This window comes from Undibacterium sp. Tian12W (genome assembly GCF_049339405.1).
Lineage (GTDB): Bacteria > Pseudomonadota > Gammaproteobacteria > Burkholderiales > Burkholderiaceae_D > Undibacterium.
Genome location: NZ_JBMPPK010000019.1, coordinates 57,672 through 157,897, shown reverse-complemented (window position 1 = coordinate 157,897; position 100,226 = coordinate 57,672). Strand labels below are relative to the sequence as shown.

Annotated in this window: 95 protein-coding genes, 2 tRNA genes and 1 pseudogene (1 of these 98 only partly in view); 68 read left to right on the top strand and 30 right to left on the bottom strand. The window is 50.3% G+C overall.

The window, feature by feature from the left end:
- Nucleotides 1–129: 129 nt before the first annotated feature.
- Complete coding sequence (locus tag ACO0LI_RS22990) at nt 130–876, bottom strand: transcriptional regulator (RefSeq protein ID WP_423035503.1); 747 nt, start codon at nt 874–876, stop codon at nt 130–132.
- Between the two features lie 129 nt (nt 877–1,005).
- Between ACO0LI_RS22990 and ACO0LI_RS22985 the strand changes: the two genes are divergently transcribed.
- The 6 genes from ACO0LI_RS22985 to ACO0LI_RS22960 all read left to right on the top strand — a co-directional run bounded on the left by ACO0LI_RS22985 (nt 1,006) and on the right by ACO0LI_RS22960 (nt 8,674).
- Entirely contained in the window at nt 1,006–1,806 is an 801-nt protein-coding gene (locus ACO0LI_RS22985; RefSeq protein ID WP_423035501.1) for a hypothetical protein, read from the top strand.
- Nucleotides 1,807–1,854: 48 nt separating this feature from the next.
- Nucleotides 1,855–2,661 carry a TatD family hydrolase gene (locus ACO0LI_RS22980; protein WP_423035499.1) on the top strand — a complete coding sequence of 269 codons (807 nt, stop codon included), beginning with the start codon at nt 1,855–1,857 and terminating at the stop codon, nt 2,659–2,661.
- Nucleotides 2,662–2,676: 15 nt separating this feature from the next.
- Complete coding sequence (locus tag ACO0LI_RS22975) at nt 2,677–5,109, top strand: DNA internalization-related competence protein ComEC/Rec2 (protein ID WP_423035497.1); 2,433 nt, start codon at nt 2,677–2,679, stop codon at nt 5,107–5,109.
- 16 nt (nt 5,110–5,125) lie between these two features.
- The gene (locus tag ACO0LI_RS22970) at nt 5,126–5,941 is read left to right on the top strand and encodes an alpha/beta fold hydrolase (protein WP_423035495.1); all 816 of its coding nucleotides are present in this window, start codon (nt 5,126–5,128) and stop codon (nt 5,939–5,941) included.
- A gap of 30 nt (nt 5,942–5,971) precedes the next feature.
- Nucleotides 5,972–6,916 carry a lipid A deacylase LpxR family protein gene (locus ACO0LI_RS22965; protein ID WP_423035493.1) on the top strand — a complete coding sequence of 315 codons (945 nt, stop codon included), beginning with the start codon at nt 5,972–5,974 and terminating at the stop codon, nt 6,914–6,916.
- Between the two features lie 111 nt (nt 6,917–7,027).
- A complete protein-coding gene (locus ACO0LI_RS22960) occupies nt 7,028–8,674 on the top strand; it encodes a CTP synthase (protein ID WP_423035491.1) in 1,647 nt (548 codons plus the stop codon).
- Here ACO0LI_RS22960 and ACO0LI_RS22955 read toward each other — a convergent pair.
- Nucleotides 8,602–9,093, bottom strand: a complete 492-nt coding sequence (locus ACO0LI_RS22955) for a hypothetical protein (protein ID WP_423035489.1) — start codon at nt 9,091–9,093, stop codon at nt 8,602–8,604. The genes ACO0LI_RS22960 and ACO0LI_RS22955 overlap by 73 nt on opposite strands.
- 50 nt (nt 9,094–9,143) lie before the next feature.
- Here ACO0LI_RS22955 and eno point away from each other — a divergent pair, with 50 nt between their 5' ends.
- The 4 genes from eno (at nt 9,144) to ACO0LI_RS22935 (ending at nt 14,665) form a co-directional block, all read left to right on the top strand.
- Nucleotides 9,144–10,427 (top strand): phosphopyruvate hydratase, encoded by a 1,284-nt coding sequence (eno, locus tag ACO0LI_RS22950; RefSeq protein WP_186954594.1) that lies wholly within the window; start codon nt 9,144–9,146, stop codon nt 10,425–10,427.
- A gap of 105 nt (nt 10,428–10,532) precedes the next feature.
- Nucleotides 10,533–10,850, top strand: a complete 318-nt coding sequence (gene ftsB / locus ACO0LI_RS22945) for a cell division protein FtsB (protein WP_422953158.1) — start codon at nt 10,533–10,535, stop codon at nt 10,848–10,850.
- A gap of 256 nt (nt 10,851–11,106) precedes the next feature.
- Nucleotides 11,107–13,494, top strand: a complete 2,388-nt coding sequence (locus tag ACO0LI_RS22940; protein ID WP_423035487.1) for a hypothetical protein — start codon at nt 11,107–11,109, stop codon at nt 13,492–13,494.
- 58 nt (nt 13,495–13,552) lie between these two features.
- Entirely contained in the window at nt 13,553–14,665 is a 1,113-nt protein-coding gene (locus ACO0LI_RS22935; protein WP_423035485.1) for a hypothetical protein, read from the top strand.
- A gap of 122 nt (nt 14,666–14,787) precedes the next feature.
- Here the strand turns inward: ACO0LI_RS22935 and ACO0LI_RS22930 are convergent, their stop codons facing one another.
- The 5 genes from ACO0LI_RS22930 to ACO0LI_RS22910 all read right to left on the bottom strand — a co-directional run bounded on the left by ACO0LI_RS22930 (nt 14,788) and on the right by ACO0LI_RS22910 (nt 19,099).
- Nucleotides 14,788–15,510, bottom strand: coding sequence for a hypothetical protein (locus ACO0LI_RS22930; protein ID WP_422953161.1), 723 nt, complete (start codon nt 15,508–15,510; stop codon nt 14,788–14,790).
- A 204-nt stretch (nt 15,511–15,714) separates the two neighbouring features.
- Entirely contained in the window at nt 15,715–16,425 is a 711-nt protein-coding gene (locus ACO0LI_RS22925; protein WP_423035481.1) for an ABC transporter ATP-binding protein, read from the bottom strand.
- Nucleotides 16,422–17,189: an ABC transporter ATP-binding protein gene (locus ACO0LI_RS22920; protein WP_423035479.1), complete on the bottom strand. Its 768-nt coding sequence runs from the start codon at nt 17,187–17,189 to the stop codon at nt 16,422–16,424. The genes ACO0LI_RS22925 and ACO0LI_RS22920 overlap by 4 nt, the downstream gene beginning before the upstream one ends.
- Nucleotides 17,186–18,157, bottom strand: a complete 972-nt coding sequence (locus ACO0LI_RS22915; protein WP_423035477.1) for a branched-chain amino acid ABC transporter permease — start codon at nt 18,155–18,157, stop codon at nt 17,186–17,188. Before ACO0LI_RS22915 ends, ACO0LI_RS22920 begins: the two co-directional genes overlap by 4 nt.
- 21 nt (nt 18,158–18,178) lie before the next feature.
- Nucleotides 18,179–19,099 (bottom strand): branched-chain amino acid ABC transporter permease, encoded by a 921-nt coding sequence (locus ACO0LI_RS22910; protein WP_423014319.1) that lies wholly within the window; start codon nt 19,097–19,099, stop codon nt 18,179–18,181.
- Between the two features lie 209 nt (nt 19,100–19,308).
- Between ACO0LI_RS22910 and ACO0LI_RS22905 the strand changes: the two genes are divergently transcribed.
- From ACO0LI_RS22905 to ACO0LI_RS22855, 11 genes and pseudogenes are all read left to right on the top strand, one after another.
- The gene (locus ACO0LI_RS22905; RefSeq protein WP_423035475.1) at nt 19,309–20,943 is read left to right on the top strand and encodes an AMP-binding protein; all 1,635 of its coding nucleotides are present in this window, start codon (nt 19,309–19,311) and stop codon (nt 20,941–20,943) included.
- 25 nt (nt 20,944–20,968) lie between these two features.
- Complete coding sequence (locus ACO0LI_RS22900) at nt 20,969–22,171, top strand: ABC transporter substrate-binding protein (RefSeq protein ID WP_423035473.1); 1,203 nt, start codon at nt 20,969–20,971, stop codon at nt 22,169–22,171.
- Between the two features lie 45 nt (nt 22,172–22,216).
- Complete coding sequence (locus ACO0LI_RS22895; protein ID WP_423035471.1) at nt 22,217–24,619, top strand: bifunctional salicylyl-CoA 5-hydroxylase/oxidoreductase; 2,403 nt, start codon at nt 22,217–22,219, stop codon at nt 24,617–24,619.
- A gap of 2 nt (nt 24,620–24,621) precedes the next feature.
- Nucleotides 24,622–25,404, top strand: a complete 783-nt coding sequence (locus ACO0LI_RS22890) for an SDR family NAD(P)-dependent oxidoreductase (RefSeq protein WP_422951287.1) — start codon at nt 24,622–24,624, stop codon at nt 25,402–25,404.
- A complete protein-coding gene (locus ACO0LI_RS22885) occupies nt 25,404–25,979 on the top strand; it encodes a MarR family winged helix-turn-helix transcriptional regulator (protein ID WP_422951288.1) in 576 nt (191 codons plus the stop codon). The genes ACO0LI_RS22890 and ACO0LI_RS22885 overlap by 1 nt, the downstream gene beginning before the upstream one ends.
- The gene (locus tag ACO0LI_RS22880; protein WP_422951289.1) at nt 25,976–26,830 is read left to right on the top strand and encodes an enoyl-CoA hydratase family protein; all 855 of its coding nucleotides are present in this window, start codon (nt 25,976–25,978) and stop codon (nt 26,828–26,830) included. Before ACO0LI_RS22885 ends, ACO0LI_RS22880 begins: the two co-directional genes overlap by 4 nt.
- 14 nt (nt 26,831–26,844) lie before the next feature.
- Nucleotides 26,845–28,026 (top strand): acyl-CoA dehydrogenase family protein, encoded by a 1,182-nt coding sequence (locus ACO0LI_RS22875; protein WP_423035509.1) that lies wholly within the window; start codon nt 26,845–26,847, stop codon nt 28,024–28,026.
- On the top strand, nt 28,023–28,436 hold the full coding sequence (locus ACO0LI_RS22870) for an acyl-CoA thioesterase (protein WP_423035469.1): 414 nt from the start codon (nt 28,023–28,025) through the stop codon (nt 28,434–28,436). The genes ACO0LI_RS22875 and ACO0LI_RS22870 overlap by 4 nt, the downstream gene beginning before the upstream one ends.
- 71 nt (nt 28,437–28,507) lie before the next feature.
- Nucleotides 28,508–28,900, top strand: coding sequence for a RidA family protein (locus tag ACO0LI_RS22865; protein ID WP_423035467.1), 393 nt, complete (start codon nt 28,508–28,510; stop codon nt 28,898–28,900).
- Nucleotides 28,888–30,432: pseudogene (locus ACO0LI_RS22860) on the top strand (3-hydroxyacyl-CoA dehydrogenase); the annotation flags it as partial. The gene ACO0LI_RS22865 and the pseudogene ACO0LI_RS22860, both read left to right, overlap by 13 nt.
- A gap of 82 nt (nt 30,433–30,514) precedes the next feature.
- Nucleotides 30,515–31,690 (top strand): acyl-CoA dehydrogenase, encoded by a 1,176-nt coding sequence (locus ACO0LI_RS22855; protein ID WP_423035465.1) that lies wholly within the window; start codon nt 30,515–30,517, stop codon nt 31,688–31,690.
- A 69-nt stretch (nt 31,691–31,759) separates the two neighbouring features.
- Here ACO0LI_RS22855 and ACO0LI_RS22850 read toward each other — a convergent pair whose 3' ends face one another.
- Nucleotides 31,760–33,430 (bottom strand): isovaleryl-CoA dehydrogenase, encoded by a 1,671-nt coding sequence (locus ACO0LI_RS22850; protein ID WP_423035463.1) that lies wholly within the window; start codon nt 33,428–33,430, stop codon nt 31,760–31,762.
- 136 nt (nt 33,431–33,566) lie between these two features.
- Between ACO0LI_RS22850 and ACO0LI_RS22845 the strand changes: the two genes are divergently transcribed.
- The 6 genes from ACO0LI_RS22845 to ACO0LI_RS22820 all read left to right on the top strand — a co-directional run bounded on the left by ACO0LI_RS22845 (nt 33,567) and on the right by ACO0LI_RS22820 (nt 39,521).
- Nucleotides 33,567–34,205 carry a TetR/AcrR family transcriptional regulator gene (locus ACO0LI_RS22845; RefSeq protein WP_423035461.1) on the top strand — a complete coding sequence of 213 codons (639 nt, stop codon included), beginning with the start codon at nt 33,567–33,569 and terminating at the stop codon, nt 34,203–34,205.
- A gap of 9 nt (nt 34,206–34,214) precedes the next feature.
- The gene (locus ACO0LI_RS22840; RefSeq protein ID WP_423035459.1) at nt 34,215–36,533 is read left to right on the top strand and encodes a DNA polymerase III subunit gamma/tau; all 2,319 of its coding nucleotides are present in this window, start codon (nt 34,215–34,217) and stop codon (nt 36,531–36,533) included.
- 80 nt (nt 36,534–36,613) lie between these two features.
- Nucleotides 36,614–36,940 (top strand): YbaB/EbfC family nucleoid-associated protein, encoded by a 327-nt coding sequence (locus ACO0LI_RS22835; RefSeq protein ID WP_110253135.1) that lies wholly within the window; start codon nt 36,614–36,616, stop codon nt 36,938–36,940.
- Nucleotides 36,941–36,942: 2 nt separating this feature from the next.
- Nucleotides 36,943–37,539: a recombination mediator RecR gene (recR, locus tag ACO0LI_RS22830; RefSeq protein WP_162058699.1), complete on the top strand. Its 597-nt coding sequence runs from the start codon at nt 36,943–36,945 to the stop codon at nt 37,537–37,539.
- A 29-nt stretch (nt 37,540–37,568) separates the two neighbouring features.
- Entirely contained in the window at nt 37,569–38,234 is a 666-nt protein-coding gene (locus tag ACO0LI_RS22825) for a hypothetical protein (protein WP_423035457.1), read from the top strand.
- Between the two features lie 39 nt (nt 38,235–38,273).
- Complete coding sequence (locus ACO0LI_RS22820; protein ID WP_423035455.1) at nt 38,274–39,521, top strand: CaiB/BaiF CoA transferase family protein; 1,248 nt, start codon at nt 38,274–38,276, stop codon at nt 39,519–39,521.
- A 164-nt stretch (nt 39,522–39,685) separates the two neighbouring features.
- Here ACO0LI_RS22820 and ACO0LI_RS22815 read toward each other — a convergent pair whose 3' ends face one another.
- Both ACO0LI_RS22815 and elbB read right to left on the bottom strand, forming a co-directional pair.
- The gene (locus tag ACO0LI_RS22815; protein ID WP_422951297.1) at nt 39,686–40,288 is read right to left on the bottom strand and encodes a MarC family protein; all 603 of its coding nucleotides are present in this window, start codon (nt 40,286–40,288) and stop codon (nt 39,686–39,688) included.
- Between the two features lie 41 nt (nt 40,289–40,329).
- Nucleotides 40,330–40,980, bottom strand: a complete 651-nt coding sequence (gene elbB, locus ACO0LI_RS22810) for an isoprenoid biosynthesis glyoxalase ElbB (protein WP_422951298.1) — start codon at nt 40,978–40,980, stop codon at nt 40,330–40,332.
- 382 nt (nt 40,981–41,362) lie between these two features.
- Between elbB and ACO0LI_RS22805 the strand changes: the two genes are divergently transcribed.
- The 16 genes from ACO0LI_RS22805 to ACO0LI_RS22730 all read left to right on the top strand — a co-directional run bounded on the left by ACO0LI_RS22805 (nt 41,363) and on the right by ACO0LI_RS22730 (nt 57,264).
- Nucleotides 41,363–41,563 (top strand): DUF1289 domain-containing protein, encoded by a 201-nt coding sequence (locus tag ACO0LI_RS22805; RefSeq protein WP_162058702.1) that lies wholly within the window; start codon nt 41,363–41,365, stop codon nt 41,561–41,563.
- 55 nt (nt 41,564–41,618) lie between these two features.
- Nucleotides 41,619–43,877 (top strand): molybdopterin cofactor-binding domain-containing protein, encoded by a 2,259-nt coding sequence (locus ACO0LI_RS22800; RefSeq protein ID WP_423035453.1) that lies wholly within the window; start codon nt 41,619–41,621, stop codon nt 43,875–43,877.
- A gap of 219 nt (nt 43,878–44,096) precedes the next feature.
- Nucleotides 44,097–44,567: a type II secretion system major pseudopilin GspG gene (gspG, locus tag ACO0LI_RS22795; protein WP_422951300.1), complete on the top strand. Its 471-nt coding sequence runs from the start codon at nt 44,097–44,099 to the stop codon at nt 44,565–44,567.
- A 9-nt stretch (nt 44,568–44,576) separates the two neighbouring features.
- A complete protein-coding gene (gspH, locus tag ACO0LI_RS22790; protein ID WP_423035451.1) occupies nt 44,577–45,041 on the top strand; it encodes a type II secretion system minor pseudopilin GspH in 465 nt (154 codons plus the stop codon).
- A 1-nt stretch (nt 45,042) separates the two neighbouring features.
- Nucleotides 45,043–45,429: a type II secretion system minor pseudopilin GspI gene (gene gspI / locus ACO0LI_RS22785; protein WP_162041053.1), complete on the top strand. Its 387-nt coding sequence runs from the start codon at nt 45,043–45,045 to the stop codon at nt 45,427–45,429.
- Nucleotides 45,419–46,102 carry a PulJ/GspJ family protein gene (locus ACO0LI_RS22780; RefSeq protein WP_423035449.1) on the top strand — a complete coding sequence of 228 codons (684 nt, stop codon included), beginning with the start codon at nt 45,419–45,421 and terminating at the stop codon, nt 46,100–46,102. The genes gspI and ACO0LI_RS22780 overlap by 11 nt, the downstream gene beginning before the upstream one ends.
- Entirely contained in the window at nt 46,099–47,103 is a 1,005-nt protein-coding gene (gene gspK, locus ACO0LI_RS22775) for a type II secretion system minor pseudopilin GspK (RefSeq protein ID WP_423035447.1), read from the top strand. The genes ACO0LI_RS22780 and gspK overlap by 4 nt, the downstream gene beginning before the upstream one ends.
- A gap of 6 nt (nt 47,104–47,109) precedes the next feature.
- The gene (gene gspL, locus ACO0LI_RS22770; RefSeq protein ID WP_422951304.1) at nt 47,110–48,357 is read left to right on the top strand and encodes a type II secretion system protein GspL; all 1,248 of its coding nucleotides are present in this window, start codon (nt 47,110–47,112) and stop codon (nt 48,355–48,357) included.
- Nucleotides 48,357–48,857 (top strand): type II secretion system protein GspM, encoded by a 501-nt coding sequence (gene gspM / locus ACO0LI_RS22765; protein ID WP_422951305.1) that lies wholly within the window; start codon nt 48,357–48,359, stop codon nt 48,855–48,857. Before gspL ends, gspM begins: the two co-directional genes overlap by 1 nt.
- Nucleotides 48,858–48,872: 15 nt before the next feature.
- Nucleotides 48,873–49,652, top strand: a complete 780-nt coding sequence (gene gspN, locus ACO0LI_RS22760; RefSeq protein WP_422951306.1) for a type II secretion system protein N — start codon at nt 48,873–48,875, stop codon at nt 49,650–49,652.
- A 29-nt stretch (nt 49,653–49,681) separates the two neighbouring features.
- Nucleotides 49,682–51,814 carry a type II secretion system secretin GspD gene (gene gspD / locus ACO0LI_RS22755; protein WP_422951307.1) on the top strand — a complete coding sequence of 711 codons (2,133 nt, stop codon included), beginning with the start codon at nt 49,682–49,684 and terminating at the stop codon, nt 51,812–51,814.
- A gap of 3 nt (nt 51,815–51,817) precedes the next feature.
- Nucleotides 51,818–53,248 carry a type II secretion system ATPase GspE gene (gene gspE, locus ACO0LI_RS22750; protein ID WP_423035445.1) on the top strand — a complete coding sequence of 477 codons (1,431 nt, stop codon included), beginning with the start codon at nt 51,818–51,820 and terminating at the stop codon, nt 53,246–53,248.
- A 4-nt stretch (nt 53,249–53,252) separates the two neighbouring features.
- Nucleotides 53,253–54,473, top strand: coding sequence for a type II secretion system inner membrane protein GspF (gene gspF, locus ACO0LI_RS22745; RefSeq protein WP_423035443.1), 1,221 nt, complete (start codon nt 53,253–53,255; stop codon nt 54,471–54,473).
- Nucleotides 54,474–54,483: 10 nt separating this feature from the next.
- Nucleotides 54,484–55,083, top strand: a complete 600-nt coding sequence (locus ACO0LI_RS22740) for a type II secretion system protein N (RefSeq protein ID WP_423035441.1) — start codon at nt 54,484–54,486, stop codon at nt 55,081–55,083.
- Complete coding sequence (locus tag ACO0LI_RS22735) at nt 55,080–55,904, top strand: uracil-DNA glycosylase (protein ID WP_423035439.1); 825 nt, start codon at nt 55,080–55,082, stop codon at nt 55,902–55,904. Before ACO0LI_RS22740 ends, ACO0LI_RS22735 begins: the two co-directional genes overlap by 4 nt.
- Before the next feature lie 103 nt (nt 55,905–56,007).
- Nucleotides 56,008–57,264 carry an HD-GYP domain-containing protein gene (locus tag ACO0LI_RS22730; RefSeq protein WP_423035437.1) on the top strand — a complete coding sequence of 419 codons (1,257 nt, stop codon included), beginning with the start codon at nt 56,008–56,010 and terminating at the stop codon, nt 57,262–57,264.
- Between the two features lie 52 nt (nt 57,265–57,316).
- On the opposite strand, the gene ACO0LI_RS22725 is transcribed toward ACO0LI_RS22730, so the two are convergent.
- Nucleotides 57,317–58,297, bottom strand: coding sequence for an NADPH:quinone oxidoreductase family protein (locus tag ACO0LI_RS22725; protein WP_423035435.1), 981 nt, complete (start codon nt 58,295–58,297; stop codon nt 57,317–57,319).
- A gap of 105 nt (nt 58,298–58,402) precedes the next feature.
- Here ACO0LI_RS22725 and surE point away from each other — a divergent pair, with 105 nt between their 5' ends.
- The 21 genes from surE (at nt 58,403) to ACO0LI_RS22620 (ending at nt 80,294) form a co-directional block, all read left to right on the top strand.
- A complete protein-coding gene (gene surE, locus ACO0LI_RS22720) occupies nt 58,403–59,140 on the top strand; it encodes a 5'/3'-nucleotidase SurE (protein WP_423035433.1) in 738 nt (245 codons plus the stop codon).
- On the top strand, nt 59,137–60,006 hold the full coding sequence (locus ACO0LI_RS22715) for a protein-L-isoaspartate(D-aspartate) O-methyltransferase (protein ID WP_422972638.1): 870 nt from the start codon (nt 59,137–59,139) through the stop codon (nt 60,004–60,006). Before surE ends, ACO0LI_RS22715 begins: the two co-directional genes overlap by 4 nt.
- A 42-nt stretch (nt 60,007–60,048) precedes the next feature.
- Nucleotides 60,049–60,999, top strand: a complete 951-nt coding sequence (locus ACO0LI_RS22710) for a peptidoglycan DD-metalloendopeptidase family protein (protein ID WP_423035431.1) — start codon at nt 60,049–60,051, stop codon at nt 60,997–60,999.
- Nucleotides 61,000–61,165: 166 nt separating this feature from the next.
- On the top strand, nt 61,166–62,215 hold the full coding sequence (gene rpoS / locus ACO0LI_RS22705; protein ID WP_422951317.1) for an RNA polymerase sigma factor RpoS: 1,050 nt from the start codon (nt 61,166–61,168) through the stop codon (nt 62,213–62,215).
- A gap of 118 nt (nt 62,216–62,333) precedes the next feature.
- Nucleotides 62,334–63,668 (top strand): 23S rRNA (uracil(1939)-C(5))-methyltransferase RlmD, encoded by a 1,335-nt coding sequence (rlmD, locus tag ACO0LI_RS22700; RefSeq protein WP_423035429.1) that lies wholly within the window; start codon nt 62,334–62,336, stop codon nt 63,666–63,668.
- 236 nt (nt 63,669–63,904) lie between these two features.
- Nucleotides 63,905–64,330: a nucleoside-diphosphate kinase gene (gene ndk, locus ACO0LI_RS22695; protein ID WP_110253161.1), complete on the top strand. Its 426-nt coding sequence runs from the start codon at nt 63,905–63,907 to the stop codon at nt 64,328–64,330.
- 86 nt (nt 64,331–64,416) lie between these two features.
- Nucleotides 64,417–65,577 (top strand): 23S rRNA (adenine(2503)-C(2))-methyltransferase RlmN, encoded by a 1,161-nt coding sequence (gene rlmN, locus ACO0LI_RS22690; protein ID WP_422638619.1) that lies wholly within the window; start codon nt 64,417–64,419, stop codon nt 65,575–65,577.
- Complete coding sequence (pilW, locus tag ACO0LI_RS22685) at nt 65,574–66,380, top strand: type IV pilus biogenesis/stability protein PilW (protein ID WP_422951319.1); 807 nt, start codon at nt 65,574–65,576, stop codon at nt 66,378–66,380. Before rlmN ends, pilW begins: the two co-directional genes overlap by 4 nt.
- Nucleotides 66,373–67,446 (top strand): helix-turn-helix domain-containing protein, encoded by a 1,074-nt coding sequence (locus ACO0LI_RS22680; protein ID WP_422951320.1) that lies wholly within the window; start codon nt 66,373–66,375, stop codon nt 67,444–67,446. Before pilW ends, ACO0LI_RS22680 begins: the two co-directional genes overlap by 8 nt.
- A 2-nt stretch (nt 67,447–67,448) precedes the next feature.
- Nucleotides 67,449–68,726, top strand: a complete 1,278-nt coding sequence (gene ispG / locus ACO0LI_RS22675) for a flavodoxin-dependent (E)-4-hydroxy-3-methylbut-2-enyl-diphosphate synthase (protein ID WP_423035427.1) — start codon at nt 67,449–67,451, stop codon at nt 68,724–68,726.
- Between the two features lie 14 nt (nt 68,727–68,740).
- Nucleotides 68,741–70,099, top strand: a complete 1,359-nt coding sequence (gene hisS, locus ACO0LI_RS22670; protein ID WP_423035425.1) for a histidine--tRNA ligase — start codon at nt 68,741–68,743, stop codon at nt 70,097–70,099.
- Between the two features lie 51 nt (nt 70,100–70,150).
- Nucleotides 70,151–70,807, top strand: a complete 657-nt coding sequence (locus ACO0LI_RS22665; protein WP_422951323.1) for a YfgM family protein — start codon at nt 70,151–70,153, stop codon at nt 70,805–70,807.
- A 12-nt stretch (nt 70,808–70,819) separates the two neighbouring features.
- Nucleotides 70,820–71,980, top strand: a complete 1,161-nt coding sequence (gene bamB / locus ACO0LI_RS22660) for an outer membrane protein assembly factor BamB (protein ID WP_423035423.1) — start codon at nt 70,820–70,822, stop codon at nt 71,978–71,980.
- A 5-nt stretch (nt 71,981–71,985) separates the two neighbouring features.
- A complete protein-coding gene (gene der / locus ACO0LI_RS22655; protein WP_422951325.1) occupies nt 71,986–73,329 on the top strand; it encodes a ribosome biogenesis GTPase Der in 1,344 nt (447 codons plus the stop codon).
- A 199-nt stretch (nt 73,330–73,528) separates the two neighbouring features.
- Complete coding sequence (hfq, locus tag ACO0LI_RS22650) at nt 73,529–73,765, top strand: RNA chaperone Hfq (protein WP_162041076.1); 237 nt, start codon at nt 73,529–73,531, stop codon at nt 73,763–73,765.
- Nucleotides 73,766–73,795: 30 nt separating this feature from the next.
- Nucleotides 73,796–74,923 carry a GTPase HflX gene (gene hflX / locus ACO0LI_RS22645; protein ID WP_423035507.1) on the top strand — a complete coding sequence of 376 codons (1,128 nt, stop codon included), beginning with the start codon at nt 73,796–73,798 and terminating at the stop codon, nt 74,921–74,923.
- 31 nt (nt 74,924–74,954) lie between these two features.
- A complete protein-coding gene (gene hflK, locus ACO0LI_RS22640; RefSeq protein ID WP_422951326.1) occupies nt 74,955–76,223 on the top strand; it encodes an FtsH protease activity modulator HflK in 1,269 nt (422 codons plus the stop codon).
- The gene (gene hflC / locus ACO0LI_RS22635; RefSeq protein ID WP_422951327.1) at nt 76,223–77,125 is read left to right on the top strand and encodes a protease modulator HflC; all 903 of its coding nucleotides are present in this window, start codon (nt 76,223–76,225) and stop codon (nt 77,123–77,125) included. The genes hflK and hflC overlap by 1 nt, the downstream gene beginning before the upstream one ends.
- 143 nt (nt 77,126–77,268) lie before the next feature.
- Nucleotides 77,269–78,420, top strand: a complete 1,152-nt coding sequence (locus ACO0LI_RS22630) for an ATP phosphoribosyltransferase regulatory subunit (RefSeq protein ID WP_422951328.1) — start codon at nt 77,269–77,271, stop codon at nt 78,418–78,420.
- Nucleotides 78,421–78,423: 3 nt separating this feature from the next.
- Nucleotides 78,424–79,737, top strand: coding sequence for an adenylosuccinate synthase (locus ACO0LI_RS22625; protein ID WP_110253174.1), 1,314 nt, complete (start codon nt 78,424–78,426; stop codon nt 79,735–79,737).
- A 23-nt stretch (nt 79,738–79,760) separates the two neighbouring features.
- Nucleotides 79,761–80,294: a phosphoribosyltransferase gene (locus tag ACO0LI_RS22620; RefSeq protein WP_422951451.1), complete on the top strand. Its 534-nt coding sequence runs from the start codon at nt 79,761–79,763 to the stop codon at nt 80,292–80,294.
- A 251-nt stretch (nt 80,295–80,545) separates the two neighbouring features.
- Here ACO0LI_RS22620 and ACO0LI_RS22615 read toward each other — a convergent pair.
- Together ACO0LI_RS22615 and ACO0LI_RS22610 are read right to left on the bottom strand one after the other, a co-directional pair.
- Nucleotides 80,546–80,630 (bottom strand) — tRNA-Leu (locus tag ACO0LI_RS22615).
- Between the two features lie 232 nt (nt 80,631–80,862).
- Nucleotides 80,863–80,947, bottom strand: a tRNA-Leu gene (locus tag ACO0LI_RS22610).
- A gap of 159 nt (nt 80,948–81,106) precedes the next feature.
- On the opposite strand from ACO0LI_RS22610, the gene rnr reads away from it, so the two are divergent.
- From rnr to cysE, 3 genes are all read left to right on the top strand, one after another.
- The gene (gene rnr, locus ACO0LI_RS22605) at nt 81,107–83,602 is read left to right on the top strand and encodes a ribonuclease R (RefSeq protein WP_423035421.1); all 2,496 of its coding nucleotides are present in this window, start codon (nt 81,107–81,109) and stop codon (nt 83,600–83,602) included.
- Nucleotides 83,603–83,647: 45 nt separating this feature from the next.
- Nucleotides 83,648–84,379, top strand: a complete 732-nt coding sequence (gene rlmB / locus ACO0LI_RS22600; protein ID WP_162041083.1) for a 23S rRNA (guanosine(2251)-2'-O)-methyltransferase RlmB — start codon at nt 83,648–83,650, stop codon at nt 84,377–84,379.
- Between the two features lie 115 nt (nt 84,380–84,494).
- A complete protein-coding gene (gene cysE, locus ACO0LI_RS22595) occupies nt 84,495–85,241 on the top strand; it encodes a serine O-acetyltransferase (RefSeq protein ID WP_423035419.1) in 747 nt (248 codons plus the stop codon).
- Nucleotides 85,242–85,260: 19 nt separating this feature from the next.
- Here the strand turns inward: cysE and ACO0LI_RS22590 are convergent, their stop codons facing one another.
- The 14 genes from ACO0LI_RS22590 to fliF all read right to left on the bottom strand — a co-directional run bounded on the left by ACO0LI_RS22590 (nt 85,261) and on the right by fliF (nt 98,294).
- Entirely contained in the window at nt 85,261–86,817 is a 1,557-nt protein-coding gene (locus ACO0LI_RS22590) for an NAD(P)H-hydrate dehydratase (protein WP_423035417.1), read from the bottom strand.
- Between the two features lie 3 nt (nt 86,818–86,820).
- Complete coding sequence (fliR, locus tag ACO0LI_RS22585) at nt 86,821–87,618, bottom strand: flagellar biosynthetic protein FliR (RefSeq protein WP_422951332.1); 798 nt, start codon at nt 87,616–87,618, stop codon at nt 86,821–86,823.
- A gap of 21 nt (nt 87,619–87,639) precedes the next feature.
- Complete coding sequence (fliQ, locus tag ACO0LI_RS22580; RefSeq protein WP_162041086.1) at nt 87,640–87,909, bottom strand: flagellar biosynthesis protein FliQ; 270 nt, start codon at nt 87,907–87,909, stop codon at nt 87,640–87,642.
- Nucleotides 87,910–87,917: 8 nt separating this feature from the next.
- Nucleotides 87,918–88,685 carry a flagellar type III secretion system pore protein FliP gene (fliP, locus tag ACO0LI_RS22575; RefSeq protein ID WP_422951333.1) on the bottom strand — a complete coding sequence of 256 codons (768 nt, stop codon included), beginning with the start codon at nt 88,683–88,685 and terminating at the stop codon, nt 87,918–87,920.
- A 9-nt stretch (nt 88,686–88,694) separates the two neighbouring features.
- Entirely contained in the window at nt 88,695–89,153 is a 459-nt protein-coding gene (gene fliO, locus ACO0LI_RS22570) for a flagellar biosynthetic protein FliO (protein ID WP_423035415.1), read from the bottom strand.
- A gap of 2 nt (nt 89,154–89,155) precedes the next feature.
- Nucleotides 89,156–89,584, bottom strand: a complete 429-nt coding sequence (gene fliN / locus ACO0LI_RS22565; RefSeq protein WP_162041089.1) for a flagellar motor switch protein FliN — start codon at nt 89,582–89,584, stop codon at nt 89,156–89,158.
- Nucleotides 89,577–90,578, bottom strand: coding sequence for a flagellar motor switch protein FliM (gene fliM / locus ACO0LI_RS22560; protein WP_162041090.1), 1,002 nt, complete (start codon nt 90,576–90,578; stop codon nt 89,577–89,579). Before fliM ends, fliN begins: the two co-directional genes overlap by 8 nt.
- A gap of 4 nt (nt 90,579–90,582) precedes the next feature.
- Nucleotides 90,583–91,086, bottom strand: a complete 504-nt coding sequence (gene fliL, locus ACO0LI_RS22555) for a flagellar basal body-associated protein FliL (RefSeq protein WP_162058738.1) — start codon at nt 91,084–91,086, stop codon at nt 90,583–90,585.
- Between the two features lie 330 nt (nt 91,087–91,416).
- The gene (locus ACO0LI_RS22550; RefSeq protein WP_423035413.1) at nt 91,417–93,051 is read right to left on the bottom strand and encodes a flagellar hook-length control protein FliK; all 1,635 of its coding nucleotides are present in this window, start codon (nt 93,049–93,051) and stop codon (nt 91,417–91,419) included.
- 20 nt (nt 93,052–93,071) lie between these two features.
- The gene (gene fliJ, locus ACO0LI_RS22545) at nt 93,072–93,512 is read right to left on the bottom strand and encodes a flagellar export protein FliJ (RefSeq protein WP_423035411.1); all 441 of its coding nucleotides are present in this window, start codon (nt 93,510–93,512) and stop codon (nt 93,072–93,074) included.
- A 32-nt stretch (nt 93,513–93,544) separates the two neighbouring features.
- A complete protein-coding gene (fliI, locus tag ACO0LI_RS22540; protein WP_422972591.1) occupies nt 93,545–94,933 on the bottom strand; it encodes a flagellar protein export ATPase FliI in 1,389 nt (462 codons plus the stop codon).
- Between the two features lie 5 nt (nt 94,934–94,938).
- The gene (locus ACO0LI_RS22535) at nt 94,939–95,622 is read right to left on the bottom strand and encodes a flagellar assembly protein FliH (RefSeq protein ID WP_423035409.1); all 684 of its coding nucleotides are present in this window, start codon (nt 95,620–95,622) and stop codon (nt 94,939–94,941) included.
- Complete coding sequence (gene fliG / locus ACO0LI_RS22530; protein ID WP_110253190.1) at nt 95,615–96,610, bottom strand: flagellar motor switch protein FliG; 996 nt, start codon at nt 96,608–96,610, stop codon at nt 95,615–95,617. The genes ACO0LI_RS22535 and fliG overlap by 8 nt, the downstream gene beginning before the upstream one ends.
- Nucleotides 96,603–98,294 (bottom strand): flagellar basal-body MS-ring/collar protein FliF, encoded by a 1,692-nt coding sequence (gene fliF / locus ACO0LI_RS22525; RefSeq protein WP_423035407.1) that lies wholly within the window; start codon nt 98,292–98,294, stop codon nt 96,603–96,605. Before fliF ends, fliG begins: the two co-directional genes overlap by 8 nt.
- Nucleotides 98,295–98,496: 202 nt before the next feature.
- Between fliF and fliE the strand changes: the two genes are divergently transcribed.
- Nucleotides 98,497–98,850, top strand: a complete 354-nt coding sequence (gene fliE / locus ACO0LI_RS22520; protein ID WP_422951340.1) for a flagellar hook-basal body complex protein FliE — start codon at nt 98,497–98,499, stop codon at nt 98,848–98,850.
- Nucleotides 98,851–98,981: 131 nt separating this feature from the next.
- Here the strand turns inward: fliE and ACO0LI_RS22515 are convergent, their stop codons facing one another.
- The 3 genes in view from ACO0LI_RS22515 to ACO0LI_RS22505 are tightly spaced (at most 37 nt apart) and all read right to left on the bottom strand, a layout consistent with a single transcriptional unit that may run on beyond the window.
- Nucleotides 98,982–99,743 (bottom strand): flagellar brake protein, encoded by a 762-nt coding sequence (locus ACO0LI_RS22515; RefSeq protein ID WP_423035405.1) that lies wholly within the window; start codon nt 99,741–99,743, stop codon nt 98,982–98,984.
- A 37-nt stretch (nt 99,744–99,780) separates the two neighbouring features.
- Nucleotides 99,781–100,092, bottom strand: a complete 312-nt coding sequence (locus ACO0LI_RS22510; protein ID WP_162058745.1) for an EscU/YscU/HrcU family type III secretion system export apparatus switch protein — start codon at nt 100,090–100,092, stop codon at nt 99,781–99,783.
- Nucleotides 100,079–100,226: the final stretch of a flagellar hook-length control protein FliK gene (locus tag ACO0LI_RS22505; RefSeq protein WP_423035403.1), read on the bottom strand. It continues 1,184 nt past the right edge of the window; the window shows 148 of its 1,332 coding nt (coding positions 1,185–1,332); its start codon lies off the right edge, out of view; its stop codon occupies nt 100,079–100,081. The genes ACO0LI_RS22510 and ACO0LI_RS22505 overlap by 14 nt, the downstream gene beginning before the upstream one ends.

Here is a 100,226-nt window from a genome sequence, read left to right as displayed (position 1 = left end):
ATAGCGTTCAAAGCCACCTTCGGCAAATGTTGTCTGTCTCATGGTATTTATGATTCAATGGAAAATAAGCTTATATTACCGTTTCTGAATCATTGCTCGGGGACTTAATCAGAGATTCCCTAAGTCACACTAAGGTTTTCTGCGCAGGGCAGTGAAGCTGGCTGGTTCCCATTCACGCGTGGCCAGCAATACAGCCGTGCCGCGCCTTTTCTTGAGCGGACTGCTTAAACTCTCGGTATGCAGCTCAGCCAATTTTTGCCTGAGCTGGCGTATCTCAGCCTGGAATTTTTCAGCGGCGGCATCTGTCAGCATGCCATGTATGAAATGCTGTGACTCATATTCATGACTAAACGGCGCATCCAGAAAATCTGCCATACCAGTGTCGTGGAAATATTGGCGTATGGGGCCATGTGGCAGCCAGTCAAAGTCCCTCGCGATATTCAAGCGTATGCGATTGTTTGGCATCAGGCTGATCAGGCATAATTTATCCAGTCGCAAGAGTTTGCTAAGGCATTCTGTTTCACTGAGTTGATAGACATGCAGGATTTCTTCAAATTTCCAGTGGTTCAGGGCGCAAACTGCCACCAGCAGCAATTTTGTGTCAGAAACTAATTCCTTTTCCTGCGCAGGGCTCAGACTATGGATCCGGGTGTTGCTGGTATTTGCCTCTTGCGTGATCTCCATCAGGCTAAAGCCCAGAAACTGGCTGATTTGTGCCAGCCTTTCTATACTCATATTGGCACCATTATCGGCACTCAAGAGGCGCTTGATACTGGCCTCGGACAAATCCAGGGCCACAGCCACGTCCCTATATGTTTTGCCTTGCAGCTTCAATTGCTGCTTGATGCTGTTCAATAATTGCCGGATTTCTGTCATGGTTCTGCATGCGCAAGGTTGCGGGATTTAATACTTCGATTATTGTATGGTGCTACTTTACCAGTATTAGTTACATTATTTGCTGCCTGTCTCCACAATTACCTATCTCTTAAAACATAGGTGAAGAAAATGAAAGCTGGATTGCGTACGCTGCCTTTGCTGATTTCGGCGCTGGCAGCCTTAGTGCTGTTACTGCATGGGCCAATAGCCCAGCTAGCGCATTATCATGACTTTGCCGACCAGTCAGACTGGGCGGGTATACCTCATGCGATTGATGTGCTGACCAATCTTGGCTTTGCGATAGTGGCGATGGTTGGTGGCTGGTTTTTGCTGGAGAAATATCGCAAGGGCGATGTTGGTGTTTCATTTCCCGCTTATTGCGTCTTTGCTCTCAGTATCGCTGCCACTACCGTGGGTTCCAGTTATTACCATTTGGCACCTGACGACGCACGCCTGTTCTGGGATAGATTGCCCATCGCCTTTGCCTGTTGCAGTCTGTTGGCGGCAGTCAGGGCAGATAGCCTGCCAGGCATGGATGCGCGCAAAGCCTTCATGGAGCTGGTGCTGTTATTGATGGCGGCTTTGATGTCTGTGATTTGGTGGCAGCAGACAGGTGACTTGCGTCCCTATTTACTGATACAGGGCTTGACTCTGGTATTGATCCCCTTATGGCAATGGATATGGAAAGCAGAACGTGCAGACCGCCTGGCATTTGGTGCAGCGATGTTTTTATACGTGATTGCAAAAATCACTGAAATGCTGGATGGGCAGATTTTGCAGCAACTCCAGTTCATGAGTGGCCACAGTCTCAAGCACTTGCTGGCAGCCCTGGCGGCGGGCCTGATAGTCTGGCGCTGGCGTGCTCGCAAGAAAATGCAAGCAAGAGTCCCCGTTCAAAGTATTGTAGTCCGCAGGCAAACTGCTTCATAATCAGGCTATTAATCAATTAGCCTGGGTTTGAAGCTATGTGTGGATATTATGTGGATAGATAGCCACTGTCATCTGGATGCAAGTGAGTTTGGCGGCACATCGCTGGCTGTGGTCGAAGCTGCTGCGCAAGCAGGCGTTTCGGCCATTGTTGTGCCTGCCGTCCACAAAAGCAATTTTGATACTGTCATCAAGTTGGGTGAGCAGCGCCCCGATTGTTTTTATGCCCTGGGTATACATCCCATGTATGTGCCAACTTCAAAAGAAGAAGACTTGCTGCTCTTGCGCGAAAAAGTAAGTACCTTGATGGCTGGAACAGATGCACACAAAAAACTGGTAGCTATAGGCGAAATTGGCCTCGACTATTTTGTGCCGGCGCTGACACAGAGCCCTTTGAAGGAAAAGCAGGAATACTTCTATACAGAACAACTGAAGCTGGCCAGGGATTTTGACTTGCCTGTGCTACTCCATGTAAGGCGTTCACAAGACATCATACTTAAGCATTTGCGACGCATCAAAGTCCGGGGCGGTATTGCTCATGCCTTCAACGGCAGCGCACAGCAGGCGCAGACCTTCATTGATATGGGTTTCAAGCTGGGCTTTGGCGGTGCCATGACTTTCACGCGCGCCTTGCAGATACGCAGGCTGGCAACGGACTTGCCCTTGTCCAGCATCGTGCTCGAAACTGATGCACCAGATATCCCGCCAAGCTGGCTACCAGAGGGCCCAAATGCACCGGCCCAGTTACCAAAGATAGGGGCTGTGCTGGCAGAATTGCGTCATCTGAGTCTGGATGAAGTGGCGCAGGCAACTACCGCCAATGCCATGCACATCATGCCACGCATGCAAAGGGGTTAGTCTGTGCGAGCGGTGATGTTGGGCTTTGTATTGGGCGTCGCCATTTTGCAGCAACAGGCAGCGCTATTGAGCTACAACTTGTTGGCGCTGTTGGTGGCTTCATCACTAGTTATCATTCTTTTTCTGGTTAAATACAAACCAGTACCCTGGTTACATCTGCCCGCGCGCTTTGCGGTTGCTACTCTATTTGGCTTCGTCTGGGCCAGCGCTTATGCACATTTCTATATGCGCGAAGAGTTGCCCAAAAAATGGGAAAACCAGGATGTAGTATTAACTGGCATCATAGACAGCCTGCCTTTTCAGTTTGAACAAGGGCAAAGATTCAATTTTGCGGTAGAGCAGGTGCGTGCTGATGGTGTTGGCGATCTGACGGGCATTGCACATTGGCCGTCCAAAGTCGCATTGTCCTGGTATGGTGCCGACCGCGGCAGTGATATGCGACAGGTGACGACAGTCCAGCCAGGTGAACGTTGGCAATTCAAAGTGCGGCTGAAGCGCCCGCATGGCAACGCCAATCCACTCGCTGGCTTTGATTATGAGGCATGGCTGCTGGAGCAGGGCATACGTGCTACTGGCACGGTGAGGCTCGATAAATTTGAACCGGAAGCCGTTATCTATAACCGCACGCTGGTTGACTTTGTCTGGAGCATCAACAATGTCGTTGAATACAGCCGCGCCAAGTTACGCGACCGTATCCACGCTGCCGTACCTGGCCAGCAATATGCAGGGGTGCTGGTTGCCCTGGTGGTTGGTGATCAGCGTGAAATCCCTCAGTCTGACTGGACTGTATTTAACCGGGTGGGCATAGGTCATCTGATCAGTATCTCCGGCTTGCACATTACCATGGTCGCAGGCTTGTTCGCTGGCCTGGTGTTTTATTTCTGGCGACGCTCTTTCTTTCTCAATCTCTCTTTGCCCTTGCGTTTGCCTGCGCAAAAGGTAGCGGCACTGGCAGGTGCGTTGATGGCACTGGTCTATGTTGCCCTGGCTGGCTTTGGGTTGCCTGCGCAAAGAACCTTGATCATGCTCAGCGTCGTGGCGGTAGCGATATGGACGGGGCGCATCAGCAGTTTTTCTGCAGTGTTAAGCCTGGCGCTGGGACTTGTCGTATTGGCAGACCCTTGGGCGGTGTTGTCTGCGGGGTTTTGGTTATCTTTTGCGGCTGTCGGCGTCATCGTTTTTGCGACTGGCGGGCAAGGGCGCGTCAAACCGCAAGAAAGTCGTGCTGCTGGCTTTATGGCTGCTTTGCGTTCGGCATCACTGATGCAATATGCAGTAACTCTGGGCATGATACCGCTGACCATGTTCCTGTTTGGCCAGATATCCCTCATCAGCCCGCTGGCAAATGCAATCGCTATTCCCCTGGTCAGCTTTGTTGTCACGCCATTGGCCTTGGTCGGCAGTATCCTGCCTGCGCCTTTGTCAGGATGGCTGCTGCAAATTGCTCATGTCTTCGTCGATTTTCTGGCGCGCTTCCTGACTTACTTCAGTGCCTTGCCGTATGCCGTGTGGACAGCACTTGTCCCTTCATTCTGGCTGTTTGCGCTGGCCATGGCCGGTGTATTGTGGCTGCTGGCTCCCAGAGCCTGGCCCTTGCGCTGGCTGGGGCTGGTCTGTTGCTTGCCATTGTTATTGCAGACTTCGCAAAAACCAGCAGAGGGAGAGTTGGCCGTGACGGCACTGGATGTAGGGCAGGGTATGGCTTTATTGCTGGAAACTGCACATCACAGACTACTGTATGACAGCGGCCCCAGTCTGGGGCTTGATTCTGACAGTGGCAGCCGCGTGATTTTGCCTTATCTGCATGCTAGGGGCATCAATGAACTTGATGTCATGATGATTTCCCATAACGACAATGACCATTCTGGCGGAGCCTTAAGCATACTCAAGCATTTGCCTGTAGGCCTGTTAAGTACGTCCCTGAGTCTGGATAGTCCCATCGTTCAAACTGCAAAACAGCACAGGCGTTGTGTGGGCGGGCAATCTTGGGATTGGGATGGTGTGCATTTTGAAGTCTTGCAACCTGGCACAGCCAGTTATGAAAGCACGAAATGGAAACCGAATGCCCGCAGTTGCGTATTAAAAGTCTCTACCAAGCTACATTCCATCTTGCTGGCGGGTGATATAGAGGCGATACAGGAAGATGAGCTGGTGAACAGCATCCCGCAAAAACTGAAGGCGAATGTGTTGTTGGCGCCGCATCATGGGAGTGGGACATCGTCTACAGAACCATTTCTGAAGGTGGTGCAGCCAGAGTTGGCAATTTTCCAGGTCGGCTACCTGAACCGCTACCACCATCCCAAGCCAGAAGTTTTCCAGCGCTATGCTGATTTTGGAATAAAACGTCTAAGAACAGATGAATCGGGTGCAATCAGCATACAATTTGGCGCATCATTGAAAACTTCACAATTCAGACAGGAAAACGCGCGTTACTGGTTTGACCGCTAATGCAATGCCTATAGTTATGAACGAGACTACCGTAAAACCCATCATCCATTTTGTCCATGGCAATAGCTTTCCGTCCGGGACATATCGCGTGTTTCTCGATCATTTGCGATCCTATTATGATGTGCATGCCACCGACATGGTCGGCCACAATCCTGCATATCCTGTGACAGATGGCTGGCGCAACCTGGTGCAAGAGTTGATTGACACTTTGCAGGCAAGTTATCAGCAACCCGTGATATTGCTGGGCCATTCGCTGGGCGGCATCTTGTCCCTGATGGCTGCCAGGGCCAGGCCAGACCTGGTGCGTGGGGTGGTGGTGCTGGATTCTCCTGTGGTATCTGGCTGGCGGGCGATGTTATTACGCCTGTTTAAATTTCTTGGCCTGGATAAAAAATTTTCACCTGCGCGCTTTTCAGAGAGGCGACGTCATCTCTGGAAAAATGAAGAAGAGGCTTATCAGCATTTTGCATCGAAGGAGATGTTTGCCATCTGGCCGCCAGAAGTCTTGCGTGATTATATGAAGGCCGGGCTTAAACCTCACCCGGAAGGCGTGACCCTGCGTTTTACGCGCGAAGTGGAAACAGCTATCTACCGCACCTTGCCGGATGGTTTGGGTAGATTGAACAAACGGCCCCCCAATGTGCCAGTTGGTTTTGTTGGAGGTACTGAATCCATAGAGTGCCGCCAGGCTGGCCCTCATGCGACAAAGAAATTAATGGGTGATAATTACGTACTTATTCCAGGTGGACATTTGATCCCCATGGAAGTGCCTGAGCAAACTGCCGCAGCCGTGTTGGCAATGCTGGAACGTATGAACTTAAACGCAGTATAAGTACCCTATAAACTCTATCTCGACAAATACATGAATCAAATCAAGCCTGCATTGAAATTTGTTTTGCCATTGGCGACATTGCTCTTCACGACCAGCGTCTTTGCACAAGAGACTTTGCCATCCTGGAATGAATTCATACAGGTGCGGCAGACTGGCAAGACAACCTGGCAAGTGGATATTGATAATGACAGCCTGCTGTTCAAGAAAGATGATGGCTTTTACACTAGCGGTAACAGAATCGGGCAGAGTTTTACTAAAGCCGATGCCACACAGGCCCTGACTTATGGCTGGCGACTGGGGCAGGAGTTGTATACAGCGTCTGACATCAAACTGACTCCAGGTCAGATTGCCAAAATTGATCACCCTTATGCTGGCTGGTTGTTTGCGGGTGTGTATCGTGAAAAGAATGAAGCCAATGGCAGCAGCCAGCGCCTGGGGCTGGACCTGGGATGTCTGGGGCCTTGCGCCGGTGGCGAATGGACGCAGACGCATTTGCACAGATTGCTGAAGCAGCCTTTGCCACAAGGCTGGAGTACGCAGTTGCGTAATGAATGGGGCGCAGTATTATCGGGTGAATATTCACCTGGCCGCATCGTGACCATGTCCAATATAGATATCACCCCGCGTCTGAAGGGCCGTTTCGGTAATATATTTACTGATGCCAGCGCCGAGTTGATGCTGCGTGCGGGCAGCCTGAATGCCTTGCCTGAACAGCCGGCCAGTTATGGTTTCTTGCGTACCGAGCTTAAGGCTGTTGCCTACAATGCAAGCATACAAGGCGGGTACTTTAGTAATCAGACTACTGCAGTCAAGCCAAAAAGCCTGGTTGGCGAGTTTGAAATAGGCTATTTATGGCGTGGCGAAAATTTCGGTGCATCCGCATCTTTCATCCGCCGTAGCAATGAAATCAAGGAATTAAGCAATGGTCAGGGCGCACAGAATTTTGCAAGATTGCAATTTATTTATGCAATGTAAATCTGCTGATTCCTGAAATTTCAAGCTAATTGCGAGCGGGAATTCTCGCACATCACGGCTTAGTGATGTATAATTCGAATTTCCCGCTTGTGCCGTTCGGCACCTTCTGCAATGACTAAGTTTGTATTCGTTACGGGGGGCGTAGTCTCCTCTTTAGGCAAGGGTATTGCCGCTGCCTCTCTCGCTGCGATCCTTGAATCGCGCGGTCTCAAAGTCACTATGCTCAAACTTGATCCCTATATCAATGTGGATCCAGGTACCATGAGCCCATTCCAGCATGGCGAAGTTTTCGTGACCGATGACGGCGCTGAAACTGATCTGGATCTGGGGCACTATGAGCGCTTCATCACGGCCAAAATGAAAAAGGTGAATAATTTCACCACTGGCCAGATCTATGAATCCGTTATCCGCAAAGAACGCCGTGGCGAATACCTGGGCAAGACTGTGCAAGTGATCCCGCATATCACCAATGAAATCCAGGAATTCATCCACCGTGGCGCAGCAGGTGCTGACGTTGCCCTGGTTGAAATCGGTGGCACGGTCGGTGATATCGAATCCCTGCCTTTCCTCGAAGCTGCCCGTCAACTGAGTTTGCGCGCTGGCCGTAATGCTGCTGCCTTCGTGCATCTGACGCTGGTGCCGTATGTTGCCGCTGCCGGTGAGTTGAAGACCAAGCCTACCCAGCACAGTGTGCAGAAGCTGCGTGAAATTGGTATTTTCCCTGACGCCTTGCTGTGCCGTGCTGACCGTCCTATCCCTGATGATGAACGCGCCAAGATTTCCCTGTTCGCCAATGTGGCTGAAGAAGCAGTGATCTCTGTATGGGATGCCGATACCATCTATAAGATTCCACAGATGTTGCACGACCAGGGCTTGGATAAAATCGTTTGCGATAAACTGGGCCTGTCACCAAAACCAGCTGACCTGGCGATGTGGGACAAATTGATCTATGCGCTCGAAAATCCCAAAGAAGAAGTCACTATCGGTATGGTCGGTAAGTATGTCGATCTGACAGAGTCATATAAATCTTTGACAGAAGCCTTGCGTCATGCCGGTATCCACACTGAGAGCCGTGTGAATATTGAATATGTCGATTCTGAAGAAATCGAAGCGCACGGTACCAAGTCCCTGGAAAAATACGATGCCATCCTGGTGCCAGGTGGCTTTGGCAAACGCGGCGTAGAAGGCAAGATTCTGGCTGCCCGCTATGCACGTGAAAACAAAATACCTTACCTGGGCATTTGCCTGGGTATGCAAGTTGCCCTGATTGAATATGCACGTAACAAGGCAGGTCTGGCCATGGCAAACTCGACAGAGTTTGATGCTGAGACAGAACAGCCTGTGGTTGCTCTGATCAATGAATGGCAAAACCATGACGGTAAAGTTGAGACACGGGATGAAAATTCTGACCTTGGCGGCACTATGCGTCTGGGTGCACAAACTTGTGCGGTCATTTCTGGTACGCTGGCTTCAGAAATTTATGGCAATGTCGTGACTGAACGTCATCGTCATCGCTATGAAGCCAATAACCATTATCTGGGTCGTGTTGAGGCAGCAGGTTTGATCGTTTCTGCCCGTACGCCGACAGAAGATTTGTGCGAGATCATGGAATTGTCACGTGATGTGCATCCATGGTATCTGGGTGTGCAATATCATCCTGAATTCAAATCGACGCCGCGTGATGGTCATCCTTTGTTTATTTCTTTCGCCAGGGCGGCGATAGCGCATAAAAAGGTGCAAGAAGCTAACAAGGCATGAGATTGTATGGATTTGATGCATGCTTGAACCAGCCTGGATTTTTGATTGCTGGTTTGCTTGTCATTAATAAATCCTGCTAAATCCCGATTGAAAAGGCGAGCCACTATGCGGTTCGCCTTTTTTGCAAAGCGCCGCCGAGTTGCCTGAAAGAATGTTGTTGCTGTGCTTAAGCTGAGCGTCGACAAGCACGGTGAATGAAGGTTAGGATTCCGGGAATCCGCTTTTGCTTGATTTGTCCTGTAGTGAAACAGGTTTTTTTGCTTACCAGTGCAAAAAAGCGGCAAGAATAAAGTTTTGTTCAGTTCGTCGAACCAGAGTAATGGAGTATTATCTGCACCATTATTTTGAAGTAGCAAATTCATTACTGCTTTATTTATCTGTGACCAAGCCATATCAGAGGCCAGCAGATGCAGACGCAAGTCAGATTCGTTTTATTTTGTTCGATATTTTGATTGTTTAGGAGAATTGAATGAGTGCCATCGTTGACATTATCGGTCGTGAAATTCTGGATTCGCGCGGTAACCCAACTGTTGAATGTGATGTCTTGCTGGAATCTGGTGTCATGGGCCGTGCTGCTGTGCCTTCAGGCGCATCCACAGGTTCCCGCGAAGCCATAGAGCTGCGTGATGGCGACAAGTCGCGCTATTTGGGCAAGGGCGTCTTGAAAGCCTGCGAACACATCAATACCGAAATCGCTGAAGCCATCATGGGCCTGGATGCGAATGAGCAGGCATTCCTGGATCGTACCCTGATCGATCTGGACGGCACTGAAAACAAGAGCCGCCTGGGTGCAAATGCCATGTTGGCCGTGTCCATGGCTGTCGCCAAAGCTGCCGCTGAAGAAGCTGGCCTGCCACTGTACCGTTATTTTGGTGGCTCAGGCGCGATGCAATTGCCAGTACCGATGATGAACGTCATCAACGGCGGTGCGCATGCTGACAATAATCTGGATATTCAAGAGTTCATGATCATCCCGGTCGGTGCTCCATCTTTCCGCGAAGCAGTTCGCTACGGTGCAGAAGTATTCCACGCCCTGAAAAAGATCCTGCATGACAAAGGTCTGACGACAGCGGTTGGTGATGAAGGTGGTTTTGCACCTTCCGTAGATAATCACGAATCTGCCATCAAACTGATTATCCAGGCGATAGAAGCTGCTGGCTACGAGCCAGGCACGCAAATCGCACTGGGTCTGGATTGTGCTGCCAGCGAATTCTACAAAGATGGCAAATATCACCTTGAAGGTGAAGGCCTGACTTTGTCATCCGCTGACTTCACCAATCTGCTGGCGACCTGGGTAGACAAATATCCTATCATCTCCATCGAAGATGGCATGGCTGAGGGCGATTGGGACGGTTGGGCTATCCTGACTGAAAAGCTGGGCAAGAAAGTCCAGATCGTTGGCGACGACCTGTTCGTCACCAATACCAAGATATTGAAAGAGGGCATACAAAAAGGTATCGCCAACTCCATCCTGATCAAAATCAACCAGATCGGTACTTTGACAGAAACTTTTGCTGCCATCGAAATGGCAAAACGTGCAGGTTATACAGCCGTTATTTCCCATCGTTCCGGTGAAACAGAAGACAGCACTATCGCTGATATCGCGGTTGGTACCAATGCCTTGCAAATCAAAACTGGCTCTTTGTCCCGTTCTGACCGTATGGCAAAATACAACCAATTGCTGCGTATTGAAGAAGATTTAGGCGAAATTGCCAGCTACCCTGGTCGCGACGCCTTCTATAATCTGAAGTAATCTGGTATCGTGCAAATAAAAAGGGGAACGGAGTTCCCCTTTTTCTTGTAGGTCTGCTTTTGGAAACAGATTAGTTTTGTTTTTATTATTTTGCTTTAATTATCCGTGCGTTTGATAGCTCTTTCCTTTGCTGCCCTGTTGATGTTGATCCAATACCCGCTGTGGTTGGGTAAGGGGGGCTGGTTGCGTGTCTGGGAGTTGGACAGGCAGGTAGCGCAGGTCAAAGGAAATAACGAAAAATTAAAAGAACGCAATGGCAAGCTCGAATCCGAAGTACAGGATTTAAAAAACGGCACAGACGCGGTGGAAGAGCGCGCCCGCTTTGAACTCGGCATGATCAAGAAGAACGAAATTTTCGTACAGATACTTGATGCCAATTCACCTGCTTCAACGACTGCACAGCCTGACCAGGTCAAGCGCTGATTGTATTGATAGTCACCGGATGCGGCTGCGCTACTGCATTTGCATCTCACTTACATCCCATTTATACCCCATATACATATAGCCACATATTTGTTCTTCCTATGTGTAGCCAAACAGCTTTCTGGTGTTAGAATCACTAGTCTTTTTTGCATTTACATTTCGTAACAAAATTGTAGATATTGCATTTTCTGAGATGCCAGCTGCATTTTGTACTTTTTATGCATGTGCGCTTTTGCGCTCAAACTTCAATTACTTCATGAAAAATAACAAGTATCAGTTTTTTATTCCCGTCTTATTGTCAGCATTGCTCAGCGCTTGTGGTGGTGGAGGCGGGGGCGGTAGTACAGCCAGCAATAACGCGAATGGCACCACAGTAGCTGTCAGTAACAGTGGTCGTCAATTTATCGGCATAGTCGCAAAGGGGCGCATCGTCGGCGCGCGCGTATCAGCCTTTAGTATTGATCAGACCGGTAATAAATCTGCCAGTTCTTTTGCGACAGCTACTACTGGCGCTGACGGGAGCTATGCGATATCGGTACCTGGCAGTGTTGCCAGCTTCCTCATCGAAGTAAGTGCAGCGCCTGGCGCAATAATGTATGACGAGGCTACCCAGGCAGACTTGCCTTTTCCTGAAGACTTGAAGTTGCGCAGCGTTGTCAAACAAGGTAGCAGTCCTGAACCAGTATATTGGGGTAGCGTTACGCCGCTGACAGAATTGATCGTTCAGGTTGCCGAAAAAGCGGGCGGCCTGACACCAACAAACATAGACCGGGCCAGGGCAGGTGTACAAGCCTTGCTGGGTTTTGATCCACAAAGGGTGTTGACAATCCATACGACGGCAGAGTCATCGCAAGATACTTATGTTGATGAAAAAATCCAGGGCCTGAGCCTGACTGCCATTTCGCAACTGGCACTGGACAAGGCACTTTCCTGCGATACTGCAAGCCAGGGCAGTCGCGTGGCTTGCGTGGTTAGACAAATCGCTTCTGCGGGCAAGCTGGATGGCAATGATTTTGTGTTGCGAGAAGATGTACGTGCCGCCTTGCGTGCCAGCCTTGAAAAAGTCGCACAAGATGAAAACCTCAACAAATCAGGCAAAAACTCGATAGCTGGTACAAGTGCGTTTACTGCGAATAGTTTGCCAACACCCGCTCCTGAACAGGACAAGATCGCTGCAACCAAACAATTATTTAGCAGCTTGCGTAATAACATCTATGCGGTATCGAATTCGCAGCAAAATGGTGGCCTGGATTTGCGCCTCAATGCTGTCAAGTCCGACTTTGAAAAAGCGACGCAACCCTTGGACAAAGATTTGCTGATCTGGTCCAAAACCATCACCGAAGGTATAGATCAATTCAATAAATACAGAAATGGTCAGACCAATGCAACTGCGGTCAATGGCCTGTTCTATGGGCAAACTGCATTGTGGAGTGTTTATCAGAATATCGGCAATCTGGGCGATTGCACTGTCATGCGTGATGCCTTGAATGTGGCAACTACACCTGCGCAGGCGGCAGGCATAGAATGCCGTTTCTCGCGCTTTATATTGCCGGGTACCTATAAATATGCTTATCAATATCAGGTTGAATGGGTGGAATTGGTAGATCGTATCTGGCTGGAACCAGTGGCAAATGACGTCACCCGTTTTAACTACAAATCTGAACTGGTACAGCAAAAAGCAGTGTTCGTCTGGAATGAAGGTAAGAATGATTTCCTCAGAAGACCAGTTAATCCTGCAGACGTAGTTGCCACGTATGGCAATTCAAATGATGCATACACTGGTCAGATGAGTATTGCCATGGAAGGCAACAAGCTATATGCCTTCACGGTTGAAGGCAAGATGCCGCCACGCACGAATAGCGCTGGTCAATTGATTTCAGATTTTGAACGCTGGAGTCTTCGCACGGACCGCAATCAAACCGTCGATGGCAATTTCCGCTATGACTTTAGTGGTGAGCTTAAATCTTATGTCAAAGATCAGGTAAGTTCACGTCTGTCACTGGATAAAAGTTCTTACGCAATTGTTGCATTGAATTACAAAGGTAATCTGCAAAAAAATGGCATCAAAGAATTCAATCTGGCGATTACGGCTGAAGCTGGTAATAGCAAAGTGCATGGCGAGATAAAAATCGGAAATGCATCTGCCGACAAGAATGGCCTCAGCTATCAACCAAATCGTATTGATTTTATAGGTAGCATCAGCAATGCCACAGGCCTTGCAAATGCACTGGAGATTTTCAACGGTCAATTGACGGTAGAGCGCTTTGCCTACGGCAGCTTCGATAGCAGCAAGCCCGAGTCAGCAAATAATTTTGTGCGCAAGGCAGTAGCATTGTCAGGCGTTATACAGGTGCCAGAACGCCCGCCATTAAAATTGAATGTGACTGGCAGTAATGACGCTTTCGGTAGTAACAGTATTTTTGCGCAATATCTGGATGGCAGTAGTGTCATCAATGCGCAAATGAGTGAGAGCATTGGCAAGCCCCGCGTTGTGCGCGTCAGTAGCTCGTCCGGTGTTTCTTTTGATGTGTATGGCAAGAATGAAGTTGCCGACATCCTCAAAGATGGCAGCAAGGTAGGCTGGCTGGATATCAAAGTAGGCCGTATCAGCTATGTTGATGGTAGCTTTGAAACCATCCGATAGTTTGTATATTGTTTGACGGCCCGCTGCATGTCAGCGGGCTATTTTTTTTGAGTAAGCCATGTTTTCTTCCCGTCTGATATTTTCCTTATTCTGCGCATCAATTACCCAGCAGGCATATGCTCTGGATGTGCTTTCCCCACAAAAGAACGATGAGGGCTGGCAGGTATTTTCCAGTATCGATTTGTGGGAAGCCTCAGACTTCATGCCCACCCGCAAAATCGAGGGGGATTGGAACGCAGATTTCTCACCTAAAGATGGCCAGAATGTGAGCTTGCGTCGTTTTCGGGCAGAGCTGGGCGTGGCTTACAAAGAGTGGCGATTGAATCTGGAAGCGCGCCAGGAAGGCATGCTCAAAGCCAGTTCATCCACCCTGGCATTTGTTAAAGCATACAAGCAAGCTGGTTTGCCACAGCAAGCGGTCAATTATCAGCTGGATGCTCAACTGGAAAGCTGGTCAGGCTTTGGCCTGAGGGCAGGGCGCTGGTTTGATTTTGGTGGTGAATATCAGCCGCGCGTCTTTGCCAGCGCCGTGTATTATATGAACCCGCAATACCGCTCCACACAGGCAACTGGTGCGGCCAGTTATGTCGATAATCAGCACTACAGTTTTTCTGCTAGCGAGCTGGATGTGAATAGCCGTTACCAATACCTGTTCCAGCAATTTGAGCCAGAAGCCAGGGGCTATAGCTCCAGCCTTGCCATGGATTGGCAAATCAATCCTGCATGGCGTGTGCAATATCAACTGGAAGACGCATTTAACCGCTTTGCCTGGAAAAATTTGCCAGAGCTACAGCAAAGCCTGAGCTCTGCCGTCGTGCAATATGACAGCAAAGGCTATCTGAACTATCAGCCTCTGCTACAAGGCGTCAACCGTCAGAGGACGCGCTCGATCTCAGTGCCACAAACGCATACAGCGCGACTCGCTTACCAAAACCAGCAATGGGAATTTGCCGCGCAAGTCCGGCATTTTTATGGCGTAAATCTACCAGTGTTGAGTGTCGCCAATCATTCTGCCTATGGTCGTTTTGATGCCAGCTTTGATACGCGTTATAAATCAGTTGGCATAGGCTGGAGCAATCAATTTGTCGGCGTGCATTTGCAGACAGATAATCTGAATTTGAGTAGTGCCAAAGTGTTGGGTCTGGGTGTGCAGGCACGTTATCAATTCTAAACCCTACATATTTATGTCGGATATTGGTAACTGCTTAAGATTTTGTAATTCTCAACTCAATTTATTTGATAGTAAAACAGAGTAAGTTGGTTCTTGGCGATCAAGTGACAAAACACTGTATTCTATATATTTGGTAGTAAGCGAGGATCAAAGGTGGTTTTATTAATTTCTTTGTGATTTACACGTTCAAACAATCTGAGCAGCGCGGCCCCTCTAAGAAAAATAGCTGCTTCTGGAGTGCCTTTACCTTCGGCGCTGATGTGTTCGTCAAACTCAGCGGTAGCTCCAGCAATGGCTATCAAGAATAAATTCAAATCATCATTAATAATAGCCAAAAGCGCTTGCGGTAAAAATTGCCCAAACGATAAACTCGAATTCTTAATGAGACGCAGTGTCAGTTTTCTTGCACTATCTTTTTCGTCTTGAAGAAGTGCTGCGATTGCGCTGATAAATTCAACTCGTGAATCAGATTGCTGCACTGTAAATGATAGTATGTCTCGCGCTAGGTTAGGTGTGCGTGATTCATTTAATATCAAGCTAACACATAATATTTCCTCGCTGGTTTCGTAAACATATTTGGCATTAACTTGTGAAAAATACCTGTCATCGAAGAATAATTGAAATCGTAGCAAAGTCTCATGATACGCAGCTAGAAAACCTTTGAAATCCCCAGAAGCGTAAGCTAAAGCACCTAAATTTAGGCTATTTCTTAAATGAAGTGCCAGCAGGCGTCCATCTTGCAGCAAACCCGAATTGATAGCAGCCAATACTTTTGGTGATATCTTGCTGAGGATTTTCTCCCATCGTTCAAGATCTTCTTTTTTTATATGTGGGATTGTCTGCATGATTTAAACTTGGCGATTACGAATCATAAATTATGCACCACAACTAGTATTCGATATATTCACATACCGACCCTGATGCTGTTTTGAGAGTAATCTATTATCGTGATTAAAGGTTTACTATTATCGCGCAGATTTGCTGCTGAATGATTTGGATTGAGTCATGCGAAAGTGCTGGGATTGAGTGCGTAACGACGATAGTAATTTTTAAACCCCCACATATTTCTGCCAGGTCTCAGGCGACTGCGTCAGGCTCTCGCTATTGCCATGCCAGACTATCTTGCCCCGTTCCATGATGCTGTGCTGATCTGCCAGGGGGATGAGTTTTTCTACATATTTATCGATGACCAGCGTGGTTTGCCCCTGGTCGCGCAGTTTCCGCAGGCAAGCCCAGATTTCTTCACGCACCAGTGGTGACAATCCTTCCGTCGCTTCATCCAGTATCAGCAGATGTGGGTTGGTCATCAAGGCGCGTGAGATGGCCAGCATCTGCTGTTCACCACCAGATAATTGATTGCCCATATTGCCAGCGCGCTCGGCCAGACGCGGAAATAGCTGATAAATTTCTTTGAGGCTCCATGGCGTTTTGCTTTGATTGCGATTGGCGGCAAAGGCGACCAGGTTTTCTTTGACGGTCAGATTGGGAAAGATCTGTCGACCTTCCGGCACCAGGGCTATGCCCATTCTGGCGATTTTATCCGTCGTCATTTTTTCTATACGCTGGCCCATGAAACTGATGTTGCCGCTATGTGCCGGTGTCAGGCCCAATATGGAACGCAAAGTCGTTGTTTTGCCAGCGCCATTGCGTCCCAGCAGGCTGGCAACTTCACCCTGGCGTATCTGCAGGTCTATGCCAAACAAGACCTGGCTATGGCCATAAGAGGTGGCGATATGCCCGACTTCCAGTATGGTCTTCATGCGACTTCCTTGAGTGCGATGTCCGCTTCATCGCCTAGATAGGCTTTCTTGACTTCCGGGTTCTGGCGTATCTGTTCTGCCGTGCCAGTGGCGATGATGGCACCTGCCACCAGAACAGAAATGCGGTCAGCCAGTTTGAAGACGGCATCCATATCATGTTCAATCAAGATCACGGCAGCCTTGCCGCGCAGGGCGGCGATCAGTTCCAGCATCTTGCCTGATTCTTCATGTCCTGTACCTGCCATGGGTTCATCCAGCAAAAGCAGTTTTGGTTTAGTCGCCAGGGTCAACCCCAGTTCCAGTTGGCGTTGCTCGCCATGTGCGAGTTCGCAGGCTTTGCTATTGCAGTGCTCTGCCAAGCCTATGTCGCTGGCGAGTTGCCGGGCTTGCTCAAAAAGTGCCTGATCATCTATGGCCTTGCGCCAGAAGCGCATGCTGCTGTCTGAACGTGCCTGTATTGCCAGGCTCAGGTTATCGATAGCGGTATATGACTGGAAAATATTCGTGATCTGGTAAGAGCGTGCCAATCCAAGCTTGACGCGTTCATGCATGCTGATGGCAGTAATATCCACGCCATTGAAAAAGATCTGTCCCTGGTTTGGTGCAATGGCGCCGGATATCTGATGTATCAGGGTAGTCTTGCCCGCGCCATTCGGGCCTATGATGGCGTGGATCTCGCCAGGTAATACATCCAGGCTCAGATTGTTGGTTGCGACCAGGCCACCATAGCGTTTGACCAGGCCTTTAAGCTGTAACACGCTCATGCCTGATCTCCCTGCTGTCTTTTGATGGACATGAATTTTTGCGGCAGGCTGGCCAGGCCATTTGGTAAGAGCATGACGACCAGCAGCAGGATAATGCCCAGATACAATTGCCAGTGTATGGTGTAGCCAGACAGGATTTCTTCCAGCATGAGCATGACTACCGCACCCAGTATGCCGCCAGACAGATAGCCTACACCGCCAAGTATCACCATCACCATCAGGCTGCCGGATTGTGTCCAGTGCAAAAGATTGGGGCTAACCAGCATGTTCTGGTTTGCCAGCAGGGCACCAGCCAGGCTGGCGATACTGCCAGCAATCGCAAAACACAGCAGCTTGTAGCGAAACACTGGGTAACCTATGGCTTCCATGCGGGTTTCATTTTCCTTGATGGCTTGTATCACCCGTCCAAAATGGGAGTTGATAAGCCTATAAAGAACGAAGAGGAATATGGTGCAAATAACCAGCACCAGATAATAAAAATTGCTGTCATTGCTCATATCCAGGCCAGTGACAGAACGTTGCGCCAGGCTCAGGCCATCGTCACCGCCATAATTTTTCAGCGACACAAACAGAAAGTACAGCATCTGCGCAAATGCCAGCGTGATCATGATGAAATACACGCCGCGCGTCCTGAGTGAGACACTGCCTATTGCCAGTGCCAGCACAAAGCCAGTCAGCATCGCCGCCGGCCAGCTGATCCAGGCAGATGTGACGCCATGCTGCATCAGTATGCCTACCACATAAGCACCACTGCCAAAGAAGGCAGCATGCCCCAGGCTGATCATGCCGCCAAAACCGAGTATCAGGTTCAGGCTGCTGGCTACCAGTGCGAAAATCATCAAGCGGCTTAACAGGCCTATATAAAATTCCTGGGCGAAGTAGGTCGCCAGCAGGGGGAAGGCAAGCAGCAGGAGCAGGATGCCTGTGCTGGACTTGCGCGATATGCTGTGATGTAGGCTGCTCTGCATGATGACTCTTTTTTTTGTTATTTAACCGCGCGCAGGGAACAGACCCTGGGGTTTGTAAAACAACACGGCTGCCATCAATACATAAATCAGTATTGACGCCAGGGCAGGGCCGAGGTTGGCGGCCATCTCCAACGGCATCAACAATTTCAATGCGCCGGGCAGCAAGGTTTTACTTAAAGTGTCAACCAACCCCACCAGCAATGCGCCTACCAGTGCACCGCGTATCGAGCCTATGCCACCTATAACAATGACTACAAAGGCCAATATCAAGATGCTTTCACCCATGCCCACCTGCACTGCAAGTATTGAGCCCAGTAGCGCACCAGCGATGGCGCACAGGGCTGCGCCAAAGGCAAACAGTAGCGTGAACACCAGCTTGATGTTGATACCCATGGTGATGGCCATTTCACGGTTCGACGCTCCAGCCCTCACCAACATGCCTATGCGGGTTTTTGTGACTACAAAATACAGCAGGCCAGCGACAGCCAGCCCGGTCGCAATGATGAACAGGCGAAAAGACGAATAAAAGAAGTCAGGCAGCAATTCCACCGGTTGTGCCAACTGTGGCGGAATATTCAGCATCAGCGGCTGTGCACCCCAGATCATGCGCGCACCTTCGTTGAAGATCAGTATCAATGCAAAAGTCGCCAGCACGTGGGATAAATGATCGCGCTGGTATAAATGCCGGAAGACGACCACTTCCAGTATCACACCCAGCAGCGCAGTCGCTATCACCGCTGCCAGCAAGCCCAGCCAGAAAGAACCCGTCATGCTGGTAAAGCTGGCGGCAAAATAAGCACCTGCCATGTAGAGGGAACCGTGGGCCAGGTTGATGAAGTCCATGATGCCAAAGATCAGCGTCAGGCCTGCAGCCAGCAGGAAAAGCATGAGGCCAAACTGCAAGCCATTTAAGCCGTGTTCAAGCAAAAGCGTGATATTCATCCCCTGATCCCTAAATGCTGATGGTGGTACAGATGTGAAATTACTTTAGGCCTAAAATATACTATAAGCGACGCAATTGAAAATATTTTCTTTGAGAAAATTGAATTTTGATGTGAAAAAACACTTTACCTAAAAATAGTTTAGGTTTAAAGTAGTTTGGTGTTTTCGGGGTTGCTGTATCTACATTGTGTACCAAAGCCGGAGAAGAAATGAATTCAACTGTGCTACCAGGGTCTGCCCATCTGGATACCTTTGCTTTTGATCACTTGCCGCCGCGCGAGCAATGGCCTGAACTGATTTTTTCTTTGCCTGAGTTGCAATATCCTGAACGCCTGAATTGTGTCGCCGACTTGCTCGACAAGATGTGTGCAACTGGCCATGCTGACAGCATGGCCATCCGCAGTCAGACCGAAAGCTGGACTTATTCTCATCTGTTGGCTACTGTCAATCGCATCTCCCACGTCTTGCTGGAGGACATGCATTTGCAGCCCGGTAACAGGGTGTTGTTGCGCGGTGCCAATAATCCCATGATGGCTGCCAGTGTGCTGGCTGTCATCAAGGCGGGTTGCATAGCCGTGCCTACCATGCCCTTGCTGCGCGCCAAAGAATTGGGCGTGATCGCGAATAAGGCTGAAATTGCCGCTGCACTCTGCTCAGAAAATCTGCGTGAAGAGATGGAGCTTGCAGTGCACGCTAATTCCATATTGACGCAGGTGATGTACTTCAATCATCAGGGCGATGATGGCCTGGAAGCGCTCATGGCTGGCAAATCAGCTGAATTTGCCGCTGTCGATACCCTGGCCGAAGATGTCTGCCTCATCAGTTTTACTTCCGGTACGACCGGTATGCCCAAGGGCACCATGCATTTCCACAGGGATGTGCTGGCGATCTGTGATTGTTTCCCACGTTCTACCTTGCAGTCTGCACAAAGCGATATTTTCATAGGCACACCTCCATTGGCATTTACATTTGGCTTGGGCGGCTTGCTGCTGTTCCCTTTGCGCGTAGGTGCAACTGCGGTGCTGCTGGAAAAACTGACGCCGGAATCCTTGCTGAAAGCCATAGACGAATTCAAGGCCACAGTCTGTTTTACTGCGCCCACCTTTTATCGCCAGATGGCCACGCTGGCAAAGAATTTTGACTTATCCAGCCTCAAGAAGACCGTTTCTGCCGGTGAAGCCTTGCCTGCTGCAACCCGTGAAGCCTGGCGTCAGGCGACTGGCCTGGTCATGATAGATGGCATAGGCGCGACTGAGATGCTGCATATCTTTATTTCTGCTGCAGGCGACGAAGCGCGGGCAGGGGCAACCGGCAAGCCCATACCCGGCTACCAGGCTTGTATATTTGATGAGCATGGTGAAATGGCAGGCCCCGGTGTGGTTGGCCGCCTGGCAGTCAAAGGACCGACAGGTTGTCGTTACCTGGCTGACGACAGGCAAAAGAAATACGTCCATCAAGGCTGGAATCTGACAGGTGATGCTTATGAAATGGATGCCGATGGATACTTCTGGTACTGCGCCCGCACTGACGATATGATCATTTCTGCTGGCTACAATATTGCCGGGCCAGAAGTGGAAGAAGCCTTGCTGAAACATCCTGCTGTAGCTGAATGCGCAGTCATAGGCCAGGCTGACGAGGAGCGCGGTCAGATCGTCAAGGCTTTTGTCGTATTGAAGGCAGATGCCCATGCATCAGCAAGTCTGTGCAAAGAGATCCAGGATTTCGTCAAGAACAGTATCGCCCCCTATAAATATCCGCGCGCCATAGAATTCATGACGAGTTTGCCGAGAACAGAAACCGGAAAACTACAGCGCTATAAATTGCGTACGCCTGTTGCCAGTTAACTATAACGTTTGAAAATATTCGCCCATGCCCATTAACCCGAAGGAGACGCTCGTGAAAAAGACCTTGCTGTGTTTATTGTTATCCAGTATTGCCGCAACGAATGCGAACTGTGCTTTTGCCGCAGACAAAGTCAAAGTAGGCATGGTCACCACCTTGTCTGGTGCGGGCGCCGGCCTGGGTGTTGATATACGCGATGGCTTTTCCCTGGCCATGAAGCATCTGGACAATAAATTCGGCAATTTGCCAGTCGAAGTCATCACTGGCGATGACCAGCAAAATCCTGACGCGACCAAGCAACTGGTGGACAAGCTCATCAAGAAAGACAAGGTCGATTTGATGACCGGCATCGTGTTTTCCAATCTGATGCTGGCAGTCGGTCCAACGATTTTTGGTGCCAAGGTGCATTACATCAGCGCCAATGCTGGTCCTTCGCAATATGCGGGCGAGCAATGTAATCCCTATTTCTTTAACGTGGCCTGGCAGAACGACAGCCTGCATGAAGCTGTTGGCAAACAGGTCAATGACAAAGGCTTTAAGAATGTCGCTCTGGTGGCGCCTAATTATCCAGCAGGCAAAGACGCGCTGACAGGCTTCAAGCGCTATTACAAGAGCAAGGTTGCCGAAGAAATCTTTACCAAACTGGGGCAGCTTGATTATGCGACAGAACTTGCACAGATCCGTAACCTGAAACCCGATGCCGTGTATATCTTCCTGCCAGGCGGTATGGGCATCAATTTCATCAAGCAGTTTGTGGATGCCGGTTTATCAAAAAATACCCAACTCTTTGGCCCGGGCTTTTCTGCTGATGAAGACATCATCAAGGCAGTAGGTGCTCCCATGTTGGGCATGTTCAATGCATCGCAATGGGGACATGATATGGATAACCCGCAAAACAAGCGTTTTGTAGCCGATTTTCAGAAGGAATATGGCCGCCTGCCGTCGTTGTATGCATCGCAGGGCTATGATGCTGCGATGTTGATGGATAGTGCAGTGCGTGGTGTCAAGGGCAAGATAGAAGATAAGGATGCTTTGGGTAAAGCCATTAAGGCCGCCAATTTCAAATCTGTGCGTGGTGACTTCAAGTTCAACAGCAATCACTACCCTGTGCAAAATTATTATGCACGCATCATCAGCAAGGATGGTCAGGGCAGGGTGACGAACAAAACTTTGAGCGCCGTATTTACCAATCATCCAGATGCCTATGTAGCTTCCTGCAAAATGCAGTAATGCACAAATTAAATAAGCAAAAAAATTAATCTTCAAGGTAATTTAATGAACATCCTATGCATAGGCGGAGGTCCGGCTGGCCTGTACTTCAGCCTGCTGATGAAAAAGCAAAACCCGGCGCACCAGATCACCATCGTCGAGCGCAATCGCGCTTACGATACCTTTGGCTGGGGCGTGGTGTTTTCTGACCAGACCCTGGGTAATCTGGTGAATGCAGACGAACAGACTGCCCGTTCCATCTTGCAATCTTTTAATCACTGGGATGATATTGACACCCATTTCAATGGGCAGGTCGTTACCTCCGGCGGTCACGGTTTTTGCGGCATAGGTCGCAAGCGTTTACTGAATATCCTGCAAGAGCGTTGCGAAGAACTGGATGTCAAGCTGGTGTTTGAAACGGACGTAACCGACGACCAGGCATTGGCGTTGGAATATGATGCTGACCTAGTCATTGCCTGCGATGGCTTGAATAGCCGCGTTCGCACCCGCTATGAACAAAGCTATCAGCCTGATATCGATACCCGCAAATGCCGCTTTGTCTGGCTCGGTACCAAAAAGCTGTTCTCGGCTTTTACCTTTGCCTTTGAAGAAACCGAGCATGGCTGGTTCCAGGCGCATGCCTATCAGTACGATGGCGATACGGCGACCTTTATTGTCGAGACTCCGGAAGAAACCTGGCTCAAGGCTGGCATAGATAAAATGAGCCAGGAAGAAGCCATCGCCTTTTGCGAAAACCTGTTCGCCAAATATCTTGATGGCAATGCCCTGATGTCAAATGCCACGCATTTGCGCGGCTCCGCCAACTGGATCAAGTTCCCGCGCATTATCTGCAAGAACTGGGTGCACTGGAATCAATTGAATAAGTTGAATAATAAGCGTGTACCTGTGGTCTTGATGGGTGACGCTGCACATACCGCTCATTTCTCCATAGGTTCTGGTACCAAGCTGGCTTTGGAAGATGCCATAGAACTGGCGCGCAGTTTTGAGAAACATGGTGAGCAAGGCATGGATGCCGTGCTGGAAGCTTATCAGGATTTGCGCTCCATAGAAGTCTTGAAGATACAGAGCGCAGCCCGCAATTCCATGGAATGGTTTGAAAACGTCCAGCGCTATACTGCCATGGAAGCGCCTCAGTTTGCCTATTCCATGCTGACGCGCAGCCAGCGTCTGTCGCATGAAAACCTGCGGGTAAGGGATGCGGCTTATGTACGCAGCTTTGAACACTGGATAGCAGAACAGGCGTATGCCAGGGCTGGCCTGCCAGTGCCCAAAACAAAAACAGCGATCCCACCCATGCTGACGCCCTACAAGCTGCGCGATGTGGTATTGAAAAACCGTGTCGTCGTCTCTCCCATGGCGCAATACTCAGCAGTCGATGGTGTGGCTGATGATTATCATCTCGTACATCTGGGTAGCAGGGCCATGGGCGGTGCGGGCCTGGTGTTTGCCGAGATGACCTGTGTCTCTGCCGATGCCCGTATTACGCCAGCTTGCCCAGGACTGTATGCCCCTGAACATACGCAAGCCTGGAAGCGCATTGTCGATTTTGTTCATGCCAATACTGATGCAAAGATTGCCGTGCAGCTCGGCCATGCCGGAGCCAAAGGTTCCACCTGCGTGGCCTGGGAAGGAACAGATCAGCCATTGAAAGAAGGTAACTGGTCGCTGGTGTCAGCGTCAGAGCAACAATACCTGCCTGGCATTTCGCAAGTTGCGCGTGCTACCACAGTGGCAGACATGCAGCGCATAAAAGATGATTTTGTCCAGGCGGCCAGGGCAGCAGCGGAAGCAGGCTTTGACTGGCTGGAATTGCATTGCGCTCATGGTTACCTGTTATCAAGCTTCATTTCTCCGCTGACTAATCAGCGTCAAGATGAATACGGCGGTTCGCTGGAAAACCGTTGCCGTTATCCGCTGGAAGTATTTGCCGCCATACGTGCTGTCTGGCCTGCGGATAAACCGATTTCCGTGCGTATTTCTGCGCATGATTGGGTAGACGGCGGTATTACACCAGATGATGCAGTTGCTATCGCTCGTCTGTTCAAGGCAGCGGGTACCGACATGATAGATTGCTCATCTGGTCAGGTCAGCAAGCAGGAAAAACCTGTCTATGGCCGCATGTTCCAGACCCCGTTTGCTGATCGCATACGCAACGAAGCACAAATACCTACTATAGCAGTTGGTGCGATCTTTGAAGCCGATCATGCAAACAGCATCATCGCCGCTGGCCGTGCTGACTTGTGCGCTATCGCCAGACCACACCTGGCTGATCCTGCTTGGACTTTGCATGAAGCAGCCAAACTGGGCTTCAATGACATGCCCTGGCCCAGGCAATATGTCGCCGGAAAAATGCAACTGGAACGCAATCTAGAACGTGACAGGCAGGTTGCCGCAGCCAGCGCTGGCCTGACACCACAGCAAGTCGCCGCCAAATTGCTGGAAGGATGAGCATGACTGTGCATCAGCAAAAATTACAAGGCAGGCATGCGCTGGTCACCGGCGGTGGCAAAGGCATAGGCCTGGCGATAGCGCAAGCCTTGCTCAGCGAAGGGGCGACGGTGACACTGGCAGGCCGTAGTGAAGCGACTTTGCAAGAGGCTGTGGCTTCCCTGGCGCATGTCAAGGTGCAGTATGTCATCATGGATGTCAGCGATGCGGAATCAGTGCAGGCAGCTTTTCAATTATCGCAGGGTAGGGATGGTCGCATCGACATTCTCATCAATAATGCCGGGCAAGCCAGTTCAGCTTCTTTCCTTAAAACCGATGCCAAATTATGGCAAAACATGCTGGATGTGAATCTGAGCGGCAGCTTCATTTGCATGCAACAGGCTTTGCCTGCGATGCTGGAAGCGGGCTGGGGGCGTATCGTCAATGTGGTCAGTACCGCAGGGCTAAAGGGTTATGCCTATGTCTCTGCCTACTGTGCTGCCAAGCATGGCGTCATAGGTTTGACGCGCGCAGTGGCACTCGAAGTTGCAGCCAAAGGCGTGACCGTGAATGCGGTTTGCCCCGGTTATACCGAAACCGATATCGTCAAGGAAGCCGTTGCCAATATCGTTGCCAAAACTGGTCGTACTGAAGAACAGGCGAAAGCTGAACTGGCCGCTGGCAATCCACAAAAACGCCTGGTGCAACCGCAAGAAGTCGCAGATGCCGTGCTGTGGTTGTGCATGGACGGTGCATCGGCAATGAATGGACAATCCATTGCCGTTGCCGGTGGTGAAGTCATGTGATGAAAACTGAAGAGCAGACAAGATCAGGTATGAAAGAAGACAGTAACCCCGTGTTCGATATGGAAACCCGTCTTACGCAAGATGACCATCAGTCCTTGCGTCTGTGGTTACGCATGCTGTCTTGCACCGTGATGATAGAAGGTGAAATCCGTAGCCGCTTGCGCAGCGAATTCGGGATTACCTTGCCACGTTTCGACCTCATGGCACAACTGGAACGGCATCCCGAAGGTTTGCGCATGGGTGAACTGTCCAAGCGCATGATGGTGACGGGTGGCAACATCACTGGCATTACCGATCAGCTGGAGCAGGAAAAACTGGTGACCCGCGTCGCCGATCTCAAAGACAGACGTGCTTACAGCGTCAAGCTGACGCCTGCTGGCCGTCGCGCCTTCAAACGCATGGCTGCAGTGCATGAAGCATGGATAGCGGATATGTTTTCTGGCTTGCAGGCAGAACAGAAAAGTAAATTATTTGAATTGTTGTCTCAAGTGAAAACGCATTTGCACGAGCCTGGTGTCGATAACAGCCTGGACAACAACATGGACAACAACCCTGAGCAGGAACAAGCACCATGAAATATCTACCCGGACAGCCCCAGGATTTACCTGGCAATCGCCAGCAACTGGCAAACTATGCAGCTCAGCATTTTACCTATGCCGTTGATGCTGGCGTTGCCACCATCACCCTGAATCGGCCAGAACGCAAAAACCCGCTGACCTTTGATTCTTATGCAGAGTTGCGCGACCTGTTCCGTACTTTGTCATATGGCGATGATGTCAAGGCCATCGTCATTACTGGCGCGGGTGAAAACTTTTGTTCTGGTGGGGATGTGCATGAAATCATCGGTCCATTGACCAAGCTTGATATGCCGGGTTTGCTGAGTTTTACCCGCATGACGGGTGATCTCGTCAAAGCCATGCGCGCTTGCCCGCAACCGATTATTGCTGCGATTGATGGTGTTTGCGCTGGTGCTGGCGCCATACTGGCGCTGGCTTCTGATATCCGCATAGGTACGGCACGTAGCAAGACGGCTTTCCTGTTCACCCGCGTTGGTCTGGCTGGTTGCGACATGGGTGCCTGTTCTATTTTGCCGCGCATTATAGGGCAGGGGCGTGCTTCTGACTTGCTATACACCGGGCGCTCAATGTCTGGTGAAGAGGCAGAACGCTGGGGCTTTTTCAATCGCCTGGCGACACCAGAAAATGTGCTGGCGGAAGCGCAGGCCTATGCAAAAAATCTGGCTGAAGGCCCGAATTTTGCTCACGGCATGACCAAGAAAATGCTACAGCAAGAATGGAATATGGGTGTTGATGAAGCCATAGAAGCCGAAGCACAGGCCCAGGCCATATGCATGATGACTAACGATTTCCATCGTGCCTATCATGCCTTCGTTGCCAAGCAAAAACCTGTCTTTGAAGGGGATTGAACATGACGCATATGATGCATGACACCAGCTACCTGGACTGGCCCTTCTTTGACGATAAACACCGTGAGTTGCAACGCACGCTGGATGCCTGGTCTGCAGAAAACCTGCCTGATCATCATGCCGCGGATGTCGATCAGGCCTGCCGCGATCTCGTCAAACAACTGGGCGAGGCTGGCTGGCTCAAAAATGCCATAGGCGGTAGCGCCTATGGTGGCAATGCTGACGTTATCGATACCCGCGCCATTTGTCTGATACGTGAAACACTGGCTCGTCATTCCGGCCTGGCAGATTTTGCCTTTGCCATGCAAGGACTGGGATCTGGTGCGATCAGCTTGCATGGTACAGAGGCGCAAAAGAAAAACTATCTGAGCAAGGTCGCCAAAGGCGAGGCGATTGCTGCTTTTGCTTTGTCGGAACCAGAAGCTGGCTCGGATGTAGCCGCCATGCAATGCGCGGCAGAATTTGTCGTGGATGCAGATGGCGGTCACTATGTCTTGAATGGCGAAAAAACCTGGATTTCCAATGGTGGCATTGCCGACTTCTATGTATTGTTTGCCCGCACTGGCGAAGCACCTGGTGCGCGTGGCATCACTGCATTTATCGTCGATGCTGGTCTGCCGGGCTTTGAAATTGCCGAACGTATCGATGTGATAGCCCCACATCCGCTGGCGCGCCTGAAGTTCACTAATTGTCGCATCCCGGCCACGCAGCGTCTGGGTGAAGCTGGGCAGGGCTTCAAGGTGGCAATGGCGACGCTGGATATCTTCCGTACATCCGTGGCTGGGGCTGCCCTTGGCTTTGCCCGTCGCGCCATGGACGAAGCCGTGCACAGAGTAACGACACGCAAGATGTTTGGCCAGACCCTGGCTGATTTTCAATTGACTCAGGCCAAGCTGGCGCAGATGGCTACTACGATAGATAGTTCAGCACTGTTGATTTATCGCGCTGCCTGGCAAAGAGACCAGGGCCGGAAAGTCACTAAAGAAGCTGCCATGGCAAAACTGACTGCGACCGAGGGTGCGCAGCAAGTGATAGATGCAGCGGTGCAGATGTTTGGTGGCCTGGGTGTCGTCAGCGAAATGCCGGTAGAGCGTCTGTACCGTGAAATCCGTTCTCTGCGCATTTATGAAGGGGCGACGGAAGTACAACAACTGATCATAGGCCGTGAATTGCTGAAAGAGTTTGCTTCAGTATGATTTTTACGGCTGAATTGCCAATACGTTTTGCTCATTGCGACCCGGCGGGCATTGTGTTTTATCCGCTCTATTTTGAAATGATGAATGGTGTGGTAGAAGACTGGTGCGCGCAAGGTTTGGCTTGCAGTTTTCATGAAATGCATATTGCACGCGGCATAGGTTTACCGACCGTGCATCTGGAAACTGATTTCATCAAACCGGCAGAACTGGGCGAAAGCTTGCTGGCGGAGTTGATAGTGACGAAACTAGGCAAGAGTTCAGTCGAACTGGAAATTTGCTTTAGCGGACCGCAACAGGATGTGCGTCTGAAAGCCAGGCTGGTGCTGGTCATGATGGATTTGAAATTGCGCAAAGCGTTAGCCATACCTGATGAGCTGCGTATTGCCATGCTGAAGTATTGCGAAATATAAGATAGATAAGATAGATATAATGGACTTTTCAGGCTCAAGGCTGTGAAAAGTCATCAATGAAAGGATAGATGATGGACATTTTGCAACCTCCAGGCTGGGCTAGGCCACGTGGCTATTCGAATGGCATTTTTGCCAGTGGCCGTACTGTGTGCGTCAGTGGCATGGTGGGCTGGGATGCGCAATGCAGCTTTCAGACCGATGATTTCGCGGGCCAGGTAAGGCAGGCCTTGCAGAACATCGTTGAAGTATTGACAGAGGCAAATGCCAAACCTGAGCATATCGTGCGCATGACATGGTATGTCATCGATAAAAAAGAATATGTAGGTGCCTACAAAGAAGTTGGCGAAGCCTATCGCGATATCATAGGCCGCCATTACCCAACCATGACTGCCGTGCAAGTGGCAGGCTTGATAGAAGACAGAGCCAGGGTAGAGATAGAAGTCACCGCCATCGTACCGGAGTAAATATGCAGACCAGTATTGCAGTTGTAGGCATCGTCGGTGCCGGTGCCATGGGGCGCGGTATTGCCCAGATTGCGGCACAGGCAGGTTTTACCGTGCTCTTGTTTGATGTACAGGCAGATGCTGCCAGTAAAGCCAGTCAGCTCATTGCCGAACAATGGCAAAAAATGCTGAGCAAGGAAAAACTCAGCGCAGAACAATATCAGCGCGCTGTAGAAAACCTGCGAGTCGTCAATAGCATGCAGGAACTGGCCAAATGCGATCTGGTGGTAGAGGCAATTGTTGAAAAGCTTGATGTCAAACGTGCTTTGTTCCAGCAATTGGATGGCATCGTCAGCGACACTTGCATACTGGCGACCAATACTTCTTCACTGTCAGTCACCGCCATTGCTGCAGGCACAAAAATACCTGAGCGTGTCGCAGGTCTGCATTTCTTTAACCCTGTCCCCTTGATGAAGGTGGTTGAAGTCATCGATGGTTTGCTGACCGATGCTGCGGTCGCAGAGCAGCTCATGGCATTTTCCACGCAAACGGGGCATTTGCCGGTGCGTGCCAAGGATACGCCGGGCTTTATCGTCAACCATGCCGGGCGCGGTTATGGCACGGAAGCCCTGCGGATACTGCAAGAGAATGTTGCCAGTTTTCGCCAGATAGACCAGATCATGCGTGAGGCGGCAGGTTTCAAACTGGGGCCGTTTGAATTGCTGGACCTGACCGGGCTGGATGTATCTCACCCTGTCATGGAGGCGATTTATCATCAGTATTATGAAGAGCCACGTTATCGCCCCAGTGTCATTACTGCGCAGCGGGTATATGCAGGTTTGCTGGGTCGCAAGACCGGACGCGGTTTTTATACTTATAGTGGCAACCAGGATGTACCACCGGTTCCTGATCAACAGCCTGCCTGGACGGGGCCAGTATGGATCAGTCAGGAAAACGCAGACGCAGTGCCAGCACTGCTTGCCCTGTTTGAGCGTTGCGGCGTTGCTATCGAAAATGGTGAGCAGCCATCCTCAGACGCACTGTGCATAGTCAGCCCATACGGCGAAGATGTCAGCACCTGTGTAGCAAGAACTGGGCTGGATGCCCGTCGCACGCTTGGCATAGATGCGCTGACTGCTTGCCAGGGTCATCTGAGCCTGATGATGAATCCCGCTACAGATGCAAATCTGGCAGCACAATGCCAGTCCCTGCTGCAGAAAAGCGGGCAGGGCGTCAGCCTGATACAGGACAGTGCTGGTTTCGTGGTTCAGCGCATTTTGGCGACCATCATCAATATCGCTAGCGACATCGCCCAGCAAGGCATATGCAGCCCGCAAGACCTCGACAAGGCAGTGGTATTAGGCCTCGCTTATCCGGCAGGCCCGCTGGCTTGGGGCGACAAACTCGGCACTTCGCGTATACTATTGGTTTTGCGGAACTTGTATGCCAGCACTGGCGACCCGCGCTATCGCCCCAGCCCCTGGCTGGTACGCAGGGCGCAACTGGGTTTGTCCTTGCTGCATTTGCCACATCAGGTAACTAAGGCTGCATAAAACCAGACATGTCACTTCTTATGGTAGGAAAGTGGCATGTAAATAAATATATAACGGTACATATTCAAATCAGGAGAAACAGATGGCCAAGGCTGTATTTAGTTGGGAAGACCCCTTGTTATTGTCCTCGCAACTCAGCGATGAAGAACGCATGGTGCAGGATGCCGCACGTGTCTATTGCGAAGAAAAGCTGGCACCGCGAGTACTGGAAGCTTTCCGTCATGAAAAAACAGATCCAGCCATTTTCCGTGAAATGGGTGAGCTTGGTTTGCTGGGTTCCATGATCCCTACGCAATACGGTGGCGCTGGCTTGAACTATGTTTGCTATGGTTTGGTGGCGCGCGAAGTGGAACGCGTTGATTCTGGTTACCGTTCCATGATGAGCGTACAAAGCTCGCTGGTCATGGTGCCTATCAATGAATTTGGTAGTGAAGCACAAAAACAAAAATACCTGCCCAAGCTGGCGACGGGTGAATGGATAGGCTGCTTTGGCCTGACAGAACCTAACCATGGTTCTGACCCGGGTAGCATGGTGACCCGTGCCAGGACTGTGCCCGGTGGTTATTCCCTCAGTGGCGCGAAGATGTGGATCACCAATAGTCCTATCGCTGATGTCTTCGTGGTCTGGGCGAAAACAGATGATGGCCGCATCCGTGGCTTTATTCTGGAAAAAGGATGGAAAGGCCTGACCGCACCGGCCATCCATGGCAAGGTAGGCCTGCGTGCTTCCATCACTGGCGAAATCGTCATGGATGAAGTATTCGTGCCAGAAGAAAACCTGATGCCAAACGTAGAAGGCCTGAAAGGCCCGTTCACTTGCCTGAACTCCGCACGGTACGGTATCGCCTGGGGGGCTTTGGGTGCGGCAGAATTCTGCTGGCATACGGCACGTCAATACACCATGGACCGACTGCAATTTGGCCGCCCGTTGGCAGCAAATCAGCTGGTACAGAAAAAACTGGCTGACATGCAAACAGAAATTACGCTGGCATTGCAAGGTTGTTTGCGCCTGGGGCGCATGAAGGATGAAGGTACGGCTGCCGTTGAAATTACGTCCATCATGAAGCGTAATTCCTGCGGCAAGTCCCTTGATATTGCCCGCACTGCACGCGATATGTTGGGTGGTAATGGTATTTCTGATGAATTCGGCATTGCCCGCCATCTGGTGAACCTGGAAGTCGTCAACACCTATGAAGGCACACATGATATTCATGCCTTGATTTTGGGTCGTGCACAGACTGGGATTGCGGCGTTCTAATGAAGTAATCGCTGCCCGGTCTTTGTGACCGGGCAGCGATTCAGAAATTGATTCGTCTTCAGGCTGTGTTCAGACTGTAAACGCGCGGGCAATAATGCGCTCTTGCAGATCCCCGGTCGTGGCAGCATCCAGTGTGCCCAGTGTGCCCAGAGTACCCAGAGTGCCATATACGCGACCACATCCCGCATCTGTGCGGCTTTGTATAAAAGCCTTGGCGATATCAGCCTCTGCATATTCTGCCATCAGGAAAGTCTGTGCCGTCAGTACCAGTTTTTGGGTAATGCGGCGGGCATTCATTTCCCTGAAATCTACTGGTGCCAAATCTGTTTGTAACTCCACCACCATTTGCCTCACTTGCTCAGATGCTGAATTGCTCCATAATTGCAGCAGCAATTGCAAGCCTTCCGGGTCTCTTTCCATCGCACGCAAAACATCCAGGCACATGACATTGCCTGAGCCCTCCCAGATGGAGTTGACGGGTGCTTCGCGATATAACCTTGCCATGGGGCCAGTCTCGACATAACCGTTGCCACCCCAGACTTCCATGCATTCACCGGTAAATTCCAGCGCACGCTTGCATATCCAGAATTTTGCGGCAGGCGTCATGATGCGTTTCCAGGCGCGTTGCAAGGCGTCATCTGGTGCATCCAGTGCGGCTGCCAAATGTAGCATGAGACGGGTCGCTGCTTCACTTTCCAGTGCCAGGTCAGTCAGTACATTGCGCATAAGGGGTTGATCTGCCAGCTTCTTGCCGAAAGCCGTGCGGTGGCGTGCATGATGGATGGCTTGCACCAGCGCCTGCCGCATCAGGCCCGCGCTGCCTATGACGCAATCAAGCCGGGTCAGGTTGGCCATTTCTATAATGGTTGGTATGCCCCGGCCTTCATTGCCTATCATGACACCATAGGCATCCTGGAATTCAACTTCACTACTGGAGTTGGATTTATTCCCCAGTTTGTCTTTCAGTCTTTGTACCAGGATAGAATTCTTGCTGCCATCAGGGCGCCAACGCGGCACAAAAAAACAGGATAATCCATTCTCAGTTTTGGCCAGCACCAGATGGGCATCGCACATGGGGGCCGAGAAAAACCACTTGTGGCCGGTCAATGCATAGGCCTGACCTCGTCCTTCAGCACCCAGCGCCACGGCAGTGGTGGTATTTGTGCGTACATCCGAGCCCCCCTGTTTTTCTGTCATGCCCATGCCGATCAGGATGGATTTTTTCTGGGCTATCGGCAAGTCACGCGGATCATGTTCCACTGAATACAGCTTGTCTTTGAGTTCTGCGAACAGGGTAGCTTCGTTTTGCAGCACAGGGATGGAGGCAAAAGTCATGGTGCTGGGGCACAGGGAGCCAGACTCTACCTGTGACTGCATGAAATAGCCAGCTGCACGCGCAACATGTGCGCCCATGCGAGGCTGGCTCCAGGGGGTGGCTTGCAGGCCTTGCTTGCGCAATATCCCCAATAACTGATGCCAGCTTGGGTGAAAATCTACCCTGTCTATGCGCTTACCCTGTCTGTCATGGGTATGCAATTCTGGCAAATGTGTATTGGCCAATGCCGCAGCTTCTAGCACAGCACTGCTACCCAACTCCTGTCCGGATTTTGTCAGCGTGTTTTGATACCAGTCAGCCTGATACTGCGCCAGGCTGGTCATTAGAACGGCATCACTAGTGAAAATATTGTAATCTTGCAGGTCTGCGACCTGATTGCTTATTTCATGGGTTTGCCACTGCATATGATCCTCATTGATATGGGGTAATTATGTGGAGTAAATAAGTAAGCCAGATGAATAGTGTAGTCTGATGAAGTAATCAAGATGTTCGCCTTTTAGCATTCCCCCAAGTACCTGAACTTATAAAACAAGAAACACCATGAGCGAGACTGCCAGCCCTTTGAAATTACGCCGCAAGCCAGTGCAGCAACGCTCTAAAATGACACAATTGGCAATCCTCGATGCCTTTGTTCGGCTTTTGGTCGAAAAAAGCTATGCCGATCTGACCATGCGAGATATCGCCCTGGTCGCTGGCGTGGGTCTGGGCACCTTGTATGAATACTTTCCTGGCAAGAAATCGATAGCCGCCCATTGCATCCATGAGCGCATGAAGAATATAGGCGCGCAGATGCGCATCTGGGTGGAGTTGCAACACGGTCAGCCTTTACAAGACATCGTTACTGATCTGCTGGAGCGCATCATACTTTTGCATGCAGACAAGACCGAGGAGTGGTCTGCACTGATTTTTCTGGAGCGGCAAATTTCCAATATGGAAGCTTATAGCGCGCTCTATGGGCAGGTTGTTGATATCTGGGAATCTGCTTTTGCGGCAAGCTCAGACCGAGCGCTGTATCCCAATACCAGCCCGGCGATAGTCCATGCGGCTGTCTACGGCGTCCTGTATCAGACCCTGATGTTGTCCCCACAAAGCCTGCAAGAGCCTGAATTTCTTGCTCAGATGAAAAACTTGGTGTTGGGATATCTGCAAATCACTGATCAGAGCGCCCGAATAAGGTAAAATCGCGGGATGTCCTATCAAGTCCTCGCCCGAAAATATCGCCCCAAGAGTTTTGAAACTCTGGTGGGGCAAGAGCACGTGGTCCGTGCCTTATCGCATGCGCTAGATCAGCAGCGGCTGCATCACGCCTATTTGTTTACCGGTACCCGTGGTGTCGGCAAGACGACGCTGTCACGTATCCTGGCCAAATCCTTTAACTGTGAGACTGGCATTACAGCCCGTCCTTGCGGTGTTTGCGAAGCCTGTACGGCGATTGATGCCGGGCGCTTTGTTGACTATATAGAAATGGATGCCGCCTCGAACCGTGGTGTCGATGAAATGGCCTCGCTGCTGGAACAGGCGATTTACGCGCCGTCCAATGCACGCTTTAAAGTCTATATGATAGACGAGGTGCACATGCTGACCAACCACGCTTTCAACGCCATGTTGAAAACGCTGGAAGAGCCACCTGAGCACGTCAAATTCATTCTGGCAACGACAGACCCGCAGAAAATCCCTGTCACGGTCTTGTCACGCTGCCTGCAATTTAATCTCAAGCAAATGCCGCCTGGCCATATTGTTGGTCATCTGGAAAACATCCTGGGGCAAGAGCAAATCGAATTTGAATTGCCTGCCTTGCGTTTGCTGGCGCAGGGTGCCCATGGTTCCATGCGCGATGCCTTGTCGCTGACCGACCAGGCAATTGCCTATGCTGCCGGTAAAGTCAGCCTTGATGCCGTACAAGGCATGCTGGGTGCGCTGGACCAGTCTTATCTGATACGTTTGCTGGATGCCTTGCTGGCGCAGGATGGTAAAGCTTTGCTGGATGTTGCCGACGAAATGGCAGCACGCAGCCTGTCGTATAAAGCGGCGTTGCAAGATCTGGGCAGTTTGCTGCACCAGATCGCCGTGGCGCAAATGGTGCCTGCAGCAGTGGCAGAAGATATTCCCGAGCGTGAGCAGGTATTGCGCTTGGCGCAGAGTTTTGCCAAAGAAGAAGTACAACTGTTTTATCAAATTGCTGTGCATGGCCGTAATGAGCTGGCATTGGCACCTGATGAATATGCAGGCTTCAGCATGACGCTGTTACGCATGCTGGCATTCAAACCTGTCAGTGGTGAGCAATGGGTGCAGCCGCCTTCCAGTACACCACCGGCTGGTGGGCGTCCGGCTTTGCCAGGCAATAATGCGAACAATGCTCCGCCGGCACAAAGCCCTGTGCGTTCCAGCCCTGCTGCTTCAAGTAATAGTGTTGGTAGTGCTAACACTGCACCTGTCGCAAATGTAGTGCCGGCAGCAATGCCTGCACGCGCTCCGGCAGACGCGCCGAAACCGGTTGTACAGGATAATGCCGAGACACCCGCAACACCCGCAACTGCGCCTGCTGCTGGCACACGTGTCAGCCCGGTACTGGCTGCCCTGGCTGCGGCACGCGCAAATACCAAGAATGGCACGCCAGCAGGAAAAACTGCTGCAGCAGAAACGGCACCAGTAGCCAAAGCTGCAATTGCACCTGTGACTCCAGTGGCTCCAGTTTCACCTGTAGCGCCGGTCAGGCCCGTTACTCCTGTCGCAACACCGTCAGTTAAAGTGGCTCCACCATCGGCGCAGCCCGTAGTCAAACCTGCCCAGCCTGTGTCAGCACCTGCACCTTTGATTGCCGAGCAGGACATGCAATCCATGGGCATGGACGATATGCCGCCGCCCTGGGATGAAGAAATGTTCTTCGATGCAGAGCCTGCAAAACCGGCGATGCCGCCACGAGTAATGGCTCCTGCTTCTGCACCTACTGTGCCGCAGGAGCAAGCCGCGCCAGTTGAGGTGGCCGTGCTAGCTGATGCTGCTACATTTGTTGCATCTGCTAACCAGGAACCGCAAGCTGCCGCTGCAGAAGTGGTCAAGCCCAGGGAAGCAATCACTCTGAATGCTGATCGCCTGATCGCGAATGCACCAGTCCCTGAGTTGAACTGGGATGGTCATTGGCCTGCGCTGGCGGCCAGCTTGCCTGTGCGCGGCGTAGCCCAGCAAATGACACAGCAAAGTGAGCTGGTCAGTTGCAAGCAGGATGGTAATGCCCATGTATTCCGCCTGCGCCTGCCTTTATCTACACTCTTGTCTTCGGGCAGTGTAGAAAAACTTAGTGCGGCCTTGTCCGAAAGGTTTGAAAAAACCATACGGGTGGAAACCGAGATAGGTGCCGTTGAGCATACCGCCAACGCACAGGCTGTGGCTGAGCGCGGAGTGCGCCAGCAACAGGCAGAAAAATCCATACAGGGCGACAGTTTCGTGCAGACTTTGATGCGCGAATTTGGTGCCACGATCGTCACGGGTAGCATACGGCCGGTCTGATACCGGTGATATGCAAAATAAGTACAAGTCTGCGTGACCAAATTTAATCAATATTCCATTTTTATTTTCGGAGAAATTTTATGATGAAGAATCAATTGGCCGGTTTGATGAAACAAGCCCAGGCAATGCAGGATAATATGAAAAAAGCCCAGGATCAATTGGGCCTGGTAGAAGTAGAAGGCCAGGCTGGTGCTGGCCTGGTCAAGGTTGTCATGACCTGCAAGAACGATGTCAAGCGCGTTACCATCGACCCGTCTTTGCTGGGTGACGACAAGGACATGCTGGAAGACCTGGTTGCTGCTGCTTTCAATGATGCAGTGCGCAAGGCAGAAGCTACTTCACAAGAAAAAATGTCAGCCCTGACAGCTGGCATGCCTTTGCCGCCTGGCTTCAAGATGCCATTCTGAGTGTGAAAAAACTCGGTAGTCTGGAAGCCTTGTCTGAGGCGTTACGCCGCTTGCCCGGCGTAGGGCCAAAGTCAGCTCAGCGCATGGCTTATCACTTGCTGCAACATGACAGGGAAGGCGCCGCCATCCTTGGCATGGCGCTGACTCACGCGGTTGAGCGCATACAGCATTGCGCATCCTGCAATACCTTCAGCGAAAGCGAAGTTTGCGAAACCTGTCTGGATGCCGTGCGTGATACCAGTCTGCTGTGCGTGGTGGAAACACCTTCTGACCAGATGATGATAGAACAGACCATGACGTACAAGGGTCTGTACTTTGTCCTCATGGGGCGACTCTCGCCACTTGATGGCATAGGTCCGAAAGATATCCATCTGGAAAAACTGGTCTCCAGAGCTACCGACGGTAAAGTGCAAGAAGTGGTGCTGGCGACCAATTTCACCAATGAAGGTGAGGCAACCGCGCATTACATCAGCGAGACGCTGAAGGCACGTGGCTTGCGGGTCAGTCGCCTGGCACGTGGTGTGCCAGTTGGTGGCGAGCTTGAATATGTGGATGCTGGTACGATTGCCCGCGCCATGCTGGATAGACGGACTACTTAATACAGTAACTGAGATAATAATAAGCCATCATGTTTCTGATCCCCGCCGAACAAAAAAGCAAATTGCAGTTGCAATGGTCAGACCTGATACAGGGCTTGGCGGGTAGTCCCCGGCATGCCAAAGAAGTTTGGGTTTTACTGGATAAGCATTACTCCGAACCTCAACGCAGTTTTCATAATCTCACGCATATCCAGTCCATGCTCAGGCATGCTGAAGACAGGCGCGCAGATATCCATAATTTTCCTGTCGTATCCCTGGCGATCTGGTTTCATGACATGGTGTATGACACCCATGCCAATAATAATGAACTGAAAAGTGCAGAGCTGGCAGGGGAGTTGATGATGCGCATGGAGATCAATCCCACCGTCATCATGCATGTGCAGCAATGCATACTCGCCACGGCCAGGCATGAAGTGGCTGATTTTAAAAACCGTGCGGCTGATATTCCCTTGTTCCTTGATATTGCATTGACTATCCTCGGCGCACCCAAGGATGTTTATCAACAATATAGCCGGGCTATCCGCAATGAATTCCGCTGGCTGGAAGCGCCTGCCTACAGAGCGGGGCGTCTGAAAGTGCTGAAGCGCTTTGCCGACCGCGAACAATTATATTTTCATCCCGTCATGGCGGCGCAATTTGATGCACAGGCACGCGCCAATATCGCATGGGAAATCAAGAAGCTGACTTTTGTATAAGTCCGTTCCGTAAAACTTTTTCTTAACGCATTTATTCTTATGCAGTCACAAGCTAAAGCACATGGCCCTTTGGCGGGCATCAAGGTTCTGGAGTTGGGTACGCTGATCGCAGGGCCATTTTGTTCACGCATGCTGGCTGAATTTGGTGCTGAAGTGATCAAGGTAGAATCGCCCGATGGCGGTGACCCTCTGCGTCAATGGCGTGTGCTGAAAGATGGCACCTCACTATGGTGGAGTGTGCAGGCACGCAATAAGAAAAGCATCACCCTGAATATGAAGCAGGAGCAGGCGCGTGAAATTGCCAAACGCCTGGCGCTGGATGCTGACATCATCATAGAAAATTATCGCCCCGGTGTGCTGGAAAAATGGGAGCTGGGATTTGAGGCTTTAAAAGCCATCAATCCCGCCACCATCATGGTGCGCCTGTCTGGTTATGGCCAGACCGGGCCTTTGAAAGACTTGCCCGGCTTTGGTGCCATCGGTGAATCCATGGGAGGTTTGCGTTATGTCTCTGGTCATGCCGACCGGCCACCTGTGCGCGTGGGCATATCGATAGGAGATTCTGTCGCCGCCTTGCATGGCGTCATTGGTGCCATGATAGCTTTGCGTCATCGCGATGTCACCGGCGGACGCTGGAATGGCAAGCAGGGCGAGGCATGTGTCGCTGGGCAGGGGCAAATGGTGGATGTGGCTTTGTATGAGTCAGTCTTCAATTTGATGGAATCGCTGGTGCCAGAATTTGATCATGCTGGTGTCGTGCGTGAACGTACTGGCGGTGCCTTGCCTGGCATAGTGCCATCGAATACTTACACCACGGCGGAAGGTGAAAATATCGTCATTGCAGGCAATGGCGACGCAATCTTCCATAGACTCATGAAAGCCATAGAGCGTGAAGACCTTGCGCAAGACCCAGGCTTGGTACGCAATGATGGCCGCGTCCCGCGCACGGGGGAAATTGATGCGGCAATTCAAGGCTGGTGCTCAGGCCGCGATATAGATACAGCTTTGCAAATACTCAAGGCAGCCGATGTGCCAGTGGGTAAAATCTATTCTGTACGGGATATGATGAGCGACCCACAATTCCTGGCGCGCCAGATGTTCGAGCAGCATGCATTTGAAGATGGCACTCCAGTCAAGTTGCCTGCCATTACACCGAAGATGTCAGAGACTCCTGGTCAGACGCTATGGCTGGGCCCGCGTCTGGGCCAGCATAATCAGGAGGTATTGAGTGAGCTGGGTTATAGTGATGCCGAGATCGCGCAAATGGCTGCGGACAAAGTAATTTAAATCAGTAATTTAAATAAGTAATGTAAAGGTCAACCATGAACCGCCAGATGCTTAAAAATTTCCTGATCGCCCTGGCGCTGTTCCTGCTGGGCTATTTCACTTCTAATTACTGGGCATCTTGATTTGACTGGCCAGGCTCTCCATTCCTGGCCAGCCAAGTATGCTCAGTTCAGGGTTTTCAGATAATCCCTGATCCCCGCCAACAGCATTTCGACCGACATGGCTGTCAATATCAAGCCCATCAGGCGTTCAAATGCAGTCATGGCGCGTACCCCGAGAACCTTTTGCATACGTTCCGCACTCAATAACACCACCAGCCACACCACGGCAACGGCAGTCAATGCCGCCAGATGCACCATCATGTCCTGACGGCTGTCGGATGAAAACAGCAGCACTGTCGCCAGCGCAGACGGGCCAGCCAGCGCGGGTATTGCCAATGGCACGATAAAGGGTTCGTGGCCATCTTCCACGTCTCCGAAAATACCGCCTTCCTGCGGGAAAACCATGCGCAAGGCAATCAGGAACAGGATTACACCACCACCTATGCGCAAAGAGACTTCAGTCAATTGCAGCGCGGTCAGGAAGTGTTTGCCAAAGAACATGAACAGCAAAAGCAGGCCAAAGGCTATCGCGCATTCGCGCACGACTACACGCCAGCGTCGCTCGGGGGCGACATGGGATAATGCACTGACAAAGATGGGGACGTTTCCAAACGGGTCGGTGACCAATATCAGCAACATCAGGGATTGAAAAAAATCTTGAGTCATGAAGACCTTGTTTTAAAAATGATACCTGGGGCTTTGGTGTTTCAGATTAATGCCAGCGTCGCTTTGACGGCAGCTTCTATGCCTGTCGCTGCTTCAGCAATATTTTCCGCCAGCATGTAGGCGGGAGTGCTGACGACTTTTCTGTCTTTATCGACGACAAATTCTTTGACCGGGCAATTAATGTGCTGGCCACCCATGGCAGTGATGGCAGCAGCTGTGCCCTCGTCGTTGCCTATCGTGACCGCAATACCATTGCCATATACCAGTGGCAGCATGGCAGGGGCTATGCAGATATAGCATGCTGGTTTGCCCGCGTCGGCGATGGCTTTGGCGAATCGCAAGACATCAGGCTGTATCTGACAGTCCGCCCCTTTGCTGGCAAAATCAGACAGGTTTTTTGCTGCACCAAAACCACCGGGGAAAAATACGGCGGCATAGTCGTTGACATTGGCCAGGGCGACATCCTTGATTTTGCCGCGGGCAATGCGGGCAGATTCCACTAATACATTGCGGCTTTCACCCCCAGCGACCAGGCCAGTAAGGTGATTGACAACATGGGCTTGCGGGATATCAGGCGCCAGGAATTCTGGTTCTGCACCGGCTCTGACGAGAGCCAGCATGGTCAGGACACTCTCGTGAATTTCAGCGCCATCGAAGACGCCACAACCGGAAAGAACGACGGCTACTTTCATGATGTACCTTTATATTCGTGAGGGATAGACAGAAAGCAGCCAATTTTCCCGCTGAAGCCTGTAGGCTGTCAACAAAGTCCCTCTTTTTCTGGAAAAATAGAGGGCAAAATAGAGTAAGACCACCAACGCAGTAATCAAAAAAACATTTACTATTAGCCGGGGAAAATGCGAACGCTCGTTTTATTATAAGAGCATAAACCCTTAAAACCTGTTTCTGATCTGTAGCGAGCGGACGTCAGCGGGGTGAAGAGCAGCGCAAAAAGCGGAATGTACTTAAGTACATGAGCATTTTGAGCAGCACATGAGCTCCGATCACGTCTGCGCAGTAAGATCATAGACAGGTTCTCAGGCAAGATTTTCCCGAAAACAAGAGTACACATATATGTCAGTAATAAAGATGGAAGGCAAAGAGCGCCCGGATACACCCTGTGTTGCCGTTTGCTCAACAACATTTGATGATGTCTGTCGTGGCTGTGGCCGCACTGTGGCTGAGGTGGCAGAGTGGGTGTTCATGACGGCAGAACAGAAGGAAATCGTCTGGACCAGGATATTGGCAGAAGGTTATCCAAGACGGAATACATAAGCGCGCCAAATATATAGAAATAATATAAAGGCGACAAAAATAACGGAGACAGCGCATGTCGCAGCTTAAAAAATCAGGACGCCGCCGCTTCATCCTGGGTGGCTTGGGATTGACTGGTGCATTGCTGGTAGGCTGGGGCGTCATGCCACCGCGCCAGCGACTGAACACCAGTACACCCTTGACAGTATCAAATGGCGAAGTCGCCATGAACGGCTGGATCAAGATTGCGCAAGATGGCACAGTCAGTGTTGCCATGCACAGGAGCGAGATGGGGCAGGGCATACATACCGCCCTGCAAATGCTGGTAGCTGAAGAGCTGGATGTGCCCATGAGTATGGTCAGGCCCATGTATGTGCCCGCAGATAAAATTTACGGCAGCATGGCGGCCCTGGCCGACGGCTTGCCATTTCATCCCGATGACCATGGCAGCGTAAAGCGCGTTGCGCAATGGGTGACGCTCAAGTTTGCCCGCGAACTGGGTTTGCAAATGACGGGTGGCTCATCCAGCGTCAAAGATGCCTGGCAACCCATGCGTGAAGCGGGTGCTACGGCCCGCGCCATGCTGATTGCCGCTGCAGCAAAAAAATGGAATGTGGCTGCGACAGAATGTACAACCAAAGATGGCGTGGTCAGCCATTCATCCGGCAAGCAAGCAAGATATGCTGAGCTGGCTGCCGATGCTGTCAATAGCCAGCCTGGTGAGATACAACTCAAGCGTCCGCAAGATTTCAAAATCATAGGCCAGCCGCAGCCGCGTACTGATGCCGCGCCCAAAGGTGATGGCAGCGCCCAGTTTGGTATTGATGCGCGACCAGAAGGCATGGTCTATGCCGCCATCAAACAAAGCCCGACCATAGGCGGTCGTATCAAGTCTTTTGATGCTGCGGCTGTCAAGTCCATGCCGGGCTTCATTCAGGTTATTGATTTTTCCATGGAAGGCGCGGTGGCGGGTGTTGCCGTGGTGGCGCAGTCCTATTGGCAAGCCAGGCAGGCACTGGATAAATTGCCCATCACTTGGGATGCGGGTGAGCATGCGCAACTCTCTACAGAAAGCATATTCAAGGACTTTGCCAGCAAGCTAGATAGTGAATCTGGTTTTGCCTATCACAAGGCGGGGGATGTCGAAGAAACCTTGGCTGGCAAGGGCGTAGCAAAAACCATAGAGGCAGAATATCGTGCGCCGTTTCTGGCGCATGCAGCGATGGAGCCTATCAATTGCACCGCACAGCTCAAGGATGGCAAGCTACAAATCTGGGTTTCTACCCAGGTGCCTGGCGTTGCTGCAGATGTAGCTGCCAAAGTCGCCAAGCTTAAATCTGAAGATGTCACTCTGCACATGGCCTATCTTGGCGGTGGTTTTGGCCGCAGACTGGAAGTGGATATGGTCGCGCAAGCGGCGCGTATTGCCTTGGAAACCAGGGGTGCTCCCGTCAAGCTGATCTGGAGCCGGGAAGAAGATACGACGCACGACATGTATCGCCCAGCCGCCCTGGCACGCTTCAGGGCCGGGCTGGATAAGGACGGGAATTTGCTGGCCTATGACAACAAATCCGTATCGGGTTCAATTACGCATCAGGTATTGGTGCGAACCTTTGGTTTGATGGGGGCAGGTCCTGATAAAACCACGGCAGAAGGTGAATTTGACATGCCGTATGAAATCCCGCATCAGCGTATCCGGCATGTCATTGCGCCCAGTCCGGTGGCGTTGGGTTTCTGGCGCTCAGTGGGGCATTCACACAATGCTTTTTTTAAAGAGAGTTTTATCGATGAACTTGCCCACGCAGCCAATCAAGATAGCCTGACATTTCGCCGTGGCTTGCTGAAAGAGCATCCACGTCATCTGGCCGTGCTGGATGCGGTAGTGCAAAAGGCTGGTAAGCCAGCAGAGGGCAGGGCGCATGGCCTGGCACTGCATGATTCATTTGGCAGTATAGTCGCCCAGATAGCTGAGGTCTCCGTGCAGGACGGGCAAATCCGGGTGCACAAGGTCACTTGTGCAGTGGATTGCGGTATAGCGGTTAATCCCAATATCATTGCCCAGCAGATGGAGTCTGCGGTGGTGTTTGGCCTCAGTGCTGCCTTGTATGGCGAAATCACGATCAAAGACGGCAAGGTCGTGCAGAGTAACTTCAACGACTATCAGGTCTTGCGCATCAATGAGGCGCCAGAGGTCGAAACCATCATCATCAAAAGTGCAGAACCACCGCAGGGGATAGGTGAGCCAGGCGTGCCACCAATAGCCCCGGCAGTTGCCAATGCGGTATTTATCCTGACTGGTAAACGTCTGCGCAGTCTGCCGCTGAAATTGAGTTGACACATACTGGTGGTAGTATGAAGTGCAATTCAACAGAATTCATACATATTAATTTCCAATTTTGTGTTTAAATATTGTCTTCAAGGCATTTTTTGTTACTATTCGATACAGAAAGTGGCCCCAGGGATAATCTCAGGATTTATACTGCGTCAGCGTGCAGCTAGTATGTACGCCACGCATTTTTTTATTTTTAGAGTTTTTATTTTTTAGAATTACGCCATGCTTAATTTTTCAGTTCCTTCAGTTTCATTACGTGCAGGCAAGGCCAGGAATTCCCAGCGCGGTTTTACCCTGATCGAGATCATGGTGGTTGTGACCATCATCGCCATTCTGGGCGCATTCATGGTACCTAGACTGGTTGGATTTACCCATGAAGCCAGGGTGACTGCAGCCAAGCAGGATATTTCCACCATCATGGGTGCACTGAAGATGTATAAGTTGCACAATCAGCGGTACCCGACTACTGAACAGGGTTTGCAGGCACTGATAGAGAAACCGACGTCTGGCCCGGCAGCAAACGCCTGGCAGACAGGTGGTTATATAGAAAAACTGCGTAATGACCCATGGGGCAAGCCATATCAATATCTTTCGCCAGGTATCAGGGGTGATATTGATGTATTTTCCCTTGGTGCTGATGGCCAGCCCGGTGGTAGTGGTGAAGATACAGACATAGGTTCCTGGGATTTATAAGAAGCACGCATGAAGATCAAGCATGGGCAGCGGGGCTTTACCTTGCTGGAGCTATTGGTGGTATTAGTCATTTTCGGCATCATTCTGGGTGCCATCAGTGTCAATGCCATGCCGGGCGAGCAACAGCGCCTGGAAAATGACGCCAAACGCATTTCCCTGCTTTTGCAACTTGCACGTGATGAAGCCATTGTGCGCAATCTGCCTGTGGCTTTTGAGGTCGATCAGAATGGTTATCGCTTTCTGGTCAGAGAAGACAGAATCTGGTCTCCCATCAAGGACGACATGCTGCGCGAACGTTTTTTTCAAACTGCGCCAGTAGAATTATCCATGCAACCGCAAGCGGCAGACAGCTCTGTAATCAGGATATTGTTTGGCCGTGAACCCGTCGATAAGCCCTTTGTGCTCACCATCAAGTCCAATGACAAACATGTCAGCGTGCGGGCCGACGGTATAGGCCATTTTTCAGTGGAATAAAATGCATAAGATGCCGCGCTTGCGCTCACAATCTGGATTTACCTTGCTGGAAGTACTGGTGGCACTGGTCATCGTCGGTACTGCCCTGGGTGCCAGCTTACGTGCAGTCGGTAGCCTCACGCAAAACAGCAGCAGCTTGCGCGCCTCCATGATGGCGACCTGGTCGGCTGAAAATCGTCTGGCACAAATACGCCTGGCGCATGAATGGCCCGCCTTTGGTGAGCGTACCTTTGCCTGCCCGCAGGGCGACTTGCACCTGATGTGCGAAGAGCATGTCATTGCCACTCCCAATCCCTCTTTCAGAAGAGTTGAAGTGTTTGTGTATGAAGCAGACAGCCCTGAGCGTCGCATCATCAAGCTGACGCAGGTGGTGCCGAATGCACTTTAAATGTAAATCATCCCGGAAAAACCGCGCAGCCAATTTGCCGCAGTCCGGTTTTACCCTCATAGAGCTCTTGGTAGCAATTACCATATTGGCGATTATCGCCGTGCTCGGCTGGCGTGGCCTCGATAGTATTGTTCGCGCCCGCACCGTGCTGGCGGAGGAAATGGAGCAGACACGCGGCATACAACTGGCGTTTGCCCAGTTGGAGAATGATTGCGCCCACATCGTCGATGCCGCTAATTTGCCGGGCCGTGAAGTTTTCAGCGCCCAAGGGCCAAGGCTGGCATTGGTGCGCACTGTATTTGAAGAGAATCAACCCACCCGCTTGCAAGTCGTTGTCTATAGTGTGCGTGGCGGCGTTCTTGGCCGGCGCGAAATGCTGCCTACCCGTGAACTGGCAGTGCTCGAGCATGACTGGCAAGATGCCTTGTCTGAAGCAGAAACCACGCCGTCCATCGGCTTGCAAACTCAGGTGACAGGCTTTGAAATGCGAACCTGGAAAGAAGGTGAAAATGGCTGGCGTGCCGGTGGTAATGAAGCTGCGGCTGCCAATCCCGTACCCGCAGCGCCAGGCATTCCAAGCAGGGTCGGTAAATTGACCGGTCTGGAAATTGCCGTACAGTTATCAGGCCGTGAACTGCCTGTCACCAAAGTATTCTTGCTGGGTGCGGTATGAGGTCAAAAAATACCCGCCAACAGCGTGGTGTAGCTGTGATTACTGCCTTGTTGCTGACAACCCTTGCTATCACCATTGTCGCCAGCCTGTTCTGGCAACAACAGGTACAAGTCAGATCGATAGAAAACCAGCGCATGCAATTGCAAAAGAAATGGATTTTGCGCGGGGCGATAGATTGGGCAAGACTGATATTGCGTGAAGACGGCAAGCAGTCTGCCAATGTTGATCACCTGGGGGAACCATGGGCTGTCAAGCTGGCAGATACCCGCCTTGATCAGTATGTGGAAAATGCCAAGACTGAAAATGAAGATAGCGATGCCACGCTGTCAGGCCAGGTCGTTGATGCGCAAGGTATGTATAACCTGAACAATCTGGCAACAGATGGCAATGTGGATGCACGTGAAGTTGCCGTGTTTAGTCGCCTGCTGGTGAATTTGCGTTTTGACGGGCAACTCGCAGAAGCTGTTGCAGATATGGTGGCAAGGACACAAACCCGGGCGATTGCTGCGCCAGGTTCTTCTTCTGCTGAAACAGGGGCTGGAAAAAGCACCTCCGATTTCTCGCAACCTGAAGTACAATTCTTGCGCTTTACTCAAGTAGATGATTTGCTGGCAATTAATGGATTTACGCCGGAAATGATGGAGAGGTTAAAAGGCTTTGTGACGGTGTTGCCTGGCAAGACCAGTATTAATGTCAATACGACATTTGCTGAAGTGCTGGCTGCCAGAATTGACGGGCTTAGCGTGGGTGATGCTGCTGCCATGATCGCTAGTCGCGACCGTGCGTACTTTCGCACGGTGGCAGAATTCAAGTCGCGCTTTGAAGACAGACTCAAAACACTGACGGACAAGGATGTGGATGTCGCAACCAAATACTTCATCGTCAATGGCAAGGTCAAAATGAATCGTTCGGCACTGGATGTCAGTGCATTGATAGAGCGTGCCGATAATATAGGATCGACGGCAATGACAACAACGGTGCTTTGGGTACGGGAAAATTAAATAAAAATGGCAAGCACACTGTATATCTCTTTGCCCTCCAGAGTGGCGGCACAACACAGGCCAGATTGGTCTGCGCAAGCATTGGCTTTTGCCTTGATATCGGCAGAAGGCCGCTTGCAACAGCAAGGGCATTCCAGCCTTGCCGAATTAAAAGCGCTGGCGATCAGCGCAAAACAGGTGGCTTTTATCCTGGCTGCCAGTGACACCAGCTTGCTGAAGACCAAAGTACCACCGATGTCAGCAGCCAAGTTGAAACAGGCATTGCCGAATTTGCTGGAAGATCAGTTGATTACAGACCCATCTGATCTGGTCCTGGTCAGTGGCGATGTGCTCAATGGCGAGGTTGTTGTTGCCGTCACAGATAAAGCCTGGCTTGAAGGTTTGGCCAAGCGGGTAAAAGACTGGCCTACCAGAAAATTTTCTGCCTATCCCGCACAATTGTCGCTTGCCTACGATGAGACCAGCCAGACGGCCTCCGCCTTGATAGAAGAAAAGGATGAGGGGCTGGAGCTGAGCCTGCGTGACGGTGTTCAGCATGGCCTTGGCCTGAGCCTCGAAAGTGCTGGCATGAGTGATGCGCTTTCCATGTTGGCGCAGTTGAGCAACAGTCCTAAAGTTGCTGCTTATGTTCCGGCGACTAGAATCGAAGCCTGTCAACTGGCATTGAAGGCAGATGGCTTGGAAGACAAGATAGAAATCTTGCCGGTAAGCTGGATCAACCGGGTAGCGGGTATCAATACCAATACGCCAGACTTGATGACAGGTGTGGCGGCAGAACATATGGCCAGTTTTGACTGGAGCAAATGGCGCTGGCCGCTACGTTTGGCAATAGCCTTGGCGGTAGTCAATTTGCTGGCGCTGAATATTGAATGGTTCAATCTGAAGCGTGAAGAAAAAGATCAGAAGAGTGCCTTGTTGCAGGTATTCCGTAATGCCTATCCAAAAGAAACCGTTATTTCTGACCCGTTGAAGCAGATGCAGCAAAAAATCAACATATCAAAACGGGCAGCGGGGCAGTTTGCAGTCAATGATTTTGCCGTGATTGCAGCACAATTCTCGCAAGTCTGGGACAGAGTCGGTGTGCCAGGCGGTGTGGCGTCCATAGAATATAAAGACAGATCACTATTCGTCAGAATCAAGCCGAATGTGCAAGTACCGATGGATGCCTTGCGTTCTGCACTGGCCGAGCAATCCATGAAAATCAGTACCGCGTCAGATGGTGCTTTGCGTGTTTCTACCGGAGGTAAAGAATAATGTTCAGTGCAATCAGAGAACAGTTCAATTTCTTTTGGCAGTCCCGGGTAGAGCGCGAGCGCAAAATGCTGATCATTTGTGCCTTGTTCATTATTGTTGCCATAGTCTATGGTTTTTTTCTTGCTCCTGCCTTGAGCGGACGTAAGCAATTGAGTATTGCATTGCCGGTCTTGAATCAGCAATTGGCAGAAATTACCGAGTTAAGCAAACAGCAGGCCGGGTTAACTGCCAATTTGTCTGAATTTGTTGCGCCTGTGAGTCGTGAGCAGGTCGAAGCGGTATTGGGGCGGCGTGGCATCAAGGTGCAAACTGTCGCTGTTAGCGATGACTTGGTACGTTTGCAAATTCCAACCGCTTCTTATGCAAGTTTGATGGAATGTCTGGTTGAAATGCAAAAAGCCTCAAGACTGACCGTGGAAGAAGCAAAGCTGGTGTCCCTGCTGGAAAGTGGTCAGGTAAGTGCGACTCTGACTTTGCGGCAGCAAAGAAGTTCTACCTGAGGCCGGAATACAGCAATGTTAATCACCCGGCGTTTGACGTGGATACTGGCAGCATTGATCAGTGTCATTTTGACTGTAGTTGTGTTTTTGCCTGCGAGTTGGCTGGGCTTTGTGCTTGAAAGGCAAAGCCAGGGCAGGTTGAGTTTGGGCGATGTGCAAGGCAGTTTCTGGCAAGGCTCGGCATTTGTGGGTGTGGCAGCAGGTAAAGTTGGGCCGGTGACGCCCTTGTTCCCTGGGCGATTTCAGTGGCGTATTTCGCCTCTGCTGATGTTGGGGCAAATCAAGGCCGAGCTGGAAAATTCTGCGGCCCTGTCTGCCCCGGTCAAGATTGCCGGCAACTTCAGCCAATGGCAAGTCAGCCCTTCGGTGTTGTTGTTGCCACCAGAACGGCTGGAGGGGTTGGGCGCTCCTTTGAATACCGTAGGGCCTACAGGATTATTGCATTTGTCCTGGAACGAATTGCTGTTTTCGCGCAAGAATGCGCAACTGAGTATGACTGGGCATATGCAGCTGGAGCTGGCAGAAATGGCTTCACGCCTGTCGCCTATCAAACCTCTGGGCAGTTACCAGATGGCTTTTGATTTGCGCGGAACAGAAGCAGATATGCAGTTGTTGACGATAAAGGGGCCGATGATGCTGGCAGGAAGTGGAAAAATGACAAACGGTCGTTTCCAGTTTTCTGGCAAGGCATGGGCAGAAGCAGGGCAAGAAGCAAGGCTGGCAAATTTATTGAATTTGCTTGGGCAGCGTCGTAATGACGGTGAAAAAGATGTAATTGCGTTAGAGTTCAAATGAAAACATTTCCATTAAAGCACAGGGTCGCCATGACTAGAAATTCGCTACGCCAACCTATCCAGCAATTGTCTGCATTGACTGGTGCAGCAGTATTGACTGCCGGTTTCTTGATGGCACCCATGGCCATGGCACAAGATCCGTCAAAAAATACGGTCGATATCAACCTGGTTGGCGCGGACATAGAGTCGGCCATCAAGGCGATAGGTCACTATACCGGCGTCACTTTTATCATTGATCCACGCGTCAAGGGACAGATCAATCTGGTGTCGGAAACACCGCTAACCAAGGACCAGGCGTATAAATTGCTGACTTCCACTTTGCGTCTGCAAGGTTTTTCAGTAGTGACGGCTGACGGGTATTCCAAAGTGGTGCCAGAGTCAGATGCTAAGCTGCAACCTGGCCCTACGCATAATACAAATTCGGAAAGATCCGAGACCGCCAAAGGCGATCAGGTCGTCACCCAGATTTATAAATTGAACTATGAATCATCTGCCAATATCGTCACGATATTGCGTCCGTTGATTTCACCGAATAATACGATCAATGGCAACCCCAGCAATAATACGGTGGTCATTACCGATTACGCAGACAACATCAAGCGCCTGAACAAGATCATTGCTGCCCTGGATGTGCCTGCAACCACAGATATGGATGTGGTCCTGATCAAGCATGCAATCGCTTCTGACATCGCCACCATGGTGTCCAAGGTCATAGATTCAGGCGGTGGTGGTGCTGACCCCACCAAGCCAATCTTGTTGGCTGACCCGCGTTCGAATGCCATACTGGTGCGTGCTTCTTCTGTGGCCAAGGCAAACCAGATCAAGTCCCTGATCGCCAAACTTGATCAGCCGACATCGCAACCTGGCAATGTCCATGTGGTTTATTTAAAAAATGCCGAGGCTGAGAAGCTGGCGCAAACCTTGCGTTCCATCGTTACTGGCGATACTTCTTCTTCGCGCAGTTCAAGCAGCACGATTTCCAATGCAGGCAGCGCAGCCAATGGTACTAACAGCCCGGTGTCAGCAAATACTACTGGCACTGCGCAAAGCAGCATGCCATCGTTCAGTAATAACAGCACAGGCAGCAGTTCTGGTGGCGGTGCAGCTGGATATATACAGGCTGACGCATCGACCAATACCCTGATCATTACCGCAAGCGAACCTGTTTACCGCAATTTGCGCACGGTGATAGAACAGCTTGATGCCCGCCGTGCCCAGGTTTATGTAGAGGCACTGATTGTTGAGATCAGTGCAGACAAATCCAATGAGCTGGGTGTGCAATGGCTGGGTTTGTCAGGTGACAGTACCAGTAATTATCGTATAGGCGGCGGCACATCGTTCTCTACCAAGGGAAATAATATCGTTAACCTTGCTGCAGGCAATGCCACTACTTTAGGCTCGGTGTTGCCGGGCTCAGGCTTGTCCCTGGGCTTGTTCAAGCAAGTCAATGGTCAATTGGGCCTGGGCGCATTGGCGCGCGTGTTGCAGACAGATGGCAATGCCAATGTCTTGTCGATACCAAATATCGTCACGCTGGATAATGAAGAAGCCAATATTATCGTCGGTAAAAATGTCCCACTGATTACTGGTCAATTTACGACCGCATCGAGTGGCACCGCCGGTGTTAATCCTTTCCAGACCATAGACCGCAAACAGGTAGGTTTGAAGTTGAAAATCAAGCCGCAAATCTCTGAAGGCGGCACAGTCAAGCTGGCGATTTATCAGGAAGTATCGAGCGTGGATGATACGACCAATGCGGCAGGCATTATCACTAAGGAACGCTCGATCACCACCAATGTGCTGGTCGATGATGGCCAGATCATTGCGCTGGGTGGTCTGATTGAAGACAGCACCACAGATGGTGGTGAAAAAGTGCCTGGCCTCGGTGATCTTCCACTCATTGGCAATCTGTTCAAATACCAGACCAGCAAGCGCTCCAAAACTAATCTGATGGTGTTCCTACGTCCTACAGTGATACGCAATGCAGAGCAAAGCAATAATATTTCTGTTGACCGCTATGACTATATGCGCACCCAGATCGTACCTTCCAAGGATGGCGTTGCAGAGAATTTGTGGCCGTCTGCAGAAAAAGGAAAATTACTGACCACCCCTTTGCTGATTTCTCCTGAGAAAACACCGACAACAGGCAAGGAAGGCAAATAAGCCATGCTTGATCATCGTTTATTGCCATATGGTTTTGCCAGGGATTTCTCTGTGCTGGCAGTCAGGGACAATGCTGTCATCAATGGCGTCGTAGAAATCCAGATTTCCAAGATGACGCCGTCTGCAGCGATATCCGAAGTCGGGCGCAAGTTTGGCAAGGTCAAACTGGTCGTGTTGCCCCATACAGAATTGTCTGAGGCGATTGCCAAAGCCTATGCCGGTTCTGGTGGCGATGCCGCTGATGTCGTCGGCGAAGTTGAGTCTGACCTGGACTTGGCCAAGCTCATGCTGGACATGCCAGCCATCGAAGACTTACTTGAATCGGCTGATGATGCGCCCGTGATACGCATGATCAATGCATTGCTGACTCAGGCTCTGCGCGACGGTGCGTCGGATATACATATCGAGCCGTTTGAGCAGATTTCTGTTGTGCGTTTCCGTGTTGATGGTGCCTTGCGTGATGTCGTGCGGCCGAAGAAGGCAATTCATGCTTCTTTGATTTCGCGTATCAAGATCATGGCGCAACTCGATATTGCTGAAAAACGTTTGCCACAAGATGGTCGCATTACCTTGCGCATAGGTGGCAAGCCAGTCGATGTGCGGGTATCTACTTTGCCAACCGGTCACGGTGAACGTGCTGTATTGCGCTTGCTGGATAAAGAGGCTGGGCGTCTGGATTTGAGTCACCTGGGCATGAGCGCCGATGTGTTGACGCAATTCGATAAGCTGATTGCTCAGCCGCATGGCATCGTGCTGGTGACCGGGCCGACCGGTTCCGGCAAGACCACAACTTTGTATGCAGCGCTTTCACGGGTAAATGCGGGTACCACTAATATCCTGACGGTAGAAGATCCTATTGAATACGAGTTGGCAGGTGTAGGCCAGACCCAGGTCAATGCAAAAATCGAAATGACTTTTGCCAAAGCCTTGCGGGCAATTTTGCGGCAAGATCCTGACGTCATCATGATAGGTGAGATACGTGATCTGGAAACTGCGCAAATTGCGGTGCAGGCATCTTTGACAGGCCATCTGGTGCTGGCAACCTTGCATACCAATGATTCTGCTGCGGCAGTCACGCGTTTGCTGGATATGGGTATAGAACCCTTCCTCTTGTCTTCTTCATTGCTGGGTGTGGTTGCGCAACGACTGGTGCGCAAATTGTGTACGCATTGCCGTGTTGAAAAAGACGGCGCCTGGCATGCAGTTGGTTGCGAGCATTGCGGGCATACCGGTTATCAGGGGCGCGTTGGTGTTTATGAGTTATTGCAAACCACAGATGCGATTCGTGCCCAGATACATCATGAGGCGGCAGAAGCAGAAGTGCGCAAGGCAGCACAGGCCGATGGCATGAGAACCATGCGTGAAGATGGTGAGCGCTGGCTGAAAACTGGTGTTACTACGCCAGAAGAATTGTTGCGCGTGACGAAGGAATAAGTACATGCCAGCATTTCGATATGAGGCTGTTGATACCGCAGGCCATACCAGCAAAGGGGTACTGAATGCTGATAGTGCCCGTGCTGCCCGCAGTGACTTGCGAGCTCAGGGACTGGTGCCGGTTACTGTAGAGTCCATTGCCAATCAAATGGATGCAGGTGGCAAGCGCAAGACCAGCTTCTTTGCCGATCATCTTTCTACCGTAGAAAATGCCTTGTTTACCAGGCAATTGTCCAGTCTGCTGGAGGCTGGCTTGCCGCTTGAGCAATCCCTGTCTGCTCTGCTTGAGCAATCAGAACGCACTTATGTCCGTGACCTGGTTGGCTCAATACGCTCGGAAGTCATGGCAGGTAATTCTCTTTCTGACGCGCTGAAGCAGCATCCTAATGATTTTACCGATATCTATTGCGCACTTGTAGCTTCGGGCGAGCATATCGGCCATTTGTCGCGGGTGTTGTCACGACTGGCCGATTACATAGAGAGGCGTAATTCGCTGGTGCAAAAAGTCAGGCTGGCATTTACTTATCCGGCAATCGTGACGGTGGTGGCTTTTGCCATCGTGATTTTTTTGCTGACTTATGTGGTGCCGCAAATTGTGTCTGTTTTTGCCAATACCAAACAGAAGCTACCTTTCCTGACACTGGTGATGCTGGCAATTTCAGATTTTGTGCGGGCTTATGGCTGGATCGTTGCAATACTGTTGGTGGCTGCTTTCTCCCTGTGGCGGCTGGCTTTGCGCAATCCTGATTTCAAGATGCGCTGGCATCGCTGGTTATTGCACGCGCCTTTGTATGGCAAGTTTGAACGCAGCCTGAATACGGCAAGGTTCGCCAGTACCCTGGCGATTACAACTGGCTCAGGCGTGCCTATCTTGCGGGCTCTGCAAACCAGCCGCGAAACCTTGTCCAATGTGGCCATGCGCGCGCAGGTGGAGGAGGCAACGGCCAGTGTCAGAGAGGGCGTCAGTCTGGCGCGCGCCTTGTCGGCACACAAGCATTTTCCACCGATGCTGATACACATGATCAGAGCTGGTGAGGTGACTGGTGAATTGCCCGCCATGCTGGAACGCGCCTCAAATACCCAGGAGCAGGATCTGGAGCGCCGGGCAATGACCATGGCTGGCTTTCTTGAGCCGGTATTGATCCTTACCATGGGTGTCGTCGTCTTGCTCATCGTGCTGGCGGTACTGATGCCTATCATAGAAATAAATCAATTGGTACGCTAAAAGGATAAAAATGAAACGCTTACCTGTCCTTGTGACGTTTATTGTATTTGTCGCACTTTGTGCGTCTCTGAGTTTTTGGGCTCTGCGCCTGTTCAAACCACAGGCCAGAGCTGTCGCCGCTGGATTTCAGCAAAATAGTTATGAGCCTGGTACCGGGCAATGGGGCGGTATTTTTGGTAATAGTCAGGTAGCGCAGGCTGCTGCCACTAATTATCAATTAAAAGGCATAGTGCTGGCAAAGCGGACTGAAAAGAGCCTTGCCATCATCAGCGCCAATGGCAAGCCTGCATTAGCCGTGGCCATGGACAAAGAAGTTGCCCCCGGTGTCATTTTGAAAGAAGTGCATGAACAATATGTGATGGTGTCTGAATCAGGCATCATGCGTCGTGTAGAATTGCCGCAAACGCCAGACATGAACCGTGGGCCTGCGCAAATTCCACCTTTAAATCAATCGAATTCAGTGCCACCTCAAGTTGCGCCTGTCGCATTTCCTTCAGCAAAACACAATGATGCACCGGGCGGCCCTATCAGTAGCCCACTACCACCGATGGTGACGCCGGGCTTGCCTACGGCTTCTCTGCCATCTGCGATGCCGGGCGGGCAGCAATGAATTCTTGGCAAGATGTGTGCCCAGAAGATGTGCGTCTGGCGATAGAACAGGCACACTCATCCTGGCGGCCTGTCATAGGGACCGGATTGCAGCGATTGCATGAAGCCAATCCGAATTATTTCCCGGGTTTGACAAAGTCTGACTATCTGCCTAACCAGGCCAGATTATTTGCTGCTTTCTCCATGCCCATGGATGATGTACGTTACATCCTGATGGGTGAAGGGCCTTACCCGCGGGCAGACAGTGCAACAGGTTACTGTTTCATGGACGGGGCAGTAAAAAGCTTGTGGTCTGATGAAGAGGGCGGTGGCTTATCCAAGAAAGTCAATCGCGCCACGTCCCTGAGAAATTTTATGAAGATGTTGCTGGTTGCTTCTGGTCATTTGCAACAAGAGGCAACTGCTGGTGTCGCCATGGCTACTGTTGCCACGCAGGCGCGTTTGCATGAGGGCGGTTTTATACAGACACTGGACGATTTACAACACAAGCTCATCGCACAAGGATTTTTACTATTGAATGCCAGCCTGGTATTTCGTGAAGACACAGCTCCGGTAAAAGATGCAAAAGCGTGGCAGCCATTTTTGCAAACAGTTTTATCTGCGCTACATCAATATCAAAGTTCGCACAAAAAGCAAAAGGCAGTGTTAGTCTTGTGGGGTAAGATTGCAGAGCAGCTTCGTGTCATACCCGAGACCGCACTGTACGAGCAGATCAGTGCTGAGCACCCATATAATTTGAGTTTCATTAATAACAAAACCATGCAGGATTTTTTCCGCCCCATGAATTTACTGGCTGACTTGCCTGAAGGAAAAATTTTGTAATATGCGGTTTTTACTACTGGCTTGTGGACGAGCTTTGTAGAATAATTGGGTGACACGCATTGAAGCATTGTTTGCTTACCCAAATCATAACTTTCCCCTGCCTATGTTGAAGAAAATTGAAGTTGCTCAACTGAGGATTGGCATGTATGTGCAGGAGCTGTGTAGCTCCTGGATAGATACACCGTTCTGGCAAAAGTCTTTCTTGCTTGGGGAAGCTGAAGAACTAAAAAAAATCCAGGCAACCAAAATCCGTCATGCCTGGATAGATGTCAGCAAGGGCCTTGATGTCCTCCAAGATGCGGTAGAAAAAACGGTTACCGAACCTGAGCCAGAGCCGCAGCCTGAACCCATACCAGAACCTCTGCCAGAACCTGCTCCACAGCCACGCCAGATCAGCTCAGTCTCAATGGATGATGAGCTGGGGCGTGCTTCTGCCATTGTCAGCAAATCCAAGCAGGCCGTGTTCAGCATGTTCAGTGAAGCGCGCATGGGCAAGGCGGTGGATGTTGGTAATGCTCAGACCATGGTGGAAGAAATTGCTGATTCCGTCATGCGCAATCCTGGTGCCTTGATAGGTCTGGCCAGGCTCAAGACCAAAGATGATTACACCTACATGCACTCGATTGCCGTGTGTGCACTGATGGTGGCATTGGCCAAGCAACTGGGCTTGTCTGAAGAGGCAACCAGAGAGGCTGGCCTGGCTGGCTTGTTGCACGATATAGGCAAGATGATGGTCGATGCTGATATTTTGAACAAGCCAGGAAAATTGACGGATGCTGAATTTGTCTCCGTCAAGGAACATCCGGTGGCTGGTTACAAAATGCTGAAAGAAGCCAAGGGCGTCAGTGCGATTGCCTTGGATGTGTGTCTGCATCATCACGAGAAAATAGATGGTACTGGTTACCCAAGACGCCTGAAGGGTGATGAGATCAGTTTGTATGCGCGCATGGGGGCAGTATGCGATGTGTATGATGCGATTACTTCAGACCGGCCTTATAAGCAAGGTTGGTGTCCAGCCGAATCGCTGCGCAAAATGGCCGAATGGAGCAGTGGGCATTTTGATGAAAAAATCTTCCAGGCTTTTGTCAAAAGCATAGGCATTTATCCTGTAGGTACTTTGGTCAAGTTGGAGTCTGGCAGGCTGGCTGTCGTCGTTGAGCAACAAATTGGCAAGTCGCTTTTATTGCCTAAAGTCAGAGTATTCTTCTCTGCCAAATCCATGGCCTATATCGCACCTGAACTGATCGATTTGTCGCGCCCAGGCATGAATGACAAGATCGCTTCACGTGAAGATGCCGCCAAATGGGGCATCAAGGACATCAATCGTTATTGGCTCGGTGAGGCTGCCAATAACCGTTGACAATAGTGATCTCTTAGGAAGAAGACCTCGCACTGAGGCGAGGTCTTAAGCTTTATTTTTCAGGTTGTATGACTATCTTGCCAGTCACTTTGCGGGCTGCCAGATCGTTCAAGGCTGCTGGTGTGTCTTTGAGTGCATAGCGGCCAGAGATATGTGGCTTGATTTTTCCTTCATGCAGCCAGCTCATCAACTCACGCATAGCAGCCAGATTGGCTTTAGGCTCACGCTTGGCAAACTCACCCCAGAAAACACCAACCAGAGAAGCGCCTTTGAGCAGAGTCAGATTCAATGGCAGCTTGGGTATTTCACCATTGGCAAAACCCACCACCAGGTAGCGGCCGCGCCAGCCTATCGAGCGGAAAGCTGGTTCTGCGTAAATGCCACCGACCGGGTCATAAATAACATCCGGCCCTTTGCCATCGGTAGCTGCCTTGATGGCTTCGCGCAAATCCTGATTGCTGTAGTTGATCGTGACATCTGCACCATGCTGCTTGCAGATGTCGAGTTTTTCATCGGTCGATGCTGCTGCAATGACACGGGCACCCAGAGCCTTGCCGATTTCTATGGCAGCAAGGCCGACGCCACCGGCAGCGCCCAGTACCAACATGGTTTCACCAGCTTTTAACTGGGCACGATCTACCACTGCGTGATGGGAAGTACCATAGGTCAGGGTGATCGCTGCTGCAACGTCAAAGTCCATGCCTGGTGGCATGGGCATGACGGCATTCGCAGGGGCAACTACCTGTTGTGCAAATGCACCATTGCCAATAAAGGCAATGACCTTGTCGCCAACCTTGACATGGCTTACACCTTCACCAACGGCATAAACTATCCCGGACAATTCGCTGCCTGGCGTAAATGGCAGTTCAGGTTTGAACTGGTACTTGTTTTGTATGATCAATACGTCGGGGAAGTTGACGCCTGCTGCCTTGACGTTGATAGCAACCTGGCCGGGTGCAGGCACCAGATCTGCCAAGTCTTCTATCACCAAAGTGTCTGGCAATCCCCACTCCTTGCAAACAACAGCTTTCATTTTGATGTCTCCATAAAATAGTACGACCGTTTGATTTTGTGATTATGCCGTAAAAATCTGTTCTCTGTAGAAATTTATATTTCAGCATCAGGTAGAATACAAAACATGAAAATTCTGATCAGTAATGATGATGGTTATCTCGCTCCTGGCATCGTGGCGCTCGCTGAGGCCATGGCATCAATTGCCGAGATTACCGTGGTGGCTCCCGACAGTAACCGTTCCGGGGCATCGAATGCCTTGACCCTGGACCGGCCCTTGAGTGTGCAACGTGCCAGCAATGGTTTTTACTTTGTGAATGGTACTCCTTCTGACTGTGTACACATTGCCCTGACCGCCATCATGAAAGAAAAACCTGACCTGATCGTTTCTGGCATCAATCAGGGGCAGAATATGGGGGACGATACTTTGTATTCTGGTACCGTAGCCGCAGCGACTGAAGGGTTTTTGTTTGGCATCCCGGCAATTGCCTTTTCGCAAACTGAAAAAGCCTGGACGCATCTGGATTCAGCGGCACGCATTGCGCTGGAGATGGTGAAGCGTGGCTTTAATGGCATGGCTAGCCCATTCCTGCTGAATGTAAATATTCCGAATTTGCCGTTTGATGAAATCAAGGGAGTGCGCAAGGCGCGCCTGGGCAAGCGCCATACCTCTGAACCTGTCATTCACATGACAGACCCGCATGGCAGGGATATTTACTGGATAGGCCCGCCTGGCGCAGCGCGGGATGCCAGTGCAGGAACAGATTTTGATACGACTGCCAGGCATTTTGTGTCGGTGACCCCTTTGCAAATAGATTTGACGAATACCCGTCAACTGGCTGATCTGGATATGGACTTTGCATGACGACCAAGGATAAGCGCTTTCCTTTACCGTTGTCTTCTGTGGTGAACCAAAAAGACAAAGCAGGTAGTGGGGCGGTACGACATACCGCTATGCCGCAAACTGCCATGCGCAATGCCGCACATCATTTAAGCGGGGTGGCTGCAGCAAAAGCTGCAAAATCCCAGCAAATGCATGTGCCGCAGGGAGCTGCGGGCACTTCGGCGGGTTTGTCACCATCCTTATTGTCAGGTCCCCTGGTGTCTGAAGGCGTCAGGAGAGCCATGGTCGCACGTGTGGCTCAACAAGGTGTTAAGGATGCAACCGTGCTGGCGGCTTTGCAAGCTGTGCCCAGGCATCTGTTTCTGGAGTCTGGCATGGCCAGCCAGGCCTATGTCGATGCGTCTTTGCCGATAGGTCATCACCAGACCATTTCGCAACCGTATATCGTGGCCCGTATGCTGGAGATCATGCGTAATGGTGGCAAATTGGAGCGCGTGCTTGAGATTGGTACGGGCTGCGGCTATCAGGCAGCAGTCCTGTCGGTGATGGTCAAGGAAGTGTATTCCATCGAGCGCATCAAGGCCTTGCATGAACTGGCCAAAAGCAATCTGCGCCCCATGCGCATCGCGAATATCCGGCTTTTATATGGTGATGGCATGCAGGGTTTGCCGGGTGAGGCCCCTTTTGACGGTATCATATTGGCAGCAGCGGGATTGGAAGTGCCTCAGGCCCTGCTAAAGCAGTTGCGGGTAGGTGGCAGGCTGGTTGCTCCTGTAGGGGGGCGTAATCAGGTGTTGCAATTGATAGAACGTGTATCCACTTATGAATGGAAGAGTTCTGTGCTTGAATCCTGCCATTTTGTGCCTCTGCATCCCGGCGTAATTTAGCTTTGCCCATGGCAACAATGAATTTGATAGATTAAAACAGAAATGAAGAAAATACAGCAAATACTACAAACTGGTTTGTCCATCACAGTCCTGGCGCTTGTGACTGCTTGTACCACCAATGTTCAGAATAAAGCGCCGGTCGTGGAGCGTGGTTTTGATCCCAGGCCAGTTGATCCTCCTCCTGTGGTTGAAGTTATCAAGCCAGCAGTTAAAGTGCCTGATAATACGCGCGGTACCTATGTCGTCAAGCGTGGTGATGGCCTGTATAGAATCGCCCTGGATCATGGGCAAAGCTATAGTGACCTGGTTGCCTGGAACGACCTGAAAAACCCGAATGACATCAAGGTAGGTCAGGTTCTGCGGGTTGCACCGCCAGATGCTGTTCAGGGAGTTCAGGCCACAAGCGTGGCACCGAACGCGGGCATTGAAGTCAAACCTTTGCCAGTGAATGCGGCTAACAACAAAAACAGCCCGCGCGGTGACAAACGCCCATATTCAGACGCCAATCTCGCCGAGTTGCAAAAAACAGATTCCACAGTAGTAGCTTCCGTAACACCGACAGTGCCAGTGATCAAGTCCGAAACTCCTGCACCAGCCAAAGTCTCAGAGTCAACAACTGAGACTGAAAATGTTGACTGGATGTGGCCTGCTGACGGTAAAGTCCTGGCGACATTTGACGATGTTAAGAACAAGGGTTTTGATATTGCTGGCAAACTGGGGCAGGATGTATTGTCGGCAGGCGCAGGTAAAGTTTTGTATGCGGGTAGCGGCATCCGTGGTTATGGTAATCTGGTGATTATTAAACACACCAGTACTTTGTTGTCAGCCTATGCGCATAACAAGTCCATACTCGTCAAAGAGGGGCAGAGCATCACCAAAGGGCAAAAAATCGCTGAAATGGGAAATTCTGACAGTGATACGGTGAAGCTGCATTTCGAGATCAGGGTGCAGGGCAAGCCAGTAGATCCAGCCAGATATCTGCCAGCCCGCTAAGTCGTTTTGTTGTGGGGATGCAGCAAGTATTGATGTTTTGCGCAAATTGACATTTTTTATGTAGGGTAATTCCAGAAAAACTGTATTGGTAAATTAATATTGTCATTTTCAACAATAATTTGTTCAAGCAAGACTCACTCACCGGATTCGCAAACCAGCTCAGATCATGCATAACAATTTAAGCACCTACAAGTTGGAAAATTCTGCCGCTGGCGATGAGCCGGACGGCGCTGATGTTGATGCGCATTCTGCCTCAGACAATGCGGATATGGATGATGCAGCGGATCTGACGCAAGAGGGACAGGAAGAGCAAAGTGAAGACCCTGCCACGCTCATTGTTGCGCCTATTGATGAATTGAAAAATGTTCTTGCTGCCGAGCTTTCTACAGATACCACGCAATACTATTTGAATCAGATAGGTACCCGGCCCTTATTCGCTTCTGCTGAAGAACTGCATTATGCAACCCTGGCCAAGCAAGGTAATTTTGAAGCCAGGCAAAAAATGATAGAACATAACCTGCGTCTGGTTGTGTCGATTGCCAAACACTATATCAACCGCGGCGTTGCTTTGCTCGACATGATAGAAGAGGGTAATCTGGGTCTCATGCATGCCATAGACAAGTTTGAGCCTGAGCGTGGTTTTCGCTTTTCAACTTATGCAACCTGGTGGATACGCCAGAGCATAGAGCGCGCCATCATGAATCAGGCCAGGACCATACGCCTGCCTGTACACATGGTGCGTGAACTGAATCAGATATTGCGGGCCAAGTACCACCTCGAATCGCAAAGGCGCGATGGCAGGGATGCTGCGCTGGAGGATATTGCCTTGCTGGTCGATAGGCCGGTCGATGAAGTGCAGGATATTCTGACCCTGTCTGAGCACGCAACTTCGCTGGATACGCCACTGGATAATGATCCCCAGTCCAGCCTGATGGATATGTTGCCAGGTGATAGTGATGATGCGCCAGACATTCGCGCCGAGCAGCATGAAATGACGATCCTGGTCAGGGACTGGTTGTCTAAATTGCCTGATAAACAACGTATTGTCATCGTGCGACGTTTTGGACTTGATAATGATGATCCGGCAACGCTGGAAACCCTGGCAGATGAAATGGGGATCACCCGTGAGCGCGTTCGCCAGATACAGCAAGAAGCCTTGATCAAGCTTAAGCGCTCATTTGCGTCCCGTGGTGTGGGGCGTGATTCGGTACTTTAATCCGGATTCGCTGAGCAATTTACATATTTCTTGAGGTGCGCGTCCGCGCATCTCTTATAATTCCATCTTTTAAATCTCACTTCCCATCGGCGTGATGTGTTTTACGCCATCAATTTCCATGAATACAATAGAAATTCGCTCTTTAGATATGGACGCGCGTGGCGTCGGTAATTTGCAAAACGAAGATGGCAGCGCTGGCAAAGTGGTTTTTGTCGATGGTGCATTGCCGGGTGAGTTGGTCGAATTTAGCACTTACAAGAAAAAAGCCAGCTGGGAAGCTGCCACCATGATGAGTGTGGTGCGTGAGTCTTCACAAAGGGTGGAGCCCAAATGTGAATTTTTTGGTACTTGCGGCGGTTGCTCCATGCAGCATCTGGATGCCAATGCCCAGGTGGCCATGAAGCAGCGCGTGCTGGAAGATAATCTGTGGCATATCAGCAAGGTTAAATCCGACATCATGTTGCGTCCTATCATCGGCCCTACTTGGGGTTATCGCTACCGCGCCCGTCTGTCAGTGCGTCATGTGATAAAAAAGGGTACGGTATTGGTTGGTTTTCATGAAAAAAAATCACGCTATGTCGCCAATATGGAGACCTGTGAGATATTGCCCGCACATGTCTCGGCCATGCTCATGCCTTTGCGTGGCTTGGTAGCTTCACTCTCCATTGTTGAGGCTTTGCCGCAAATCGAGTTGGCGATAGGTGAGGGTGTTACGGCCATGGTGTTGCGCATCATGGCGCCTTTGACCAAGGATGATGAATTCAAACTGAAAGCATTTGCGGATCAGTATCAGGTGCAATGGTGGTTGCAAACCAAGGGTCCCGATACTGCAGAACCTTATTATCCGGCGACCAGTGATTTGCATTATTTGTTGCCAGAGTTTGGTGTCAAAATGCCTTTCAAGCCTACCGACTTTACCCAGGTGAATCATCATATCAACCGTGTTCTGGTGGCACGTGCTTTGCGCATGCTGGATGTGCAAAAAGATGAGCGCATAGCCGATCTGTTTTGTGGGCTGGGTAATTTTACTTTGCCTATCGCTACTCTTGCGAGGGAGGTGGTTGGTATAGAGGGTAGTGATACCCTGACTGAGCGCGCTTTGGAAAATGCCAGACACAATGGCCTGGCTGATAAAACATCCTTCAGCACCCGTAACCTCTTCGAAGTGACGGCGCAGGACTTCGTCAAGTTGGGTAAATTTGACCGCTTTTTGATTGATCCGCCACGTGATGGTGCCATGGCCGTCTGCCAGGCTTTGATTGATCTGGGTGAAATTGCTCCGGAATTAAAACCCAAGCGCCTGGTATATGTCTCATGCAGTCCATCAACGCTGGCCAGGGATGCTGGCATGCTGGTCAATCAGGCCGGTTATCGCCTTAGCAGTGCGGGCGTAGTCAATATGTTTCCGCACACTTCCCACGTGGAATCCATGGCAGTTTTTGATCTGATCTAGATTTTTGCGGCCGCAAATCCACCAATGCAACTGGCAGTCATTGCTGGCAATGGATAGTAGGTTTGCTTTGATGCAATGAAATCCCTGTTTTAGATAATAAAAATCCAATTGATCCAGTCTGCGACCAATTGTATTTCTTGAAAGACATATCTGGGATGGTGGTTTCATGGTAAAATCTAAGGTTAGATGAATTCTTGAAATTTTTCTTAACCCTTTCTTTTTATTGGAGTTTTTAGATGGCTATCGAACGTACATTGTCTATTATTAAGCCTGATGCTGTTGCAAAAAACGTCATCGGTCAAATTTACAGCCGCTTTGAAGGCGCTGGCTTGAAGGTAGTTGCTGCCCGTATGGCGCAATTGTCCCGTGCTGAAGCTGAAGGTTTCTACGCTGTTCACAGCGCACGTCCTTTCTTCAAGGATCTGGTTGATTTCATGATCTCCGGCCCAGTAATGATCCAGGTTCTGGAAGGCGAAGGCGCAATTTTGAAAAACCGTGACCTGATGGGTGCGACAGATCCTAAGAAAGCAGACGCTGGCACAATCCGCGCTGATTTCGCTGACTCTATCGATGCTAATGCTGTTCATGGTTCTGATGCTCCAGAAACAGCTGCTGTGGAAATCGCTTACTACTTCCCAGCGTTGAACGTTTATTCCCGTTAATTCAGACTTTGTCTGCATGTAACAGAATAAAGAATTAAGATATACGCCTCATACGGTCTGGTGCTGTATGAGGCGTGAAAGAGAAGATCATGACGGTACTCACAAATTTATTGGATCTGGATCCAGCGCAGCTCGTCGCATATTGCGGTGACTTGGGTGAGAAGCCGTTTCGTGCCAAGCAATTGCAACGCTGGATACACCAGTTTGGTGCCAGTTCGTTTGATGAAATGACAGACCTCGCGAAATCCCTGCGCGAGAAGCTCGCTACGCGGGCGATGATTGCCGCTCCCGCCGTAATCAGTGACCATACTTCCACAGATGGCACCAGAAAATGGCTGGTCGATGTCGGCCAGGGTAATGCGGTAGAGACTGTATTTATCCCTGAAGAAAACCGTGGCACCCTGTGTATTTCTACCCAGGCAGGCTGCGCAGTGAATTGCCGTTTTTGTTCCACTGGCAAACAGGGGTTTAACCGCAACCTGAGCGTAGGCGAAATCATAGGCCAGCTCTGGATGGCAGAATTTGAATTGCGCAAGACCAAAGGTATTGCTCCCGGCCCCAAGGGTGAACGTCAGATCACCAATGTGGTCATGATGGGTATGGGCGAGCCTTTGCTGAATTTTGAACCAACTGTGACTGCCTTGCGTCTCATGCTCGACGATAATGCCTATGGTTTGTCGCGTCGCCGTGTGACGCTATCTACCAGTGGTGTGGTTCCCATGATAGACAAGCTGTCGCAAGAATGCCCGGTGGCGTTGGCGGTGTCGCTTCATGCGTCGAATGATACTTTGCGTGACAGCCTGATACCACTGAATAAAAAGCACCCATTGAAAGAGTTGATGGCGGCTTGCAAGCGTTACCTTGAATTTGCGCCGCGCGACTTTGTCACGTTTGAATATTGCATGCTGGATGGCGTCAATGACACTGATGCGCATGCGCGGGAATTGATAGAACTGGTACGTGACGTACCGTGCAAGTTTAATCTGATTCCTTTTAATCCTTTCCCGGAATCTGGTTTGAAGCGCTCGGCCAATCCGCGCATTAAAGCATTTGCGCAGATTTTGCTGGATGCAGGCCTGGTGACAACCACACGTAAAACTCGTGGCGATGATATCGATGCGGCTTGCGGTCAATTGGCTGGTGAAGTGCAGGACAGAACCCGCGTGCAGGAGCGCATGCAAAAAATGGCGGAATATCAAAAGAAGTTTGGCGAAAATTTTGGCAAGATCGTGGAGATCACTCAGTGAAAATTTCTCAAGTGCGTCAATGTTTTTTGAGCGGGGCGCTGGTAGTGCTGGCACTGTCCTTGTCGGCATGTGCGTCCAAGAGTCTTGAGGGTGACAGGCCAGATCAGAACATGTCTGCTGAAAAGCAGGATGCGCGAAAACGTGCTTCCATACGCATGGAGTTGGCGGTTGGTTATTATCAGCAGGGGCAGCAGAAAGTTGCTCTCGAAGAGATTCGCCAGGCTTTACTGATTGCCCCTGATCTGGTTGATGCTTTTAGCCTGCGTGCACTTATATTCATGGATATGGGTGAGAAGCAGTTGGCGGAAGATAATTTTCAGCATGCACTGAAGCTCGCGCCAGGCAATAGTGATATTGGTAATAATTATGGCTGGTTCTTGTGCATGAATGGTCGCGAAAAACAGGGTTTGGTGTATCTTGAGAATGCGGTAAAGGATCCCACCTATAATGCGCCGGCCAAGGCGTTGAATAATGCTGGATTGTGCAGTTTGCGTATCAAGGATACGCTTGCTGCAGAGCGTTATTTCATGCAGGGTCTGCGTGAAGATGCGGGTAATCCGCAAATCAATGCGAATCTGGCTGATGTGCTTTACAAGCGCGGCGAATACAAGCAGGCGAAGTTCTATATTGGTCGTGTACTTAAGTTGGACGTGTTGGCAGCGAATGTATTCTGGCTTGCTATCAAAATCGAAAGAAAACTGGGTGACGAGGCTGCGGTAAATAGTCTGGCGACGCAATTGCGTCGCCGTCATCCAAATTCAAATGAATTTTCTCTGTATCAACGTGGAGTGTTTGATGAGTGATGCGGGCGCGAATCTACCTGTAGAACCTTTGGCTTCTGAGATATCTGAGACTAAAGCGGTTTTGTCTGTTGTGCAGACTGCCGGTTCTCAATTGTCTGCTGCGCGCGTTCAACTTGGTTTGAGTGTGCAAGAGGTGGCGGATCAACTCAAATTGTCCCAGCGTCAGATACTTGCGCTGGAGAGTAATCAATTTGATGACTTGCCCAAGATGGTGATCGTGCGCGGTTTTGTGCGTTCTTATGCAAAGCTTCTCAAGCTTGATCCGGCGCCAGTGATCGACTGCCTGCCTGCAGAAAAGGGCTTGTCTGGACTGGATGCAGATTTGCGTCCTACCCTTGCAACACCTTTCATGGAGTCGCGTACGCCTTTCCTTGGACGTCAGGACAGCAATAATAATCGCAAGTACGTGATAGGTGCGATAGTGCTGGCCGCATGTGCGCTGATCTTTGTCGCGGTGCAAAAGCTGGAGCAAAACGATTACATCAAGAGCCTGATCTCAGGGCAGTCCACAAAAAAAACGACTGAAGCAGAGGTTGAAAAACCGGTTGAAAATCCAGAGGCTGCATCTGTCAAGCCAGAAGCTGACAAGCCTGCGGCATCGACTATCCCTACGGTGCTTGGTACGCTCAATGACGCAAAATCAGAAACCCAGGATGTTGCGCCACCTAAAGTGAATCAGGATGTGCAAACTCCTGTGTCAGCGCCAGCAGTGACGCAGCAAAGTACAATTCCGGTTCCTGCTCCGGGTCCTACTCCTGCTGCTGCGGTAGTCCCTGCTCCAGTGTCAACACCCGCTGCGCTTGCCGCGCCAGCTGTTGCGGAACCAGGAAATAATCAGCTGAAATTGAAATTCAAGCAGGATTCCTGGATACAGGTCAAACGTGAAAACGGTAGCGTTGTAACTTCTCATTTGGCAAAAGCTGGCACTGAAGAAGTGTTTGACATGAAAGAAGCCTTGCAGTTAAGAATAGGCAATGCTGCCGGTGTAGAAGGTTGGTTGCGCGGTAAGTCTATGGAAATTGCACCGGGCAAGGACAGTAATGTCATTAATTTGAGCGTGAAGTAAAGATGACAGATTTTTTATCAGAAATCGGTTCTGGTCCCAAGCTTAGACGTGCATCCCGTTCTGCCAAAGTTGTCTATGGCACTCGCGAAGTTCTGGTGGGTGGCGGTGCGCCTGTTGTAGTGCAGTCCATGACGAATACCGATACGGCAGATGCAATCGGCACGGCAATTCAAATCAAGGAATTGGCCAGAGCAGGTTCTGAGCTGGTGCGTATCACAGTCAATAATGCGGAAGCGGCGGCGGCAGTGCCGGCCATACGCGAGCAGCTGGACAGAATGGGCATAGATGTGCCGTTGGTAGGTGATTTTCACTACAATGGCCACACGCTGCTGAATGACTTTCCTGATTGCGCCAAAGCTTTGTCCAAGTACAGGATTAATCCTGGCAATGTAGGTAAGGGTGCCAAACGCGATACCCAGTTTGCCCAGATGATAGAGATGGCATGTCGCTACGATAAGCCAGTGCGCATCGGTGTTAACTGGGGCAGTCTCGATCAGGCTTTGCTGGCGCGCATCATGGACGATAATGCCAAACGCCTTGTGCCATGGAGCGTGCAGGCAGTCATGTATCAGGCACTGATCACGTCTGCGATTGAGAGTGCGCAAAAAGCTGAAGAATTGGGTTTGGCGGGTGACAAGATTATCCTGTCTTGCAAGGTCTCAGGTGTACAGGACTTGATCGCGGTTTACCGTGAGCTGGCAGCGCGTTGCGATTATCCCTTGCATCTTGGTCTGACCGAGGCAGGCATGGGTAGTAAAGGCATCGTGGCTTCGACTGCAGCATTGTCGGTATTGATGCAGGAAGGCATAGGCGACACCATACGCATATCCCTGACGCCAGAACCCGGCGGTGATCGCTGCAAAGAGGTCATCGTTGGTCAAGAGATTTTGCAAACCATGGGCTTGCGAAAATTCACACCCATGGTCATTGCCTGCCCCGGCTGTGGCAGGACTACCTCGACTGTGTTCCAGGAACTGGCTGATGATATCCAGAGTTTCCTGCGCAATCAAATGCCAGTCTGGAAGAGCCAGTACCCAGGCGTAGAGAATATGAATGTCGCCGTCATGGGCTGTATTGTTAATGGCCCAGGTGAATCCAAGCATGCCAACATCGGTATCAGTTTGCCAGGTACGGGCGAATCACCGGCTGCACCAGTTTTTATTGACGGTGCCAAGGCGCTCACCTTGCGCGGCGACCGTATCGCAGAAGAATTCCAGGAAATTGTGCTGGACTATGTCAAGAGTCACTATGCCCCGGTGCATGGCGTAACAAATAATTAAATCAGGTAGCAAGCATGTCGGAAATAAAAAAAGCAGAAAAAATCGCTGGTGTGAAAGGGATGAATGACCTTTTGCCGGATGACGCCCCGTTGTGGGAGTTGTTTGAAAATACTGTGCAATCTGTATTGAAGAGTTATGGCTTCCAGCAAGTCCGTACACCTATCGTTGAACCTACCAATCTGTTCGCGCGTGGTTTGGGCGAAGTGACTGATGTCGTCGAAAAGGAAATGTATTCCTTTGAAGACTCCATGAATGGCGACAAGCTGACTTTGCGCCCGGAAGGTACGGCCGGTGTCGTACGTTCTGCGATTGAACATAATCTCATTTACGATGGTCCAAGGCGCTTGTGGTATACCGGCCCGATGTTCCGTCATGAAAAACCGCAGCGTGGACGTTATCGTCAATTCCATCAGGTGGGTGCTGAGGCGCTGGGCTTCACTGGCCCGGATATTGATGCCGAGCTGATCATGATGTGTCAGCGTTTCTGGGACGATCTGGGCTTGCAGAATGTGCGTCTGGAATTGAATTCCATTGGCGATGCAGAAGAGCGCAACCAACACAAGGCCGCGTTGATCGCTTATTTTGAACAGCATCAGGACATTCTTGATGCTGAAGCAAAAAGGCGTTTGCTGACGAATCCCTTGCGTATTCTTGACACCAAGAATCCTGCGATGCAAGAGATGGTTAATGCGGCACCTAAATTGCTCGACTATCTGGGTGCAGAGTCACTGGCCCACTTTGAAGGCGTGCAAAAGATTTTGCGTCACAACAGCATTATATTTACCATCAATCCCCGTCTGGTGCGTGGTCTTGATTACTATAACCGCACTGTCTTTGAATGGGTTACTGATGACCTGGGTTCTCAGGGGACAGTTTGTGCTGGTGGCCGTTATGATGCCTTGTTTGGTATTTTTGGTGGCAAGCCAACACCAGCCTGCGGTTTTGCCATGGGTATAGAGCGCTTGCTGGAATTGATGAAAGCCAATGGCGACGTACATCAACCTGCAATGTGCGATGCTTATCTGGTACATCAGGGGGCAGAAGCGCAAATGCAGGCAATGGTATTAAGTGAGCGTTTGCGTGATGCAGGCCTGGATGTTGTGTTACATTGCGCAACTGCCAATGGCGTTGGCAGTTTCAAATCCCAGATGAAAAAGGCTGACGGCAGCGGTGCGGCTTATGCTGTCATCATCGGTGAAGATGAGGCAAATAATAATACAGTGAGTATCAAGGAATTGCGCTCGGCTGACGCTGAAAATAATCAGGTTAACGTGCCTTTCGATACTGCGGTGGATTATCTGGTTGATCAAATCGCCGGTAGTGCAGACGCAGATTGCTGTGATGACCCAAATCATCACCATGTACACCATTAATCCATATTAAAAATATTAATAACATTAATAAAATAGATAGATAAAGACACTATGGCATACGATTTAGAAGAACAAGAGCAGTTAGATAACCTCAAGGCAGCCTGGAAAAAATACGGCAATATGGCAACCTGGGGATTGATCGTTGCCCTGGCCGCTTATGCTGGCTGGACTGCATGGTCATCGCGTCAAAACACCCAAACATTGCAAGCTTCACAGTTGTATGAAGAAATGCAGAAATTGGTTGTCGCCAAAGACAATGCGAAGGTGCAGGCGGTCACGGAAGATTTGAAAGCCAAATTTGCCTCTACTTCATATGCACCCATGGCTGCGCTGGTGGCCGCAAAGAGTGCATTTGATGCAAATGATCTGAAAGCAGCCAAGAGCCAGTTGCAATGGGTGGCAGATACTTCCAAGGCAGAAGAATACAAGGCACTGGCAAGAATACGCCTGGCTGGTATAGCGCTGGATGAAAAAGCCTATGACGAAGCCTTGAAGCAATTGTCAGGTACTTTCCCCACACAGTTCGATGCTGATGTGCTGGATGCCAAAGGCGATGTCTATGTAGCGCAAAACAAGATAGAAGATGCACGCACCGCGTATAAATCAGCGCTGGAAAAAATGGCAGATAAAAGTCCAGGTCGTCAGGCTTTGCAAATGAAGCTGGATGTCATTGGTGGTGTGGCAGATACTAAAGTTGTCAGTAAATAAGGGGGATCATACATGCAATTTTCTGCCAAACTGCTCGTTGCGTCATCTGTACTCATGGCAATGACGGGCTGTTCCACGCTGTCTTCGCTGAATCCGTTTTCATCTAAATCTGACGCAAAAAATCAGCCAGCAGTTTTGACTGAGATCAAGTCCAGCATGGCGATTAAACCCAGCTGGACAGTGGCAATTGGTACTGCGGGTAACTATGTCTTCAGTCCTGCTGCCTATGCACAAAATGTTTATGTAGCTGCGGCTGATGGCACGCTGGCACGTATAGAAGTGGCGACAGGCCGCACGGTATGGCGTATCAATGCCGGTACCCGTTTGACGGCAGGTGTGGGTGTTGATGGTACAACTATTGCTGTTGCGGGTGAAAAAGGCCAGGTATTGGCATTTGACCTAGACGGCAAGCTGCGCTGGAAAACCCAGGGTACAAATGAGATTTTATCTGCTCCGGCAGTTGGCCAGGGTCTGGTTGTGGTCCGTAGTATTGACAACAAGGTCAGTGCTTATGACCTGACTAATGGGGAACGTAAATGGTCCATAGAGCGCCCATTGCCTCCTTTGACTTTGCGCCTTGCACCTGGCATCGTGATACAGGGGCAGCAGGCCATTGTCGCCATGCCTGGTGGCCGTATGTCTTCACTGGCGCTGAATAATGGCGGTTTGCGCTGGGAGGCAACGGTCGGTGAACCTAAAGGTGCTACCGAACTCGAACGCGTCGCAGACGTTTCAGGTGCGCCAGTCATCTTTGGCGGTGATATTTGCGCCAGTTCTTATCAGGGCAGGGTAGCTTGTTTTGATGTGGCTACTGGTGCTTTACGCTGGGCCAAGCCTTTGTCCAGCGATGCTGGCGTCAGTGTTGATGAACGCTTTGTGTTCGCATCTGATGTCGCTGGCGCTGTGAATGCCTTTGCCCGCAATGGTGGTGCAAGTGCCTGGCGTAATGACAAGCTCAGCTACCGTCGTCTGTCAGCACCAATTTCATATGACCGTGCAGTTGCGGTCGGTGATTTCGCAGGTTATGTCCACTTCCTGTCAAGGGAAGATGGTTCTTTCATCGGACGTGTTACTACCGATGGTAGTCAGATTTTAGCAGCGCCTTTGGTGGTCGATGCTAAACTGATCGTTCAAACAAAATCAGGATCAGTGGTTGCTCTTGCAACCGAGTAATAATAATGAAGCCGGTTATCGCACTTATAGGCCGACCTAACGTCGGCAAATCCACGCTGTTCAATCGGCTCACCCGTTCACGCGACGCTTTGGTCGCAGATTTACCTGGCTTGACCAGGGACAGGCATTACGGCGAAGGCCGTGTTGGTGAACGCCCCTTTCTGGTCATTGATACAGGTGGTTTTGAGCCTGTCGCCAAAGAGGGCATCATGCATGAAATGGCCAAGCAGACAAAGCAGGCTGTGGCTGAAGCAGATGTCGTTGTATTTATCGTCGATGGCCGCCAGGGTTTGACACCACATGACAAGACCATCACAGATTTCCTGCGCAAATCAGGCCGTTCTGTGATGCTGGTCGTAAATAAGGCTGAAGGTATGAAATACTCTTCAGTCACTGCAGATTTTTACGAGCTGGGCATGGGCGATCCCTACGTGATCTCTGCTGCTCACGGTGATGGTGTGGCAGACCTGGTCGAAGAAATGGTTGATATCGCCTTCGCCCAGCGTCCTGAAGAAGTCGAAGAGCCTGAATCTAAGGTGCGCGGCATCAAAATCGCTATCGTTGGCCGTCCCAATGTTGGTAAATCGACGCTGGTGAATACTCTGCTGGGTGAAGAAAGGGTGATTGCCTTTGACATGCCCGGCACCACCCGTGATTCCATAGAAATACCATTCGAGCGTGATGGCGTTCACTATTCGTTGATTGATACTGCAGGTATCCGTCGCCGCGGCAAAGTGTTTGAAGCTATAGAAAAATTTTCTGTCGTTAAAACTTTGCAATCGGTGTCTGAAGCCAACGTAGTCTTGTTGTTACTGGATGCGCAACAGGATATTTCAGAGCAGGATGCCCATATCGCCGGTTTCATTCTGGAGTCTGGCCGCGCCCTGGTCGTGGGAGTTAATAAATGGGATGGTTTGCAAAGCGACAGGCGTGATGAAATCAAACTGGATATTGAGCGCAAACTGAATTTCCTGACGTTTGCCAAATTCCACTTTATTTCAGCGCTGAAATCGACTGGTATAGCTCCTCTTATGAAATCCATCGACTCCGCATATGCTGCAGCGATGGTCAACTTGTCCACGCCTAAACTGACGCGTGCCCTGATTGAAGCAGTAGAGCATCAACAGCCCAAACGCAAAGGGTCCATACGTCCCAAGTTGCGATATGCCCATCAGGGTGGACAAAATCCGCCTATTATTGTTATTCATGGTAATGCACTGGAAGCGGTTGGTGATGTGTATAAACGCTACCTTGAAAAGCATTTCCGTGAGACTTTCTCGCTGACCGGTACTCCTTTGAGAATAGAAATGCGTTCTGGCAAGAATCCATTTGACAAGTCATCGAAGTAAGCTCGTTCAGGTAAGCCTGCAGGCAAGTATCAAAATGTAAGAAAATGCTTGGTTGCTCTCCTTTTGCAGTGAAATTTAAGCAAGAGATATGCAATTAAGATGAAAATAGATTACATTACTTTGTAATCAACTTCTGGGAATACTTGTATTCTGATAAGTAGTCCCCAACTCCTAATCACAACAACACAATGGAGCTGTTATGAGCAATAAAGGGCAATTATTACAAGACCCATTTCTGAACGCTTTGCGTAAAGAACATATTCCTGTATCAATTTATCTGGTCAATGGCATCAAATTGCAGGGCCATATCGAATCTTTCGACCAGTATGTGGTTTTGCTGCGCAATACTGTGACGCAAATGGTTTACAAGCATGCTATTTCTACCGTAGTGCCAGCACGCGCAGTCAGCATCAACACTGAGCCAGAGGCAGAGTAATTTTTGAGTAATGAAATAAAAAAGCCGTCCATGCGCGCCGCTTTGGTCGGCGTCGATTTTGGTAAGGACGACTTTGCCGCCAGCCTGGAAGAGCTCTCTCTGCTTTCGCAATCTGCGGGAGCAGAGCCGGTTACAACCATCACTTGCAAACGATCAAGCCCTGACGCTGCTTTTTTTGTCGGTAGCGGCAAGGCTGATGAGATTGCACATGCTGTTGCCGATGCGGCGTTAGACATAGTCATTTTTAATCATGCACTCTCTCCGGCGCAACAGAGAAATCTGGAGCGCCACCTGAAGGTCAGGGTGGTTGACCGCACCAGTCTGATATTGGACATTTTTGCTCAGCGTGCCCAAAGTCATGAAGGTAAAGTCCAGGTGGAGTTGGCTCAGTTGCAACATCTGGCCACGCGCTTGATACGTGGTTGGACGCATCTGGAAAGACAAAAAGGTGGTATAGGTTTGCGTGGGCCAGGTGAGACGCAGCTTGAGACTGATCGCCGCTTGCTGGGTGAGCGTGTCAAAATGCTCAAGCAGAAGCTCGATAAGTTACATAAGCAAAGGGAAACCCAGAGACGTTCACGTGGCCGTAGCAATACCTTGTCGGTTTCTTTGGTCGGTTATACCAATGCGGGCAAGTCCAGCCTGTTTAACACCATGACCAAGGCAGGTGCTTATGCCGCCAATCAATTATTTGCGACGCTGGATACGACTTCCCGCCGCTTGTACCTTGGTGATGCGGGTAATATTGTTATTTCTGATACCGTTGGTTTCATACGTGAATTGCCGCATCAACTCGTTGCAGCGTTCAGGGCAACATTGGAAGAAACCATACATGCAGATTTACTATTGCATGTCGTGGATGCAAGTAGCCCGGTAAGGTTTGATCAGATTCAGCAGGTCAACCAGGTACTCGAGGAAATTGGTGCAGATCATATACCGCAGATACTGGTGTGGAATAAGATAGATCTTGCAGGCCTTGAGCCTTCGGTCGAGGTGGATGAGTGTGATAAAATCCAGAGGGTTTTTTTGAGTGCCCGCACCGGAGCAGGTATAGGTTTGTTGCGCGAAGCTATCGCCGAATTCGCATTGGCAAAAACGTCTGGTATTGCACAAGTGACAACGCCAGAGGCAGTTGATGCCCGCTTTGATTTTCAGTAGTCCAACCCACTATTCATTGGATAGCGACAGAATGCTTGTTTCATTTCTCAAAAGAATTGGTGTAACCATGTCCATAAATGATCCGCAATGGGGGCGTGGTTCGCAAAACAATAATCAAAATAATAATAAGCCTGATGGAAAAAAACCACCTGAAGGCCCACCTGATCTTGATCAGTTATGGAAAGACTTTACCCAGAAACTGGGGCGTCTGTTCGGGCAAAATGGTGGCGATAATAATGGTGGTAATTTTTCACCAGATTCGTCCGGCGCTAAAATTGGCGCATCCCTGATTGTTGCTGTAATTGCCTTGGTTTGGTTGTCGAGCGGCTTTTTTATCGTGCAAGAAGGGCAGACCGCTGTCATTACTACTTTTGGTAAATTCAGTCATCAAACTTCTGCCGGTTTTAACTGGCGTTGGCCTTACCCTGTCCAAGGACATGAGATAGTCAATCTGTCGCAAGTCAGAACAGTGGAGATAGGCTACAAAAAAGGCTCCAGAGAGCGCGAATCCCTGATGCTGACCGATGATGAAAATATTGTCGATATTCAGTTTGCTGTTCAATATAAATTAAATAATGCTGCTGACTGGTTGTATAACAACCGCGATCAGGAAGAGATGATACGTCAGGTCGCTGAAGCTGTCGTGCGTGAGATCGTCGGTAAAAGCACCATGGATTTTGTGTTGTATGAAGGCCGTGAAAAAATCGCTCTTGATGTGAATGCAGGCATGCAAAAAATCCTGGATGCTTATGGTTCAGGTGTGCAAGTCGCCCAGGTAACTATGCAAAACGTGCAGGCACCGGAACAAGTTCAGGCGGTGTTTGAGGATGCTCAAAAAGCAAAGCAAGATAAAGAACGTCTGAAAAATGAAGGTATAGCCTACGCCAATGACGTGATTCCGAAAGCGCGTGGTGAAGCTTCCCGCATGATACAAGAGGCAGAAGGGTATAAAGCCAGTGTTGTTGCCAATGCTCAGGGTAATGCATCGCGCTTCCAGCAAGTATTGACGGAATATCAAAAAGCACCAGCAGTAACCAGGGACAGGTTGTATATGGAGGCTATGCAGCAAATATTCTCCAATACCAGCAAAGTGATGGTGGATACCAAAACTGGCAATAATATGATTTATTTGCCTCTGGATAAGATGATTAATCAAGCAGATCAATCCGCTGCAAAATCGCCTGCACCAGCACAAATAACTGCACCGGCCGTGGAGCAGATACCTACTGTGGAAATGCGTTATGGCAAGGATGGAAGATCAAAAGATAATCGCGACACACGTGAGAGGGAGGGTAGATAATGAATAAACTAGCTACTTTCATTATTGCGCTCTGTGCAGCAATTCTGGTTGCGTATTCGACTATTTTTGTCGTTGATCAGCGTTCACATGCCATCGTATTTGCATTGGGTGAAGTCAAGTCTGTGATCAGTGAGCCAGGTTTGCACTTCAAGTTGCCTCCGCCATTCCAAAATGTGTTGTTTTTGGATAAACGTATTTTGACTATAGACACCAATTCGGCAGATCGTTTCGTGACCTCCGAAAAGAAAAATATTCTGGTTGATTCTTATGTTAAATGGCGTATCAAGGACCCACGTCTGTATTTCGTCAGTTTTAATGGCGAAGAGCGCAGGGCGCAGGATAGAATGTCGCAAATCATCAAAGCTGCCTTGAATGATGAAATAACCAAACGTAAAGTGGGTGAGGTGATCTCTACTCAGCGCGGTAAGGTGATGGATGCCATCAAGAAAAAAGTTTCTGATGAGACCAAGCATATTGGTGTTGAGATTATTGACGTTCGCCTCAAGCGTGTGGATTATGTCGAGCAGATCAATAACTCGGTATATGACCGTATGAAGGCAGAGCGTACCCGTGAAGCAAATGGCTTGCGTTCTACTGGTGCGGCAGAATCTGAAGAAATTCGTGCTGATGCTGACAAGCAAAGGCTGGTGATCAAGGCAGAAGCTAACCGTGATGCGCAAAAAATACGCGGCGCGGGTGATGCAGAGGCATCGCAGATTTATGCGCAAGCCTACAGTCAAAGTCCTGAATTTTATAAGTTCTATCGCAGCCTGGAAGCGTATACTGCGTCATTCAAGAGCAAGAATGATGTTTTGGTCGTGGATCCAAATTCTGAGTTCTTTAAATATTTTAAAGGCCCATCCTCAGTAGGGGGCAGTGTTCCTGCAGTAAAGGGTAAGTAATAAGGGTGGGTAGGTGTAGGGGTAAGTGTAAATAGCACCCCGCTAAATAATTGTAGTGACCGACAGCGATCTGCGCAAATTTTGTGCAGATCGCTGTTTGTCGGATAGCCTAAACTAAATTGTTGTTTTTTTGATTGTTCTTCATGCCGAATTGGCTTTTACCTGAAAATATTGCTGATATCTTGCCGTCCGAAGCACGCAAGATAGAAGAGCTGCGCCGTGTTCTCCTGGACAATTTCAGACTGTATGGCTACGAGCTGGTCATGCCGCCTATGCTGGAATACATAGAATCCTTGCTGACCGGTGCTGGTCAGGATATGGATTTGCGTACCTTCAAACTGGTAGATCAAATCTCTGGCCGCACCATGGGGCTGCGTGCCGATATGACCACGCAAGTGGCCCGTATTGATGCGCATCTGTTAAACCGCCGTACCGTTACCCGTCTTTGCTATGCAGGCAGTGTCCTGCATACCAAGCCGTCTGGCCTGCACGCCACGCGCGAGCCTTTGCAAATCGGCGCAGAAATTTATGGTCATGCAGGCCTGGAAGCCGATGCTGAAATTCAGGAACTGGTATTAGCCTGCCTGGCCTTGGCGCATGTCAAAGATGTGCGGCTGGATATGTGTCACGTCGGAGTTTTGCGCGCCTTATTGGCTGCCGATCCGCTGGCCAAGGCAGAAGAAAATACTTTGTATGCCTTGCTGGAGTCCAAAGACTTGCCTAGCATAGATAAGCTCAGTCAGAATTTTTCACCCGAAGTGCGTGCCGCATTGATGGCTTTGCCAGGTTTATATGGCGATATTTCCATTATTCAAAAAGCACGAGCAGTATTGCCCGCATTTGAAGGTATACAAACGGCGCTGGACGAACTTGAGCATTTAGTGCGTTTGACAGGTGCGGCCCATGTCACGATAGATCTCGCTGATTTGCGTGGCTACCACTATCATAGTGGGGTGATGTTTAACGTATTTGTGCCTGGTTTGCCAAATGCGGTGGCGCGTGGTGGCCGTTACGACCATGTGGGCGAGGCTTTTGGTCGCTCACGTCCGGCTACTGGATTTTCCCTGGATTTGCGTGAGCTGGCGCGTCTGCTGCCTTCTGCTGAGAGGAAGGATGCGATTCGCGCTCCGTGGGGGAGTGACCCTGCATTGCGTGAAAAAATCGCAGAGTTGCGTGGCGAGGGTGAAATCGTGATTCAGAGCCTGCCAGGGCACGAGAACGAACAAGACGAATTTGATTGCAATCGCGCACTCACTTTCGATGCGGGTAAATGGATTCTTCAAAATGTAGGTTGAGTGATGACACAAACTAAAATTGCAAAAAACGTAGTCGTAATCGGTACCCAGTGGGGCGATGAAGGCAAGGGAAAAATCGTTGATTGGTTGACGGACCACGCCCAGGGCGTTGTCCGTTTTCAAGGTGGCCATAATGCTGGTCATACACTGGTAATCGGTGGCCAGAAAACGGCCTTGCAACTGATACCTTCCGGCATCATGCGCGCTGGTACGGCTTGCTACATCGGTAACGGTGTGGTTTTGTCTGTACCTGACCTCTTGCGTGAAATTGACAAGCTGCAGGCAAATGGCGTTGAAGTTGCTTCCCGTCTCAAAATTTCAGAAGCTTGCCCAGTTATTTTGCCGTATCACACTGCACTTGATGCAGCACGTGAAATTGCCCGTGGTGCCGCCAAGATTGGCACGACAGGCAAGGGCATAGGCCCGGCCTATGAAGACAAGGTTGCCCGCCGTGCGATCCGCGTAGCTGATTTGCTCAATGAAGAACGCTTTGCTGAAAAGCTGCGTGAAAATCTGGATTACCACAATTTTGTGTTGACCAATTACCTCAAGGCGCCTGCAGTCGAGTTCCAGAAAACCCTGGATGACACGTTGGCCAATGTGCCGCGTATCCGCCCTATGGTGGCAGACGTATCCAGTGCCTTGTATGCAGCACATAAAGCCGGTGCCAGCCTGTTGTTTGAAGGCGCGCAAGGCAGTTTGCTGGACGTTGATCATGGAACTTACCCCTTTGTTACCTCCAGCAATTGCGTGGCTGGCAATGCAGCGGCAGGTTCTGGTGTTGGTCCTAACATGTTGCATTACATCCTGGGTATCACCAAGGCGTACACGACACGTGTAGGTTCTGGCCCATTCCCATCTGAATTGCCAACTGATGCCGGCGTAGGCAAGCACCTGGCCAGCGTTGGTCATGAATTTGGTACGGTGACTGGCCGTGCCCGCCGTTGCGGCTGGTTCGATGCAGCTCTGTTGAAGCGTTCTGTGCAAATCAATGGCGTGTCTGGCATGTGCCTGACCAAGCTGGACGTGCTGGACGGTCTGGAAACATTGAAGCTGTGTACTGGCTACAAAATCGATGGCAAAGTCGTTGATATCTTCCCGGTTGGTGCTGAAGAAGCGGCGCGCTGCGAAGCCATTTATGAAGAAATGCCGGGCTGGTCTGAGACCACAGTTGGCGCGCAAAGCATGGATGCTCTGCCAGTCAATGCCCGCAATTACATCATGCGTATTCAGGAGCTGGTTGGTGTTCCTGTCGATATGGTCTCTACCGGACCAGATCGCGAAGAAACCATCGTGTTAAGGCACCCGTTTATTTAAGAAGGAAAAATAAAAATATGAATATGCCTGCATCTACAGACAAGGACTTGTGGGTCTCTTGGGAGGCTTACCATCGTTCCATCGAGCAGCTTGCACTGAAAGTGCATGAGTCTGGCTGGAAGTTTGATCAAGTTTTGTGTCTCGCCCGTGGTGGCTTGCGTCCTGGTGATATTTTCTCCAGAATTTTTGATGTGCCGCTGGCGATTTTGTCGACCAGTTCATATCGCGAAGAGTCAGGCACAGTGCAGGGTACTCTGGATATAGGAAAGTATATTTCCATGACCAAGGGTGCGTTGCAAGGTAGGGTTTTGGTCGTCGATGATCTGGTTGATTCCGGCGTTACCCTGGAAAAAGTGCTCGTGCATCTGCGTGAAAACTTCCCGGCAGTGACAGAAGTAAAATCAGCCGTGATCTGGTACAAGGCATGCTCATCAGTGGCGCCAGACTATTATCTGGACCATCTGGCGAACAATCCATGGATACATCAGCCTTTTGAAGAGTATGACAGTATCAGGCCGCATCAGTTGAATGCCTGGTTGAAAAAGGGCGCAGCTTAATTGGCAGTCATGAAAACGGAAGCGATTTGCTTCCGTTTTTTTATGGCGACACTATGCGATTATCCGGTGCTTTATTGTGATGGGTGTCTCGTGTTTCACGGAAGAGTGGGGAGGGCTTGTTTGTTCCCGCCAGACTTCATTTGATTTGAATAATGCAGATATGACGCGGTTTGCGCTAATGAGGAAAGAAAATGAGGCAAATGTGGAATTGAAAAAGCCCGCTGACTTTCATCAGCGGGCTCTCAAATTTGTGGTGCCCACGGAGGGACTCGAACCCCCACATCCGAAGACACATGGACCTGAACCATGCGCGTCTACCAATTCCGCCACGTGGGCAACAGAAGGCGTAATTATAGAGTATTTGACTGGCTTTGGGGAAATATTTCGGAGAAAATTTCGCATTATGGTGCTGGCAGCTAGAAAGTCGCCTGCAGCTTGGGCAGGAAGTGCGGAGTCAGGGGATTTCTTGCTTATACTTGCAAAACTGAATGTGTGGAATGTGCTGAATGTGAAATTCGAAGTGGAATTGAAAAAGCCCGCTGATTTTCATCAGCGGGCTCTCAAATTTTGGTGCCCACGGAGGGACTCGAACCCCCACACCCGAAGGCACATGGACCTGAACCATGCGCGTCTACCAATTCCGCCACGTGGGCAACGGAGAACAATATTATAAATTAATTGAAGCATTTGTCAAGGTGAGCCACCTTGCAGATACAAGAATTGTTAGGCGAAAGAGGTTTGCTACAGTAAACTATGGCCTGATAAGATTTTGGTGCGAGCCAAATTAACTTTTTTAAGAAAAAATACAAAATTTGAACAAGCATTTATACCCCATCCCCAGTCGCGAAGAGATACTGGGTGTTCTACGTACTAACACGGCAAAAATGACGGCTACTGCAATTGCAGATGGGTTGTCAGTAAAACCTGAGGAGTTAGATGGCATGACACGACGATTAAACGCGATGGAAAGAGATGGGCAAGTCAAAGTAGATAAAGGTGGAAATTATTCCATCGCCAATCAAGATAATTTCATCAGCGGCAAAGTCAGCAGTCATCGCGAAGGCTATGGTTTCCTGATTCCTGATGATGGCAGTGAAGACCTGTTTTTGCCTGAGCGCGAAATGCAAAAGGTCTTGCACGGTGACCGCGTCATGGCGCGTGTTGTTGGCACAGACAGGCGTGGCCGTCTTGAAGGCGGCATACTTGAGATACTGGACAGGGCGAATACCCATGTCATTGGACGGCTGTTGAATGAAAACGGCGTCTGGATAGTCGCGCCTGAAGACAAACGCTTCAGCCAGGATATTTTATTGACTGGTGCACCAGGCAAAGCCAAGGCTGGCCAGGTCGTCAGTGTCGAGTTAACTGAGCAGCCGACCCGTTACGCACAGCCAGTTGGCAAGATCGTTGAAATACTGGGTGATGTCGATGACCCTGGTATGGAAATCGAAATCGCTGTCCGCAAATTTGGTGTGCCACATGAGTTTTCTGAAGCGGTAAAAAAAGCCGCTGCCAAATTGCCGTCAGAAGTCAGGGACAGTGATCTCACAGACCGCGTCGATCTGCGTGACATTCCACTGGTGACGATTGACGGTGAAGATGCCCGCGATTTTGATGACGCAGTGTATTGCGAACCAATCAAGATAGGCCGCAGCAAAGGTCACAGGCTGATCGTTGCCATTGCCGATGTGAGCCACTACGTCAACCCGAATGATGTACTGGATGAAGAAGCACTATTGCGCAGCACGTCGGTGTATTTCCCGCGCAGGGTAATACCGATGTTGCCAGAGCGTTTGTCGAATGGCCTGTGTTCGCTTAATCCTGACGTCGATCGCCTGACACTGGTGTGCGATATGGTCATTACGCAAGACGGTGAAGTCACGGCTTACCAGTTTTATCCTGCGGTCATCCATTCTGCCGCACGCTTCACCTACACTGAAGTGGCAGCCATACTTGGAAATACCAAAGGGCCGGAAGCCGCCAAACGCTTGACCCTGGTACCACATCTCTTGCATCTGTATGAAGTCTTCCAGTCTTTGTTAAAAGCACGCCAGGTGCGTGGTGCCATCGACTTTGAAACGACAGAAACCTATATCGTTTGCAATCCATCTGGCAAGATAGAAAAGATATTGCCACGCACGCGTAATGACGCGCACAAGCTAATCGAAGAATGCATGCTGGCAGCCAATGTCTGCGCCGCGAATTTACTGGAAACTTACAAGCATCCAGGCACTTACCGTATCCATGCCGGCCCGACCAAAGAGAAACTGACTCAAGTCAGAAATTTCCTGAAGCAAGTTGGTCTGTTCCTTGGTGGTGGCGACAAGCCGGCAGCATCAGACTATGCCGAGTTGATGAAAAAGGTCAAAGGCAGGCCAGACGCAACGCTTTTGCAAACCATGTTGCTGCGATCCATGCAGCAAGCGGTTTACAGCCCGGATAATATCGGCCATTTTGGTTTGTCTTATGACGCCTATGCCCATTTCACCAGTCCGATACGCCGTTACCCTGACTTGCTGACGCACAGGGCGATCAAGGCGATTTTGCAGGGTCGTAAATATGAACCCAAGGGCATAGACCTTACGCTGTTGAATACTTCTGTGTCGAATGCCACCAGAAAACAGCAGATTGCTGACAAGGCCGCAGGCAAGAAGAAGGAAGAAAAAGAACAGACTATCTGGGATGCGTTGGGTGTCCACTGTTCTGCCAATGAACGCCGTGCTGATGAAGCTTCACGTGATGTCGAAGCCTGGCTCAAATGCTATTTCATACGCAACAAGGTTGGCGAAGAATTCACCGGCATGATCACTGGTGTAACACAGTTTGGTATCTTTGTTCAGCTGGATGAAATTTTTATCGAAGGTCTGGTACATGTCACTGAGCTGGGTGCTGATTACTTCCAGTATGACGAGGCACGCCATGAGTTGCGTGGCGAACGTACTGGCAAACGTTATCAGTTGACAGACAAAGTCACTGTGCAAGTCAGCCGGGTTGATCTGGATGCGCGCAAGATAGATTTGGCTATAGTCCAGGCCGTGTCGCCACGTGCTGCAGGTTTAGTTGATCCTCGTGGTGCAGCTACGAATGAGAAAAATCGCAAGGGTGCTGCCAGTGCCAAGAAAGCGCTGCTGGTCCCTGAAGAAAAAGTTGTGGCAAATTATGGCAGAGGCGGCAAAGCTGCCCCGGCCAAGAAAGTAAAAGAAGAAAGTTTTTCTGGTGGACGTCGCCAGAAATCTTCGCCTGCTGCTGCCAGTGCAAAGAAAAAAGCACCAGCTGCTGCCGGTAAGTCAGCGAAGAAAAGACGTTAGTACCTCAAAGTACCTCAAAGAAATGCATGTAAAGAAAAGAATGAAATGAAAAGTAAAATGATTTTTGGTTTCCATGCGGTGACCTCCCGGATCCGTCATGAAGCCTCTTCCGTCGAAGAAATCTATGTAGATTCTTCCCGCGTCGATGGTCGTATGAAAGACCTCTTGCAAGCAGCAAAAGCTGCTGGTGTGCGCATCATCCCGGCAGATGATCAGCGCCTCAGCAATATCGTCGGTACACGCCGCCATCAGGGTGTAGTGGCCAAGGCCAGTGAATTGTCACTGGCACGCAATCTCGATGAATTGCTGGATGCGATTGACGGCCCGCCACTGTTGCTGGTGCTGGATGGCATCACGGACCCCCATAACCTGGGTGCCTGTTTGCGCGTGGCTGACGGCGCTGGTGCGCATGCAGTTATCGCTCCCAAGGACAGGGCAGTGGGCTTGAATGCGACTGCAGCCAAGGTTGCCAGCGGTGCTGCTGAAACAGTGCCTTACATCACCGTCACCAATCTTGCGCGCACCCTGCGTGAATTGAAAGACCGTGATATCTGGCTGGTTGGTACCTCGGATGAAGTCGAAAAAAATATCTACGATGTGGATTTCAAAGTTGGTTGCGCCATCGTCATGGGTTCTGAAGGTGAGGGTATGCGCCGCCTGACCCGCGAAACCTGCGATATGCTGGTCAGTGTTCCCATGTTCGGTTCTGTTGAAAGCCTGAATGTCTCCGTGGCTTCAGGTGTTTGTCTGTACGAAGCCCGCCGCCAGCGTCTGTAAGCCATAGTTTCTGTAAACCTGTACGTCTGGTGCCCCGGTGATTTGGGTAGCGGACGCAGCTTTTTCAGAAATACGCTACTATCTTATTCCCCTCCGTCATATCCATATAAAGTTCATGTTTAGCCGCCTGAGAGAAGATATAGCCAGTATTATCAAGAAAGATCCTGCCGCCCGTAATGCCTGGGAGGTGATCACTTGTTATCCTGGTTTTCAGGCGATACTCATGCATGGTTGGGCGCAATGGTGCTGGAAGCGTGGTTTGAAATGGCTGGGTCGTTTCATCTCCCATATTGCCCGTGTATTGACAGGTATAGAAATCCACCCCGGTGCGACCATAGGCCGCAGAGTATTCATTGACCATGGCTTTGGCGTGGTTATAGGTGAAACGGCAGAAATTGGTGATGATTGCACGATCTACCAGGGCGTGACTCTGGGTGGGACTTCCTTGTCGCGAGGCGCAAAGCGTCATCCTACGCTGGAAGCAGGTGTCATTGTCGGTGCTGGTGCCAAGGTGCTGGGTGGTTTTACGATAGGTACTGGTGCCAAGATAGGCTCAAATTCTGTTGTGCTCAAACCTGTGCCTGCTGGTGGTACTGCAGTTGGTAATCCTGCTCACGTCATCAAAAAAGAAGTCGCCTCTGCAGATTCAGAAACTGCGCATTTGTTCACCGCTTATGGCGTGACTCAAAACAGTGACGACCCGATTTCCAAAGTCCTTCACAAGCTGATTGATCATGCTGCTGCACAGCAAGAACAGATAGAAAAATTGTCTGCGGCTTTGGCGCAATCTGGCATCGTCTGTGATGCCCGCTCTGAAGTTGGTAAACTAATACCGGAACAGATTAATAGTCTGGTTGACTGATTCTTAATCCTTCAAAGAATTAGTCATCAGCTCTAGTCTGATAGGCCAATTGATTGATATGAAGCCGAATCTCTGGCAATAACTCACTGGCCGTCAAGCCTATCGGCCCTGTTCCACTTTTTACCAGTTCATCTGCTGCATGACCATGCACCCAGGTAGCTATTCTTGCTGTATCCATGCTATTGCCAAGCTGTGCCAGTAAGGCTCCTGCCACACCCGCCAATACATCACCAGTACCACCGCTGGCCAGGGCAGGGTTGCCAGTCGTATTGATAAACAACTTGCCACAAGGGCCGCAAATAATACTGCCGGAGCCCTTGAGTATTACTACTGCATTGAATCGACTTGCCAGTTCTTGCGCTGCAGGCAGACGATTATTCTGTATCTCGGCGACGCTCTTGTTCAATAGTCTCGTTGCTTCCAGTGGATGCGGCGTGAGTATGCATGGAGTACTTCTATTGCGTAATAAGGCCTGCAATTTGCTGTCTGCAGCAATCAGGTTCAAGGCGTCGGCATCAATGACCAGTGCCTGCGCAGTTTGAATTGCACTGCTGAGTAAGGCATGCGCAGCGTTTGACGTGCCCAGCCCTGGGCCTATGACCACAGTTGCCTCTGCCAGACTGATGTCCCCGGCATGACGAAACATGATTTCTGGGTGCAGACTATCGTAAGCGGGTGCTTCTGCCAGCATGCTGCAGTAAATCCTTCCGGCACCTGCATACTGCGCAGCCCTGGCCGCAAGGATGGCAGCGCCGGCCATGCCCTTGGCACCACCAAGTACGACAACGTCACCAAAACTGCCTTTATGACTGTTTTGTTTGCGCGGCTTTAGAATTTGCAGCAGGGAAGTGCGTTCATTCAGATAGCTGTGGCATGCAGGAAAAACATCGTCAGAAATATCGAGTTGATTGACAATGACATGGCCCGCATAGTCTTTGCCTGATCCTGTATGCAAGCCAGGTTTGTTGGCTATAAAAGTAATAGTATGGCTGGCCTGAACAAGCGCGCTGTCGTGGCTCACTGGCTGCCCGGTATCCACATTCAAACCACTGGGAACATCAATCGCCAGTACCGGGATAGTCTTTTCAGATGCGAGCTGGTTGATAAAGTTGATCAGCCTGGCGATATCTGCTTCCGGTGCCCGTTTCAGACCTATGCCGAATAAGCCATCAATGATCAAGCCCCAGTTTTGTGACGGAGCATTGAGTAATGTATAAAGCTCTGCAAACTCCATTTCCGAGCCCCGTGCTCTTTGCAGCGCAGCCTGCGCATCGGGAGAGTATTTCTCAAATGCTCCGCACGTGAGACAAACAACTTTAAAGCCCTGTCTGGATAAGTGATATCCGGCTTCATAAGCATCCCCTCCATTATTGCCCGGGCCTGCCAGTATCAATATGGGATATTGCTTGTTCACGCAAATTTTTGCTGCCAGTTCTGCCGTCGCCAGCCCGGCTTTTTGCATGAGTGTGACTTCGCCCTGGCCCTCTCCCTGATGTGCGAGTGCACGGGCCTCTATTTCACGTATCTGTTCTACGCCATATAGTCTGGCTTCCCCGGCAAATACCCCACATGACATGATTTACCTCTTTATCGGGAGCGGCGTAGTCTGGCTTAAAGACTGTATCATTTCCAGTCCACTCTGGAACAAGTTTTGCAGTGGCAGCAGCAGGTAAGGCATGATCAGGGCGACCATCAAAAAACCTACACCTATGGTTATCGGAAAGCCTATGCCAAACAAATTCAATTGAGGCGCAGCGCGCGTCAATATGCCTAGGGCGACGTTGGTCACCAGCAGGGCAGCAACAATGGGTAGCGAGAGATGCATGCCCACGCTGAAAATTTGTTCCCCCCAGATTGCCAGTTTTTGATAATTGAGACCAGATTGATAGGTGGTTGCAATAGGCATGGTATGAAAGCTTTCAACCAGCGCCGCCAGCATGGAGAGATGCACATTCAGCGTCAGCATCAGCAAAGTGGATGTCAGCACCAGAAATTGCGCAATCGCTGACGATCGTCCCTGGGTCTGTGGATCAAAAAAGGTCGCAAAGCCCAACCCCATGGTCAAGCCAGAAACCTCACCAGCCATCTCTATGGCAGAAAAGACGACGCGCATGACAAAGCCCATTGCAAATCCTATGATGAGCTGCTGTGCGAGTACCAAAATACCATTCAGTGAAACTGGATCAAGATTGGAAATGGCTGGCAAGGTAGGTGCGACGATCAGCGATAAAACCACCCCCAACGCGATCTTGATTTGTACCGGGACAGTGTTATTGCCAAACGGCGGGGCAACCGCAATCAACCCCAGTATCCTGGTCAGAGGCCAGATAAAGGAATTGATCAGTGCAATCAGTTCATTGCTGGAAAAAGAGATCATGGAATTGCGATGCTACGCAAATCAGGCTGCCATGGTGGCGATGCTGGAAAACATCTGGCGCATGTAATCCATCAGGACGGAAAGCATCCAGGGCCCTGCAATAATGAGCGTGACAAAGATGCCTATCAGCTTGGGAATAAAAGACAGGGTGGTTTCATTGATTTGCGTGGCTGCCTGGAAAATACTGACAATCAGGCCTATGCCCAGCGCCACCAGTAACAAGGGGGCAGACACCATTAAGGTGACTTCCATGGCCTGGCGGCCTAATGTCATTACGCTATCGGGTGTCATAGTGAGCCTCAGTAAAAACTTTGTGCGAGTGAACCTATCAACAACTGCCAGCCATCAACAAGCACAAAGAGCATGAGCTTGAAGGGCAGCGATACGATGGAAGGCGAGACCATCATCATACCCATGGACATCAGCACACTGGCAACCACCATGTCGATGATGAGGAAGGGAATGAAGATGGCAAAACTGATTTGAAAAGCAGTTTTCAGTTCACTGGTAATAAAGGCGGGGATCAAAATTCGCAAAGGTACGTCTTCCGGCCCTTGCAACTCAGGGGTATTGGATAATTTCACATACAGGGCAAGGTCAGTCTGCCTCGTTTGCTTCATCATGAATTGTTTCAACGGGGTTGCTCCCTTATCCAGAGCAACCTGCATGGTGATCTTGTTTTCAGTAAATGGCTGATAAGCTTCGGCATAGATTTTGTCAAACACAGGCCCCATGACGAACAGAGTAAGAAACAGGGACAAGCCCACCATCACCTGATTCGGTGGCGCAGACTGGGTACCCAAGGCTTGCCTGAGCAAAGACAAGACGATGATGATGCGGGTAAAACTGGTCATCATCAGCAAGGCCGCCGGCAAGAAGCTGAGTGCCGTCAGGAATAGCAGCGTCTGTATGCTGAGTGAATAGTTTTGTCCACCACCAGGTGCGGGCGTGCTGGTGATAGCTTGCAAGCCACCATTCGCCTGTGCCATGGCAGCTTCTGGCAAGGCCAGTCCGCACAACAAGAGAGCCAGCCAGATGAAGGGCAGATGAGAGCGCAAAATTTTCATGCGATGTAATTACCTGTTATCAGACGGCTCTGTAGATTGCTCAGGGTTTCGCCCAGCATTGCGTTTTTCCAGCGTGCGTTTGAGCCAGGCAGAAAAAGGATCATTTGTGGCTATTTGCGCTGATTGATTTAGCAATTCTTGCTGTTTGGGCATGCTGCCCAGATTATTGATATTGCTTGCGGTAACGCCAAGGATCAGCCATTGGTCGCCTACTTCAACTACCATCACCCGTTCGCGATTGCCTACGCTGATGCCGCCAATGATTTTGACCGGAATTTTATTTCCTGCATTCATGGGGCCCAGGCGGCGCATGAGCCAGGCGGCCATGACCACCAATCCCAGTACTAAAAGTAATGCTGTTGCAATTTGCAAAAAACCACCGCTAGGTGACACTGGAGCAGTCTCGGCAGCAACAGCAGAGCTGCCAAGTGTGGCTAATATTAGCGGTACAAAATAAGACAATTTCATCCTCATTTGTTGAGCTTGCGTATGCGTTCTGCAGGCGTCACGATATCGGTCAGGCGAATACCAAACTTGTCGTTGACCACAACTACCTCGCCCTGGGCAATCAGGCAGCCATTGACCAGCACATCCATAGGCTCACCCGCCAGGCCATCAAGTTCTACTACAGAACCCTGTGCCAGTTGCAGCAGGTTTTTGATGGCAATCTTGGTTCTGCCCAACTCTACCGTCAGTTGAACCGGGATATCCAGAATGAAGTCGATGTCATTATGAGTTTCAGGTGCGTTACTGCTCTTGCCGCTGAACTCTTTAAAAATGGCAGCACTGGCCGGTGGTGCCTCAGCCTTTTCGGCTGCCGCAGCTTCGGCTCTTTCCTGCTCTGCAATTGCAGCGCCCCAATCATCTTCACTGATGGGTGAATCGCCGTTGTCATCCATGATTTTCTCCTTGTGCTACTTCCTGTACGCTGGAGCTGATCAGCTTCTCCACACGCAAGGCATATTGCCCGTTAAACACGCCGTATTTACACTCCATGACTGGAGTGCCATCGACTTTTGCTGAAATAATTTCTGGTACTGAAAGCGGAATGATATCGCCTTCCTTCATATTCAGTATATCGCCCAGAGTGACGCGCGTGGTGCCCAGATCTGCAACTATTTCAACTTCTGCTATCTGTATCTGTTGCGTCATCAGACGCACCCAGCGTTTATCCACCTCCAGGGTTTCGCCTTGCAGGCTACTGGTCAGGATATCGCGTATGGGCTCTATGGTGGAATAGGGCATGCATAAATGCATTTCACCACTGACTGGCCCCAGTTCTATCGTGAAGGTGGTGGATACCACGACTTCATTCGGAGTCGCAATATTGGCGAACTGGGTATTCATTTCTGAGCGTATATATTCAAACTCGATGGGATAGACAGGTTCCCAGGATTTGGAATAGGTTTCAAAAATGATTTCAAGGATGCGGTGAATGATACGTTGCTCAGTCTGGGTGAAATCGCGACCTTCAACACGGGTATGGAATCGGCCATCACCACCAAACAGATTATCCACCAGCAAAAATACCAGGCCAGGATCAAGCACGATCAGGGAAGTGCCGCGCAAGGGCTTCATGTGCACCAGATTCAGATTCGTCGGTACCACCAGGTTACGGATGAATTCACTGTACTTTGATACTCGGACAGTACCAACTGATACCTCGGCACTGCGGCGCAGAAAATTGAACAAACCTATGCGCAACAAGCGGGCAAAACGTTCATTGATAATTTCCAGCGTTGGCATACGTCCACGGACGATACGCTCTTGCGTGGCAAGATTGTAGGGCCGGACACCTGAGGTATCCTCCAGGGATTGCGAGTCGTCCTGATCTCCCGTGACACCCTTCAAAAGGGCATCAACTTCTTCCTGGGAGAGAAAATTATCTGACATGATTTTATTGGACTACAAAAGACGTAAAGAAAACACCACTGACTTTTTGTGGCTCTCCCTTGGCGGTAAATGGCTGGGCAACTTTTTCGATAATGTCATTGACCAGTTTTTCCTTGCCTTCGGACGATAAAATTTCAGATGCATCCTTGCTTGACAGCAGGAGCAATAGTCGGCTGCGCACTTGCGGCATATTGGCCTTGATCAGATTGACCTGTTCTTCATCCTGCACTTGCAGTGTCATGCTGATTTGCAGATATTTGTCGCCATCGTTTGATTGCAGGTTGACTGTAAATGGTTCGAGAGCAAGAAATACCGGGGCTTTGGCTGGTTCTGCCTTATGTTCTTTTTCTTTGTTGGCAGGGGCTTTTTTAGTCAGGAAAAAAGCTGCGCCGCCACCTGCTGCGACCAGTAAGACGACAACCGCGGCGATGATGATCAGGAGCTTTTTCTTCGACTTTCCTGCTGGAGCATCGCTTGCTTCCGCTGCTTTGGCTGGTGCTTTCGCCATGGTTTTCCTCTCTATAGGCAATAAATGCCATGATTTTTACGTATTATGCATGATGGCAGGCATTTAACATCGGGGAAAAAGAGGGCGTATTTCAGCTTATCTCTGATGTTTGCAAATGAGTGAACTCACTTCATTGCCTGGATCAGCCTGTTCATGATCATTCTACATGCATGTACCAAGTTTTTTCCAGAGAGTAGAAGCTGATGTTGCTGCGTATGAGCAATACTTTTGTGTCAGAGCGTGAAATAAGGGCTGCAACAATGGGCCGGTGTGCAAATCCGGCCACCATTGCATGGCTTTAGCTCAAGAAAGAGTGTTACTGGCAAACATTCAGGCAAAGGTATCTACCAAGCCGTTATTTGTCTGTATCCTGGCCGGCGCTGTACTTGTTGTGCTGATTGTATTGTCTGGCAAGTCAACGCCAGTTCTTGCTGAGCCCAGGCTGCGTGGCTGTTGTTGCGCGAAATTTTGTCCCTGGCCTGCCGCCTGTGAATTAACAGAGAAACCTGTCAACTGTACGCCCGCATCGCTGAGCATTTGTTTTAAGCGCGGCAGGGCTGCTTCCAGTGCTTCCCTGACTTCTGGCTGGGCAGAAGAAAAGCTGGCGCTGGCTTGTTCATTGCTGACCTTCAGCACGACCTGCAAGGGGCCGAGGTCCGGCGGGTTCAATGTTAACTCCGCTGATTGCAAGCCTTCACCCACCATCCAGACAACTTTTTGGCCTACTGCTTTATCCCAGCCATTGCTGCCTACACGCGGTGCAATTTGCTCTGCTGCCAGCACTGCGGCATTGAATTGCGTACTACTGACCGCATTGGCTGCAATCACAGGTGGTGCCATGACTTGCTGGGCATCTTTGGCAGTTGCACCCGTTTTGACTTCAGATATACGTTCTGCCATGGCATCTTTTGCCTGTGCAATATCAGTGGCAAACGATTTTGGTGTGTCCGCCGCGCTTGCTACAGTGCGGGCTTCCCCAGTTTTGTCGTTGGTGGCTTTAGCCAAACTCAGGTCGCTGATCTTGGCATCACTAACTGCCGTTTCAGAAGGCGTGTTTGCGCTGACTGTAGTTGCGCCCTTGCTTGTCAATGCATCTTTTGGTGCGGGAGAGGTGAGTTCGGCCGCGCGGCTAATGGCATCCGTCAATTTGCCGGCCTCTTTATCGAGAGGTGAAACTAACGCAGTTTGCCCATTCTCTGCGAGTCTGGTCGTGGTTTTGCCATCAGCCTTGCTGGCAATCATTTGCGCAGCAATTGCTGCGACATCAGCTTTGCTGGCAGGGTCCTCAGGCTTGATCTGTTCCTTGCCCGTTGATTTGCCATCAAGCTGGGGAGCAGCAAAATCTTGATTTTCTGTGCCTGATTTTGTCAGGTTGGCGACCGTATTACTGTCGATCAGATCGCTTGCAGTTACCGCTGCGTCTGTGCTGGCGACGGCTGCAAGACTATCATTTTTACTGGTATCAACATCGCTGGCAACAGGCTTTTTGGCTATATCTGCAGCCACAGGAGCAGGATTGAGGTTGCCTACCAAGGCGAGAATTTGTTCGCTGATACTGAGTTCATCTTCTTTTTTGACATCAGTCTCGTCTTCTTTGCTGACTGTGCCATCAGTACTTGCCGCGTCTGTTTTTGCTGCACCGGGATTGTCAGGTACATTATCGTCATTCTTTGCCAACTTATTGCCGGCATTCGCCTGGTTATTGGCGTTGCCGTTGTTGTTAACGTTATTGCTGGCGTTGTTATTTGTCGCGTTATTGTTGTTCTTGTTCGTCTGGGTAGGTTTGTTAGCGCTGTTGGCATTGGCAGGGCGCGGCGCCTCCATCTCTGGTCTTTTTGATCCTGAGATTTCTTTATTCAGCATTTGATTGAAGCTGTTTTCGGCATTGCCAGACGAGTTGTTTTTGCTCGTTTTGGTGGCCGCAGCAGTTTTGTCTGTCGCTGTCAGTAGTGGATTAGCTTGCATTTGCGGTACCTGTAGATAAATTAGCGCTTATAAAAGAGGGCGCGCGCTGCCATTTCATCGGTTTGCTTCTGATCTCGTTTCGCTTCTTTCTTTTGTTGCACCGTTTGTGCCCGGTTTTGCAAAGTGTCATAAGAAAGGCGTTTTTTTTCGCTTGCCTGCCATTCGGTTTTTGCCATGACGATGCGATGTTCTGCATCCATGACAACTTTCTTTTGTCCGTCTATGGCTGAGTCCAGCTTGGCCAGGAAGGACAAAAAATTTGTATATTGCGACACAGTCAGGCCTTTTGCTGCACCATCCTGCAATCTTTGCGCGTAATCATCGCGGTATTGCTGCAGCAAACTCAGTTTTTTCTCAGTGTCTTCATGCGCGCGTATGGCCTTACCCAGAAGTTTGGCGGCATCGTCAACTTCTCTTTCTGTAATTTCTATCAGTGTGCTAATTGGTGATTTCAACGCCATGGTGATTTAAGTATAGTCGCTGGCAGGATTTTCTATCCGTTGAATAGAGCCTGAAGTTGGCTCAAGCTTTCTGGAATGCTGCATTTTTCGGTGATATCTTGTTGTAAAAAGGCAACTATTCGCCCGTTCAGGCGAATTGCCTCATCCAGCAAAGGGTCAGAGCCAGGAGAATAAGCGCCGACACTGATCAAATCCCGGCTACGTTCATAGCGTGAATACAATTGTTTCAGCCTTCTCGCCAGAGCCTGATGTTCAGGCGTGGTAATGCCATGCATGGCACGGCTGATCGATTGCTCAATATCAATGGCAGGGTAGTGCCCGCTCTCCGCCAGGGTGCGGTTCAGGACGATATGGCCATCCAGGATAGCTCTGGCAGAATCGGCAATAGGATCTTGCTGGTCATCACCTTCGGTCAGGACTGTATAAAAGGCTGTAATTGAGCCACCGCCAGACTTGCCGTTACCGGCACGTTCAACCAATACTGGCAATTTGGCAAATACAGACGGCGGGTAGCCTTTGGTTGCCGGCGGTTCACCGATTGCCAGCGCAATTTCCCTTTGCGCCATTGCATAACGGGTCAAAGAATCCATGATCAGCAGTACACTGCGTCCCTGATCCCGGAAATACTCGGCAATGGTGGTTGCATAGGCCGCGCCTTGCAGACGCATCAAGGGTGGGGCATCAGCAGGTGCGGCCACCACGACAGAGCGGGCCAGGCCTTCAGTGCCGAGAATTTGCTCAATAAATTCTTTCACTTCACGTCCCCGTTCACCGATCAGGCCGACGACGATAATATCGGCGGCAGTATAGCGCGCCATCATGCCCAGCAAGACACTCTTACCAACGCCTGAACCGGCAAAGAGACCCAGCCTTTGTCCCTTGCCCACGCTCAGCATGCTGTTGATGGCGCGCACACCCACATCCAGGGTATCGACGATAGGCGCGCGTTCAAGCGGGTTATAGATGCGTGCGCCCAATGGGGCAGATTCATGGGTGCCGAGCGGCCCCAGGGTATCGAGAGGGCGGCCATTACCGTCCAGGACGCGACCCAGCAACTCATAGCCTACTGGCAGATGCCGGCTTCTGTCACTGGGGCGGCGGCGTGGGTGATTGGCAATTTCATGTGCTTCGGGCTCTGCCGGGAAAACCGGCGAACCAGGCGTCACGCCGTCAAGATCACTGTGCGGCATTAAAAACAGCCTGTCACCATCAAAGCCAACCACCTCGGCTTCTATTTTGGCACCACTTTGCAGATGAATGCTGCAGGCACTGCCGACTGGCAGACGCAAGCCTACTGCTTCCATCACCAGGCCAGTGACGCGGGTGACTCTGCCTGACATGGACGTGGTCTGCACATGAGAGACCTGCTCACGACCGAGATTGAGCTTGGATTTCCAGTCGTTGATGAAGGTATCAGACATGTGCGTCAGCCTTCTTTACGATCACTGATTTGCATGCTGTCCAGCAGTTTTTGCCAGCGGCTTGGATAACTGGCATCGACAAGATTATGCTGGGTTTCGAGTTTACAGCCGCCGCGTGCCATACTGGGGTCGACGATGATGCGCCAGCCATCTTCACTCAGTGTCTCACCGAGCTGATTTTTAACCATGGCTGCGTCTTCAGGGTTCAATAAAATATGCGCTGGTTGTTGTACGTTCGCCAGTTGTGCAATGGCATCTTCAACGATAGGTAATATGACGGTCGGGTCGCTATCAAGTTTGGCCTTGAGCATGGTTTTTGCCATGTCCAGCGCAAGATACATTAATTCACTGCCCATTTGCTGGGATGCTGAATGCAATTGCTCGGAGAATGCCTGCGCCAAAAGTTGCAAAGAGTGGATTTCAGTTTGCACTTGCTCCATCGTTTCAGCATACGCGGTTTCCTGGCCATCTTTAAGGCCACGCTCATACGCTTCTTTGTAACCCGCCGCAAAACCTTCCTGCTTCGCTGCTTCTCTCGCTCTGTCGGCTTCCATCCGGCTTTGGGCAGCCAGATTTGCATTGGCGACCCTGACTTCTTCGACCTGGGCAGGCCGGTTGTCCCCAAAAGATGCCATTTCCCAGCGCTGGAATGCGGTCATGTCAGCTTTGCGGGGCGTATTATTAGACATAGGCATCTTCGCCTTTTGCACCTAACATGATCTGGCCTTCGTCGGCCAGGCGTCTGACGATGAGCAGGATTTGTTTTTGTTGCGCTTCCACTTCAGACAAGCGTACCGGGCCTTTGGATTCCAGATCCTCGCGCATCATTTCTGCAGCGCGTTGCGACATATTCTTGAAGATCTTTTCGCGCATGTCCTGATTTGCACCTTTCAGGGCGACAATCAGCGAATCAGACTGTACTTCGCGCAGCAGCAACTGTATGCCCTTGTCATCAATTTCAAGGATGTTATCAAAGACAAACATCTCATCCATGATTTTTTCTGCCATGTCGCCATCGTATTTGCGCAGGTTATCCATGACTGAAGCTTCATTCTCGCCACTCATGAAGTTCAGAATTTCTGCAGCAGCACGTACGCCACCGATGGATTTTTTCTTCAGGCTTTCGTTACCTGTCAGCAGCTTGGTCAGCACGTCATTCAGTTCACGCAGGGCGGTAGGCTGGATACCATCAAGCGTCGCGATACGCAGCACGATGTCATTGCGCAGGCGTTCAGTAAACTGGTTCAGGATTTCGCAAGCCTGATCACTTTCCAGGTGGACCAGGATGGTGGCAATAATCTGCGGATGCTCATTTTTGATCAATTCTGCAACGGAGGGGGAATCCATCCATTTCAGGCTTTCTATGCCGCTGGCATCCTTGCCACCAAGGATACGGTTCAATAAAGATGCTGCCTTGTCGTCGCCCAGGGCTTTGGTCAGCACATTGCGGATGTATTCATCCGAATCCAGGCCCACCGATGAACTGAGGTCGGCCGCTGATTTGAATTCTTCCAGAACCTTGGCGATGGCCTCATGCGGGATGGCACCGATGGCAGCCATGGCTGCACCGATTTTTTGCACTTCACGCGGGCCAAGATATTTCATGACCTCGGCAGCGCCATCTTCACCCAGTGCCAACATCAGGGTGGCGGCTTTTTGGACTCCATCTTCACTCATTGCTGACCCATGCCTTTACTACGTTAGCTACAATACGGGGATCGTCTTTTGCCAGTTGTTTTGCCATTTCCAGATTCATTTCATAGCTGGAACCATGTCTCGTGTTTTGCAATTCTGCTTCTTTCGACAAATTCACAATGGCAGCATCTTCTTCCTCTTTTTCTGCTTCTTCCTGAGCGCGTTTCTCGGCTTCGATGGCTTCCAGGGTTTCTTTGTCTTTACCCATCATCTTAAGTAACATGGGTTTCAGGAAGCCAAAAAACAAGTAGGCAAGGACGATGGCAACGCCTATGTATTTGGCGATTTCCTTAGCCATTTGCAATACATCAGGTTGCTTCCACAGCGGTAAATCTACTATAGGCTCTTTTTCAGGGCTGGCAAAGGGACTGTTGACCACGTTCAAGGTATCGCCACGATCTTTGTTGAAGCCCATCGCTTCTCTGGTTAGATCAGTGATCTGGGTTTTTTCTATATCAGTCAGAGGGCGTGTCGTGGTTTTGCCATTTTTATCTGTTTCTGTTTTGTAATTGATGACCACCGCAACAGAAAGGCGTTTCACCCCGCCCATGGGTTGTTGCGTATAGCGTATGGTTTTGTCCACTTCAAAATTCATCGTGGAGTCTTTTTGCATCAGGCCAGCGTTGGATGCCGCAGTTTGCGTATTGGCGGCACCGCTGGCAACGATAGGCGCTGTTGCCGGAACAGGTGGCTGATTGCTCAGTGCCCCGGGTATGCCGGATGGATTGCCAGCTTTATTGTACGACTCGCTGGTTTGCTGGCTGCGTATGGCAGAAGCTTCAGGTGGGGAATTGGGCTTGTACGTTTCAGCAGCCTGTTCAGAGCGTGAGAAATCGATGTCTGCAGTTGCTTCAGCGCGTACATTATTGGCACCAACGATAGGTGAAATAATCGACTCTATGCGTTTGATAATGTTTTGCTGATATTCCTGCACATACTTAAGTTGTGAGGGATCAAGACTGTTGTTCGCCATCTGCTTGGTCGGATCTGACAGCAGATTGCCGTTTTGATCGACGATGGTGACGTTCTTGGCAGATAACTCAGGCACGCTGCTGGCAACCAGATGAATGATGGCGCTGACTTGCTGTTGATCCAGCACACGGCTGGGGTAAAGATTCAATAAGACCGAGGCAGTCGGTTTTTGCTGATCGCGTATGAATACCTGTGATTTGGGAATGGCCAGATGTACACGTGCAGTCTGGACTGCTGAGACGGCCTGGATGGAGCGCGCCAGTTCGCCTTCCAGCGCACGTTGAAAATTCACTTGTTCCAGAAACTGTGAGATACCCAGCTTCTGGTTTTCCATCAATTCAAATCCGACATTGCCGCCCTTGGGCAGGCCCTGTGAGGCCAGTTTCAGGCGTGCATCATGCACCTGGTTGGCGGGTACGAGGATGGCATTGCCGCCTTCAGAGTATTTGTAAGGAATGTTTAACTGTTGCAACGAGGCAACGATGGCGCCGCCATCCCTGTCATTAAAGTTGGAAAACAAGACTTTGTAATCAGGTTGCTGGCTCCATAGCCATACACCCACCATGATGGCAATGGTAATTGCCGCACCGACTGACAGCATGATGTTGCGCATGGCTGGCGTCTGCGGCAAGCCAAATATGCCCGGCAGGGCAGGTCCAGGCGGGGCAATTGCTATATTTTCTGCGGTTGCCATAGTTCACCTTGTGCTAAGTAATGTGTCAGTGGATTGCATGCTTGCTGTTCCAGATATGGTTTTTTCCTTGATAGCGATTTTCCACTTAATTACCAAAATCAAACGCAGGAAAAACGATGCCTTTACAGTTCTTTTCCAAGCTCCCGTTTGCCATCTGGCTGTTAATGTAGCAAATGTGAAAGTCCACAAGATAGGTGATCAAATGAAAATGGGGGGCATAGACTCCAGCCGCATAGAAGCCATGGTTGCACAATTAAAGGCAACTGCGGCGAGGATGGAGGCAAGTTCAGGCCTGGGAGTAAGCCAGGCAGATAGCGCAGCACCGCCTGGCAGGCTGGATTTCGCAGAGGCATTAAAGGCTTCGCTGGAAAGTGTGAATCAGTCGCAGGTCAGTTCACAGCAACTGGGGCAAAAGTTTGCCATGGGCGATGATAAAGTCAGTTTGTCCGATGTCATGATTTCCATGCAAAAAGCCAATATCTCATTCCAGACCACCGTGCAGGTGAGGAATAAACTCGTATCGGCTTACCATGACATCATGAATATGCAGATATAAGCGCTCAGGAAAAGTGCAGGCAGGTTTCAGGAGTTGGCATCTGGCTTCGATCGTCAGTCAGAAAAAATAAAGCCCGATTGATAAAAATCGGGCTTTGCCCGTGAAGCTAATTAGCTAATTGTGTATTCATTTTAGCGTATGCCGGTTAACTTGGCATTGCGCTCCCGCTCCAGCTTCATGATGTAGCGTTGTATGCTAGCCAGTACGCTATTTGACATGTTAATGAACTGGCAGCCGAGGCGGCGGTTTGATTTGCCATTCAACAGGACCAGATCCTGAGAATTGCGAATTTGCAGTATCACATCCACCAGACCTATGGTCGGCAAATCAAGTTTGCATTGCTCGTAGATGGTACCTATGGTGCTATCCAAGACTTTTCTTTCATCCAGTATGGCTATGCCACCACAGCTGATATCCACCAGCGCGAGCTTCAATGTTTCCTGTCTGTCTTCCAAATGCACAGGTATCAGCGCACGGATAGGATTGGATAGAGGAGTATTAATACGATAATATTCGCGCCTTTGCAGGCGTATCATATTCGTTGGTATCTCAAACTGCAGGGCAGGGCGATCTTCAAACTCTATGCGTTCAAGATTCGATGCAGAAAACTGTATGCTGATCCTGTCTAGCAGACCTTCAAACGATACTCTGGGGGCCTCAATAATGCGCTGGTTTGCTAATTGACCAGGAGCACTATCAATAATTACCAGATTGGTGTCGTCATCAACGTCAAGTATGGAGGTGATGAATACTTCTGAGCCACTATTGATCAGCATGCTGATCAATTGTTTGCTTTCTTTCAGACCGCGCAACAGACCGATGATTTCCCTGCGGGAATCAACTTGAAACGGGCTTTGATTTTCTGTACCCAGACTCGGAGGTGTCAATGGCATATTTTTATAATGGTATTTTAAAATTGGGGCTGTTATTTTATTGTCGCCCTGAAGTCTCCGAAATTGTCTCAGACTTTTCCGTATCAATATGGTAAAGCCAAGCGAGCAGTTCTGCAACTGCCCGATACAGGGCTGGGGGAATATCTCTGTCAAGATCGACCTTCATGAGCAAAGAAACCAGCTCTTTGGACTGATGCACATGCACCCCATGCTCTTTTGCCCTGGCAATAATTTCTTCGGCAATCAAACCTTTGCCCTTGGCAACTACTTTAGGCGCTGCATCACCATTCTGGTAAGCCAGCGCAACGGCATTTTGTACTGGTTTGACTGGGGGATCAGCTGCGCTCATTTTTATTCACCACAAAAGACATCAGCGGTGAACCGGCCACCTGCATGGCAGCTGCCAGTTCACTCGCGTGATCCTTCAGGGCGGAGACAGTGCTACTTTGCTCAGCCCGTAAGGACAGGCCCAGATTACTTGAC

Coding starts and splice junctions, on each gene's coding strand:
- ACO0LI_RS22990 (WP_423035503.1), bottom strand. CDS start 876: ATGACAGAAATCCGGCAATTATTGAACAGCATCAAGCAGCAATTGAAG.
- ACO0LI_RS22985 (WP_423035501.1), top strand. CDS start 1,006: ATGAAAGCTGGATTGCGTACGCTGCCTTTGCTGATTTCGGCGCTGGCA.
- ACO0LI_RS22980 (WP_423035499.1), top strand. CDS start 1,855: ATGTGGATAGATAGCCACTGTCATCTGGATGCAAGTGAGTTTGGCGGC.
- ACO0LI_RS22975 (WP_423035497.1), top strand. CDS start 2,677: ATGTTGGGCTTTGTATTGGGCGTCGCCATTTTGCAGCAACAGGCAGCG.
- ACO0LI_RS22970 (WP_423035495.1), top strand. CDS start 5,126: ATGAACGAGACTACCGTAAAACCCATCATCCATTTTGTCCATGGCAAT.
- ACO0LI_RS22965 (WP_423035493.1), top strand. CDS start 5,972: ATGAATCAAATCAAGCCTGCATTGAAATTTGTTTTGCCATTGGCGACA.
- ACO0LI_RS22960 (WP_423035491.1), top strand. CDS start 7,028: ATGACTAAGTTTGTATTCGTTACGGGGGGCGTAGTCTCCTCTTTAGGC.
- eno (WP_186954594.1), top strand. CDS start 9,144: ATGAGTGCCATCGTTGACATTATCGGTCGTGAAATTCTGGATTCGCGC.
- ACO0LI_RS22940 (WP_423035487.1), top strand. CDS start 11,107: ATGAAAAATAACAAGTATCAGTTTTTTATTCCCGTCTTATTGTCAGCA.
- ACO0LI_RS22935 (WP_423035485.1), top strand. CDS start 13,553: ATGTTTTCTTCCCGTCTGATATTTTCCTTATTCTGCGCATCAATTACC.
- ACO0LI_RS22930 (WP_422953161.1), bottom strand. CDS start 15,510: ATGCAGACAATCCCACATATAAAAAAAGAAGATCTTGAACGATGGGAG.
- ACO0LI_RS22925 (WP_423035481.1), bottom strand. CDS start 16,425: ATGAAGACCATACTGGAAGTCGGGCATATCGCCACCTCTTATGGCCAT.
- ACO0LI_RS22920 (WP_423035479.1), bottom strand. CDS start 17,189: ATGAGCGTGTTACAGCTTAAAGGCCTGGTCAAACGCTATGGTGGCCTG.
- ACO0LI_RS22915 (WP_423035477.1), bottom strand. CDS start 18,157: ATGCAGAGCAGCCTACATCACAGCATATCGCGCAAGTCCAGCACAGGC.
- ACO0LI_RS22910 (WP_423014319.1), bottom strand. CDS start 19,099: ATGAATATCACGCTTTTGCTTGAACACGGCTTAAATGGCTTGCAGTTT.
- ACO0LI_RS22905 (WP_423035475.1), top strand. CDS start 19,309: ATGAATTCAACTGTGCTACCAGGGTCTGCCCATCTGGATACCTTTGCT.
- ACO0LI_RS22900 (WP_423035473.1), top strand. CDS start 20,969: ATGCCCATTAACCCGAAGGAGACGCTCGTGAAAAAGACCTTGCTGTGT.
- ACO0LI_RS22895 (WP_423035471.1), top strand. CDS start 22,217: ATGAACATCCTATGCATAGGCGGAGGTCCGGCTGGCCTGTACTTCAGC.
- ACO0LI_RS22890 (WP_422951287.1), top strand. CDS start 24,622: ATGACTGTGCATCAGCAAAAATTACAAGGCAGGCATGCGCTGGTCACC.
- ACO0LI_RS22885 (WP_422951288.1), top strand. CDS start 25,404: ATGAAAACTGAAGAGCAGACAAGATCAGGTATGAAAGAAGACAGTAAC.
- ACO0LI_RS22880 (WP_422951289.1), top strand. CDS start 25,976: ATGAAATATCTACCCGGACAGCCCCAGGATTTACCTGGCAATCGCCAG.
- ACO0LI_RS22875 (WP_423035509.1), top strand. CDS start 26,845: ATGCATGACACCAGCTACCTGGACTGGCCCTTCTTTGACGATAAACAC.
- ACO0LI_RS22870 (WP_423035469.1), top strand. CDS start 28,023: ATGATTTTTACGGCTGAATTGCCAATACGTTTTGCTCATTGCGACCCG.
- ACO0LI_RS22865 (WP_423035467.1), top strand. CDS start 28,508: ATGGACATTTTGCAACCTCCAGGCTGGGCTAGGCCACGTGGCTATTCG.
- ACO0LI_RS22855 (WP_423035465.1), top strand. CDS start 30,515: ATGGCCAAGGCTGTATTTAGTTGGGAAGACCCCTTGTTATTGTCCTCG.
- ACO0LI_RS22850 (WP_423035463.1), bottom strand. CDS start 33,430: ATGCAGTGGCAAACCCATGAAATAAGCAATCAGGTCGCAGACCTGCAA.
- ACO0LI_RS22845 (WP_423035461.1), top strand. CDS start 33,567: ATGAGCGAGACTGCCAGCCCTTTGAAATTACGCCGCAAGCCAGTGCAG.
- ACO0LI_RS22840 (WP_423035459.1), top strand. CDS start 34,215: ATGTCCTATCAAGTCCTCGCCCGAAAATATCGCCCCAAGAGTTTTGAA.
- ACO0LI_RS22835 (WP_110253135.1), top strand. CDS start 36,614: ATGATGAAGAATCAATTGGCCGGTTTGATGAAACAAGCCCAGGCAATG.
- ACO0LI_RS22825 (WP_423035457.1), top strand. CDS start 37,569: ATGTTTCTGATCCCCGCCGAACAAAAAAGCAAATTGCAGTTGCAATGG.
- ACO0LI_RS22820 (WP_423035455.1), top strand. CDS start 38,274: ATGCAGTCACAAGCTAAAGCACATGGCCCTTTGGCGGGCATCAAGGTT.
- ACO0LI_RS22815 (WP_422951297.1), bottom strand. CDS start 40,288: ATGACTCAAGATTTTTTTCAATCCCTGATGTTGCTGATATTGGTCACC.
- elbB (WP_422951298.1), bottom strand. CDS start 40,980: ATGAAAGTAGCCGTCGTTCTTTCCGGTTGTGGCGTCTTCGATGGCGCT.
- ACO0LI_RS22805 (WP_162058702.1), top strand. CDS start 41,363: ATGTCAGTAATAAAGATGGAAGGCAAAGAGCGCCCGGATACACCCTGT.
- ACO0LI_RS22800 (WP_423035453.1), top strand. CDS start 41,619: ATGTCGCAGCTTAAAAAATCAGGACGCCGCCGCTTCATCCTGGGTGGC.
- gspG (WP_422951300.1), top strand. CDS start 44,097: ATGCTTAATTTTTCAGTTCCTTCAGTTTCATTACGTGCAGGCAAGGCC.
- gspH (WP_423035451.1), top strand. CDS start 44,577: ATGAAGATCAAGCATGGGCAGCGGGGCTTTACCTTGCTGGAGCTATTG.
- gspI (WP_162041053.1), top strand. CDS start 45,043: ATGCATAAGATGCCGCGCTTGCGCTCACAATCTGGATTTACCTTGCTG.
- ACO0LI_RS22780 (WP_423035449.1), top strand. CDS start 45,419: ATGCACTTTAAATGTAAATCATCCCGGAAAAACCGCGCAGCCAATTTG.
- gspK (WP_423035447.1), top strand. CDS start 46,099: ATGAGGTCAAAAAATACCCGCCAACAGCGTGGTGTAGCTGTGATTACT.
- gspL (WP_422951304.1), top strand. CDS start 47,110: ATGGCAAGCACACTGTATATCTCTTTGCCCTCCAGAGTGGCGGCACAA.
- gspM (WP_422951305.1), top strand. CDS start 48,357: ATGTTCAGTGCAATCAGAGAACAGTTCAATTTCTTTTGGCAGTCCCGG.
- gspN (WP_422951306.1), top strand. CDS start 48,873: ATGTTAATCACCCGGCGTTTGACGTGGATACTGGCAGCATTGATCAGT.
- gspD (WP_422951307.1), top strand. CDS start 49,682: ATGACTAGAAATTCGCTACGCCAACCTATCCAGCAATTGTCTGCATTG.
- gspE (WP_423035445.1), top strand. CDS start 51,818: ATGCTTGATCATCGTTTATTGCCATATGGTTTTGCCAGGGATTTCTCT.
- gspF (WP_423035443.1), top strand. CDS start 53,253: ATGCCAGCATTTCGATATGAGGCTGTTGATACCGCAGGCCATACCAGC.
- ACO0LI_RS22740 (WP_423035441.1), top strand. CDS start 54,484: ATGAAACGCTTACCTGTCCTTGTGACGTTTATTGTATTTGTCGCACTT.
- ACO0LI_RS22735 (WP_423035439.1), top strand. CDS start 55,080: ATGAATTCTTGGCAAGATGTGTGCCCAGAAGATGTGCGTCTGGCGATA.
- ACO0LI_RS22730 (WP_423035437.1), top strand. CDS start 56,008: ATGTTGAAGAAAATTGAAGTTGCTCAACTGAGGATTGGCATGTATGTG.
- ACO0LI_RS22725 (WP_423035435.1), bottom strand. CDS start 58,297: ATGAAAGCTGTTGTTTGCAAGGAGTGGGGATTGCCAGACACTTTGGTG.
- surE (WP_423035433.1), top strand. CDS start 58,403: ATGAAAATTCTGATCAGTAATGATGATGGTTATCTCGCTCCTGGCATC.
- ACO0LI_RS22715 (WP_422972638.1), top strand. CDS start 59,137: ATGACGACCAAGGATAAGCGCTTTCCTTTACCGTTGTCTTCTGTGGTG.
- ACO0LI_RS22710 (WP_423035431.1), top strand. CDS start 60,049: ATGAAGAAAATACAGCAAATACTACAAACTGGTTTGTCCATCACAGTC.
- rpoS (WP_422951317.1), top strand. CDS start 61,166: ATGCATAACAATTTAAGCACCTACAAGTTGGAAAATTCTGCCGCTGGC.
- rlmD (WP_423035429.1), top strand. CDS start 62,334: ATGAATACAATAGAAATTCGCTCTTTAGATATGGACGCGCGTGGCGTC.
- ndk (WP_110253161.1), top strand. CDS start 63,905: ATGGCTATCGAACGTACATTGTCTATTATTAAGCCTGATGCTGTTGCA.
- ACO0LI_RS22680 (WP_422951320.1), top strand. CDS start 66,373: ATGAGTGATGCGGGCGCGAATCTACCTGTAGAACCTTTGGCTTCTGAG.
- ispG (WP_423035427.1), top strand. CDS start 67,449: ATGACAGATTTTTTATCAGAAATCGGTTCTGGTCCCAAGCTTAGACGT.
- hisS (WP_423035425.1), top strand. CDS start 68,741: ATGTCGGAAATAAAAAAAGCAGAAAAAATCGCTGGTGTGAAAGGGATG.
- ACO0LI_RS22665 (WP_422951323.1), top strand. CDS start 70,151: ATGGCATACGATTTAGAAGAACAAGAGCAGTTAGATAACCTCAAGGCA.
- bamB (WP_423035423.1), top strand. CDS start 70,820: ATGCAATTTTCTGCCAAACTGCTCGTTGCGTCATCTGTACTCATGGCA.
- der (WP_422951325.1), top strand. CDS start 71,986: ATGAAGCCGGTTATCGCACTTATAGGCCGACCTAACGTCGGCAAATCC.
- hfq (WP_162041076.1), top strand. CDS start 73,529: ATGAGCAATAAAGGGCAATTATTACAAGACCCATTTCTGAACGCTTTG.
- hflX (WP_423035507.1), top strand. CDS start 73,796: ATGCGCGCCGCTTTGGTCGGCGTCGATTTTGGTAAGGACGACTTTGCC.
- hflK (WP_422951326.1), top strand. CDS start 74,955: ATGCTTGTTTCATTTCTCAAAAGAATTGGTGTAACCATGTCCATAAAT.
- hflC (WP_422951327.1), top strand. CDS start 76,223: ATGAATAAACTAGCTACTTTCATTATTGCGCTCTGTGCAGCAATTCTG.
- ACO0LI_RS22630 (WP_422951328.1), top strand. CDS start 77,269: ATGCCGAATTGGCTTTTACCTGAAAATATTGCTGATATCTTGCCGTCC.
- ACO0LI_RS22625 (WP_110253174.1), top strand. CDS start 78,424: ATGACACAAACTAAAATTGCAAAAAACGTAGTCGTAATCGGTACCCAG.
- ACO0LI_RS22620 (WP_422951451.1), top strand. CDS start 79,761: ATGCCTGCATCTACAGACAAGGACTTGTGGGTCTCTTGGGAGGCTTAC.
- rlmB (WP_162041083.1), top strand. CDS start 83,648: ATGAAAAGTAAAATGATTTTTGGTTTCCATGCGGTGACCTCCCGGATC.
- cysE (WP_423035419.1), top strand. CDS start 84,495: ATGTTTAGCCGCCTGAGAGAAGATATAGCCAGTATTATCAAGAAAGAT.
- ACO0LI_RS22590 (WP_423035417.1), bottom strand. CDS start 86,817: ATGTCATGTGGGGTATTTGCCGGGGAAGCCAGACTATATGGCGTAGAA.
- fliR (WP_422951332.1), bottom strand. CDS start 87,618: ATGATCTCTTTTTCCAGCAATGAACTGATTGCACTGATCAATTCCTTT.
- fliQ (WP_162041086.1), bottom strand. CDS start 87,909: ATGACACCCGATAGCGTAATGACATTAGGCCGCCAGGCCATGGAAGTC.
- fliP (WP_422951333.1), bottom strand. CDS start 88,685: ATGAAAATTTTGCGCTCTCATCTGCCCTTCATCTGGCTGGCTCTCTTG.
- fliO (WP_423035415.1), bottom strand. CDS start 89,153: ATGAAATTGTCTTATTTTGTACCGCTAATATTAGCCACACTTGGCAGC.
- fliN (WP_162041089.1), bottom strand. CDS start 89,584: ATGGATGACAACGGCGATTCACCCATCAGTGAAGATGATTGGGGCGCT.
- fliM (WP_162041090.1), bottom strand. CDS start 90,578: ATGTCAGATAATTTTCTCTCCCAGGAAGAAGTTGATGCCCTTTTGAAG.
- fliL (WP_162058738.1), bottom strand. CDS start 91,086: ATGGCGAAAGCACCAGCCAAAGCAGCGGAAGCAAGCGATGCTCCAGCA.
- ACO0LI_RS22550 (WP_423035413.1), bottom strand. CDS start 93,051: ATGCAAGCTAATCCACTACTGACAGCGACAGACAAAACTGCTGCGGCC.
- fliJ (WP_423035411.1), bottom strand. CDS start 93,512: ATGGCGTTGAAATCACCAATTAGCACACTGATAGAAATTACAGAAAGA.
- fliI (WP_422972591.1), bottom strand. CDS start 94,933: ATGTCTGATACCTTCATCAACGACTGGAAATCCAAGCTCAATCTCGGT.
- ACO0LI_RS22535 (WP_423035409.1), bottom strand. CDS start 95,622: ATGTCTAATAATACGCCCCGCAAAGCTGACATGACCGCATTCCAGCGC.
- fliG (WP_110253190.1), bottom strand. CDS start 96,610: ATGAGTGAAGATGGAGTCCAAAAAGCCGCCACCCTGATGTTGGCACTG.
- fliF (WP_423035407.1), bottom strand. CDS start 98,294: ATGGCAACCGCAGAAAATATAGCAATTGCCCCGCCTGGACCTGCCCTG.
- fliE (WP_422951340.1), top strand. CDS start 98,497: ATGAAAATGGGGGGCATAGACTCCAGCCGCATAGAAGCCATGGTTGCA.
- ACO0LI_RS22515 (WP_423035405.1), bottom strand. CDS start 99,743: ATGCCATTGACACCTCCGAGTCTGGGTACAGAAAATCAAAGCCCGTTT.
- ACO0LI_RS22510 (WP_162058745.1), bottom strand. CDS start 100,092: ATGAGCGCAGCTGATCCCCCAGTCAAACCAGTACAAAATGCCGTTGCG.